The organism is Pseudomonas sp. S10E 269, from assembly GCF_002798465.1.
Taxonomy (GTDB): domain Bacteria; phylum Pseudomonadota; class Gammaproteobacteria; order Pseudomonadales; family Pseudomonadaceae; genus Aquipseudomonas; species Aquipseudomonas pergaminensis.
The window spans coordinates 4862731-4978073 of the sequence record NZ_PHIJ01000001.1 but is presented as its reverse complement, the minus strand read 5'-3'; the positions used below and the strand labels follow the sequence as shown (position 1 = coordinate 4978073).

Below are 115343 nucleotides of genomic sequence, written 5' to 3'. Positions count from 1 at the left end.
GACCAGTGCGGTGGGCTGCAAACGAAAGGCAAAGCCGTCCTCGCGGTCGCTGGCGGCGCCGTTATACAACAGCGCATCGACACTTTTCAGGCGCTCCACCGGTTCACGCAACGGCCCCGCAGGCAGGCAACGGCGGTTGCCCAGGCCACGAGCCGCGTCGATCAGCACCAGTTCGAGGTCACGGGCCAGACGGTAATGTTGCAGACCGTCGTCGGAGAGAATCAGGTCCAGGGTGTCACTGGCCAGCAACGCCTTGACTGCACGGCTGCGATCGGGGTCGATCATCAGCGGTACACCGCAGCGCTGCACGATCAATAAAGGCTCGTCACCTGCAACCTCCGCGCTGTGGCTGGCTTCGACCCGCCACGGCAACTGCGGGGGCTTGGCGCCATAGCCACGACTGACCACCCCCACGCGCAGGCCGCTGCGCCGGCAGTGTTCGATCAGCCAGAGAATCAACGGCGTCTTGCCAGTGCCGCCGACGGTGATATTCCCGACGACTACCACCGGCACCGGTGATTGGTAAATGCCGCCCTCACCTGCCAGGAAGCGTGCGCGCTTGCGCTGCACCACCCGGCGATACAGGGACTCCAACGGCCGCAACAGCGTGAGTGCCGGATGGCCCTCGTACCAGGCCTTGAGCAAACGATCGGACATGGCCATCAGGGTTGGCTCGCCGCCTCGACGGTGGTCATGCGCAGATGGCTGAAGCCGAGCTTACCGGCGGCATCCATCGCGGTAATCACAGCCTGGTGTTGGGTCTTGCCATCGGCACTGATGGAGAGCGGCAGCTTGGTGTCGCCGCCGGACTCTTTCTGCAAGGCATCCATCAGGCTGGCGAGGTCGTTTTTCTCGAGCAACTGATTATTCACCGAAAACACCCCTTCGGCGCTGATGGCGATGTCCAGTTGCTTGACTTCCTGGTCTTCGGCCGGCGAACCGCTCACGGCTTCCGGCAGGTCGACGCGCAGCTCGGTTTGCCGGGTGAAGGTGGTGGTGACGACAAAAAACAGCAGCAGGATAAACACCACGTCGATCAGCGACGCGAGGTTGATATCGACATTTTCCCGTTGCTTGCGGCGAAATTTCACGCTTTGCCCCCAACCAGGTCGACGTCACGGTCGCCTTGCACCACTTCCACCAGCTTGATGGCTTCCTGCTCCATACCGACCACCAGCTCATCAATGCGACGTTGCAGGAAACGGTGAAAGAACACCGAAGGAATACCCACCATCAAGCCCGCCGCCGTGGTGATCAGCGCCTTGGAAATACCCCCGGCCAGCACGGCCGCGTTGGTGGTCATGCCGGAGCCCATGAACGAGCTGAAAATATCGATCATGCCCAGCACGGTACCCAGCAAGCCAAGCAATGGCGCCATGGCGGCGATGGTGCCGAGGGCATTGATGTAGCGCTCCAGTTCATGGATGACGCGGGCGGCAGCCTCTTCGATGCACTCTTTCATGATCTCGCGACCATGCTTGGAGTTGGCCAGGCCCGCAGCAAGGATTTCACCCAACGGGGAGTTGGCGCGCAGTTCCTTGAGTTTGTCCTTGTCCAACTGCTTGTTCTTGATCCAGCTCCAGACCTGCCCCAGCAGATGCTCGGGGGTAACGCGACTGGCACGCAGGGTCCACAGGCGTTCGGCGACGATGCCGAGTGCGGCGATAGAACTCATGATGATCGGCAACATCATCCAGCCGCCGGATTTGACCAATTCCCACACAGTGAATGTCCCCTCGAAAAAGTGCGCCACTTTACCATATAGGTTCGCAGGCCACAGACCCCATCGACCGCAGCCATCCGCGCCTAAGGTAGCCGCTCGCGCCAGAACCTGCGTTGACTGCGCGCAACAACCGGTGGCGCGAAAGCGCCCAATTGCAGGCGCACCGCCCCCTGCTCGGCGCTGTCATACACCTGGCTACCCAGCCGCTGGTAACGCGCCATCACCTGAGGATGGGGATGGCCGAACGCATTGCTACGCCCCCGCGAAATAAGCACGGAACGCGGCGCGAGGCGCTCCAGAAACGCCCAGGACGAAGAGCTGCGACTGCCATGGTGCGGCGCTTGCAACCAATCGGTCGGCACCGCCAGGGGTGAGGCGAGCATGGCCTGTTCGGCGGCGCGGTCGATGTCGCCGGTCAGCAACAGACGCTCGCCATTGGCCTGCACCCGCAACACACAGGACTTCGGGTTGCCGGTAATAGCATCAGGCCACTGCCAGAGTTCGAAGGTCACACCGTCCCAGGTCCAGCGCTCGCCACTGATACACGGCTGAGTGCCGAGAAAGGCCGGCAGCCCGTCGGTTTCTCCACCCACCACGCGCTTGATCGGCAGGCCCTTGGCAATCGCCGCCGCACCGCCCGCATGATCTGCGTCGGCGTGGCTGAGCAGCATCAGGTCCAACGCCCCTACCCCCAGTTTTCGCAGCGATGGCAGCACCACCCGCGCGCCGAGGTCAAAGGTTCCGGAGCGCGGGCCAGCGTCATACAGCAAGGTATGGTGACGGGTGCGCAAGATCAGCGACTGCCCCTGCCCGACGTCCAACTGCACCACGTCGACCTGCCCATGGGGCACCCATTCACGTGGTGGAAACACGGCCAGCAACAGCATCGGCCAGCCCAGCACACGAAACGGCACGCCCTTGGGCAGCAGGAGCAGCACGGCGCCGAGCAGACTCACCAGCCAATAGCCCAACGGCACATCGGCCGGAATCCACGCCGGCACCCGCCCGGCCAACCAGCCCAAGCCCTTGAATAACCCATCCAGTGCACCGCCCGCCAGCCACAGCAAGCCTTCACCCACAAACGGCAGCGGCAGCAACGCCGTCCCGAGCAACGCCAGCGGCAGTACCACCAGGCTGATCCACGGCACCGCCGCCAGGTTGGCGAACGGTGCACTCAGGCTGATGGGCAGCCCCAACACCAGCAGCACCGGGAACAACCCAATAGCAATCAGCCATTGCGGCCGGGTCCACGCCTGCCACGCGCGCCAGGGGCCCAGCCGCCCACCGAACGCCAGGATCAACACCGCCACCGCCGCAAACGACAGCCAGAAACCGGGTTGCAGGCTCGCCAACGGCTCCAGGACCAGCACCCCATTGAGTGCCAGCAGCAAAGGCCACCACAGTCCGAGATGCCGGAATCGCAACCGCCACAACAACACCAACCCCACCATCACGCAGGCGCGCTGCACCGGCACGCCAAAGCCTGCCAGCAAGCCATACCCCAGCGCGGCGCCGAACGCCAGGCCACACGCCCAAGGCAACCAAGGCCAGCTGCGGGGCCAGCAGCCGTAGCGCGCCAACCCAGCGATCAAGGCGTAGATCAAGCCCGCCAGCAAACCGATGTGTTGGCCGGAGATGACCAGCAGGTGCACAGTGCCCGTGTCCTGCAAGACCTGCCAATCGGCGGCGGCCAATCCAGACCCATCACCCAGTACCAGCGCAATCAGGCCCGCCTCCCGGCCCTGGGCATCCACCGCCATCAGGCGCTGGCGCACACTGTCGCGCCAGGCATTGCGTGCGGGTGCCAAGCGCTCGCCGTCCTTTACCGTGCCGGTGGCACCGATACGCTGGGCCAGCAGCCAGGCCTCCTGATCAAAGCCGTGGAAATTCAATAGCCCGGCTGGTCGCTTGAGGGTGACCGCCAGGCGCCAGCGCTCGCCACTGCGCACCGACGGCCCGCCACGCCAGGAGACGCGAATGCGTGTGGGCAAGCGGGCATTACGCGACCGACTGTCGGTCAGCACGAAACGCACGCCCTCGCCCGTCTGTTGCGGCAACCCGGTCACCCACCCTTCCACCCAGCGTGTCTGGCCGTCCAATGCTGGCCGTAGGCGATCATCCAGCGCCCACTGTGCGCTGATGCAGGCCCAGCTCAGCCCCACCAAGAAAAACGCCAAGGGGTAAGTGCGAAACGGCAACAGCATCAATGCCAGCACCAGCAAGGCGATCAGCCAGCCGGTAGCGGGCAACGCGGGTAAAAAACGCAGCGCCAGCAGCCCCAGCGCAAACGCGAACATCCCTGTCCTCATGAATCATCCTTTTCAAGTGATCCACTCAGTCTTAGCCGAGCGCCGAGCACGGCCTATGATGTTTTGTCACAAAGTCTGAATTTTCTGTTTATAGAATGCGGGCATACTTGCCCCTCGAATTGATCTGGACCCCCTATGCCCCGGCGCCTATTCAAACGGTACATGCCCGACCCCAGCAGTATCCGGGAACACAAGTCATTACAGTTTCTCGGCACGTTGCTGCATGACCCGAACCTCTGGCACCTCAACCGGCACTCGGTCGCACGCGCGATGGCCGTGGGTTTGTTCGCGGCTTTTATTCCGATTCCCTTGCAGATGCTGCTGGCGGCGGTGCTGGCGATCACAGTGCGCGGCAATATGCCGATCGCGGTCAGCCTGGTGTGGCTGACCAACCCGATTACCATGCCGGTGGTGTTTATCTGCACCTACATGACCGGCGCCTGGCTGATGAATGTGCCACCCCGCAGCCTGCCCGACGATTTGACCTGGGAATGGATCAGCGGCCAATTGAGCACATTATGGCAGCCGTTCCTGCTGGGTTCAGTGGTGCTGGGGCTGGTGCTGGGCGCCCTCGCCTATTGCCTGACCATGGGTTATTGGCGCTGGTGGGTGGCCCACCAATGGAAAAAACGCAAACAGCGTCGCGCTTAGCAGGCCCGCAAGCGCACATGCACCCGCAGCCCTTGCCCGGTATTTTCCGCCCACAGGCTACCGTCCTGGCGCTGCACGGCATTGCGCGCGATGCTCAAGCCCAGGCCGAAGCCACCATCGCCGGGGCGTGAACCGTCCAGGCGGGTAAAAGGCGCAAAGATCCGTTCCAGGTCGCCTTCATCTATTCCGCCGCCCTGGTCCTCCAGCCACAGGTGCCAGAAATCCCCCTCACGACGCCCATCCAGGCTGACCATGCCGCCCACCGGCGAATGGCGGATGGCATTGCGCAAAATGTTTTCCAGCGCCTGGGCCAACGCATTCAGGTTGCCGCGCACCCAACACTCCGCGCCCAACAGGCATGGTAGGCGCGACGGCGGCCAGTCGCTCTCGAAACAGGCGTTTTCGCGCAGCATGTCCCACAGCGCCTGAACCTGGATATCTTCCCGGGGCAGCGGCGCCCGCTCAGTGTCCAGCCAGGCCAGTTGCAGGCTGTCTTCCACCAGGCGCTGCATGGCGTCGATCTCACGGCTGAGCCGCTCGCGCAGTTGCGCCAGGTCTTGCTCGCTGTCACAGGCCACCCGTAAGCGGCTCAAGGGCGTGCGCAGTTCATGGGACATGTCCCGCAGCAACTGCTGCTGCAATACCACGGTGCCCTGAAGACGCTCGGACATGTGATCGAATGCGCGGCCCAGCTCGCCCAGTTCATCCTGGCGGCTGGTGGCATCGTCGGACAGCCGTGTATTCAACTGATCGGCACGCCAGGCATTGGCCTGCTCGCGCAGTTGATTGAGGGGCATGATCAGCAATCGATACAACCCCACGCAGAGCAACAGGGTAAACAGGCCAGGGATCACGCCATTGGTCACCACCCGCCAGAACAGTTGGTAACGCCCCGGCATGAAGCGCTGCGGCAACTCAATCACCAGCGAACCCGCGTTGGGGTCGACGGGAAATGGGATTTTCAGCCACGGCAGGCCTTTGACATGCCGACTCACCGGCCAGTCCAGGCCCCGCAGAAAGGTCAGGCGCTGGCTTTCCTTATCGGTCAGCGGGTAGCTGCTCAGCGACTGCAGGTCATTGCCGATCACGCCTATCCAGGTGCTTTCACGCTTGCCCATCGCCTGCAACCAGGCGTCCACGCCAGCATGGCCGCCGCGATTCCACGCCTGCTCAGCACCGACCGCGTACCCACTCAAGGTGATCCGCGCCTCGTCGGACAAATAGGCGTTCTTCTGCTCCATGTACCGGCCCCATGACCAACTGAGCCAGATCATCAGCAAACAGAAGGCGATCAGCAGGCAGGCCAGTTTCCAGAACAACGAGTGCTTGCCCGGCAGCCGTTTCAAGGGGCGTTCAAAGGCTGTCATCGAGACCGCTCAGCACATAGCCCTTGCCCCACACCGTGCGCACTTCGCGCTCGGTGTAGCCGATGGCCTTGAGCTTGCGGCGGATCTGGCTGATATGCATGTCGAGGCTGCGGTCGTGGGGGGCATAACCGCGTTGCAGCACGTGCTGGTAAAGGAAGGCCTTGCTGAGGACTTCCTCGCTGTTGCGGTGCAGGGTTTCGAGCAGGCGGTATTCGCTGCGGGTCAAGCCGGCCCAGTGTTCCAGGTAGAAGACATCGCACAGTTCATCGTCAAAGCGCAGGGTGCGGGCGTCGTCGCGCACCGCTGCCAGGGTCGGCAGCGGGCGGCGGTCGAGGGCCACGCGACGCAGGATCGCCTCAATGCGCACACGCAACTCGACCATGCTGAACGGCTTGGGCAGGTAGTCATCGGCGCCCAGGCGAAAACCACTGACGCGATCGGCTTCGGCGCCCAGCGCGGACATCAGGATCACCGGGATCGAATGGCTCTGGCGCAAATGGGTGAGGATCGACAGGCCGTCCATCCCCGGCAGCAAAATATCCATCAACACCACATCGAACACCTGGTCGCGCGCCATCTGCAGGCCTTGCTGGCCGTTCTGGCACCAAGTGACATGGAAACCACAGCGGCCCAGGTGCTCATGGACATAGGCGCCCAGCACGGGGTCATCTTCGATGGTCAGGATACTGGGTAGGCCGATTGCTGCGGGATTCATTAGTATCTGCAAGTCATTCTCAATCGCTGATTATTCAAGATTACCCCGCCCCAGGCAATCGCCACCGGGCGCCAAATGGCTTGATGATTGCCGTATGTCATTAATTTGCAAGATTACTCCGCGCGCAAATGGCTACACTGCGCAGGTGGCCGGGCCGGATGCCCGCGCAATTCCGTAGATATCAATGTGGTAGCAGGAGAGTGGCGTGCTGACAAGAATGGGGATAAAAGGCCGCGTACTGTTGCTGACCTTATTACCGACCAGCCTGATGGCCTCGCTGTTGGGGGGCTATTTCACCTGGATGCAGCTCTCGGAACTGCAGTCGCAATTGCTGCAACGCGGCGAAATGATCGCCGAACAACTGGCGCCCCTGGTGGCGCCTGCCTTGAGTGCGCGCAATACCGACCTGCTGGAGCGCATTGCCACCCAGTCCCTGGAACAGCCGGACGTGCGCGCCGTGTCCTTCCTCAGCCCGGACCGCGCGCCCCTCGCCCATGCCGGCCCGACCATGCTCAACCAGCCGCCCATCGGCAACAGCTCGCACCTGCTGCAGCGTACCGGCAATGACGCCACCCGCTACTTGCTGCCGGTGTTTGGACGCCATCGCAACCTCGCCGGCGACCTGATCCCGGACGAAGCCGATCGCCTGCTGGGTTGGGTCGAGGTGGAGCTGTCCCATAACGGCATGTTGCTGCGGGGCTACCGCAGCCTGTTCGCCAGCCTGCTGCTGATTGCCATCGGCCTGATCTGCACCGCGGCCCTGGCCCTGCGCATCAGCCGTACGATCAATTCGCCGATCGGCCAGATCAAGCAAGCCGTGGCCCAGCTCAAGGACGGCAACCTGGAAACCCGCTTGCCACCACTGGGCAGCCAGGAACTGGATCAGCTCGCCTCGGGCATCAACCGCATGGCCGAAACCCTGCAGAACGCCCAGGAAGAATTGCAGCACAGCATCGACCAGGCCACGGAAGACGTGCGCCAGAACCTGGAAACCATCGAGATCCAGAACATCGAGCTGGACCTGGCGCGCAAGGAAGCCCTGGAGGCCAGCCGCATCAAGTCGGAGTTCCTGGCCAACATGAGCCACGAGATCCGCACGCCGCTCAACGGCATCCTGGGCTTCACCCACCTGCTCCAAAAGAGCGAGCTGACCCCGCGCCAGCTCGACTATTTGGGCACCATCGAGAAGTCCGCCGACAACCTGCTGGGCATCATCAACGAGATCCTCGACTTCTCGAAAATCGAGGCCGGCAAACTGGTCCTCGACAGTATCCCGTTCAACCTGCGCGACTTGCTGCAAGACACGTTGACCATCCTCGCCCCCGCCGCCCATGCCAAACAGCTCGAACTGGTGAGCCTGGTCTATCGCGACACGCCCCTGGCGCTGGTGGGCGACCCGCTGCGCCTCAAGCAGATCCTCACCAACCTGATCAGCAACGCGATCAAGTTCACCCGCGAAGGCACCATCGTGGCCCGCGCGATGATCGAGGACGAGCAGGAAGACAGCGTGCAATTGCGCATCAGCGTGCAGGACACCGGCATCGGCCTGTCCAGCCAGGACGTGCGCGCGCTGTTCCAGGCCTTCAGCCAGGCCGACAACTCACTGTCGCGCCAACCTGGCGGTACCGGGTTGGGGCTGGTGATTTCCAAGCGCCTGATCGAGCAGATGGGCGGTGAAATCGGCGTCGACAGTACACCGGGCGAAGGCTCGGAGTTCTGGATCAGCCTGAACCTGCCCAAGACCCGCGACGATGTCGAAGACCTGCCTTCCGCGCCGCTGCTGGGCCATCGCGTGGCGGTGCTGGAAAACCACGAACTGGCACGCCAGGCCCTGCAACATCAACTGGAAGACTGCGGCCTGGAAGTCACGCCGTTCAATAGCCTGGAAAGCCTGACCAACGGCATCACCAGCGCCCATCAGACTGAGCAGGCCATTGACCTTGCGGTGCTCGGCGTGACCGCCAATGACATCCCGCCCGAGCGCCTCAACCAACACCTGTGGGACCTCGAACACCTGGGCTGCAAGGTGCTGGTGCTGTGCCCCACCACCGAGCAGATGCTGTTCAACCAATCGGTGCCCAACCCCAACAGCCAGTTGCAGGCCAAGCCGGCGTGCACGCGCAAACTGCGCCGTGCGCTGTCCGACCTGATCAGCCCGCGCCCGGCGCGCAGCGAACCGGGCGAGCCGTTGTCCAGCCGTGCGCCACGCGTGCTGTGCGTGGACGACAACCCGGCGAACCTGTTGCTGGTCCAGACCCTGCTGGAAGACATGGGCGCACGGGTGCGCGCGGTGGAAAGCGGATATGCGGCCATCGACGCGGTGAAACAGGACACCTTCGACCTGGTATTGATGGACGTGCAGATGCCTGGCATGGACGGCCGTCAGAGCACCGAGGCAATCCGCCAATGGGAAAGCGAACGCAGCGGCACGCCCCTGCCGGTGGTCGCCCTGACCGCCCACGCCATGGCCAATGAAAAACGCGCGTTGCTGCAAAGCGGCATGGACGACTACCTGACCAAACCCATCAGCGAGCGGCAACTGGCCCAGGTGGTGCTGAAATGGACCGGCCTGGCCCTGCGCAATCAAGGTCCGGAACGTGCCACCGACGGCCTCGGCCCCGGCGTGCAATTTCCGGTGCTCGATCACGAAGAAGGGCTGCGCCTGGCCGCCGGCAAGGCTGACCTGGCGGCGGATATGCTGGCGATGCTACTGGCATCGCTTGAGGCCGATCGCCTGGCAATTACCCTCGCCCGTGACGCCAATGACAACAATGCGCTGATCGAACGTGTGCACCGCCTGCACGGTGCAACCCGTTACTGCGGCGTGCCACAACTGCGGGCGGCCTGCCACCGCGCTGAAACCCTGCTCAAGCAGGACGACGCCAAGGCCCAGCACGCGCTGGACGAACTGGACATGGCCATTGCCCGGCTTGCCAGTGAAGCGCGGGTAAACGCCTGACTGTGCACAGGAACAGGCTTTTCTGGTGAACGACCTGGCCTCGCGCGGGGCAGGCCCGCTCACCACAAAAGCCTGATTCTTCATTTGTAATTGCAGGGAGCATTTCCATGCGCGTCATTCTTTTCAGTAGCCAGACCTACGACCGCGACAGCTTTCTCGGCGAGCCGCTGCCGCCAGGCCTGGAGCTGCAGTTCCAGCCCGCGCGGCTCAACCTCGACACCGTGGCCCTGGCCGAACATCACGAGGTGGTCTGCGCCTTTATCAACGACGACCTCAGCGCCCCGGTGCTGGAACAGTTGGCCAAGGGCGGCACACGGCTGATTGCCTTGCGCTCGGCGGGCTACAACCATGTGGACCTGCTTGCCGCCAAGCGCCTGGGCCTGACGATCGTGCGCGTGCCGGCCTATTCGCCCCATGCGGTGGCCGAACACGCTGTCGCACTGATCCTCGCCCTTAACCGTCGCCTGCACCGCGCCTATAACCGTACCCGCGATGGCGATTTCAGCTTGCATGGCCTCACCGGTTTCGACTTGGTGGGCAAGACGGTCGGCGTGGTCGGCACCGGCCAGATCGGCGCTACCTTCGCCAAGATCATGGCCGGCTTCGGTTGCCAGTTGCTCGCCTACGACCCCTTCCCCAACCCGCAAGTGCAGGCCCTCGGCGCGCGCTATGTGAGCCTGCCTGAACTGCTCGCACAGGCGCAGATCATCAGCCTGCACTGCCCGCTCACCGCCGACAGCAAACACTTGATCAACGCCCGCTCCCTGGCGCAGATGCAGCCTGGCGCGATGCTGATCAACACCGGTCGCGGGGGGCTGGTGGACACCCCGGCGCTGATCGAAGCGCTCAAGGACGGCCAGCTCGGCTACCTCGGGCTGGATGTGTATGAGGAAGAAGCACAGCTGTTCTTCGAAGACCGCTCCGACCTGCCGCTGCAAGACGACGTGCTCGCGCGCCTGCTGACGTTCCCCAATGTGATCATCACCGCCCACCAGGCGTTTCTGACCCGCGAAGCCCTGGCAGCCATCGCCGGCACCACCTTGGCCAACATCGCGGCCTGGGCCGACGGCCAGGCGCAGAACCTTGTCGAAGGATGATCAGTGGTCACATACCAGGCTCATGATGAGCCAGCACCCGTGATAGGATGCCGCGCCTATTTGGAGGATCCATGGCCGAACACGATTTCCGCTTCAGTTTGCTGAGCCCGCAACACACCCTGATCGAATGCCGCGCCCTGGTGCCGGGCCGTTACCAGGTCACTGGCAACGGTGGTTCGATCAAGCACGGCGACGTTTTGATCGTCTCCCTGCGCGGCAGTAAAACCCTGTCGATGCGCCTCACCGTCGAAGGTGATGCGCGCTACTCCATCCGCCCGGCGGGCCAGTGGGTCGCCATGGCCCAGGGGCCGAAATTCGGCGAGTTGGAGATTCATACCTGGAAAGTCAACTGCGACAGCTGCGATGCGGTGTTGGAGTTCGAGTTTGCGGTGGAAACCAAGCTGAGCAAAGAGCCGCTGCAACCGGCCGCCAATGCGCGGATCGCCGAGTTGGGCTGGGCCAGCGAGGGCGACAAGCACCGCTGCCCTAAATGCCAGAAGGCCGCGCAATGAGAGGCCTGCTTCTGCTCGCCGCCGTCGGAGCGGCCTTGACGGGCTGCGCGGGGGACTCGGCCAAGCTCAAGCAGGATCACAGCTACGTGGTGGAATGGATCGGTGAACGGCCGCTGATGGATTACGCGCACCTGACCGTCACCCTCGGCGCCGATGGCCGCGCCTACGGCAATGGCGGTTGCAACCATTGGTTCGCACCGTACACCGTCGAGGGCGACAAGCTCAGCTTCGGCAAGATCGGCAGCACCCGCAAACTTTGCGCCGAGGCCTTGATGGAGCAGGAACACCGCTTCTTCCAGGCCCTGCAAGGGGTGCAGCGCTGGGACATCTCGCCGATCGAACAGACGCGCTTCTGGCCGGCCGATGGCCTGCCGATTCGCCTGTGGCTGGAAGAAGGCTAACCCTAGCCTTTCGCAATCAAAATGTGGGGGCGGGCTTGCTCGCGAAGGCGGTCGTTCAGCCGGCATATCCGGTGACTGACACACCGCCTTCGCGAGCAAGCCCGCTCCCACATTTGTTTTGAGTGGCTGCTTTAGCCGCGCAAGGCCTTGAGTTTTGCCAATACGCCTTCCGCCGTTTGCTCACCCATCAACTGCTCGCGCACCTTGCCCTTGTCGTCAATGATGTAGGTCACTGGCAACGCTTCGCTGCGCGGGATGTCGAAGATCTCTTCCGGGTTCTGCGCCAGCACCGTGAACTTGATGCCCAGCTTGTCGCTGGCAGCCTTCAGTTCTTCACCTTGCACATTGTCAAAGTTGACCCCGAACACACCGACATTCTGCGCCTTCAACTGTTCGGCCAAGGCATTGAGCTCGGGGATTTCCGTGCGGCACGGGCCACACCACTCAGCCCAGTAATTGACCACCAGCCACTGCTTGTCCAAGCGTTCGGAAGCCACTTTCTGGCCATATTGGTCAACGCCGTAATCGTTACCGCAGCCGCTGAGCAGCAGGGTTGTGATGATCGCCAATGCACCGATCAGTCGCCTTGTCATGGGGTAATCCTTCGCAAAAATGAACGTTGGCTGCGACCTATCGCCTCTTACGGTTTAAGGACAGGTCGCTGCGCGGGTAGAATACCCGCCACCTTACGCAAGATGCGACCCGCACATGACCGATCTGACGCTTTATCACAACCCGCGCTGCTCGAAATCCCGCGGTGCGCTGGAACTGCTCGAAGCCCGCGGCCTCACGCCCACCGTGGTGCGCTACCTGGAAACCCCACTGGACGCCGCGCACTTGAAGGCGTTGCTGGGCAAACTGGGCATCAGCGCCCGCCAACTGCTGCGCAGCGGCGAAGATGAATACAAGGCGCTCAACCTCGCCGACGCCAGCCTCAGCGAAGCGCAGTTGATTGCCGCTATCGCCGAGCACCCGAAGCTGATGGAACGCCCGATCCTGGAAACCGCCGACAAAGCCATCATTGGCCGTCCGCCGGAAAACGTATTGGAGATCCTGCCGTGACGTCGCCGTATGTGCTGGTGCTGTATTACAGCCGCAACGGCTCGGTCAGCGAAATGGCCCGGCAGATCGCCCGGGGCATCGAGCAAGGCGGTATGGAAGCGCGACTGCGCACCGTGCCGGCGATCTCCACCGAGTGCGAAGCCGTGGCGCCAAGCATCCCGGACGAAGGCGCGCTGTATGCCAGCCTGGATGACCTGAAGCACTGCTCCGGCCTGGCCCTCGGCAGCCCGACCCGTTTCGGCAACATGGCAGCGCCGCTCAAGTATTTCATCGACGGCACCAGCAACCTGTGGCTTACCGGTGCTCTCGTCGGCAAGCCAGCCGGGGTCTTCACCTCCACCGCCAGCCTGCACGGCGGCCAGGAAACCACGCTGATGTCGATGCTGTTGCCGTTGCTGCACCACGGCATGCTAATCACCGGCCTGCCCTACAGCGAACAGGCGTTGCTCGATACCCAGGGTGGCGGCACGCCCTATGGCGCCAGCCACCATGCCGGGCCTGACGGCAAGCGCTTGCTCGATCAACATGAAATCGCCCTGTGCCGCGCCCTCGGCCTGCGCCTGGCCACCACCGCCACGCTGCTGGAGAACGGCCGTGGCCAGAAAGCCTAAGGTCCTGCCGCCCCAGGCGTGGCTGGAGCCACGGGTCAGAATGGCCCGCGCGCTGAGCCTGCTGGCGTTTTTCGCCTTGGCGGGGTTGCTGTGCGTGTATTACCTGTTCGTTGCTGACCTGCACGGCGCACGGCCGTGGGTGATCCTGCTGATCGAACTGGTGCCCTTGCTGGTGCTGGCGCCAGGCATGCTGCTGGGCAGCGCGCGCGGGCATTCGTGGGTGTGCTTTGTGGTGAACCTGTATTTCATCAAGGGCGCGCTGGCGGCGTATGACCCGAACCGGCAGTGGTTCGGGGTGTTGGAGATGCTGGCGAGTTTGGCGGTGTTTTGTACCGCGTTGTTGTATGTGCGGTGGCGGCATCAATTAAATCGCCGCCTGGCTGAAGCCCGGGTCGCCTGAAAGTCAGTCTTCGCGAGCAAGCCCGCTCCCACAGGGAGATGCGCTCCAAATGTGGGAGCGGGCTTGCTCGCGAAGGCATCACCTCGGTGTCAATGATTCACCGTATACGCCAGCATCATCGACAACTGGCACATCGGCCGCCCACTCTCGGCATGCCACTGGTTGAACGCCCCCTGCACCGTCGCCAGGTCACGCAGGCTGGTCGGCACCTTGTCGACGATCTTCTGCGCGTTCAGCGCGGCCACCACGTCATAACTCGGCACAAAGGTGTCCTTGCCGACCATGCGCAAAAAGCGCGGCGCGGACAGCCCGCCAAGTTGATGGCCGTGCTTGCTCAGGTACTTCCATAGCCCGACGATATCAGTCACCGGCCAATCGGCGATAAACGCGCCGAAGCTGCCCTTCTCCTGCTCGATGTCGAGGATCATCTGCGCATTGCGCGGCACGCTCTTGAGCTTGCCCAGGTGACGGATGATGCTGGTGTCCTGCATCAAGCGCTCCAAGTGCTCAGCGCCCATCAACACGACTTTTTCCGGGTCGAAGCCGAAAAACACCTTTTCGAATGCCGGCCACTTGGCATCCACCACGCTGTGCTTCAAGCCCGCACGAAACACGCGCAGCGCCAGGGTCGACAGGTAGCGATCATCGCTGATCTTGCGCAACTGCGCCGGGGTCTTGGGTACAGGCAGATGGGCTTCCAGCTCGGCCGCCGAACCGAAGCGGTTCAGACAATATTCGTGCAGCCACTTGTAATCGCGCATGCCCTCTCCTGGGAATTGAATTGAAAACGGCGCCCGCGAGCGCCGTGTGTCAGAGCGTTGAATCGGCTCAGAGGTTCACAACATTGACGAAGCGCGAGGCGGCGGTTTCATCAATCTTCAAGCTGGTGAAGTCGAACAGGTTGCGGTCGGCCAGCTGCGACGGGATCACGTTCTGCAGGCTGCGGAAGATGCTTTCGGTACGGCCCGGGGTCTTGCGCTCCCAGTCCACCAGCATTTCCTTGACCACCTGGCGCTGCAGGTTTTCCTGGGAGCCGCACAGGTTGCAGGGGATGATCGGGAATTGCTTGAAGTCGGAGTAGGCCTGGATGTCCTTCTCGTTGCAGTACGCCAGCGGGCGGATCACCACGTTGCGCCCATCGTCGGCACGCAGCTTGGGCGGCATGGCCTTGAGGGAGCCGTTGAAGAACATATTGAGGAAGAAGGTTTCAACGATGTCATCGCGATGATGCCCGAGGGCCATCTTGGTCGCGCCAATCTCATCGGCGAAGGTGTACAGCGTGCCCCGGCGCAGGCGCGAGCACAGCGAGCAAGTGGTCTTGCCTTCCGGAATCAGTTCCTTGACCACCGAATAGGTGTCTTTTTCGACGATGTGGTACTCGACACCCAACTCTTTGAGGTAGGCCGGCAGCACGTGCTCGGGGAAACCCGGTTGTTTCTGGTCCATGTTGACGGCGACGATCTCGAACTTGATCGGTGCGACCTTTTGCAGGTGCAGCAACACGTCGAGCATGGTGTAGCTGTCTTTGCCGCCGGAGAGGCAGACCATGACCTTGTCGCCGTCCTCGATCATATTGAAATCGGCGACCGCTTCACCGGCCAGGCGACGCAGGCGTTTTTGCAGTTTGTTCTGGTTGACCGTAAGAGTGCCCATGGCGCTTGGATCCGCTAGAGGTGTGTGACGAAAAGCCGGGTATTTTACGCAAAAAAACCATCAAAAGGGCTAGCGGTAAAAGACTCCGCCGCGATTAGGGCCAATGTTTACAGCGCAATTCGCTCTAAAGCCTTACAGTTTTTCCGGTCATCACTTCCTATACTGCGACTAGAGGTCGCATATCTATCCAGACCTTTGAGGCCATTTGGCCCGTGGGCGCTCCGATGGGGGGCGATGGTAATAACGACAGGAGTGACTGGCATGATCCATCACGTCGTGGGGCTTTTTACCCATCCCGACCAGGAATGGCGGGAAATCCGTGGCGATAAAGAAGAAAGCATCGGCCACATGTACCTCACCCATACCTTGATTCTTGCGGCGATCCCCGCCGTTTCCGCCTTTATCGGTACCACCCAGGTCGGCTGGGTCATCGGCAACCGCGCGCCGGTGATGCTGACCCAGGAAAGCGCTTTGTGGATGACCATCATGTCCTACGCCGCCATGCTCGGCGGCGTGGCAGTGATGGGTGCGTTCATTCATTGGATGGCCCGCACCTACGATGCCAACCCCAGCATGGCGCGCTGCGTTGCGTTTGCCACCTACACCGCCACACCGCTGTTCATCGGCGGGCTGGCCGCACTGTACCCACATATGTGGCTGGGTATGGTCGTGGGCACGGCCGCCATCTGTTACACGGTGTACCTGCTGTATGTGGGGCTGCCGACCTTCATGGGCATCGATCCGGATGAGGGCTTCCTGTTTTCCAGCTCGGTCCTGGCCGTGGGCCTGGTGGTACTGGTGGCGATCATGGCGTTTACCGTGATCGTCTGGGGGCTGGGCGTGGGCCCGATCTACACCAACTGAGCGGATAAAACCGTGGGCAAGGCCACCGCGAGGTGGCTTTGTGCGTTATGCATGACCATTCGGCGCCTGACAGATTCGGAAACACCCAGCTTTGCGGCATACTGGGCGTCTCTGGAGATATGTACAGCATGCCCGAGCAACTCAATACCCGCGTCGAAGATTGTTTCCTACAAGCCGAATCCTTTTTCAAACGAAGCTTCAAACGCCCCCAGGTGAGTCTCAAGCTGCGGGGCCAAAAGGCCGGTGTCGCGCATTTGCACGAGAACCTGCTGCGTTTCAACCCACAGTTGTACCGTGAAAACAGCCAACACTTCCTCAAGCAGACCGTGGCCCATGAAGTGGCGCATTTGATCGCCCACCAATTGTTCGGCGAGCGCATCCAGCCCCATGGCGAGGAATGGCAACTGATCATGCGCGGGGTCTACGAACTGCCGCCGGACCGTTGCCATACCTATGAAGTGAAGCGCCGCCAGGTGACCCGCTATATCTACCGCTGCCCGTGCGCGGACAGTGACTTTCCGTTCTCGCCCCAGCGCCATGGCATGGTGGCTCAAGGCCGAAGGTATCTGTGCAGACGGTGCCGCCATACCTTGGTGTTTACCGGCGAAACCCGGGTGGAGTGAGGGCCTCTTCGCAGGCAAGCCAGCGCCCACCTTTGATAGGCGGCGCGGTCAACAGGTGGGAGCTGGCTTGCCTGCGATGGCGGCCGCCCAGTCACTATCCAACTGTCTTGGCCTGGCGCAAATCCGCTATGCGCTGAGCACCAAAGCCCAACTCCGCCAACACCTCATCCGTGTGCGCTCCCACCGCTACACCTATATGCCTGGGCGCCGGCAACCCGTCGGAGAACTTCAACGGGCAAGCCAGTTGCGCCTGGGTCGAACCATCGCCCCTCGGCACCTGGCTGACCAGTTCCCGTGCCTTCAACTGCGGATGCTCCACGGCTTCACTGAGGCTCAACACCGGCTCCACACAGGCATCGACCCCGGCAAACAACGCACACAGCTCATCAAAGCTGCGTTTCTCGAACTCGACCTGCAGCGCTTGCTTCAGGGCTTTTTGCTGCTCAGCCTTGGGCGACAAGCCTTGGGCCGCCAACTCCGGGCGGCCCAAGGCAGTGCAGAGTTGCTGCATGAACGCCGGCTCCAGGCTGCCCACCGACATCCAGCGTCCATCCCGCGAGCGGTAATAGTCGTAGAAACTGCCGCCATTGAGCACGTGCCCTTCCCACTCCGGCTCCACCCCGCACGCCAGGTAACCTGCGCCGGCCATGGCGTTCAGGCTGAACGAGCAGTCGGTCATGCTCACGTCCAAGTATTGGCCGACCCCGCTCTGCTGCCGCGCAATGACTGCCGCGAGCAGCCCTACCACCGCATGCAGCGAGCCCCCACCCACGTCCGCCAACTGCACGCCGAGGGGCAACGGCCCGCTGTCCTGGCGCCCGGTGTAACTGGCCACCCCGGCCAGCGCCAGGTAATTGATGTCGTGCCCGGCGCGGTCCTTATAGGGCCCGGTCTGGCCGTACCCAGTGATCGACACATAGATCAGCCGGGGGTTGATCGCCTTCAATGCCTCATACCCCAGCCCCAGCCGCTCCATCACCCCCGGCCGGAACTGTTCGAGCACAATGTCGTAGTCTTTCACCAGCGCCCGCACGATCTCCAGGGCCTCGGCCTGCTTGAGGTCCAACGCCAGGCTGCGCTTGTTGCGGTTAAGGTAGGCGTGGCTGGCCGACGTACCTTGGTCATGGGGCGGCAACACCCGCAACAAGTCCATGCGCGTGGGCGATTCGATGCGCAGCACCTCGGCGCCCATGTCCGCCAGCATCAACGAGGCGAACGGGCCAGGCAGCAGGGTGGAAAAATCCAGCACTTTGAGGGACGCCAAGGGACCTGACATGTGCACTCCATTTCCGTTGTGAATGCCCACAGACTAGGCAGCCTTGCGCCGACCGGCAATCGCCGGAACGGTCACATACAGTGACCGTTTTGATCACGGCGGGCTTTTTCGTGGCGGCGGCTTTATCATTGGCCCACGTTTGCTTGCAGAGTGTTCCATGAAGTTTGCGATTGCACTGTTTTCCGCCGCTCACGCGCCCTCCTCGCGCCGCGCCCTGCTGTTCGCCCAGGCGGCGCTGGCCGGTGGCCATGAGATTGTGCGGCTGTTTTTCTATCAGGACGGTGTCTACAGCGCCTCCAATTCCATCGTCGCACCTCAGGATGAGCAGGACATCGCCCGCCAATGGCGCGAGTTTGTCAGCGACCACCAGCTCGACAGCGTGGTGTGCATCGCCGCCGCCTTGCGCCGTGGCGTGCTCAACCAGGAGGAAGCCACGCGCTATCAACGCAGCGCGGTCAACCTCGATGCGCCGTGGGAATTGTCCGGCCTGGGGCAACTGCACGACGCCGCCCAGGCCGCCGACCGCCTGATCTGTTTTGGAGGGCCGTGACATGTCCAAATCCTTATTGGTGATCAGCCGCCAGGCGCCGTGGTCCGGGCCAAGCGCCCGCGAAGCGCTGGACATCGTGTTGGCCGGCGGTGCCTTCGATCTGCCGATCGGCCTGCTGTTCCTGGATGACGGCGTGTTCCAACTGGCGCCGCACCAGGACGCCAAGGCCGTGCAGCAAAAAGACCTCGGCGCCAACCTCCAGGCACTGGGCCTGTTTGGCATTGATGAGGTGTTCGCCTGCAGCCACAGCCTGGCCGCGCGCGGCCTCACCACGCCCGCTAATGCCGAGCCGCTCGACAGCGCAGCGATATCAACGCTGATTGACCGTTACGACCAGGTGATTACCCTCTGATGTCGACTCTCCATGTGGTTTCCCATTCCCCGTTTACCGATAGCCGCCTCGACAGCTGCCTGCGCATCTGTGGCGCCGAGGACGCCATCCTGCTCTGCGGCGATGGCGCCTACGGGCTGCATAACCCGGCCCTGCACACCCAAGGCGTGAAAGTCTTTGTGCTGGCCGAAGACATGCAGGCGCGCAACCTGCCTCTGCCGGACTGGGCCGATAGCGTCGATTACCCAGGCTTCGTGCAGTTGTCGCTCGATTACGACAAGGTCAACAGCTGGCTATGAACACCCTGACCGTAGGCGCACGCACCCTGGAACTGGACAAGGACGGTTACCTCGTTGACCTGGACGCGTGGTCCGAGGAAGTCGCCAACGCCCTGGCCGCCGCCGAACCCCTGGCGTTGACCGCGGACCATTGGGAAATCCTCACGCTGCTGCGCCAGTTCTATGCCGAATTCCAGCTGTCCCCCGCCACGCGCCCGTTGATCAAGTACACCGCCTTGAAACTGGGCCCGGAAAAGGGCAACAGCCTGCACCTCAACAAATTGTTCAACGGCACTCCCGCCAAACTCGCCGCCAAGCTGGCGGGCCTGCCCAGGCCGACGAATTGCTTATGACCGACTTTGCCCCACTGACCCTTGAAACCCCTGCCGAGCACCCCTTCGCGCAGTTCGTGCGCATCCTGGGCAAAGGCAAGCGCGGCGCGCGCAACCTCACCCGTGAAGAGGCCCGCGAAGCCATGGGCATGTTGCTCGACGAAAAAGTCGAAGACACCCAGCTCGGCGCCTTCCTGATGCTGTTGCGCCACAAGGAAGAAAGCCCGGAAGAACTCGCCGGTTTCACCGAAGCCGTACGTGAACGCCTGGACGCCCCGGCGCTGAACGTGGATGTCGACTGGCCCACCTACGCCGGCAAAAAGCGCCACCTGCCGTGGTACCTGCTGGCGGCAAAGTGCCTGGCGCAGAATGGCGTGCGTATCCTGATGCACGGCGGGGGTGCCCACACGGCTGGGCGTCTTTACACCGAACAATTGCTCGAAGGTTTGCAGATCCCGCTGTGCCGCAACTGGCAGCAGGTCGAGGCCGCCTATGCGCACGGCAACCTGGCGTTCATCCCGCTGGGTGATTGGGCGCCACAACTGCAGCGCATGATCGACCTGCGCAACACCCTGGGCCTGCGCTCGCCGATCCACTCCCTGGCGCGCCTGCTCAACCCGCTCAATGCACGCCTGGGTCTGCAAAGCATTTTCCACCCGGGTTACCAGGGCGTGCACCGTGATGCCAGCGGCCTGCTCGGCGATAACGTGATCGTGGTGAAGGGAGATGGCGGCGAAGTCGAGATCAACCCCGACACCCTCAGCCATCTGTACGGCACCACCGCTGGTGAAAGCTGGGACGAAGAATGGCCGGCCCTCTCCGCCCAGCGTCACGTCAAGCCGGCCACGCTCGAACCTGAACACCTGAAGGCCGTGTGGCGCGGTGACGTCGAGGACAGCTACCCGCAATTGGCGCTCGTCGCCACCATGGCCCTGGCCTTGCGCGGCCTGGGCCACCCACGGGAACAGGCCTTTGAGTTGGCCCAGCAGTACTGGACGGCACGAGACAAATCGATTTAATCGATCATTAACGCCCGGTCTTTGCGCTTTTAGTTCGAACTCATCCCTTTAGACTGGGCTCCAACGCTTATTAGCCAAGGAGCCAGTCATGGGTTTGCTGATCGAAGGACACTGGAAAGACCAGTGGTACGAAAGTAGCGCAGACGGCGCGTTCCAGCGCGAACAGGCGCAACGCCGCCACTGGGTAACCGCCGATGGCGCGCCGGGCCCGAGTGGCGAAGGCGGCTTCAAGGCCGAGGCCGGTCGCTACCACCTCTACGTCTCCCTGGCCTGCCCGTGGGCCCATCGCACGCTGATCCTGCGCAAGCTCAAGGGCCTGGAAAGCCTGATCGATGTGTCCGTGGTCAGTTGGCTGATGCTGGAAAACGGCTGGACCTTCGACAAGGCTCACGGCTCCACCGGCGACAAGCTGGATGATTTCGACTTCATGCACCAGCGCTACACGGCTGACACGGCCGACTACACCGGGCGCGTCACCGTGCCGGTACTGTGGGACAAGAAGCTCAAGCGCATCGTCAGCAATGAATCGGCGGAGATCATCCGCATGTTCAACAGTGCCTTCAACGAACTGACCGGCAACACCCTGGATTTCTACCCCGAGCCGCTGCGCGCGACCATCGACGCGTTGAACGAGCGCATTTACCCCGCCGTGAACAACGGCGTGTATCGCGCGGGCTTTGCCACCTCGCAGCAGGCGTATGAACGTGCGTTCGATGATGTGTTTGCGGAGCTGGATCATCTGGAACAGCACCTAAGCGACCACCGTTACCTGGCCGGCGAATACCTGACCGAGGCGGATGTGCGGCTGTTCACCACGCTGATTCGCTTTGATGCGGTGTATTACAGCCACTTCAAATGCAACCTGCGCAGGATTGCGGATTATCCGACCCTGTCGAATTGGTTGAGGGAGATGTACCAGTGGCCGGGCGTGGCCGAGACGGTGGATTTCGCGCACATCAAAGGGCATTACTATGCCAGCCACCGTACGATCAACCCGACGGGGATTGTGCCGAAGGGGCCGTTGCAGCGATTTGATGGACAGCATGATCGGGCACAACTGAACGGCAAAAGTGTCTGGAGCTGATCAGTCACTGTGGTGAGCGGGCTTGCCCCGCGCCGGGCTGTGCAGCAGCCCCAAAACCAGACGCCGAGTTCTTTCTGAAAGAACTCGGCGTTTTTTAGTAGGGCTGCTTCGCAGCCCAGCGCGGGGCAAGCCCGCTCACCACAGAAAGCCTGCTCTTCACAGCAGGCTTACCGGCCACCATAGCGTTCTCAGACCTGGGACTGTGCGCCTTCAAACCACTTCAGCTTCTCGCGCAACACCACCACCTCACCCACGATCACCAGCGTCGGCGCATGCACTTCATGCTCCGCCACCATGCGTGGCAGATCCGCCAGGGTGCCGGTAAACACGCGCTGGTTGGACGTGGTGCCCTGCTGGATCAACGCTGCAGGAGTATCCGATGCACGGCCATGCTTGATCAGTTGTTCGCAGATGATCGGCAAGCCAATCAAGCCCATGTAGAACACCAGGGTCTGCGAGGGGCCCACCAGGTCATCCCAAGGCAGGTCCGAGGTCCCGTCCTTTAAATGCCCGGTGATGAAACGCACCGACTGCGCATAGTCGCGATGGGTCAGCGGAATCCCGGCATACGCCGCGCAACCGCTGGCCGCCGTGATCCCTGGCACCACCTGGAACGGAATGCCGTGGGCCGCCAGTTCTTCGATCTCTTCGCCACCACGGCCAAAGATGAACGGATCGCCACCCTTGAGACGCAGCACGCGCTTGCCTTGTTTGGCCAGGTCCACCAATTGCTGGTTGATCTGATCTTGCGGCACGGCGTGATCGGCGCGGCGTTTGCCAACGTAGACACGCTCGGCATCACGGCGGCACAGCTCGAGAATCGCAGGAGCTACGAGGCGGTCATACAGCACCACATCGGCTTGCTGCATCAGGCGCAGGGCGCGGAAGGTCAGCAGGTCGGGATCGCCCGGGCCTGCACCCACCAAGTAGACTTCGCCCGGTGCATTCGGCGGTGCGCCGTTGACCTTTTCGATCAACAGGCGCTCAGCTTCATCGCCCTGTCCAGCCAATTGGCGGTCGGCAATCGGGCCTTGGAAGACCTCTTCCCAGAATGCGCGGCGCTGCTGCACATCCGGGTACAAACCTTTGACCTGAGCTCGAAACCGCGCCGCCAACCCGGCCAACTGGCCGTAAGTGGACGGAATCCAGGTTTCCAGCTTGGCGCGGATCAGGCGCGCCAGCACCGGCGCATCGCCGCCGCTGGACACCGCGATCACCAAGGGTGAACGGTCGACAATCGCCGGGAAGATCACGCTGCACAAGGCCGGCGCATCCACCACATTGACCGGCACGCAACGGCGCTTGGCGTCGCTGGACACTTGCGCGTTCAACGGCTCGTCGTCGGTGGCCGCGATGATCAGGGTGCAACCGTCGAGGTCCGCCTCCTGATAACCGCGCAAAATCAGTTCCCCGCCACTGCCCAGTACCAGCTCTTTGAGCTGGTCTTCGATCTGGGGAGCAACCACCCGCAGCAACGCACCGGCATCGGCCAGCAGCCGGGATTTGCGCAAGGCAATCTCCCCGCCACCGACGACCAACACACGACTGCCGCGCAGGTTATGAAACAGCGGCAGAAATTCCATTTAGCGGATGACCTCAACGCCCGCCATGTAAGGCTTGAGTACTTCCGGCACACGGATCGAGCCGTCAGCCTGCTGGTAGTTTTCCAGCACGGCCACCAGGGTACGGCCTACCGCCAGACCGGAACCGTTGAGGGTGTGGACCAGTTCCGGCTTGCCGGTTTCCGGGTTGCGGAAACGCGCCTGCATGCGACGGGCCTGGAAGTCACCGCAGTTGGAGCACGACGAAATCTCGCGGTACTTGTCCTGGCTCGGCACCCACACTTCGAGGTCGTAGGTCTTCACGGCGCTGAAGCCCATGTCGCCGGTGCACAGCGCCAGGACGCGGTACGGCAGCTCCAGCAGTTGCAGGACGCGCTCGGCGTTGGCGGTCAGGCCTTCCAGGGCTTCCATCGACGTCGACGGCTCAACCACTTGCACCATCTCGACCTTGTCGAACTGGTGCTGGCGGATCATGCCGCGGGTATCGCGACCCGACGCACCGGCTTCACTGCGGAAGCATGGGCTGTGGGCCACGAACTTGATCGGCAGTTGCTTGGCATCGAGGATCTCGCCGGCGACGATGTTGGTCAGCGACACTTCGGCGGTCGGGATCAGGTACAGGTCGGCTTCGCCGTCGCGGCTGATCTTGAACAGGTCTTCTTCGAATTTTGGCAACTGGCTGGTGCCCATCAGCGCCGGTGCCTGCACCAGGTAAGGGGTGTAGGCTTCTTCGTAACCGTGCTCGCCGGTGTGCAGGTTGATCATGAACTGCGCCAGGGCACGGTGCATGCGCGCGATCGGACCGCGCAGCAAGGCAAAGCGCGCGCCGGACATCTTGGCGGCAGTTTCGAAATCCAGGCCGCCGGTCAATTCGCCCAGGGCAACGTGGTCCTTGATCTCGAAATCAAAGGTGGTTGGCGTACCCCAACGGCGCACTTCGACGTTGCCGTCTTCGTCTGCGCCAATCGGCACGGACTCGTGCGGGATGTTGGGAATGCCGAGCAGGATCGAATCCAGCTCGGTCTGGATCTTGTCCAGCTCGACCTTGCCGTCGGACAGCTCGGTGCCCATGCGCTCGACATCCGCCATCAGCGGCGCGATGTCTTCGCCGCGCTGCTTGGCCTGACCGATGGATTTGGAACGCGCATTCCGCTCAGCCTGCAGTGCTTCGGTGCGGGTCTGGACGGTCTTGCGCTGTTCTTCCAGCGCTTCGATGCGCGCAACATCCAAGGCAAAGCCACGGGATGCCAGGCGGTCCGCTACGTCCTGAAGGTTGCTACGTAACAGTTTGGAATCGAGCATGTCGGTCTCTCGTTTATCAAAGTTTGGTCAAGGACAGGCCAGCCCAGGTGGCGAGCAGCCCGCCGAACACGCTGATGCCCAGGTACCCGAAGGCGACCAGGGCCTGCCCGCTTTCCAGCAGGCGCAGCGTATCCAGTGAAAAGGATGAAAAGGTCGTCAGACCGCCTACAAAGCCGACAATCAAGCCGGCACGAATTTCAATCGGTACTTCCGGGCGCAACAGGAACCAGCCGTATAACAGCCCGATGATCAGGCAGCCCACCAGGTTGACCGCCAGGGTCGCCGCATAAAAATGCTTCGGCCAGTTGGCGCTGACCCAGGTGCCAGCGGCGAAACGCAATAATGTACCAGCGATGCCGGCTGCGGACACGGCAAGAATCGTCTTGAGCACTACTTTCTCCGCTGTTTGGGGCTGAGTCGATCGAGTTGGGCGAGGTGATTGAGCTTTTCGCCGATCTTCAGCTCCAGGCCACGGGGCACCGGCTGATAGAGCGGGAGTGGCTCAAGGTCATCGGGAAAATAGTCTTCACCGGCCGCATAGGCATCTGGTTCATCGTGGGCGTAGCGGTATTCATCACCGTAGCCCAACTGTTTCATCAACTTGGTCGGCGCGTTGCGCAAGTGCATCGGCACTTCGAGAGAGCCGTATTCGGCGGCGGCGCGCAGGGCGGACTTGAAGCCCATGTACACCGCATTGCTCTTGGGCGCGCAGGCCAGGTAAGTGATGGCCTGGGCCACGGCCAATTCGCCTTCCGGGCTGCCGAGGCGCTCCTGCACGTCCCACGCGGCCAGGCACAGGCTCAGTGCACGCGGGTCGGCGTTGCCGATGTCTTCGCTGGCCATGCGCACCACGCGGCGGGCGAGGTAGAGCGGGTCGCAACCCCCGTCGATCATCCGCGCAAACCAGTACAGCGCGCCGTCCGGGTTGGAGCCGCGCACGGATTTATGCAGCGCCGATATCTGGTCGTAGAAGGCTTCGCCGCCCTTGTCAAAGCGTCGGCGCGTATCGCCGAGCAGGCTTTGCAAGAGGTCGACGCCAATCTCACCGCCGTCTTCGGCCAGGTCGGAAGCGTTCTCCAGCAGGTTGAGAAAGCGACGACCGTCACCGTCGGCGGCGGTCAGCAGGATTTTGAAGCCCTCTTCGCTCACGCTGAGTTGCCGCTTGCCCAGGCCCTTGTCTTCATTCAGGGCCCGCTGCAACAGCTTCTGCATGGCGGCCTCGTCCAGGCTTTTCAGCACATAGACCCGCGCCCGCGACAGCAAGGCGTTGTTCAGTTCGAACGATGGGTTTTCGGTGGTGGCGCCGATAAAGATCAGCGTGCCGTCTTCGACATAAGGCAGGAACGCATCCTGCTGGGACTTGTTGAAGCGGTGCACTTCATCGACAAACAGGATGGTGCGCTTGCCGTACTGCCCGGCCTGTTGCTTGGCGACTTCCACCGCCTGGCGGATCTCCTTGACCCCGGCGAGTACCGCCGAGACCGTTTCGAAGTGCGCATCCGAGACCTTCGCCAGCAGGCGCGCCAGGGTGGTCTTGCCCACCCCTGGCGGCCCCCAGAAAATCATCGAGTGCAGCGCACCCTGCTCCAGGGCTTCGCGCAACGGCTTGCCGCGAGCGAGCAGGTGTTCCTGACCGACGTACTCATCCAGGTTGGTCGAACGCAAGCGCGCGGCCAATGGCTGGGCAATCGGGTCACTTCGAAACAGATCCATGGGCAGCGTTTGAAACCTCTAGATTATTCCTGGATCACGTCGGCACCCTTGGGGATGTCGAACTTGAACTTGGATGCCGGTACCGGCTGGTTGGCCTTGACCCCGGAGAACAGGATATCGGTGCGCTGGCCGACACTGTCGACCAGGCGCATGTTGTTGATCACGCCGTTGCCAAACGACAGGGACAGCGTGTCGAACAGCGTGTCCTTGGATTTGGGCTTGAGGGTGAACTCGATCACGTTGCTGGTCTGCTTGGAGGTGATGTCGAAGCTGTCGTTGATTTTCGACACATCACCCGACAGCAGCAGGGCCGGGGTCTGGTTCAGGCGCGGGTCGAGCTTCTTGATGGTTGCCTGTTCCAAATCCGGGTCCCACAGGGTGACCTTCTGGCCATCAGACACGATGGTCTGCTCAGACTTGCCTTCGGTGTGCCAGTAGAACAGTCCAGGGCGCTGCACGGCCATTTCGCCGGCAGTTTCCTGCAACTGGGTGCCACCGGCATCCAGGGTCAGCTGGGAAAAGCGCGCGGTCAGGGTCTGGGATTTGTCCAGCAGGTTCTTCAAGCTGGCGACGGAGGCCGGGTCAGCATGGGCCGAAACAGCGGTCAGGGCCAGTGCCGGCAACAACAGCATGCGGATAAGACGCATGGGAGTCCTCATTGAGTGGTCGGGGCGCGCCGCGTGCTGCCACGCGGCGCGGAATCAGTCGCGCATCTGCCCGGGGGCAATGACTTCGCGCGAGCCGTTGGTGTTCATTGCGGTGACGACGCCGGCCATTTCCATGGCTTCGATCATGCGGGCGGCGCGGTTGTAGCCGATCTTCAGCTTGCGCTGCACCGCCGAGATGGAGGCGCGACGGCTTTCCAGTACAAAAGCCACGGCCTCGTCGTACAGCGCGTCGGTTTCGGCATCATCGTCGCCACCGCTGCCGCCGCCGTCGAAGCCACTGCCGGCTTCTTCCACACCGGCCAGAATGTCGTCGTTGTATTCCGGCGCGCCGCGCAGCTTCCAGGCTTCCACCACACGGTGGACTTCATCGTCGGAAACAAAGGCGCCGTGAACCCGGATCGGCAGGCTGGTGCCCGGCGGCATATAGAGCATGTCGCCGTGGCCGAGCAGCTGTTCGGCGCCGCCCTGGTCGATGATGGTCCGCGAGTCGATCTTGCTCGACACCTGGAACGCCATGCGGGTCGGGATGTTGGCCTTGATCAGGCCGGTGATCACGTCCACCGACGGACGCTGGGTGGCGAGGATCAAGTGAATACCGGCGGCACGGGCCTTCTGGGCGATACGGGCGATCAGTTCTTCGACCTTCTTGCCGACGATCATCATCATGTCGGCGAATTCGTCGACCACCACCACGATGGTCGGCAGCTTGCTCAGCAGCGGCGCTTCGTCGTGAATGCTTTCGCGCTTGTACAACGGGTCGGTCAGCGGTGTGCCGGCGTCCTGGGCTTCCTTGACCTTGGCGTTGAAGCCCGACAGGTTACGCACGCCCATCTTCGCCATCAGTTTGTAGCGGCGCTCCATCTCGGCGACGCTCCAGCGCAGGGCGTTGGCGGCGTCCTTCATGTCGGTGACCACCGGGCACAGCAAGTGCGGAATGCCCTCGTAGATCGACAGTTCGAGCATCTTCGGGTCGATCATGATCAGCTTGGCGTCTTCCGGGCCGGACTTGAACAGGATCGACAGGATCATCGCGTTCACACCCACCGACTTACCGGAACCGGTGGTACCGGCCACCAGCAAGTGGGGCATCTTCGCCAGGTCGGTGATCACCGGCTTGCCGCCGATGTCGTGACCCAGGGCCAGGGTGACCGGCGACTTGAAGTTGTCGTACTCAGGGGTCGACAGCACTTCGGAGAAGCGCACGATCTGGCGGTCTTCGTTGGGAATCTCGATGCCCACGGTGGTCTTGCCGGGAATCACTTCCACGACACGCACACTGGTCACGGCCAGGGAACGGGCCAAATCCTTCGCCAGGTTGGCGATACGGCTGACCTTAACGCCGGCAGCCGGCTGGATTTCGTAACGGGTGATCACCGGGCCGGGGTGGATGGAATCCACCGAGACTTCGACGCCGAATTCCTTGAGCTTGATTTCCAGCAGGTGGCCGACGGCCGCCAGGGATTCAGGCGAATAGTTGAGTTGTTTCTTTTCGGCCGGGTCGAGGATCGAGATCGGCGGCAAGGTGCCTTCGACGGCGCTGTCGACGAACAGCGGCGCCTGTTTCTCTTTCTGAACGCGATGGCTCGGTTCGGCTGGCTTGGGCGGCGCGGGGGCAATGACAGGCGGCACCTGCTTCTCGCGGTCCGACATGTGCTTGCTCAGCGCCTGCTCGCGCTCGATCAGGCGCTCCTTGACCTTGGCCTGCTCGCGCCGGTCCGGTGTGCTCGGGGCCACTACTTCGTTGACACGGGTATCGACTTCACGCAACTGGGCGACCATGCGCTTGCGGTCGACACGGGCAGCCCACCAGCGGTTGGCGGCGCCCTGGAACAGTTCCAACAGGTCGAGGGTGATCTTGCCGGTCACGTCCATCACCTTGAACCAGGACAGGTCGGTGAACACGGTGAGGCCGAACAGGAACAGCGCGATGAACATCAAGGTGCTGCCCTGGATATTCAGGGTCTTGCGCGCCAGGTCGCCGAGGCTTTCGCCCAGCGCCCCGCCCGCGCCCGCTGGCAAGCCAGTCGGCGCATGGAAATGGATATGGGCCAGGGCCGCGCCGGACAGCACCAGGAACACCAGGCCGATCAGGCGCCATGAAAACAGCCAGCCGCTCCACTGCCACGGCTCGTGGCGCTGGCGGAAGATCTGCCAGGTTTTGATCGCCAGCAGCAACGGGAAGATATAGGCGAAGTAACCCAGCACCATGAACAGGATATCGGCGCTGTAGGAACCGGCAGGCCCGCCGAAGTTCTGCACGTCTTCGATCTTGCTGTTGTGGCTCCAGCCCGGATCGTCCTTGCCATACGTCAGCAAGGCCATCATCAGGAACAGGCACAGGGCGCCGATCGCGATCAGCGCGCCTTCCTTGAGACGATAATGCAGGTGCTGGCGCCAGGCCGGCACGACTGCTGCTTTAGGTGTTGCGGCGGATTTCTTCAAAACGGGTCTTTTCCTGCGCCTTTAGCGCGTCCATCTGTTGAATGACTGCAAATACTGCCCAATCCGAGCAGCTGAAAAATGAACGAGCGTCGTTGAATCTACTTTTAACACTGGGCGATTGCTGGATGAAATGGCGATAACGCCACAATGGCCGCATTGTACGGGTTTGTGCCCCTGATGCCACGCCACTTGGCGTTCTTCAAGCAGCATCGCCAGTGGTGTGTCACAAGATGTTCAATTTGAGCATGCATTGTCTTTGCTGACAAAGGCTTATGAGCTGTTTTTACTCATCCAGGCAAGCTTGGCAAAAGGCCTGCATGGCCTAGCCCCGATTACGACCACGCCTGATGCACAGAGTTGCAGAAACACCTGCTCACGCTAATCCACTCCAACGGCCGATTCGGGCTGGCCCCATGGCGCCATGTCGACAATAATCAGCACTGCGCACGCAGGTGTCATACCTGCCACTCCCCTCCCCTTCCGTAAGCCTGGATGCCATGCTGACCTGGTTACAACGCGATTCACTCACATTCCCTCCATTGGCCAAGGCCATGCGCGAACCCAATGGCTTGCTGGCCGCCGGTGGCGATCTTTCGGCCGAGCGGCTGATCCAGGCCTACCGCCATGGCTGCTTTCCCTGGTTCTCGGAGGGTCAGCCGATCCTCTGGTGGTCGCCCGACCCGCGCACCGTGATATTCCCCGACGAACTGCATGTATCGCGCAGCCTGGCCAAACTGTTGCGCCAGCAGCGCTACAGCGTGACCTTCGACAGGGACTTTGCCGCCGTCATCCAGGCCTGCGCAGCACCGCGTGCCTATGCCGATGGCACCTGGATTACCGATAGCATCCAGGGCGCCTATCTGGAGCTGCACCAGCGCGGTTATGCGCACTCGGTAGAGGTCTGGGACGACGGCGAACTGGTAGGTGGCCTGTATGGCCTGGCGATGGGCCAGCTGTTTTTTGGCGAATCCATGTTCAGCCATGCCGACAACGCCTCGAAATTCGGCTTTGCCACATTGACCCGTCAATTGCAGGCCTGGGGTTTTGTACTGATCGACTGCCAGATGCCCAACGATCACCTGCACAGCCTGGGTGCCCGCGCCATATCCCGCAGCGACTTCGCAGGTTTCCTGCGCGACCATCTGGACCAGCCCAACGCTAGACCGTGGGTTTCCTAGGCGACTTCCGCGCTCCTGGCTTACACTTATTTCAAAGCTTACCCGAGGGTTGATCATGACCGAGTTGGCGCGTTTGAAGTTTTATGCCACTCAACCCCACTCTTGCAGCTATCTGCCCGACGAGCAGGCCACCACGCTGTTCCTCGACCCCAGCCAGCCGATGGACGTGCATGTGTATGCCGACCTGTCGGAGATGGGCTTTCGGCGCAGCGGCGATCACTTGTACCGGCCTCACTGCCAGAACTGCAATGCCTGCGTACCGGCACGCATCCCCGTGGCGCAGTTTCTGCCGGACCGCAACCAGAAGCGCATCCTCAAACGCAACGCCGACCTGACGGTGACGCCGGCCAAGCCACGCTTCACCGAAGAATACTTCGACCTCTACCAGCGCTATATCGAGGAACGGCACGCCGACGGCGATATGTTCCCGCCCAGTCGCGACCAGTTTTCCACGTTCCTGGTGCGCGACCTGCCCTTCTCGCGCTTCTACGAGTTTCGTGCAGACGGTCGATTGGTGGCCGTCGCCGTGACCGACCTGCTGCCTAACGGGCTGTCGGCGGTGTACACCTTCTATGAGCCCACCGAAGAACGTCGCAGCCTGGGACGCTTCGCGATCCTCTGGCAGATTGGCGAAGCACTGCGCCTGGAACTGGAGGCGGTGTACCTCGGATACTGGATCAAGAACTGCAAAAAGATGAATTACAAGACCCAATATCGGCCCATCGAACTGCTGATTAATCAAAGATGGGTCACGCTTAACTAGAACCCCTTGGCTTGAACACCCTTTTTCGGGCACAATGCACGCCGCTTTTGCCTGGCGCAGTTGCACCGGGCCATTCACTGGATACCGAGGGCTTTACTGCATGTCGAAAGAAGACAGCTTCGAAATGGAAGGCACTGTCGTCGACACCCTGCCCAACACCATGTTTCGTGTGGAGTTGGAAAATGGGCACGTCGTAACCGCGCATATCTCCGGCAAGATGCGCAAGAACTACATTCGTATTCTTACCGGTGACAAAGTGCGCGTCGAGCTCACGCCCTATGACTTGAGCAAAGGGCGCATCACTTACCGCGCTCGCTAAGCAAGTCAATACAAAACGCCCGGTTATGCCGGGCGTTTTTGTGTGTGCGCCATTTAACAGTCGCCACTTGACCCTGTGGGAGCTGGCTTGCCTGCTCCCACAGTTGATCTTCACCGGTCGACAGATAGCGACCCACCCATTTATCCACGCAGCAAAAAGGCGCCTTTCGGCGCCTTTTGCTTTGTTGCGGTCAGCTATCAGGCCATTTCAGCCGTGGTTTCGAACTCGAAGGTCAGCTCGCCGTCCTTCAGGTCGATGTGCACCACGCCACCATGGTCGGAGAGTTCGCCGAACAGGATCTCTTCGGCCAATGGCCGCTTGATCTTGTCCTGGATCAGACGTGCCATTGGGCGAGCGCCCATCGCTGCGTCGTAGCCACCCTCTGCCAGCCAGTTGCGCGCCGCGTCCGTTACGTCCAGCTGCACGCGCTTGTCTTCCAACTGCGCCTGAAGCTCGGTAAGGAACTTGTCCACCACGCTTTTGATGACCTCATGGCTGAGGCGACCAAACTGGATAATGGTATCCAGGCGGTTACGGAACTCCGGCGTGAAGCTCTTCTTGATCACTTCCATGGCATCAGACGAGTGATCCTGATGCGCGAAGCCGATAGAAGCCCGCGCGGCCGTTTCGGCACCGGCGTTGGTGGTCATGATCACGATCACGTTGCGGAAGTCCGCCTTGCGCCCGTTGTTGTCGGTCAGGGTGCCGTGGTCCATCACCTGCAGCAGCAGGTTAAAGACTTCAGGGTGGGCCTTCTCGATTTCATCGAGCAGCAATACGCAATGCGGCTGCTTGGTGATCGCCTCGGTCAACAGGCCGCCCTGGTCGAAACCGACATAGCCCGGAGGCGCACCGATCAGGCGCGACACGGTGTGGCGCTCCATGTACTCGGACATGTCGAACCGCACCAGCTCAATACCCATGGCCTTGGCCAACTGCCGCGCCGCCTCGGTCTTGCCGACACCGGTCGGGCCGGCGAACAGGAACGAACCAACAGGCTTATCCGGCGACTTGAGGCCCGCACGCGACAGCTTGATCGCAGTGGACAGTGAGTCGATGGCAGCATCCTGGCCGAACACGGTGAGCTTGAGGTCGCGCTCCAGGTTACGCAGCAGCTCCTTGTCGGAACTGGTGACGTGTTTTGGCGGAATCCGCGCAATCTTCGCCACGATGTCCTCGACCTGAGGCACGTCGATGCGTTTGACCCGCTTCTCGACCGGCTGCAGGCGCTGATAGGCGCCTGCCTCGTCGATCACGTCGATGGCTTTGTCAGGCATGTGGCGATCGTTGATGTAGCGTGACGCCAGCTCGGCGGCTGAACGCAAGGCCTCATCGGTGTACTCGATGCCGTGGTGCGCTTCAAAACGCCCCTTGAGCCCGCGCAGGATGCCGATGGTGTCTTCAACCGAAGGCTCGGACACGTCGACCTTCTGGAAGCGCCGCGCCAAGGCACGATCTTTCTCGAAGATGCCACGGAATTCCTGGAACGTTGTGGAACCGATGCAGCGGATATCACCCGACGACAGCAGCGGCTTGAGCAGGTTGGAGGCGTCCATCACCCCACCGGATGCCGCACCGGCACCAATGATGGTGTGGATTTCGTCGATGAAGAGGATCGCCTGCGGGCGTTTTTTCAGTTCGCCAAGCAACGCCTTGAAGCGCTTCTCGAAATCGCCACGGTACTTGGTCCCGGCGAGCAAGGCGCCCAGGTCCAGGGAGTAGACGACGCTGTTGGCCAGCAGGTCCGGGACCTGGTTATCGACGATACGCTTGGCCAGGCCCTCGGCGATCGCGGTCTTGCCCACGCCCGCCTCACCCACCAGCAACGGGTTGTTCTTGCGACGGCGTGCAAGGATCTGCGCTACACGCTCAACTTCAAGCTCACGCCCCACCAGCGGATCGATCCGCCCTTGGCGCGCCAGTTCATTGAGGTTGCTGGCATAGGCATCCAGTGGATTGCCCGAAGAAGAAGACTCACCGCCCTCGTCGTCCTGCATATCCTGCTCACCCTCGGAATGATCGCCGTGCCCAGGCACCTTGGAGATACCATGGGCGATGTAGTTGACGACATCGATACGGGCAACGCTCTGCTGTTTAAGCAGGAACACTGCCTGGCTTTCCTGTTCGCTGAAAATCGCCACAAGCACATTAGCGCCCGTGACCTCACGCTTACCGGAGCTCTGAACGTGGAAAACAGCACGCTGCAATACCCGCTGGAAGCCCAGGGTTGGCTGGGTCTCACGGTCCTCGTCGTGCACGGGGATCAGTGGCGTGGTGGAGTCGATAAACTCCTGCAGGTCGTGCTTGAGTTTGTCGAGGTTGGCGCCGCACGCACGTAGAACGGTGGCGGCAGCTTCGTTATCCAAAAGTGCCAGCAGCAGGTGTTCGACGGTCATGAATTCATGACGCTTCGAACGGGCCTCCTTGAAGGCAAGATTGAGGGTGACTTCGAGCTCGCGGTTTAACATAGCTTCACCTCATACCCAAGTGGTCGGCGTTAACCGTCCTTCTCGATTTCACAGAGTAGCGGATGCTGGCTTTCCCTGGCGTACTGGTTGACCTGCATGGCCTTTGTCTCGGCGATGTCGCGGGTAAACACTCCACATACTGCCCGTCCTTCTGTGTGAACGGCCAGCATTACCTTGGTCGCCAACTCGCGGTTCAGGTTAAAAAACACCTCGAGCACTTCGACCACGAAATCCATCGGTGTGTAGTCATCATTGAACAAAACCACCTTGTACATCGGCGGCGCCTGGAGAGCAGGCTTGGCCTCCTGAACAGCAATGCCTGCAGAACCGTCGTCATCATGTTCCTGATCCGGTCGATCCTGATTGAATGTTAGTCGAATCTGGCTGTTTGCATGCATGGAAAGAAAGGTTCGTCAGTGGTTCAAATACAGTGGTGGGGGCGACCTGTCAGAATTTCAACTCCTGACTGATCGGTCGCCTTGACTATCGGCGAAACGGTGTTACAACCAATAGAACCCACAGTGGGTAAAAAAGGTCCGCGCAGTCAACCTTATTTATTCGGGTTAGGACGGATAAACTGGATGATACTCCAGTGATGGAGTCTGGTGCAGAGGGATATGGGCATGGCAAGCGGTAAGGTCAAGTGGTTCAACAATGCCAAAGGGTACGGCTTCATTAATGAAGACGGCAAGGATGAAGACCTTTTTGCGCATTACTCAGCGATCAAAATGGAAGGTTATAAAACGCTGAAGGCGGGGCAGCCGGTCTCCTTTGACATTATTCAGGGGCCCAAAGGCAAGCACGCAGTCGAAATCAGTGCGCCAGTCACCATCGGCACAGCCAAAGAGGGCGTCGCTCAAAAATCAAAAGAGCAATTAGCCTAATCGGCCACCGAGCAGGCGCCCAATAAAAAACCGACCATTCCATTGACGGTATGGCCGGTTTTTTTACCCCCGTCGCTTACATGTGCGAGATCAGCGCATCACCGAAGCCAGACGAAGACACCAGGGTGGCACCGTCCATCAGACGCTCGAAGTCATAGGTCACAGTCTTGGCAGAAATCGCGCCATTGGTGCCCTTGATGATCAAATCCGCCGCCTCGGTCCAACCCATGTGACGCAACATCATCTCGGCTGACAGAATCAACGAACCCGGGTTGACCTGATCCTTGCCCGCATATTTAGGCGCAGTACCGTGGGTCGCTTCGAACATCGCCACGGTGTCCGACAGGTTGGCACCCGGCGCAATACCGATGCCGCCCACTTCCGCCGCCAGGGCGTCAGACAGGTAGTCGCCGTTCAGGTTGAGGGTGGCGATCACGTCATACTCGGCCGGACGCAACAGAATCTGCTGGAGCATGGCGTCGGCAATGGCGTCCTTGACCACCACATTCTTGCCGGTCTTAGGGTTCTTGAACTGCATCCACGGGCCGCCGTCGAGCAGTGTGGCACCAAATTCTTCGGCCGCCACTTCGTAGGCCCATTCCTTGAAGGCACCTTCGGTGAACTTCATGATGTTGCCTTTGTGCACGATGGTCAGTGAGTCGCGGTCGTTATCCACTACATATTGCAGGGCTTTACGCGCCAGGCGCTTGGTCCCTTCCTTGGAGACCGGCTTCACGCCAATCCCGCAATCCTGGTCGAAACGAATCTTGGTGACGCCCATTTCCTCTTTAAGGAACTTGATTACCTTGATCGCTTCGGGCGAACCGGCCTTCCATTCGATCCCAGCATAAATGTCTTCTGAGTTTTCACGGAAAATGGTCATGTCCACGTCGCCAGGCTTCTTGACCGGGCTGGGCACGCCTTCGAACCAGCGCACCGGGCGCAGGCATACATAGAGGTCGAGTTGTTGACGCAGGGCCACGTTCAACGAACGGATGCCGCCACCGACCGGCGTGGTCAGCGGGCCCTTGATGGACACCACGTAATCCTTGACCGCGTCCAGGGTTTCCTGGGGCAGCCAGGTGTCCTGGTCGTAGACTTGAGTCGCTTTCTCGCCGGCATAAACCTCCATCCACGAGATTTTGCGCTTGCCGCCGTAGGCCTTTTCAACAGCTGCGTCGACCACCTTGATCATCACAGGGCTGATGTCGACGCCGATACCGTCACCTTCGATGTAAGGGATGATCGGTTGGTCAGGAACATTGAGAGAATGGTCTGCATTGACGGTGATTTTGTCGCCGACTGCCGGAACCTGAATCTTCTTGTATCCCATGCTGAACTCCATCTATGGATTGAACATCTGGCTGCGTTCGAGCCTACTCCAGATAAATGGCGACTGAAACCTCACGCCATGCTCATTTGCCTCGAAAACAGCATAATTTGTCGCCTACAAGCCTGAAAGCAAAGGCAAAATCGCCAATCTTGAGCACATCGTGCGACTTTGGTCGCAACCTGGGCCCTGCGACCTTTAGACCAATGGACGACACACCTTTTGTATGAAGGCTCGGCGTAAGCATAGCGACCTATGTATAATGCCGCCGCTGACCAAAGAGTCACGACGGCCGACCGCTCTATAACAGTGCCCTCCGCCAGAAAAGCCGGACTAAACAATAGTCCACCCGCTTGACGCTCGACTGATGCAACCCAACATCACCGCGAAGAAACCTCGACATTTCGCTCATGGATGACTTTGAACGAACGCGCTCCACCCGGCGCATCTCGAGTTTCTGCGCACGCTTTCAGCAAAGAAGAGAGTTAATCCGAATATGCCCACCCGCTCGAAGATCATCTACACCTTCACCGACGAAGCCCCAGCCCTCGCCACCTATTCATTGCTGCCTATCGTAGAGGCCTTCACCGCTTCCGCTGATATTGCCGTGGAAACCCGCGACATCTCCCTCGCCGCGCGCATCCTCGCAAGCTTCCCCGAGCAACTGGGCACCAAGGCTATCCCGGACCACCTCGCCGAACTGGGCGACCTGGCCGTTACGCCTGAAGCCAACATCATCAAACTGCCTAACATCAGTGCCTCGACCCCGCAACTGCAAGCCGCGATCAAGGAACTGCAGGCCCAGGGCTATGCCCTGCCGGACTACCCGGAAACCGTAACCACCGACGCGGAAAAAGAAACCCGTGCACGTTACGACAAGGTCAAGGGCAGCGCCGTAAACCCGGTACTGCGCGAAGGCAACTCCGACCGCCGCGCACCGCTGTCGGTCAAGAACTACGCACGCAAGCACCCGCACAAGATGGGCGCCTGGGCTGCCGACTCCAAGTCGCACATCGCCCACATGAGCAACGGCGACTTCTACGGCAGCGAAAAAGCCGTGCAGATCGAAGCCGCTGATGCTGTCAAAATCGAGCTGATTGCGCAGGATGGCACCGCCACCGTCCTGAAGGAAAAGACCTCGGTACAGGCCGGCGAAATCATCGACACCGCCGTACTGAGCAAGAAAGCCCTGCGCGCATTCATCGCCGCTGAAATCGAAGACGCCAAGCAACAAGGCGTGCTGCTGTCGGTTCACCTGAAAGCCACCATGATGAAGGTCTCCGACCCGATCATGTTCGGCCAGATCGTTGCCGAGTTCTACAAAGACGCCCTGACCAAGCACGCCACCGTGCTGGAACAGATCGGCTTCAACCTGAACAACGGCATCGGCGACCTGTACGCTCGCATCAAGGCCCTGCCGGCCGAGCAGCAAGCGCAGATCGAAGCGGACATCCAGGCGGTCTACGCCGCTCGCCCTTCCCTGGCGATGGTCAACTCCGACAAAGGCATCACCAACCTGCACGTGCCGAGCGACGTAATCGTCGACGCCTCGATGCCAGCCATGATCCGTGACTCCGGCAAGATGTGGGGCACCGACGGCCAGCTGCACGACACCAAGGCCGTGATCCCGGATCGCTGCTACGCCACCATCTACCAGGCAGTCATCGAAGACTGCAAGGCCAATGGCGCCTTCGACCCAACCACCATGGGCAGCGTGCCAAACGTCGGCCTGATGGCGAAGAAAGCCGAAGAGTACGGCTCCCACGACAAGACCTTCCAGATCAAGGCTGACGGCGTAGTCCGCGTCACCGACAGCAAGGGCAACCTGCTGATGGAACAGAAAGTCGAAGCCGGCGATATCTTCCGCATGTGCCAGACCAAAGACGCGCCGATCCAGGACTGGGTCAAACTGGCCGTCAACCGTGCCCGCGCCAGCAACACCCCGGCCATTTTCTGGCTGGACCCTAAACGTGCGCACGACGGCGTCGTGGTCGAGAAGGTCCAGGCTTACCTGAAAGACCACAACACCGAAGGCCTGGACATCCGCATCATGTCGCCGGTCGACGCGATGAAGTTCACCCTGGAGCGCACCCGCAAGGGCCTGGACACCATCTCGGTGACCGGTAACGTGCTGCGTGACTACCTGACCGACCTGTTCCCGATCATGGAACTGGGCACCAGCGCCAAGATGCTGTCGATCGTGCCGCTGATGAACGGCGGTGGCCTGTTCGAAACCGGCGCCGGCGGCTCGGCTCCAAAGCACGTGCAGCAATTGGTTGAAGAAAACTTCCTGCGCTGGGATTCCTTGGGCGAGTTCCTGGCCCTGGCCGCGTCCCTTGAGCATTTGGGTGTGACGTACAACAACCCGAAAGCCCTGGTACTGTCCAAGACCCTGGACCAGGCCACCGGCCAGTTCCTCGACAACAACAAGTCGCCATCGCGCAAAGTCGGCAACATCGACAACCGCGGCAGCCACTTCTACCTGGCGCTGTACTGGGCCCAAGCCCTGGCCGCCCAGACCGAAGACACTGCACTGCAAGCGCAATTTGGCGAACTGGCCAAGACCCTGACCGAGAACGAAGCAACCATCGTTGCCGAACTCAACGCCGTACAGGGCAAGCCAGTGGACATCGGCGGCTACTACGCGCCGAACCCAGAGCTGACCAGCAAGGCCATGCGCCCAAGCAACACCCTTAACGCGGCAATTGCCAAGTTGAAGTAAGGTTGTAAGGCTGCAAAAAAGCCCCGGCCCTGTGCCGGGGTTTCTGTTTTTACTCTTTAACTGAAAAAACTGAATCAAAATGTGGGAGCGGACTTGCTCGCGAATGCGGTGGGTCAGCCTACACCTGCAGCGACTGACACCCTGCATTCGCGAGCAAGCCCGCTCCCACATTGACTGCAATCCTGCCCAAAGACCGCGTCGCATTCTTCATTGAGGCTTTCCATGACCTGGCAACCCCACATCACTGTCGCCACCATCGTCGAAGACAACGGCCGCTTCCTGATGGTCGAAGAGCTCAAAGGCGGTCGCGCCGTGCTCAATCAGCCTGCCGGCCACCTCGACCCGGATGAAACCCTCATCCAAGCCGCGGTTCGCGAAACCCTCGAAGAAACCGGCTGGGACGTCGAAGCCAGCGGCATCGTCGGCATCTACCTGTACACCGCCCCCAGCAATGGCGTGACCTACCAGCGTGTGTGCTTCATCGCCAAAGCCCTGAAACACCACCCTGACTATCAACTCGACGAAGGGATCCTGCGTGCCCGCTGGCTGACCCGCGACGAACTGATGGACCTGCGCGACGACTGGCGCAGCGAGCTGATCATCCGCTGTATCGATGATTATCTGGCCGGCCACTGCCACAGTCTCGAATTGATCCGCCCTTCTCTTTAGCCTTGAAGGCCTGAGCCTGATAGAATCGCGTCCTTTTTCAAGACACCCGTTGAAACCCTATGCGTGATCCAGCCCCTTCTGACACACAAAAGAAGCGCGTCATCGTCGGCATGTCCGGCGGCGTGGATTCTTCCGTTTCCGCCGTTCTGCTCATGGAGCAGGGTTATGAGGTGGAAGGCCTGTTCATGAAGAACTGGGAAGAAGACGATGGAACGGAATATTGCACCGCGATGGACGACCTGGCAGACGCCCAGGCCGTGTGCGACAAGATTGGCATCAAGCTGCACACCGCCAACTTCGCCGCCGAGTACTGGGACAACGTGTTCGAGCACTTCCTGGCCGAATACAAGGCCGGCCGCACGCCGAACCCGGATATCCTGTGCAACCGCGAGATCAAGTTCAAGGCGTTCCTCGACTACGCCATGATGCTCGGCGCCGACCTGATCGCCACTGGCCACTACGTGCGCCGCCGCGATATCGATGGCCGCACCGAGCTGCTCAAGGGCCTGGACCCGAACAAGGACCAGAGCTACTTCCTGCACGCCGTCGGCGGTGAACAGATCGCCAAGACCCTGTTCCCGGTGGGTGAGCTGGAAAAACCCGAAGTGCGCAGGATCGCCGAGAAACACGGCCTGGCCACCGCCAAGAAGAAGGATTCCACCGGGATCTGCTTTATCGGCGAGCGCCGCTTCAGCGACTTCCTCAAACAATACCTGCCGGCACAACCGGGCGAGATAAAGACCACTGAAGGTGAAGTCATCGGCCGCCACCATGGCCTGATGTACCACACCATCGGCCAGCGCCAGGGCCTGGGCATCGGCGGCTTGAAAGACGCCGGCGAAGAGCCCTGGTACGTGCTGGTCAAGGACCTGGAGCACAACGTGCTGATCGTCGGCCAGGGCAACGAACATCCGCTGCTGTTCTCCGGCGCCCTGCTCGCCTCCGAGATCTATTGGGTCAACCCGATCGACCTGAGCACGCCGCGTCGCCTGACCGCCAAAGTGCGCTATCGCCAGGGCGACCAGCCCTGCACCCTGGAAAAAACCGCCACCGGCTACCGCGCCACCTTCGATGACCCGCAACGCGCGGTCACCCCTGGCCAGTCCGTGGTGTTCTATGACGGTGAAATCTGCCTGGGCGGCGGCGTCATTGAAGTGGCCGAAGCCTGGAGCAACCCGGCATGAGCCCGACCCAGGAGCAATTGACGGCACTCGGCGGGGTATTCCTCGCCGCGGTGCTGGTGGACAAGATCGCCAAGACCGGCCAGGTCACCGAGGCGGGCCTGACCTGCATGCTCGGCAGCCTGCTGATCCGCGACCCCAAGGACACCCTGGAGGTCTACGGGGGCGACGACCTCGCGCTGCGTGAAGGCTACCGCGCGCTGATCGGCGCACTGGAACGCGACCCCAGCACCCTGCAGCGCGAGCCGCTGCGCTACGCCCTGTCGATGCTCGGCCTGGAGCGTCAACTGGCCAAGCGTGACGACATGCTGGAGGTCATCGGCAAGCGTCTGCCGCAGATCCAGTCCCAAGTGGAACACTTCGGCCCGGCCCACGAAAACGTGATCGCAGCCTGTGGCGCGCTGTACCAGGACACCTTGAGCACCTTGCGCCAGCGGATCCAGGTCCACGGCGACATGCGCAACCTGCAGCAACCGAACAACGCCTCGAAAATCCGCGCCCTGCTCCTGGCCGGTATTCGTTCGGCGCGGTTGTGGCGCCAGTTGGGCGGTCATCGTTGGCAATTGGTGATCAGCCGTCGCAAATTGCTCAAAGAGCTTTACCCGTTGATGCGCAACGAATAAGTCGCACCAGCAGGCCTTTTTCAAGCCGTTACGCGTAATACGCCGGTCAGTTGGCAACGGACCGGCGGATTTTTTCATGTATGATACGCGCCCCATTTCGTTGCCCGACTGTCCGAGAACACCCCATGCAGCTCTCTTCGCTCACTGCGGTTTCCCCTGTAGACGGCCGCTACGCCGGCAAAACCCAGGCCCTGCGCCCTATTTTCAGCGAATACGGCCTGATCCGTGCTCGTGTACTGGTTGAAGTGCGTTGGCTCCAGCGCCTGGCCGCTCACCCCGCCATCAGCGAAGTGCCGGCTTTTTCCGCCGAAGCCAACGCTGTGCTCAACACCCTGGCGGAAAACTTCTCCCTGGAGCACGCCGAGCGTGTGAAAGAGATCGAGCGCACCACCAACCACGACGTCAAAGCCATCGAATACCTGCTCAAAGAGCAAGCGGCCAAGCTGCCGGAACTGGCCCAGGTCAGCGAATTCATCCACTTTGCCTGCACCAGCGAGGACATCAACAACCTGTCCCACGCCCTGATGCTGCGCGAAGGCCGTGATGATGTGATGCTGCCGCTGATGCGCCAGACCGCCAACGCCATCCGCGAACTGGCTATCCGTTTCGCCGACGTGCCGATGCTGTCGCGCACCCACGGCCAACCGGCTTCGCCGACGACCCTGGGCAAAGAACTGGCCAACGTGGTGTACCGCCTGGAGCGCCAGATCGCTCAAGTCGCCGCCGTACCGCTGCTGGGCAAGATCAACGGCGCCGTGGGCAACTACAACGCCCACCTGTCGGCCTACCCTGAGATCGACTGGGAAGCCAACGCCCGCGCCTTCATCGAAGACGAACTGGGCTTGGGCTTCAACCCGTACACCACGCAGATCGAACCGCACGACTACATCGCCGAGCTGTTCGACGCCATTGCGCGCTTCAACACGATCCTGATCGACTTTGATCGCGATATCTGGGGCTACATCTCCCTGGGCTACTTCAAGCAGCGCACCATTGCCGGTGAAATCGGTTCGTCGACCATGCCGCACAAGGTCAACCCGATCGACTTCGAAAACTCCGAAGGCAACCTCGGCATCGCCAACGCCCTGTTCCAGCACCTGGCCAGCAAGTTGCCGATCTCCCGCTGGCAGCGCGACCTGACCGACTCCACCGTACTGCGCAACCTCGGCGTGGGTTTTGCCCATAGCGTGATCGCGTACGAAGCCAGCCTCAAAGGCATCAGCAAGCTTGAGCTCAACGAGCAGAAGATCGCCGCTGACCTGGATGCGTGCTGGGAAGTCTTGGCCGAGCCGATCCAGACCGTGATGCGTCGCTACAACATCGAAAACCCGTACGAGAAGCTGAAAGAATTGACGCGCGGCAAGGGCATCAGCCCTGAAGCACTGCAGACTTTCATCGACGGCCTGGACATGCCAGCCGCGGCCAAGGCCGAGCTGAAACTGCTCACCCCGGCCAACTACATCGGCAACGCTGTAGAGCAAGCCAAGCGCATCTGATCATCGCTCGACCCTTTGAGACGCCCGGCCGCGCCGGGCGTTTTTATTCCAGTCTGAAAAGTGCTTTTTTTCAATAGGTTACACATGAATCCTGATATCCCTCTTCAACTTCTGGGCGGCATCACGGCACGGGAATTCCTGCGCGACTACTGGCAGAAAAAGCCGCTGCTGATCCGCCAGGCCATCCCTGATTTCGAAAGCCCGATCGACGCCGACGAACTGGCCGGCCTGGCGCTGGAAGAAGAAGTCGAGTCGCGCCTGGTGATCGAACACGGCGAGCGTCCGTGGGAACTGCGTCGCGGCCCGTTCGCCGAAGATGCGTTCAGCACCCTGCCCGAGCGCGAGTGGACCCTGCTGGTGCAAGCGGTCGACCAGTTCGTGCCAGAAGTCGCCGAGCTGCTGGAGCAGTTCCGCTTCCTGCCAAGCTGGCGCATCGACGACGTAATGATCAGCTTTGCCGCGCCGGGTGGTAGCGTCGGCCCGCACTTCGATAACTACGACGTGTTCCTGCTGCAGGCCCAGGGCAAGCGCAACTGGAAGATCGGCCAGATGTGCAGCTCGGAAAGCCCGCTACTGCAACACGCCGACCTGCGCATCCTCGCCGAATTCGAAGAAAGCGCCGAATGGGTGCTGGAACCGGGCGACATGCTCTACCTGCCACCGCGGCTGGCGCACTTCGGTATTGCCGAAGATGACTGCATGACCTACTCCGTGGGTTTCCGTGCACCGAGCGCCGCCGAAGTGCTGACCCACTTCACCGACTTCCTCAGCCAGTACCTGACGGACGAAGAGCGCTACACCGACGCCGACGCCCAGCCGGTCAGCGACCCGCACCAGATCCAGGGCGATGCGCTGGACCGCCTAAAGAGCCTGTTGGCCGAACACATGAGCGACGAGCGCATGCTGCTGACCTGGTTCGGCCAGTTCATGACCGAGCCGCGCTACCCGGAACTGGTGGCCGGCGAAGAGCTGGGCGAAGAAGACTTCCTCAGCAGCCTGCAAGACGGCGCGATCCTGGTGCGCAACCCAAGCGCGCGCCTGGCCTGGTCCGAAGTTGACGATGACGTACTGCTGTTCGCCAGCGGCCAGAGCCGTTACCTGCCCGGCAAGCTGCGTGAACTGCTGAAGCTGGTGTGCTCGGCCGATGCGCTGCACAGCGAAAACCTCGGCGACTGGCTGGCTGACGAAGACGGCCGCGACCTGCTGTGCGAACTGGTCAAGCAAGGAAGCCTGGGATTTGCCGATGAATAGGATTCACGTAAGTGTCGCGGACTGGCAAAAGGATATCGCCGAGATTCGGCGCATTCGTGAAGCGGTCTTTATCGCTGAACAATCGATTCCACCGGAGTTGGAATGGGACGCGGATGACGCCGGCGCGGTGCATTTCCTTGCATTCGAAGGCGATTTTCCGATTGGCACTGCGCGCCTGCTGCCCAGCGGCGAGATCGGACGCGTGTCGGTCCTCAAGGACTGGCGCGGGCTGAAGGTCGGCGACAAGCTGATGGAAGCGGTGATCGGCGTGGCCGAGAAACGCGGCCAGACCCGACAGTTCCTGAGTGCGCAGGTTTATGCTGCGCCGTTCTATGAGCGGCTGGGCTTCAAGATCGTCAGTGACGAATTCCTTGAAGTCGGGATTCCGCATGTAGACATGGTGCGCGGGGACTGATCCGACACCGCGTCGCCTGCATCGCAGGCAAGCCAGCTCCCACACTTGACCGAGTACACTCCTTGGAATGCGGTCAAATGTGGGAGCTGGCTTGCCTGCGAAAGCGATATCAGCAGCACCATAAATGCCCTGCACTGCCAGGGCATTTTGCCGTCTACGATTCAATTTGCGACCTGCCAGGCCGACAAACTGGCACTATCCAGCCTTTGACTCGCAGAGATAACGGACATGTCCCTACGCACCCTGCTCACCGTCCTCCTCCTGACCGCCAGTGTCTCGGCCATGGCCGACACCGAAGTCGTCAACCTGAGCAACCGCACCAGCGCCGACCTGCTCCCCGTGGCGCAGAATTTCATCGGCAAGGACGGTACCGTCAGCGCCTACGGCAACCAGCTGATCGTGAATGCCGCCCCTGGCAAGATCCAGAACCTGCGCGCCCTGCTCTCCCAGTTGGACACTCCCGCCAAACGCCTGCTGATCACCGTCGACACCAACGAAAACAACCAGCAGAACAGCGGCGACAGCCAGACCCGCATCATCAGCTATGGCACCACTAGCCGAGACGGCGGTATCCAGCAGATCCAGGCCAGCGAAGGTGTGCCCGCGCTGATCCAGGTCGGCCAGAGCGTACCGCTGACCACTACCCAACAGGACAGCTACGGCCGCCTGCAAAACCAGACCCAGTATCGCAACGTAACCCAAGGCTTCTACGTGACGGCGAGCGTCACCGGTGAGACCGTACACCTGGCGATCAGTACCAACCGTGACCGCATGAGCCAGGAACGTCCCGATGTAGTGAATGTACAAAGCACCGACACAACTGTCAGCGGACGCTTGGGCGAATGGATCACCCTGGCCGGCATCAATCGCGAGACCCAGGCCGACAAATCCGCTACAACCCGCAGCTACTCTACTCAGGGCCGCGATGACCTGACTGTGCGGGTCAAGGTCGACACCCTGAACTGAAGCACCAAAAAATGACTGATGAGTCGTATTAGACTAAAGATGTAGTGCTCGAAAAAAAGCACTACAAAACATTTGACGATCCAAAAAAGCATGGGCATGATGGCCTCGCTCCCGCTAATCAGGGGCCCTGGCAAGGGCCTTCGGATCGCCGCTCTAAGCTACCCACCTGAGCCGATTCGTGTCTGTACCGCCCACAAGGCGTGTTTGACGAGGTTGCGACTGGAACGAAGTTGTCCCGAGGGACGGAAGCTAACCAGGTAACCCGGCTACACGCTGTTGAGCACCCGAGGGCCCACGACGCCCGGAGACTGTTCTCGGTCCGCCTGTACCTACTCCACCCTCCCGCCACTTGTTCATCCCGTCGCATTCCCCGCCAGACCCGACATGACCGCCTAAGCTTCTGGTCAGCGAGCAGCCCTGCCCACGCATTTGAATGCAGGGCTGGCAAATGGATTTTTTCCACCACAAGAACACGCGACGAGGTTTACTTCCATGGCACTGACACGCGAACAGCAAATTGCAGCCCTTGAGAAAGACTGGGCTGAAAACCCACGCTGGAAAGGCGTGACCCGCGCTTATTCCGCTGCTGACGTCGTCCGCCTGCGTGGCTCGGTCCAACCTGAGCACACCTTTGCAAAACTCGGCGCCGAGAAGCTGTGGAACCTGGTGACCCAAGGTGCCAAGCCTTCCTTCCGTCCCGACAAAGATTTCGTCAACTGCATGGGCGCCCTCACTGGCGGCCAGGCAGTCCAGCAGGTGAAAGCCGGTATCCAGGCGATCTACCTGTCCGGCTGGCAAGTGGCGGCGGACAACAACTCCGCTGAATCCATGTACCCCGACCAATCGCTGTACCCGGTGGATTCGGTTCCGACCGTGGTCAAGCGCATCAACAACTCGTTCCGCCGTGCCGACCAGATCCAGTGGAAAGCCGGTAAAGGCCCGGGTGATGAAGGCTACATCGACTACTTCGCGCCTATCGTGGCCGACGCAGAAGCCGGTTTCGGCGGTGTCCTCAACGCCTACGAACTGATGAAGAGCATGATCGAAGCGGGCGCTGCCGGCGTGCACTTCGAAGACCAACTGGCGTCCGTGAAGAAATGCGGCCACATGGGCGGCAAGGTACTGGTTCCGACCCAGGAAGCCGTACAGAAGCTGACCGCCGCCCGCCTGGCTGCTGACGTTGCCGGCACGCCGACCATCATCCTGGCCCGTACCGACGCCAACGCCGCCGACCTGCTGACCTCGGACTGCGATCCGTACGACCAGCCGTTCGTAACCGGCGAACGTACCCAGGAAGGCTTCTATAAAGTGCGCGCCGGTCTCGACCAGGCCATCGCTCGCGGCCTGGCCTACGCGCCATACGCCGACCTGATCTGGTGCGAAACCGCCAAGCCAGACCTGGACGAAGCCCGTCGCTTCGCCGAAGCGATCAAGAAGGAATACCCGGACCAACTGCTGTCCTACAACTGCTCGCCTTCCTTTAACTGGAAGAAGAACCTGGATGACGCGACCATCGCCAAGTTCCAGCGCGAACTGTCCGCCATGGGCTACAAGCACCAGTTCATCACCCTGGCCGGCATTCACAACATGTGGCACAGCATGTTCAACCTGGCGCACGACTACGCCCGCAACGACATGACCGCCTACGTGAAGCTGCAAGAGCAAGAGTTCGCTGACGCCGCCAAGGGCTACACCTTCGTGGCTCACCAGCAGGAAGTGGGCACCGGCTACTTCGACGACATGACCACCGTGATCCAGGGCGGCACCTCGTCCGTGACCGCGCTGACCGGTTCGACCGAAGAAGAGCAGTTCCACTAAACACCGCGTACACGGCCACTGCGGCCCCAAGGAAGAGCTAACCGCAGTGCCGCACAACAATCACGCCCCGACCTGTTCGGGGCGTTTTTTTTGCGCTGGTAAACATTCGACTGACACAACACCGATCAAAATGTGGGAGCTGGCTTGCCTGCGATAGCGTTGGGTCAGACACCACATTCATATCTGATGCACCGCCATCGCGGGCAAGCCCGGCTCCCACAGGGAACGCGCCGAGTTGAAGGTTTTGCGCAAAACATTGATCCAGAGCGGTATTTGCCTGATTCAAATCGGTTAAAAGATCTGTTGCAGCAACTAGCGGCATTCAAGCAAGTAACGGCAACTTCCCCCGCCACACGAGAACCATTCGCTTAAACCCCGCGCAAACAATAGTCATTATCATTTGGCGCATAAAAACTTCGTTACCTGTGAAACAAAACTTAATTGTTCAAAAGCGCGCTAATGCCCACACTGCAAGGGCTGCAGCCCCAAGAAGGTGCACTATGTCCTTATTCCATCGAATAATTTCGCTATCGGAATTTTACTTGCCCGGTGTTTAGCCATAAAATCACCGCGATTGATTGCAGTGCGACATATCGTCACTGCATCGTTACTTTTTCGAGCTCAGAGACCTTTGCTCTCTGTTAAGGATTTCCAGCATGACCGAAGCGACAGGACTCATGGCCCACAACTGGGGCTTTGCCATTTTCCTCCTCGGTGTTGTCGGCCTTTGCGCCTTCATGCTCGGTGTTTCCAGCCTCCTCGGGTCAAAAGCCTGGGGCCGCAGCAAAAATGAACCGTTCGAGTCCGGCATGCTGCCTACAGGTGGCGCCCGCTTGCGGCTCTCAGCCAAATTCTATCTGGTCGCGATGCTGTTCGTGATCTTCGATATCGAAGCCCTCTTTCTCTTTGCCTGGTCTGTGTCCGTCCGCGAAAGCGGCTGGACCGGATTCGTCGAAGCCCTCGTTTTCATAGCAATTCTGTTGGCAGGCCTTGTCTACCTATTCCGAGTGGGCGCCCTTGACTGGGCTCCGGAAGCTCGTCGTAAGCGGCAAGCGAAGCTGAAACAATGAGGCTTTGGCGATGCAATACAATCTCACCAGGATCGACCCGGATGCTCCTAACGATCAGTACCCTATCGGCGAACGGGAAACCGTTTCCGATCCGTTAGAAGATCAAGTCCACAAAAACATCTACATGGGCAAGCTGGAAGACGTGCTGAGTGGCGCGGTCAACTGGGGACGTAAGAACTCCCTGTGGCCGTACAACTTCGGTCTTTCGTGCTGCTACGTGGAAATGACCACCGCCTTCACGGCGCCCCACGACATCGCGCGCTTTGGCGCCGAGGTTATCCGGGCATCGCCGCGCCAGGCGGATTTCATGGTTATCGCCGGAACCTGCTTTATCAAGATGGCGCCGATCATTCAGCGTCTCTACGAGCAAATGCTCGAGCCAAAGTGGGTTATCTCCATGGGTTCGTGCGCCAACTCCGGTGGCATGTACGACATCTACTCCGTCGTTCAAGGGGTGGACAAGTTCCTGCCCGTGGACGTCTACGTGCCTGGCTGCCCGCCCCGCCCTGAAGCATTCCTGCAAGGCTTGATGCTGTTGCAAGAATCGATTGGCAAGGAGCGTCGCCCGCTTTCCTGGGTCGTCGGTGATCAAGGCGTGTACCGCGCCGAGATGCCTTCGCAAAAGGAACAGCGCCGCGAACAGCGAATCGCAGTCACCAACCTGCGCAGCCCCGACGAAGTCTGATCCAGCACCGCTTCTTTTATAGAACGAAAACCTGGCTTCATTCTTTACGTTGACCGAAAGCGATAAAAAACCATGACTACAGGCAGTGCTCTGTACATCCCGCCTTATAAGGCAGACGACCAGGATGTGGTCGTCGAACTCAATAACCGTTTTGGCCCTGACGCCTTCACCGCCCAGGCCACACGCACCGGTATGCCGGTGCTGTGGGTGGCGCGTGCCAAGCTTGTCGAAGTCCTGACCTTCCTGCGCAACCTGCCCAAGCCGTACGTCATGCTCTATGACCTGCATGGCGTGGACGAGCGTCTGCGCACCAAGCGCCAGGGGCTGCCGAGCGGCGCCGATTTCACCGTGTTCTACCACCTGCTGTCGATCGAACGTAACAGCGACGTGATGATCAAGGTCGCCCTGTCCGAGAGCGACCTGAGCGTGCCGACCGTGACCGGTATCTGGCCGAACGCCAGCTGGTACGAACGCGAAGTCTGGGACATGTTCGGGATCGACTTCCCGGGCCACCCGCACCTGACGCGCATCATGATGCCGCCGACCTGGGAAGGTCACCCGCTGCGCAAGGACTTCCCTGCGCGCGCCACCGAATTCGATCCGTTCAGCCTCAACCTCGCCAAGCAGCAGCTTGAAGAAGAGGCTGCACGCTTCCGTCCGGAAGACTGGGGCATGAAGCGCTCCGGCACCAACGAGGACTACATGTTCCTCAACCTGGGCCCGAACCACCCTTCGGCTCACGGTGCCTTCCGTATCATCCTGCAACTGGACGGCGAAGAAATCGTCGACTGTGTCCCCGACATCGGCTACCACCACCGTGGTGCCGAGAAAATGGCCGAGCGCCAGTCGTGGCACAGCTTCATCCCGTACACCGACCGTATCGACTACCTCGGCGGCGTGATGAACAACCTGCCGTACGTGCTCTCGGTCGAGAAGCTGGCCGGCATCAAGGTGCCCGACCGCGTCGACACCATCCGCATCATGATGGCCGAGTTCTTCCGGATTACCAGCCACCTGCTGTTCCTGGGTACCTATATCCAGGACGTCGGCGCCATGACCCCGGTGTTCTTCACCTTCACCGACCGTCAGCGCGCCTACAAAGTCATCGAAGCCATCACCGGCTTCCGCCTGCACCCGGCCTGGTACCGCATCGGCGGTGTTGCCCACGACCTGCCCAATGGCTGGGAACGTCTGGTCAAGGAATTCATCGACTGGATGCCCAAGCGTCTGGACGAGTACCAAAAGGCTGCGCTGGATAACAGCATCCTCAAGGGTCGTACCATTGGCGTCGCCCAGTACAACACCAAAGAAGCCCTGGAATGGGGCGTCACCGGTGCTGGCCTGCGTTCCACCGGTTGCGACTTCGACTTGCGTAAAGCGCGTCCGTACTCGGGCTACGAAAACTTCGAATTCGAAGTCCCGCTGGCCGCCAATGGCGATGCCTACGACCGTTGCATCGTGCGCGTCGAAGAAATGCGCCAGAGCCTGAAGATCATCGAGCAGTGCATGCGCAACATGCCGGCCGGCCCGTACAAGGCGGATCACCCGCTGACCACGCCGCCGCCCAAAGAGCGCACGCTGCAGCACATCGAAACCCTGATCACGCACTTCCTGCAGGTTTCGTGGGGCCCGGTCATGCCGGCCAACGAGTCCTTCCAGATGATCGAAGCGACCAAGGGTATCAACAGTTATTACCTGACGAGCGATGGCGGCACCATGAGCTACCGCACCCGGATTCGTACCCCAAGCTTTGCCCACTTGCAGCAGATCCCTTCGGTGATCAAAGGCGAGATGGTCGCGGACTTGATTGCGTACCTGGGTAGTATCGATTTCGTTATGGCCGACGTGGACCGCTAAGCATGAACAGCACGCTTATCCAAACAGACCGTTTCACCCTCAGTGAAACCGAGCGCTCGGCCATCGAGCACGAGCTGCATCACTACGAAGACCCGCGCGCGGCGTCGATCGAAGCCCTGAAGATCGTCCAGAAGGAACGTGGCTGGGTGCCGGACGGCGCGCTCTACGCCATCGGCGAGATCCTCGGCATCCCTGCCAGCGACGTTGAAGGCGTGGCCACGTTCTACAGCCAGATCTTCCGTCAGCCAGTGGGTCGCCACATCATTCGCGTGTGCGACAGCATGGTCTGCTACATCGGCGGCCACGAATCCGTGGTCAGCGAAATCCAGAACAAGCTGGGCATCGGCCTCGGCCAGACCACCCCGGACGGCCGCTTCACGCTGCTGCCGGTGTGCTGCCTGGGCAACTGCGACAAGGCGCCGGCGTTGATGATCGACGACGACACATTCGGTGACGTGCAGCCTGCTGGCGTGACCCAATTGCTCGAGGGCTACCCATGACCCTGACTTCTTTCGGCCCGGCCAACCTGATCAAGCGTTCGCCCGAGACCCATCCCCTGACCTGGCGCCTGCGTGACGATGCCGAGCCTGTATGGTTCGACGAGTACCAGGCCAAGAACGGTTACGCCGCTGCGCGCAAAGCCTTTGCCGACATGGCCCAGGACGACATCGTCCAGACCGTGAAAGACGCCGGCCTCAAAGGCCGCGGCGGTGCAGGCTTCCCCACGGGCGTGAAGTGGGGCCTGATGCCCAAGGACGAATCCATCAACATCCGCTACCTGCTGTGCAACGCGGATGAAATGGAGCCGAACACCTGGAAAGACCGCATGCTGATGGAGCAACTGCCCCATCTGCTGATCGAAGGCATGCTGATCAGCGCCCGCGCGCTGAAAACCTACCGTGGCTACATCTTCCTGCGTGGCGAATACACCACCGCCGCCAAGCACCTCAACCGTGCCGTGGAAGAAGCCAAGGCAGCGGGCCTGCTGGGCAAGAACATCCTCGGTTCGGGTTTTGACTTCGAACTGTTCGTGCACACCGGCGCCGGGCGTTATATCTGCGGTGAAGAAACCGCACTGATCAACTCCCTCGAAGGCCGCCGCGCCAACCCGCGCTCCAAGCCGCCCTTCCCTGCCGCCGTGGGCGTGTGGGGCAAGCCGACGTGCGTGAACAACGTCGAGACCCTGTGCAACGTGCCGGCAATCATTGCCGACGGCGTGGACTGGTACAAATCGTTGGCCCGCGAAGGCAGCGAAGACATGGGCACCAAGCTCATGGGCTTCTCCGGCAAGGTCAAGAACCCTGGCCTGTGGGAACTGCCGTTCGGCGTGACCGCACGCGAGCTGTTCGAGGACTACGCCGGCGGTATGCGCGACGGCTACACCTTGAAAGCCTGGCAGCCAGGCGGCGCCGGCACCGGTTTCCTGTTGCCCGAGCACCTCGACGCACAAATGTACGCCGGCGGCATCGGCAAGGTGGGCACCCGGATGGGTACCGGCCTGGCAATGGCGGTCGACAACACCGTGAACATGGTCTCGTTGCTGCGCAACATGGAGCAGTTCTTTGCCCGTGAATCGTGCGGTTTCTGCACTCCATGCCGCGACGGTTTGCCGTGGAGCGTCAAGCTGCTGATGGCCCTGGAAAACGGCGAAGGCCGCGAGGGTGACATCGAGACCCTGCTGGGTCTGGTCGGTTTCCTCGGCCCAGGCAAGACCTTCTGTGCTCACGCACCGGGCGCCGTGGAGCCATTGGGCAGCGCAATCAAATACTTCCGCTCGGAGTTCGAAGCCGGCATCGCGCCTACCAGCGCCGCCGTCCCGCCTCTGGCGAGGCCGATCGTAGTCGGCGCGTAACGCTTCAACAGGTGAAGGGTCCGTGCCCTTCACCTGCTCATGGGCTGACGCCGTACAGGCTGTGTTGACGCCCATGAATAACAAGATTCCATTAGCCACGCCCGCTGACAACGGGCCAACGAAGAACTTTGAACCATGGCCACTATCCACGTAGACGGCAAAGCGCTCGAAGTCGATGGGGCAGACAACCTGTTACAGGCATGTCTCTCACTAGGCCTCGACATCCCGTATTTCTGCTGGCACCCCGCGCTTGGTAGCGTCGGTGCCTGTCGCCAGTGTGCGGTCAAGCAATACACCGACGAGAACGACACCCGTGGTCGTATCGTCATGTCCTGCATGACCCCAGCCACCGACAACACCTGGATCTCCATCGACGATGATGAATCCAAGGCGTTCCGCGCCAGCGTCGTCGAATGGCTGATGACCAACCACCCTCACGACTGCCCGGTCTGTGAGGAAGGCGGTCACTGCCACCTGCAAGACATGACGGTGATGACCGGCCACAACGAGCGCCGTTATCGCTTCACCAAGCGTACCCACCAGAACCAGGACCTCGGCCCGTTCATTTCTCACGAAATGAACCGCTGCATCGCCTGCTACCGTTGCGTGCGCTTCTATAAAGACTACGCCGGCGGCACCGACCTCGGCGTATTCGGCGCCCACGACAACGTGTACTTCGGTCGCGTTGAAGACGGCGTGCTCGAAAGCGAGTTCTCCGGCAACCTCACCGAGGTCTGCCCGACCGGTGTATTCACCGACAAGACTCATTCCGAGCGCTACAACCGTAAGTGGGACATGCAATTCGCCCCGAGCATCTGCCATGGCTGCTCCAGCGGTTGCAACATCTCCCCGGGTGAGCGCTACGGTGAACTGCGTCGGATCGAAAACCGCTTCAACGGTTCGGTCAACCAGTACTTCCTGTGCGACCGTGGCCGTTTCGGCTATGGCTACGTCAACCGCGAAGACCGCCCTCGCCAGCCACTGTTGGCCGATGGCGCCAAGCTGAGCCTGGACGCCGCGCTGGATAAAGCCGCCGACCTGCTGCGCGGGCGCAACATCGTCGGTATCGGTTCGCCGCGTGCCAGCCTCGAAAGCAACTACGCGTTGCGCGAGCTGGTCGGCGCCGAGCACTTCTACTCCGGCATCGAAGCCGGTGAGCTGGAGCGCATCCGCCTGGTCCTGCAAGTGCTGAACGACAGCCCGCTGCCGGTTCCGAACATGCGCGACATCGAAGACCACGACGCCATCTTCGTGCTCGGTGAAGACCTGACCCAGACCGCCGCGCGCATCGCCCTGTCCTTGCGCCAGTCGGTCAAAGGCAAGGCTGAAGACATGGCCGACGCCATGCGCGTCCAGCCTTGGCTTGACGCCGCCGTGAAAAACATCGGCCAGCACGCGCTGAACCCGCTGTTTATCGCCAGCCTGGCTGAAACCAAGCTCGACGATATCGCCGAAGAATGTGTGCACGCGGCACCGGATGACCTGGCGCGCATCGGTTTCGCCGTGGCCCACGCCCTCGATGCCAGCGCACCGGCCGTCGAAGGCCTGGACACTGAAGCCGCCGAACTGGCCCAGCGCATCGCTGACGCCCTGCTGGCCGCCAAGCGTCCCTTGATCATTGCCGGCACCTCCTTGGGTTCCAAGGCGCTGATCGAAGCCGCCGCCAACATCGCCAAGGCCCTGAAGCTGCGCGACAAGAACGGTTCCATCAGCCTGGTCGTGCCAGAGGCCAACAGCCTCGGCCTGGCCATGCTCGGTGGCGAGTCCCTGGACGCGGCCTTGCAGGCCGTGACCGACGGCAACGCCGACGCCATCGTGGTGCTGGAAAACGACCTGTACACCCGCACCGATGCCGCCAAGGTTGACGCTGCACTGAACGCCGCCAAGGTCCTGATCGTCGCCGATCACCAGAAGACCGCTACCAGCGATCGCGCCCACTTGGTGCTGCCAGCCGCCACCTTCGCCGAAGGCGACGGCACCTTGGTCAGCCAGGAAGGCCGCGCCCAGCGCTTCTTCCAGGTGTTCGATCCGAAGTACATGGATGCCAGCATCCTGGTTCACGAAGGCTGGCGCTGGCTGCATGCCCTGCGCGCTACCTTGCTGAACCAGCCGATCGACTGGACCCAGCTCGACCACGTGACCGCCGCTACCGCCGCGAGCGCGCCGCAGCTGGCCCGTATCGTCGACGCTGCACCGTCCGCCGCGTTCCGCATCAAGGGTATGAAACTGGCCCGTGAGCCGCTGCGCTACTCCGGTCGTACCGCCATGCGCGCTGATATCAGCGTGCACGAACCGCGTACCCCGCAAGACAACGACACCGCGTTCGCCTTCTCCATGGAAGGTTACTCGGGCTCCGCCGAACCGCGCCAACAGGTGCCGTTCGCCTGGTCGCCGGGCTGGAACTCGCCGCAGGCCTGGAACAAGTTCCAGGACGAAGTCGGTGGTCATATCCGTGCTGGCGACCCGGGCACCCGCCTGATCGAAAGCACCGGTGACTCGCTGAACTGGTTCTCTGCCGTACCGCGTCCGTTCAACCCGGCCCAGGGCACCTGGCAGGTCGTGCCGTTCTTCCACCTGTTCGGCAGCGAAGAGAACTCTTCGAAAGCCGCACCGGTTCAAGAGCGCATCCCAGCCGCCTACGTGTCCGTGGCCAAGTCCGAAGCCGACCGCCTGGGCGTCAACGACGGTGCCCTGCTCAGCCTGAACGTGGCTGGTCAGACCCTGCGTCTGCCGCTGCGCATCAACGACGAGTTGGGCGCTGGCCTGGTTGCACTGCCTAAAGGCATCGCCGGCATTCCAGCGGCGATCTTTGGCAAAACCGTTGACGGTCTGCAGGAGGCAGCGCAATGACTTGGTTCACTCCTGAAGTGATCGACGTGATCATCTCGGTCGTCAAGGCCATCGTGATCCTGTTGGCCGTGGTCGTCGCGGGCGCCCTGCTCAGCTTCGTCGAACGTCGCCTGCTGGGCTGGTGGCAGGACCGTTACGGTCCGAACCGCGTTGGCCCGTTTGGTATGTTCCAGATCGCCGCCGACATGCTGAAAATGTTCTTCAAGGAAGACTGGACCCCGCCGTTTGCCGACAAGGTGATCTTCACCCTGGCACCGGTCGTGGCCATGAGCGCCTTGCTGATCGCCTTCGCGATCATCCCGATCACCCCGACCTGGGGCGTGGCGGACCTGAACATCGGCTTGCTGTTCTTCTTCGCCATGGCCGGCTTGTCGGTCTACGCGGTGCTGTTCGCCGGTTGGTCGAGCAACAACAAGTTCGCCCTGCTGGGCAGCTTGCGGGCCTCGGCCCAGACGGTGTCCTACGAAGTGTTCATGGGCCTCGCGCTGATGGGCATCGTGGTGCAGGTGGGCTCGTTCAACATGCGCGACATCGTCGAGTACCAGGCGCAGAACCTGTGGTTCATCATTCCGCAGTTCTTCGGCTTCTGTACTTTCTTCATCGCTGGCGTCGCCGTGACTCACCGTCACCCGTTCGACCAGCCGGAAGCGGAACAAGAACTGGCCGACGGTTACCACATCGAATACGCCGGCATGAAATGGGGCATGTTCTTCGTCGGTGAATACATCGGCATCATCTTGATCTCGGCCCTGCTGGTCACGCTGTTCTTCGGCGGCTGGCACGGTCCATTCGGCATCCTGCCGCAGTTGGCGTTCTTCTGGTTCTTCCTGAAGACCGCGTTCTTCATCATGTTGTTTATCCTGCTGCGCGCTTCCATTCCGCGTCCACGATACGACCAGGTGATGGATTTCAGCTGGCGCTTCTGCCTGCCGCTGACCCTGATCAATTTGCTGGTGACTGCTGCCGTTGTGTTGTTGAACACGCCAGCGGGCGCGGTTCAGTGAGGATTTGACCCATGTTCAAATATATTGGCGACATCGTTAAGGGTACCGGTACCCAGTTGCGAAGCCTGGTGATGGTGTTCGGTCACGGCTTCCGCAAACGCGACACCCTGCAATACCCGGAAGAAGCGGTGTACCTGCCGCCGCGCTATCGCGGCCGCATCGTGCTGACCCGCGACCCCGATGGCGAAGAGCGTTGCGTAGCCTGCAACCTGTGCGCCGTGGCGTGCCCGGTGGGTTGCATCTCCCTGCAGAAAGCTGAAACCGAAGACGGTCGCTGGTACCCGGACTTCTTCCGCATCAACTTCTCGCGCTGCATTTTCTGCGGCCTCTGCGAGGAAGCTTGCCCGACCACCGCGATCCAGCTCACACCGGATTTCGAGATGGCCGAGTTCAAACGTCAGGACCTGGTGTACGAGAAAGAAGATCTGCTGATCTCTGGTCCCGGTAAAAACCCTGATTACAACTTCTATCGTGTTGCAGGTATGGCCGTTGCCGGTAAGCCGAAAGGCGCCGCACAAAACGAAGCCGAGCCGATCAACGTGAAGAGCTTGCTGCCTTAAGGAAGAAAGATGGAATTCGCTTTCTATTTCGCATCGGGTATCGCGGTTGTGTCCACGCTTCGCGTGATCACCAACACCAACCCCGTGCACGCCCTGCTCTACCTGATCATTTCGCTGATCGCCGTGGCCATGACCTTCTTCAGCCTCGGCGCACCGTTCGCCGGTGTGCTGGAAGTGATCGCCTACGCCGGCGCCATCATGGTGCTGTTCGTGTTTGTGGTGATGATGCTCAACCTGGGGCCGGCTTCGGTCGCCCAGGAACGCGTCTGGCTCAAGCCCGGCATCTGGCTCGGCCCGGTGATCCTGGCAGCGCTGCTGCTGGCTGAACTGCTGTATGTGCTGTTCGCTCACCAGAGCGGCCAGGCCATCGGCCACACCACCGTAGACGCAAAAGCCGTGGGCATCAGCCTGTTCGGCCCGTACCTGCTGGTGGTCGAACTGGCTTCGATGCTGCTGCTCGCAGCAGCCATCACTGCCTTCCACTTGGGCCGCAACGAAGCCAAGGAGCAATGACGATGCCTGCTATCCCTTTGGAGCATGGTCTGGCGGTCGCCGGCATCCTGTTCTGCCTTGGCCTGGTCGGCCTGATGGTCCGCCGTAATATTCTGTTCGTGTTGATGAGCCTGGAAATCATGATGAACGCCGCGGCACTGGCGTTCATCGTAGCGGGTGCACGTTGGGGCCAGCCGGATGGACAAGTCATGTTCATCCTGGTGATCAGCCTGGCAGCCGCCGAGGCCAGTATTGGCCTGGCGATCCTGCTGCAACTGTATCGTCGCTTCCACACGCTTGATATCGACGCTGCCAGTGAGATGCGCGGATGAACATGATCTTTCTGACTTTCGTATTCCCCCTGATCGGTTTCCTGCTGCTGTCGTTCTCCCGTGGACGCTGGTCGGAAAACCTCTCGGCCCTGGTGGGTGTGGGTTCCATTGGCCTGTCGGCGATCGTTGCCGCCTACGTCATCTGGCAATTCAACGTGGCGCCGCCAGAAGGCGGTCACTACACCCTGGTGCTGTGGCAGTGGATGTCGGTGGAGGGCTTCAAGCCCAACTTCGCCCTCTACGTCGACGGCCTCTCGATCACCATGCTCGGCGTGGTGGTGGGCGTGGGCTTCCTGATCCACCTGTTCGCGTCCTGGTACATGCGCGGTGAAGCCGGTTACTCGCGCTTCTTCTCGTACACCAACCTGTTTATCGCCAGCATGCTGTTCCTGGTGCTCGGCGATAACCTGTTGTTCCTGTACTTCGGCTGGGAAGGCGTGGGCCTGTGCTCGTACCTGTTGATCGGCTTCTACTACAGCAACCGCAACAACGGTAACGCAGCACTCAAGGCCTTTATCGTCACCCGCATCGGCGACGTGTTCATGGCCATCGGCCTGTTCATCCTGTTCCAACAAGTGGGCACGCTGAACATTCAGGAACTGCTGGTGCTGGCACCGCAGAAATTCCAGGTCGGTGACTTCTGGATCACCCTGGCCACCCTGATGCTGCTGGGCGGCGCCGTGGGTAAATCCGCGCAACTGCCGCTGCAAACCTGGCTGGCGGATGCAATGGCTGGCCCTACCCCGGTTTCTGCACTGATCCACGCGGCAACCATGGTCACCGCCGGTGTCTACCTGATCGCCCGTACCCACGGCCTGTTCACCCTGGCGCCGGATATCCTGCACCTGGTGGGCATCGTTGGCGGCGTGACCCTGGTACTGGCCGGCTTCGCCGCGCTGGTGCAGACCGACATCAAGCGCATCCTCGCCTACTCGACCATGAGCCAGATCGGCTACATGTTCCTGGCCCTGGGCGTGGGTGCCTGGGACGCGGCGATCTTCCACCTGATGACCCACGCGTTCTTCAAGGCCCTGCTGTTCCTTGCTTCCGGTGCGGTGATCGTTGCCTGCCACCACGAGCAGAACATCTTCAAGATGGGCGGCCTGTGGAAGAAACTGCCACTGGCCTACGCCAGCTTCATCGTCGGTGGTGCCGCCTTGGCCGCCCTGCCACTGGTGACAGCCGGTTTCTACTCGAAAGACGAAATCCTCTGGGAAGCCTTTGCCAGCGGTAACCAGAACCTGCTGTACGCAGGCCTGGTGGGTGCGTTCATGACCTCGCTGTACACCTTCCGCCTGATCTTCATCACCTTCCACGGTGAAGCCAAGACCGAAGCACACGCAGGCCACGGCATTTCGCACTGGTTGCCATTGTCGGTGCTGATCGTGCTGTCGACCTTCGTCGGCGCCATGATCACCCCGCCTCTGCACGGTGTACTGCCGCAAAGCGTCGGCCATGCCGGCGGCGAAGCCCAGCACAGCCTGGAAATCGCCTCGGGCGCCATCGCCATTGCCGGTATCCTCCTGGCGGCCCTGCTGTTCCTCGGCAAGCGCCGTTTCGTGACGGCCGTTGCCAACAGTGGCATAGGCCGCTTCCTCTCGGCCTGGTGGTTCGCTGCCTGGGGCTTCGATTGGCTCTACGACAAACTGTTCGTCAAGCCTTACCTGGCCATCAGCCACATTCTGCGTAAAGACCCGCTCGACCAGACCATCGGTTTGATCCCGCGTGCTGCCAAGGCCGGTCACACCGCCCTGAGCCGCAGCGAGACGGGCCAATTGCGTTGGTATGCAGCTTCCATGGCTGCTGGTGCCGTGCTGGTGATCGGCGCCATCGTAGTGGTAGCGGTCTGATATGAACTTTGCGAACTTGCGAAAGGAAACGAGCCCGTCATGATTCTGCCCTGGCTAATCCTGATCCCCTTTATCGGCGGCCTGCTCTGCTGGATGGGTGAACGCTTCGGCGCCACCCTCCCCCGCTGGATTGCGTTGCTGACCATGTCCCTGGAACTCGCACTCGGCCTCTGGCTGTGGGCCCATGGCGACTATTCATTTGCTCCGGCACCGGGTGTCGATCCGACCTTCGCGCTTGAATTCAAGCACGTGTGGATCCAACGCTTCGGCATCAACGTGCACCTGGCCCTCGACGGCCTGTCGCTGTTGATGATCCTGCTGACCGGCCTGCTGGGTATCCTTTCGGTACTCTGCTCCTGGAAAGAGATCCAGCGTCACGTGGGCTTCTTCCACCTGAACCTGATGTGGATCCTGGGCGGTGTCGTCGGCGTGTTCCTCGCCCTCGACCTGTTCATGTTCTTCTTCTTCTGGGAAATGATGCTGGTGCCGATGTACTTCCTCATCGCGCTCTGGGGTCACAGTTCTTCGGACGGCAAGAAAACCCGGATCTACGCGGCGACCAAGTTCTTCATCTTCACCCAGGCTTCCGGCCTGATCATGTTGGTGGCGATCCTGGGCCTGGTACTGGTCAACTTCAACAACACCGGCGTGATTACCTTCAACTACGCCGACCTGTTGAAGACCAAGATGTCGCTGACCACCGAGTACGTGCTGATGCTGGGCTTCTTCATCGCCTTCGCGGTGAAGCTGCCGGTGGTGCCGTTCCACTCCTGGCTGCCTGACGCTCACGCCCAGGCGCCGACCGCAGGTTCTGTGGACTTGGCCGGTATCCTGTTGAAGACAGCTGCCTACGGCCTGCTGCGTTTCGCCCTGCCGCTGTTCCCGAATGCCTCGGCGGAGTTCGCGCCGATCGCCATGACCCTGGGTCTGATCGGGATCTTCTACGGTGCGTTCCTGGCGTTCGCGCAAACCGATATCAAGCGTCTGATTGCCTTCTCGTCCGTTTCCCACATGGGTTTCGTACTGATCGGCATCTACTCCGGCAGCCAACTGGCGTTGCAGGGTGCAGTCATCCAGATGCTGGCCCACGGTGTCTCGGCCGCTGCCCTCTTTATCCTGAGTGGCCAGTTGTACGAGCGCCTGCACACCCGTGACATGCGTGAAATGGGTGGCGTGTGGTCGCGCATCGCGTACCTGCCGGCGATCAGCCTGTTCTTCGCCGCCGCGTCCCTGGGCTTGCCGGGCACCGGCAACTTCATCGGCGAGTTCCTGATCCTGATGGGTGCATTCGTGCAAACACCGTGGATCAGTGCGATTGCTACCTCCGGCCTGGTGTTTGGTTCGGTCTACTCGCTGATCATGATCCACCGCGCCTACTTCGGCCCGGCCAAGTCCGACACTGTCCTGCAAGGGATGGATGCTCGCGAACTGATCATGGTGCTCGGCCTTGCGGTACTGCTGATCTACATCGGCGTGTACCCGCAACCGTTCCTGGACACTTCTGCCGCGACGATGCATGGCGTGCAGCAGTGGTTCGGCACCGCCTTCTCTCAACTCGCTTCGGCCCGGTAAGAGCGCTATGGAATTCACGATCCAACACTTTATCGCGCTTGCGCCGCTGCTGATTACCAGCCTCACCATCGTGGTGGTGATGCTGGCAATCGCCTGGCGCCGCAATCACTCGCAAACGTTCCTGCTGTCCTGTGCCGGTCTGAACCTGGCCCTGCTGTCGATCATCCCGGCCCTCAAGGTCGCGCCACTGGCGGTCACGCCATTGATGATGGTGGATGACTTCGCGTTGCTGTACATCGCGCTGATCCTGGTCGCGACCCTGGCCTGCGTCACCCTCGCCCACGCCTACATGGGCGAAGGCGGCACCGGCTACCCAGGCAACAAGGAAGAGCTGTACCTGCTGATCCTGCTGGCCGCGGCCGGCGGTATCGTGCTGGTCAGCGCACAGCACCTGGCGGGCCTGTTCATCGGCCTGGAACTGCTGTCGATCCCGACCTACGGCTTGGTGGCCTACGCCTTCTTCAACAAGCGCTCCCTGGAAGCCGGCATCAAGTACATGGTGCTGTCGGCCGCCGGTTCCGCGTTCCTGTTGTTCGGTATGGCCCTGCTCTACGCCGAAGCCGGCAGCCTGAGCTTCACCGGTATCGGTCACGCCCTGGCCACCACCAACATGCCTGCGCCAATCGCCCAACTGGGCCTGGCCATGATGCTGATCGGCCTGGCGTTCAAGCTGTCGCTGGTGCCCTTCCACCTGTGGACCCCGGACGTGTACGAAGGCGCCCCGGCGCCAGTGGCTGCGTTCCTGGCCACTGCGTCGAAAGTGGCAGTGTTCGCGGTGATGGTGCGTCTGTTCCAGATCTCCCCTGCCGCCAACACCGGTGTGCTGAGCACCGTACTGACCGTGATCGCCATCGCGTCGATCCTGTTCGGTAACCTGCTGGCCCTGACCCAGAACAACCTCAAGCGTCTGCTGGGTTACTCGTCCATCGCTCACTTCGGCTACCTGCTGATCGCCCTGGTGGCGAGCAAAGGCCTGGCCGTGGAAGCCATGGGCGTGTACCTGGTCACCTACGTGATCACCAGCCTCGGCGCGTTCGGCGTGATCACGCTGATGTCCTCGCCGTTCAAAGGCCGTGACGCCGACGCCCTGTACGAATACCGTGGCCTGTTCTGGCGCCGTCCGTACCTGACCGCCGTACTGACCGTGATGATGCTGTCCTTGGCCGGTATTCCGCTGACTGCCGGCTTTATCGGCAAGTTCTACATCGTCGCCACCGGCGTCGAAGCGCACGAGTGGTGGTTGGTGGCGTCCTTGGTCTTGGGCAGCGCTATCGGCGTGTTCTACTACCTGCGCGTGATGGTCACCCTGTACCTGATCGAGCCAAACCTGCGCCGCGTGGATGCCGAGCTGCACTGGGAACAGAAGGCAGGCGGCGTGATGCTGCTGGCCATCGCCCTGCTCGCGTTCTTCCTGGGCGTGTACCCACAACCGTTGCTCACCCTGGTGCAGCACGCGGTGCTGGGCGTTTGATCGCTTAGCGGGATGCGGTAAACAGAACGGCGCCTTCGGGCGCCGTTTTGCGTTTCTGAGACTGAATACATGTCCAGAGGACATGCCTCGTGGTGAGCGGGGTTCTGTGGTGAGCGGGCTTGCCCCGCGCTGGGGCGCGGAGCGGCCCCAAAAACCGGCTATAGCGTTATACCTCAACGTACCCTGTGATCTTACTGGGGCTGCTTCGTAGCCCAGCGCGGGGCAAGCCCGCTCACCACAGTGTCGGCCTATAACGCCCCCCCGCGAAATGCGCTGGGGCTCACCCCCGTCCACCGTTTGAACGCCCGCCGAAAACTGCGCACATCGCTGTAACCCACCTCTTCCGTGATCCGTTCGATAGACAACCCCGGGTTGCCCAGCAGGCCCATGGTCCGCGCGCGTCGTACTTGCTCCAGCAAGGCTTCGAAGGTCAGGCCATGCTCGGTCAAGCGCCGGCGCAGGGTGCGGCCACTCATGTTCAAGTCGCTGGCGACCTTCTCCAGTTGACTGCCCTGCAGGTCGCGGGAAATCGCGCGTTCGACCGCATGGATAAGGTCCATCTTCTGGTGCAACTGGGCGCTTTCCAGCTCCAGCAATTCCAAGGCCTGGCGCAATGCGAGGGCGTGATGGTTGGGCAAGCGCGCATCCATCCAGTGCGGCGCCAGCACCATGCGGTTATGCAGGCAGCCAAAGCGCACATCGTCACCAAACAGGCGCCGGTACTCGGCGGCATAAGGCGGTGGCGCATGCACGAACTCCATGCGCAGCGGCATGAATGCCGGCCCCACCAGCGTTCGGCCATACACCATGAGGCTGGCGAAGAATTCTTCTGCCGCAAACACCTGCACCTCGGCATAGGGCAACAGGCACTCGACGTCGACAAACACCTCATCGGCGCCCTCAAGGGTGCGGGTGGTGGCGATGCCGCCGGAGGTGTGCTGGTGGCGTTCGCCGATCGCGAAGGCATCGCGCAAGGTCTTGCACAGGGAAATCACATGACCGAGCAACCCCAGGGTGCCGAGCACATTCTGGTTGCCCACCCACAGGCCCAGTCCCTGATCAGGCAGAACCTTGAGCGCACGCTGAATCATCGCCACAGCCTGGCGATAAGAGATGCGTTGGGCCGGGTCTTCCAGGTCGCCCAGGGTAAACCCCAGGCCACGGCACAGGGCGTCGGCACTGGCGCCCTTTTGCGCCACCACCTGCCCAAGGGTCTGCAACAGGAACGGCGACACAAGCGCCAGCTCGAATTGCGGGTCTACGGCTTTCCTTTGCATGGATCACGGGTTCCCGACTGAGTACTTCAGTTCTTGTTTTAGAAACATTCTGACAATCATAGGCGCTTGCAAGATTCGCTGCACCCTGAGTGAAACCTGTCCGGCAAAGTCCCCCTATCTGGCCGCCAAAACCCTGCCCTGCGGGGCGTACAGGGCTTATTTCTATGGCCTGCGGTGACCTAACAATAATAATGAGGCCAGACATGAACCCCACCCGTGCGCTTCACCCGCTGCAATTCGCCCTGTTGAGCCTGATCAGCCTGCCCACCCTGGCCACCGAAGGCGGCGTCGACAACATCGGTCCCGGCACCGATGGGTTCTACATCTTGCCGCTGGATGTGAACAACCTGCCGGACCATATGTTCGCCTTCAACCTCTACTACAACCACTACGAGGCCAGGAAGTTGGACATCAGCTCCCTGGGCGGCAAGGTCTCCGAGGTGCGCATCAAGTCGGACGCGATCATCCCGCGCCTGGACTACCTGAGCCCCGTGCGTATTTTCGGCGGGCGCCTAGGTGGCTATGTCGCGCAGCCGTACCTCAAGCAGCAGGTGGCGCTGTTCGGAATGTCCGACACGCGAGAAAGCATGGGCGACACCACGGTGGCGCCGATCATCCTGTGGGACCTGGGACCCAGCCTGACCTTGGGCGCCGCAGTGGAAATCACCCTGCCCACCGGCGAGTACGACGCTTCGCGGCTGGCCAATACCAGCAACAATTTCTACACCTACAAGCCGTTGGTGTCGGCGACTTGGATGCCTACTGCGCGTACTGAGTTGTCGATCAAGACCACTTACAGTTTCAACAAGGAAAACCACGATACCGACTACCGGTCCGGGCAGATTTTTCACTTCGATTATTCGGCCAGCTACAAGGTCACCGATAACCTGAGCCTGGGGGTGAATGGCTATTACCTCAAGCAGACGACCGACGATAAGCAGTACGGGCATACGGTGGTGAATATCTTGGGTGAAGAGGTGGATGATGGTGTGCGGGGGCAGGTGTTTGCGATTGGGCCGGCGGTGTATTTCACCTTTTTGAAGTACGCGAGTGCGGAGGTGCGGTGGGCCAAGGAGTTTGATGTGGAGAATCGGCCGGAGGGGGATATGTTGTGGGCTAAGTTGACGATTCCTTTTGCTTTGTGAGGTTTGGGGTTCTGTTGGTGTACATATCCGTTTCTTCGGTAACGGCTGGTATGGGTTCCGCATTTACAGCGGGTCACGATGGAAAAAAGCGAGAATGCCGGCAAGCCAGCTCCCACATCGGATCGAGCAATGCCCCAAAAAAAGGGGCGATCATTGATCGCCCCGAACGGTACATCGAGAGGTCCTTTCCCAAGCCTTACAAGCTGATCTGCTTACGCTCCTCCTCCGTCAACCGCGCCCGCGCCTGCTCGCTCAGCGGCCCCGCGCCCAGCACTTGCACCGGGCTGTCAGGGTTGTAGCCAGAGGTTTTCTGCGCCGGTTCCGGCTCCCGTGGCAATGGCTCGCTGCCCAGGCTCAATACCTCGACCGTCATGATCGAAGGCCGACCTTGCTTGGCCGCCGCCTGCTGACTGCGCGCTGCGTCTTCCGCCGCCTGGGACGCCGCCGCCCCGGCCGCGCTGGCCGAACTCATGGCGCCGGTGTTGACGGTGGCGGAGACCGGCACCCCGGACGACTTGCCCTGGGTCTGGATGTTCGCTGCGTTCACCACGCGCAAGGCTGCGATGTTGACGTTGCCCGACACGCGAATGCCCGCCTCGCCCGCGTCGATGGTGCCCAGCGGCGCGATGAGATCGATGTCCCCGGCCGGCACTTCCGGGATCGGGTTGAGCGTGGCGATCCCCGCGCCAGTGCTTGGCACCGACGGCGACAGGCCGACGTTGCCCCAGTTGTCATAGACACGCTTGGGCGGCGTGTACACCACGGTGGTCTTGGAGCCACGGCCGGCGTTGATGTCGCCTTCGCTGGTCCAGCCCATGATCGAGCCGCCAAAGGTGGTCATGATGCGGCTCTGGCCGAGCAAAATGCTGCCCAGGGAATACAGTTGGATATCCCCCGCGCCCTGGGTGATCACGCCCGCCGTCGACGGTGGCGCCGCGCCTTCGATACCGAAGGTCTGGCTGCCGCCTGGGGTGAGCATCTGGATCGAGCCACCGAAGTTGGTGTGCACCCCGGCGCCGCCGAACAGGGTGATATCGCCTTTGTAGCTGATCGGGTTGCCGGCCACGTCCTTGTCCGGGAACAGCGCCGCGATGGCCGCACGCCCCCGCACATAACTGCCCTCACGCACGCCGCCGTCCCTGTTGTACTCGCGGCCAGCGGCCTTGAGCTCGGCGAAGTACACGTCACGGGCGAACACCCGTTGTTGCTCGGCGGGCAACGCCGCGTAGTAGGTGCGGGCCTGCTCGGGGCTGCCGATGAAACCGAAGCGCTCGGCGAGCCAGCCGACCAGCTCGTTTTCGTAGGTCTTGGCGACCTTGCCGCCCTGGATCGACTCGCCGGGTTGCGCCAGGTTGACCGGGTTGAGGTAGGCCTCGACAAAGCGCAGGTAATCCGGGCCATTGGGGCCGACGCCGGCTTGCATCACGATACTGGCGCCGGGGCGCGTGTCGCCCGCCGCCACGGCACCCAGGCTGGTAATGCCGACCCTGTCGTCCATCAGGATATTGTGGCCGGCGGTGATTTCCAGGTTGCCGGGACCGGCGACGTTGAAGCTGCTGTAGAGGATGTCGCGACCGGCACTGACGATGGAGACATCGGTGGCGCCGTTGTGCACGAACAGGTTGCCGGCGAGGGTGTATTGCCCCGTCGCGAAGTCACCGCCGCTGGCACCGCTCAAGCCTGTACCACTGCTGACGATGTCTCGGCCCGCACGCATCCACACCGCGCCCGCGCCTTCGTAGTAGGTCTGGCCCAGACGTGGGTCATCGGCGCCGGTCAAGGTGATAGTGCGCCCACTGCTGACCCCCAGCAGATCGCCCGTCAGGGCATAGAAGCGTGCGGGTTCCAGGCTATTGCCCCACGCCGTGCTGGCGGTGTTGGGACCAAAAGCAAACAACGGGAGGGCATTGCCCAGGCGGGCCAGGTTGCCATCGGCAGAAACAGTGCCGCTGCCCTCCACCCGAACCCCACCGATAAACCCTTGGACGGCTGGCTTGAAGACAGTCGCCAGGCTGTCCGGCGCTGCGCTGGAACGGCTGATGATCAGGTCGCCGCCGTAGATCGAGTCCGCCGCCAGCAATTGCAGTTGCCCCTTGGCCGATGGCGCCAAGACCATCGACTTGAGTGGCTGCGGCGTCTCCGGGTTGTTGGTGGAGGCACTGCCGTAATACAAGCTGCCGCTGGCGGCCACGGCACGCAACGTCGCGGGATAGACCGCCGCCATGTCGGTTTCCACCGCCTGGGTCAACGGCGTGAGGTTGCCACCGGCTGAAAAGAGGTCGATGGCCGTGCGATCGGTCCACAGGCTGAACCAGGTCTGCCCGACACCCGTGACCCCGTCTTTCTGGTAGGCCCACAGGTTCATCTGCGGTGCGCGACCAGGGTCGGCCACTTCCTGCAGCACCAGGTCTCCACGGGTGGAGACGCTGAAGGTCGCGTCGCCCGGCAACAGGCTCCAACCACCCGCCGCGCTCGCAGACGTCGAGCGCATCGCATCATAGGCGCGGACCTCGCTGGGGCTGTGATCCACCGCTCGCGAGCCGTAACGCAACGCCAGGCTACCGAGGCTGCCGCCGGTCAGTTGAACGTGCCCGCGCAGGTCCACCACCGCACCGTTAAGCTGCCCCAGAACGATCTGGCTGCCAGGGTTTACCGCCCCACCGACCCGAACGTTCATATCGCCGCCGCCGGTAAGTTGCAGGCTGCCATCCGCCGCGACCCGGCCGGTGCTGCCGACCGCCAGCACCAAGCCTGTGCTGCGGGGGCTGACATTGCGTGCCACGTAGCCGGCAGCCAGCGGCGCGATAATGCCCGCGTCCCCCCCGACGTCGACATTCAGGTTGCCACCGCCCAATGTTCCGAACCCGGTAAAGCCCACCATCTGGTCGGCGGCGCCCGGTACAGGCGCGAATGAGCCGAAGTTGATCCACCAGGCAGTGCCTTGTGCCTGGCTGCCGCTCAAGCCGTTGCCCTGGCGCCACAGCCAATTGCCGACGTTGGTCGAATCCTGGCCAATGTCCAAGGTTACCGGGCGCCCGGCACCGCTCCCCGCCTTGCTGGTGACGTTGCCGGTGAGATTGCCACCCGCCTTCACCAGCAAATTGCTGCCGTTCTCTGGGTACCAGGCGCCGGCAGGGCTACCCGGTGTAGCGGCGGCAGAAGTGCCGGCGGTGTAGACACCGAACAGCGACTCCATGCTCAAGTTGCCTGCGGCCAACAGTTCCAAGTCCGCCGCGCCGGTACGGATCACGCTGAAGCGCGTGCTGCCGCCAACGATCTTGCTCGGGCCGTAGACGCCGTAATGGCTGTCGGCCAGGCGCAGATTACCGGCCTGCGGTTGCGACTGCAGCGCACGGCTGTCGGCCGCCCGGGTGTCGGCACCCGCCAGCAGGCGCATCGACCAGGCTTGGGAACCGTCGGGCAGCATCGGCGCCGCCGCCCACGACTTGCCTTGCCCATTCGCCCCCGGCACGCGCAATCGCACCGAAGTGGCGTTGCCCGGCAACTTGACGTTGGTGCCCACCGGCAACAACGCGCCACGGGGCAGCAGTTTGGTGCCACTGAGAATGACCGTGCCAGTAGTGCCCAGCTTGCCGGGCAATGGCACGCCCGCAGGCCAGGTCATGATCCGCACACTGGTGAGACTCACCAGCACGTTGCCCGCGTCCAGGATGCTGCCGTTCGCCAAGTCCAGAGGTTCGGTCAGGCGTGTGCCGGCCGGGTGTATTACGTTGCCTGCGGCATCACGTACCGCACCCGCCAAGACCGTGCCGGCAGGCAGTGTCAACGCCGCATTGAGGGTCACCGCCGTCGGTAACCGAGTACCGGCAGGCAAGCTGCGAGCCTTGATCGTCACGTCGAAATTCAGCGTCACGCCAGCGGGGAATGTCGTGCCGTCCGCCAGCGTCACGCCGTTGCCTGGCACCACCACGGTACCGCCGGTGAAATCGATGCCGGCGCGCAGTACCCAGCCATTGTCATCATTGGAGGCCGCGGGCGCGGCGAAGCCGTCGTTGATACTGCCGTAGATGTTCAGGTCGCCACCGGCGCGCAGGGTCAGGCTGCCGGCTTCGGTCACTGCGTGAGTCGGCGACTTGAGACTGGCGTAGCGATAGCCGGACAGGTCCAGATCACCCTGGACGACCAGGTCGCCGTCAGGGGTTTTGCTGATGATCTCGACGCCCGGACGCAGGTGGAACGTGTCGCCGTAGGTGGCGTTGTTCAGGCCAGCCAATTTGTTTTGCACCAGGTCATTGTTGAGCAGTGCCGCATTGATGAACGCCGTGCTCAGCGCGTGTTTCTGATCCAGGTAGGCCTGGGTGATTTCCTGGTACGGCCTGCCACTGGCTGTCGCATCGGTCTTGGCCGGGGCATCGTCATACGTGACCATGCCGTTAAGGGCGATGGAGCGCGCGCCCTCGATTGTCAGGCGCCCACTGGCGTCGATGGCAATGTCATTGCTGCCCAGTCGCGGCGCATTCAGCTCCAGCGTGCCACGGTTGCGCCCATCGTTGCCGGTGGCGTCGGTGCCATGGCGCAGGTCGATGTGCACGCCATCGGCCAGGGTCAGTTGGCCGGTGCCGGACCCGAGCATCACGATAGCGCGGTTGGGCGAGTCGATGATCTTGCCGTAGCTGTCCACGCGCAACTGCGTGCCGTGGGCGTCGAGTACGGCGCTGCCGTCCAGGGTCAGGCCGTTCTTGCCTGCCAGGTTGATGCTGCCGACGCGCTCGCCGCTGGCATCCACCCGGCCCGTCACGCGCAGACTGCCGTTGTCGACCGAGACGTTGACGGTGTTGGCCTTGACGTCGCTGCCGATGATCAGGTCGCCCTGCTTGAGCTGGAAGCTGCGCGCACCAAAGACCTGCCCCTGGTTGAGGCGCTGGTTGAGCGCCGCGAACTGGTCGCTGAGGCTACCGCTGCCGCCCAGGTGCTGGGCCTGTATTTCCACCGCACCGGCCAGGTACGGCACCCGCGTGCCACCGGCGTCGTAGTCTCCGCTGCTGCCGGCAAGGACCTTGCCCGCCAGGTCGACGCTACCCGCCGCACCGCCCACCGCGACGGCGCGCAGTTTGCCGGCCTGGTTGTACTGTGCCGACAGGTCGATGGTGGAGCCCGCACTCTGCCGCACATCCCCTTCGCGACTTTCCAGCAGCACCTCACCGCCTGCGCTATATTGGGTCAGGTCGTTGAACGCGATCGCGTGGCCGGACACATCAACCAACGCGGCGTCGGTCAACACCACATCACCACGGGCACCGAGGGTGACCTTGCCGCTGGGCAGGACCACCGCACTCGCCAAGCGCAGGCTGTCGCCCTGCAGCGACAACTCGCCGCCAAGGCCGTCGACCTTGCCCACCGGGCCGCCCGACGCGCTGATATCGATGGCGCTCCCGGCGGTGATTTTATTCACCGAACCCGCTGCGCCGGTCATCAGCGGCGTCAGGATACTCAGGTTCCCGCCACTGTAGGCAAAGCCCTTGATGGCGTCGTAGGCGCCCTGGCTCTGGTACACCGAAAGGCTGCCCTTATGGTTCGCGGTGATGCGGTCGCTGGCCTTCAGGTTGACGTTGGCAAACCCCAGGGCCAGGCGGTTGAGGCTGGCGGTGGTGCTCGCCTGGGCGAACTCGCCATACCCGAATTCAATGCGCTCGGCGTTGATATCCAGGCGCCCGCTACCGGTGCCCGCCCCCCCCGCCACCACGGTGCCAGGCGCTGCTTCGGCGCCCTGCCAGATCAGGTTGGCGGTATGAATGGTCGCCACGTCATTGGCACCGCCAGCGCCGTAGACGGCTGGCGTGGAGAGCATCAGGTTATTGAGCAGGGACTTGCCGGTCACCGCGTCATAAGTGTCCAGGGTGGTGGTGCCGTAGAAGTTGAAGCTGTCCCGCGCCGACAATTGCAGGGTTTCCAGGCCAGGAGCGCCGAATTGAGTGTCGCCGCGCAGCAGGCGGTCGAGTACGGCCTGAGTCAGGGTCAGGCCGGCGGGCAGACGGTTGGCCGCGGCGGCGGCAGCGAGCGCCTCGGGGCTGCCGACGTTGATGCTGCTCAGACCCAGGTTGAGATGGCGGGTGCCGTAGCGCACCTGGTCGCCCATTTGCAGGGTGCTGTCGGTCAAGACGGCGATGGTGCCTTCCGAATACAAGGCTGTTGGCCCACTGCACGGCGCGCTGTTGCACACACCTATCTGGATGCCTTGGCCCACTTCCGATTGCTTGGCGGCGACGACGTTGAGCAGGCCGTTGGACACCGCCAACACGTTGGCCATGTTGTAGACAAAACCGTCACGTGCGTCATAACCGACCTTGCCGCGCCCGATGGTGTTGATCGAAGCGCCTTGCTCCACCACGATACTGCCGGTGGAAGCAACCAGGAACACTTCCGGCGCCGCCAGGGTTGCGCCATCGCGAAGAATCAGCGCACCCGTGGTGCCAGCCGCCAGGTTGATGTAGTTACCGCCCTGGCCATAGTTGACCACCGTCATCCCACCGACCAGCAAGCGCGAAGCGCCCAGCGCATTGAGGCTGTCCGCATTCAGGGTGACACCATTGAAACCACTGGTGACACCGCGCCCTGCCCCGACGATTTCAATGTCGGTGTCGACGCTGCTTGAGTTCCTCACGGAAACGCTGCCGCCGTAACCGCCGGCAGCCGCCTCAAAGCGCCCGATGCCCTGGAACGAGAAGGCGTCCTCACCCGCGCCCGAACGCAGCACCAATTGCAAGGTCTTGGCGTCCACCGGCAGCAATGCCCGAGGTACGCCGAGCCGGGCGGCATCCGCTACAGCAAATTGCGCGTAGCCGGTCTCGTTGTACTGCGAGTAACGGCGCAACGTATCGGCGGAGGTCAGGATCACTTGGCTGTTGAGGCTGTTGGCGATACCTGTGTTGGCAATCGACAACCGCCCCGCCGTGGACCAGGAGCCATTGCGCATCGCCTGCGCCGAACCGTCGCTTGCCCCTGCGGCGAGCCCGTTGATTTCCACCCGGAACGCCCCCGGCGTCAGGGCATACGTGGAGGGCATCAGGGTATAGGTGCCTGCCGCCAGCCCCGGCACACCGGCGCCGATGGTGATTTGCTGGCCGATCAGCGGGTCGACCGCGCCCCCCTCCGGCGCCACCGGGGCATAGCCCGGTTGCACGCCCGGCACAATTGCGTAGACCGGGTTGGTACCCAGCCCCGGCAGGACAAAACCGCCGTTCGCACCGAATTGCACCAATGGGTTGTAACGCGCATCCGTGGAACCGCCGCGCCCGGAAATAAAGCCGGCCCCCAGCAATTCCCCACCGCCCGACAGATCCAGGGTCGCGTCCGGCAGCACCGCCACGGACTGCCCGCCCAACGTCACGCCAACCAACAGGTTGCCGGCGTTGTTCGCACCGCCCTGGCCAATGAACGTCACGGTCTTGCCGTTGTATTTGTAGATCTGGCCGTCCACGGTCCCGCCGTACGGCAGCACCAGGCCCTTGCCGCTCACCGAGGTGAGGCTGCCGGGCAGCAATTCCACGCGGGTGGAACCCAGCCTGCCGATTTCAATCAGCCCCAGCGGTGCGCGGACCACACCGCCCTGCTTGATGGTGGGGCCGCCTAATTGAAGGCGGCCAAACACCGAGTACGGCATGGCCGCATTGCTGTTACCGGTGCGAGCAATGGTCAGGGTGCGCGTCGGGTCGTAGGTGAAGCCGGTGTCGACGTCTTGATTATCCAGGAAGCCTGCCAGCACCCGTGCCCCGACTTCGGTAGCCGGGTACAGCTGCGCCGCGCGCAGGGTCATGTCACCGCGCGTCATCAGTTGGGTGCTGATGCCTTCGGCGATCACGTCCGCCCCGGCGCCGGCCAGGAAGCGCAGGTCGCCCTGGCTGGTCAGTTGCACATCATCGAAACCACGACGGTCGACATTCACCAGGCTGGTGTCGCTCAGCGGCAGGTTGCTGTTGTTGCCGAACAGCACGTTGCCGCGCACATCGATCAGGTTACCGCTGGCGGCAAACAGCGCCTGGCTGGCGCGTTGCGACATGCCGGTGGTCAATACCGGGTGCAGGTACTGGTCCTTGGCCTCCAGCGGTTCAAGGATGCCCGCCAACAGCAGGTACGGCGCCGACAGGTTGATACGGGAATTGTCCGCCGCCTGTTCCGTGAGGCCCATGGCGCCGCTGTACAGGCGCAGGCTTTGGCCCATGTGCAGTGACACGTCACCGTCAAAACCCAACAGGCCGTTGCTCAACACGGCGAGGTTGTCGAACCCGCCCGCGTTGACCTGGTCGACGCCAAGGCGACCATGACCATATTCCAGGCTGGCGGCCGCCGCGTCGGCGGTGTCCGGCAATGCACTGCCCTGGTGGGTCTGGCTCAGCACCAGTTCGCGCAGCTTGAGCACGCGGTCGGTGACAGCGTTCTTGGCGTAGTACGGGCTTTCCAGGGCCAGGGACAAACTACCGCCCGCCGCACCGGCGCCACCGGCGCGGGCGACAAAGCTGCCATCCAGGTACAGGCCGTTATTGGAGGCAAAACTGATGCTGCCGCCATTGCTTGCCACCTGTACCCGGCCCTGGCCTGGCACATCCAACGCCGCCTGGGTACCGGACGCGTCCAGGCGCGCGCCGTCGCGCACCACTACAAACAGGTCGCTGGCCTTGGCAATGCCGGTCGCCAGGTCGATGTCGCCACCGATGCTGATCTTGCCGCCGTTACGCACCTGGCCGTAGACACCGCCACGATTGTTCACCGCCGTGACCGCCCGCGATGCGACGTCGATCAGCGCGTTCTCGCCCACCCAGATCGAGCGGCCATGGCCAATGGCGTTGACCGCCTCGGACGCCTGGACCGTCAAGCCGCCAAGGCTGACGCTGCCCCCCCAGGCATTGAGGGTGCCGTTCAGGGTCAATTGGCCGACGCTGCGCAGGTTGATGCCCTGGCCGGGGTCGACGTTGATCACGGCGCCCTTGCCCACTGTCAGGGCCGTGGTGGCCAGTTCGGCGGCCGTCGAATCGCGATGGCCGGCAGTCAGCGCCAGGCTGGCGCCACGGCGCTGGGTCAGCACACCCTTGGCAGCGTCTTCCTGGTAAAGCGCCGGGGTCCAGCGCTCCAGGGCCGTCGCCGGGTCGCTGCCCGTCGGCGTGGCCGACGTCTGCTCGCCCAATCGGTAGACGGGCGTGGTGACATCCACCTGGGTACCATCCGTGACCAGCAGCCCTTCGTTGCCGCTGATGTCGTACGCCGAGAAGCCCTTGTTGAAAAAATCCCCTGCCAGTTTCAGGGTATCGGCGGTGGGCGCCGTGCCGCTGTCGCCGATCTGCACCTTGCGCGCCTGCAATGCCAGGGTGCCGCCGCCCGTGACGCCATAGCCACGAATCTCACCGTCCAGCGCCAACGCACCGAGCGCCCCCAGGGTCACGTCGCCGCCCTTGCCGCCGACGAGCTTGCCGTCCACGCCGAGGGTGGCCCCAGAAGATGCATCCACCACACTGCCCTGCGCCAGGCTCACATTGCCGGTACCGCGCAGCGATACCTTGCCGCCGTTGACATAGGCCAGGCCGCTGGTGTCGGAAGGGTTCAGTGGCAGGTTGTTCCAACGCCCGCTGGCATCCAGCTTGACGCCGCTGGCGACGTTGACCGTGCCCGCCCCCGCTGCAATTGCATCCTCAACGGCCCCGGCTTTAAGCGGGTTGACCTGGCTGAGCAGGTTGCCGGCGTTGATACTGCCGCCGTGGGCCGTCAGGTTCGCATTGAGAGTGACCCCAGGCCCGAACAGGGTGATATCGCCGCCGTCCGCCACCTTGAGCGCGCCATTGACGGTGATCTGCTGTGTGGCGCCCACCTTGATCGCGCCCAGTTGGTAGCCATTGAGGGGGTCACTGTCGAGCACCATCTTGCCTTGGCGATCCGCCGGCAGTGCTGTGGTGAGGTCCAGGCCATCGGCAATGTTCTGCGTGTTGCTGTCGATCAGCACTTGGTCGGTGGCGCCACTCAGGGCGTAGCGCAGGGTGCCGGTGGTCTTGTTGTAGATCGGAATGTACTGACCAATGATCAATTGCGCCCGCTGGGCCATGGCCTTCTTGGATTGCTGGTAACCGTCGAGGTTGATACTTGGCGCCTGGGTCTGGCGATCACCCTGGAATACATCGCTGATCAACTGGCCTTCCAGCACTGCGCTGGTGGTGCCGATCACCAGTTTGCCGGCATCGCGGCCCACGGTGTAGCCGGCCTCATACCGGCGTTGCGGTGCAATCAGCGGGTTGTAGTAGTACTGGGTCTGGCCCCAGCGCGCGCTGTTGTCTTCATAGCCTTTGTAGAACCCCGAATAGAGGATGTCGCCCGGCGCCTTGGAGAGTTCATACAAGCGGCCATTGGGACCCTTGAGCCAGGTTTGCTGGATGTAGCCGGCTTGCACGTCCACGGTACCGCCGGACAGGTTGATCTGCGCGCCCTTCTGGGTCACCACATCGTTGCCGGTAAAGGTCACGGTGCCGCCCTGGGCCATCCATTCACCGACCGTGTGCCCCTGGGTGCCGAGGTAACCGCCAACTTCCAGCAAGCCGCCGGCGGTGTACCAGCGATCCGTCGCATAGCCGTTGGTGCCCGCCGGTACAAACACCAGCTCGCGCAGGTCTACCCACACATCGTTGTTGATCAGTTGCCCGCCGTCCCGGTTGACCGGCGCATCGCGCTGCTCGTTGCCCTGCACGTTGATCTTGATGTTGTTGGATTCCATCGACACCTTGACGCCGACCGCGCCTGACACGTCGATCATCGCGCCATCGCGCACCAGGCTGCGCCCCGTCGCGCTGACCGCCACCTGGCCGCCGGTGGCCAGGGTGATCGAGCCTTTCTGGAAGTCCACGGTGCCGCCGCTGACGATCTCGATCCGCGACTGATCGGTACGGTCGGCCACGGTGCTGAGGTTGTTGAACGGGCCGGTGATCAGGTTGGCCGGCGTGCCATCGAGCTTGATCAGGCCGTTGTCTTTCTGGCCGTTGAGGGCGGTGCTGCCACTGGCGTCCAGCAGGATCGCGGTGGTGCTGCCCTCGCCCAGGGTCACGCTGCCGGTGGTGTCGGTGGCAGCGCTGAGCAAATGAAGGGTGCCGCGCGTGTCCACCGACGTGCTGGCCAGGGCTACGCCGTTTTGCTGCACCTGGTGACCGGTCAGGGTGATGTCGCCGGTGGAGGCCATGATCAGGCCACTGTTGGTGACCTTGCCGGCACTGCTGCCGGCGTTGAGGCTAGTCGCCACTTCATTGCCGCGCGTGGTGGAGCGGTCGTTGCCGGTGGTGCCGACGCCCTTGCGGATGTAGAAGCTGTCACCCGCCGCCAAAGTCGTCTGGCCCTTGGCGGTAATGAGGGTGCCGGCGTTGTCCACTTCGGCGCCCAACAGCAAGGCGTAACCGCCGGCATCGGTGGACGTGGCCGGGTTGTGGGTCTGGATCACGGCGCCACGCTGTACCTGCACCTTGCCGGCGGCATCGGTAAAGGTCGGCTGGGTGCCGTTGGCGTCGACGTAGATACCGCGCTGGGTGAACTGCTCGTCGGTGATGTTCGCCGCTGCGGCCACCAGGTTACGCACATTCACCTGGCTGGTGCCGCTGAACACCACGCCGTTGCGGTTCATGATCATCACCGTACCGGCGCCGTTGATCTGGCCCTGGATCTCGCTGGGCCGCGCATTCGGATCGTTGACGCGGTTAAGCACCGCCCAGCTGGACTGCTGCTGGAAATCCACGGTGGTGTTGCGCCCGACGTTGAAGGTCTCCCAGTTGAGGATCGCCTTGTCGGCGGTCTGCTCGATGGTCACCGTGGTCTTGCCGCCGGACTGGCTCTGGGTCGGGCCCTTGGCGTTGGTCCAGCCCTGGGTGAGGCTGTTATCGACCTGCAGGCCGCCCTTGCCCAAGCCATCGGGAACGTTCGAGACCTGGCCGAACGCCGCCTGGCGCCCCGCTGCTTGCGCCGCCTGCTGGGCCGCAATCGCCGCGACGCTGGTGTTCAAGGTGCTGATGGAGCGCGACAACTGCTGCTTGACGCGCGCCTGTTGGTTCAACGAAGGAATCCCCGGCACCTGGCCTGCACCGGTACGCGCCGCCGTGGCCGCCTGGGACGCGCCCTTGTCGGCAAACCAGCCGGAACTGAACGCCGTGGCCGCCTGGGCATTCCCCGCCACCATCAACAACGCAATGGCCTGGGCCAGTGGTTTGAGGCGCAGGATTGTCTCTGGGGCTTTGAGGTTAACCGGTGATTTGCAGCGGACCATCTGGAATCTTCCTTCTTGGTGTTAGCCCAGGGGCAAGACAAGCTCACGTATGAGGGTTAGGCGGTTGGCAAGGGGCGCGACTGAACTTCTGTCATGGAAAGTTCACATGCGGCTGTTAACGCAAAAAAATCAGCAACGGCACAGGCCGTTGCTGATCAGGTGGTGCGGGTCTTGGGTAGCTTGGGTTACAGCGGACGACCGATGCCGTTGCAGACGTTGGTCTTGCCAATGCTCAGGGCGCTGGTGGACGTTACGAACGTGTCGGTGATGGCGGCTTTCCAGTTAGCGGGCAGCGGTACGAAACGGTTGGCCGAAATGGCGTCGTCGTTGTTGGCGGTTTCGCCGAAGTGCTTGGTGAAGAAGTCACGCACCTGGGTAGTCTGGCCAGCGTTGGCGTAGCACTGGCTGAAGATCAGGTTGGTGAAACCAAGGATCGGGTAGCCCGAAGTCGGGTAAGGCTGAACGCCGGCCACACCGTCTTTACCGAACACTGGCACCCAGTTGTCCGGTTGGGTGATGTCCAGTGGAGCGCTAGGATCGTTAGGGGCTGGAACCAGTGCGATGGCATCCGACACGTTGCCTGGCGCTGGCGATACACCTTCGATGCCGTTGGCGACGTCTTTACCGACGCGAGCGACTTTGGTGGCGTCGTCCAGACCTTCCAGGGTGGTCGCGGCGTAGTCAGGGCTCATGTAGGTGATGCGGCCTTGATCGGCGTTCAGGGCGGTCATCACGCCTTGGCTGCCAGTGGCGGCAACGGCGCCAACCAACGGCGTCAGGCCCAGGCTGTAGCTGTTGGCGAAGGTTGTGGTGACAGCGAAGGTGCCAGGCTCAGTGGTGCACTTGGCATTCAGGAAGCGGGTGAACAGCTCGGTAGTGCCGCTGCTTTCGCTGCGATAAACCACGGTGATCGGGCCGGTACGGCCAGAGCCGGAGATACCCGACCAGTTAGTGATACGGCCGGAGAACACACCGCACAGCTCTTTGACGCTCAGGTCAACCGCTGCAGTACCGCTTTTGTTGAACGGGATGGCAACCGAGGTGGCAACCGATGGCACCTGGATCAGCTTGCCCCAGGCAGCTTGTTTGGTGGAAGCGTAGGTCGACAGCTCAGCCGAGGTCAGCTTGGAATCGCTGCCTGCCCAGTGCACGTTCTTGTTGGTCACGCCGGCCACGAACTTGGTGTAGTCGTTGGTCAGGAAAGCCGCTTTGCCGTTGCCGCTGCCCACGCCGATGTAAGGGGCGAAGCCGGCAGTGAGTACGCCGGCAGTCTGGTACAGCGGTTGTGGCAGGGTTGCACCGCCGCCGTTGATGTCAGCCATTGCAGCCTGTGCCGAGCACAGGGCAGCGAGGGTCATGGATACCGCGAGAACGTTGCGCTTAAACATGAAGAATCTCCTTTCGTCGTGTTTGTACGTTGGGGTAGATGGCTCTTGCATGACGCCATGGCTTCGGTCCCAAGCCGTCTTCCGGGGGTGGCCGGGGGTGAAAACCATGGGAGAGAAATTCGCAGTTTCCGATGACGGTTGTAGGAAAAAACCTCGGGAGGAACACCTTGATTTTTAAAAAGATTCTCGGGTGTTTTGGTCATCGTTTTGAGCGGTTTGGGCACAGGTGACAGCGAGGTTTCAGCGCAATGGGCTGCAAGCGCCGTGGGACGTCGGGATGTGACGGAATGAGGAACCCGAGGTTCGGGGCCACGCACAAAACACAGCCAAAAAATATCGATTTGCAGGAGCCGGCTTGCCGGCGATAGCGGTGGGTCAGTTCTATCTGTGTCGGCTGACCTATCGCTATCGCTGGCCAGCCAGCTCCTTCAGGGTGAAAGGGTGTAATCAGGTGACCAGTTGGTTGATCTCGATGATCGGCAACAGCACCGCCATAACGATTACCAGCACCACGGCGCCCATCACCACGATCATCAACGGCTCCAGCAACGCGGTCATGCCCATGGCGCGGCGTTCGATATCCCGCGACAGCGTTTGCGCCGCGCGCTCCAGCATCGGCGGGAGCGAGCCGGTTTTTTCGCCGCTGGCGATCAGGTGGATCAGTACCGGCGGGAAGACTTTTTCCACCGCCAACGCTGGGGCCAGGTTGACGCCTTCGCGCACTTTGGCGGTGGCGTCGTTGACGCATTGGCTCAGGCGGTCGTTGGACAGGGTTTGCCGCGCCGCTTCCAGGGCGCGCAACAGCGGCACGCCGGCACCGCCGAGAATCGCCAGGGTCGAGGCAAAGCGCGCGGTGTTCAGGCCCAATACAAAACGCCCGATCAGGGGCAAGCCCAATACACGGCTGTGCCAATTCAAGCGCGCCACCGGGTTGCGCAAATACAGGCGCCAACTCCAGAAACCGCCAACGATCCCGGCAAAACACAGCCAACCCCAGGCGCGGATAAAGTCACTGGCGTTCAGCATTGCCAGGGTCAGCCCCGGCAAATCCTGGCGCGCCTGGGAGAACGCGCTCACCACCTGGGGCACCACGTAGCTCAGCAAGAAAATCACAATGCCGATGGACACCAGCCCCACCACGCCGGGGTAGATGAACGCGGTGAGGATCTTGCCCCGCAGGTTGTTACGCTCCTCGATGTAGTCGGCCAGCCGCTCCATGACCTGGGCCAGATCACCCGACTCCTCCCCGGCCGCAATCAACGCGCGGTAGATCGACGGAAAGTCCCGTGGCCGCGCTGCCAACGCATCCGCCAAGCGCATGCCTCCGCGCACATCGGCGCGCACGGCGGCCAGGGTCTGGGCGATATGCTTTTTCTCGGCCTGCTCCACTGTGGCGCTCAAGGCGGCTTCCAATGGCAGGCTCGCACCCAGCAGGCTTGCCAGTTGCCGCGTGGCCCAGGCCAGGTCGTTGTCCGACAGTTTGGCGGTGAACAAGCTGCTGCCGGAGGCCGCTTGCTGATTGCCTTCAATTTGCACCAGCAACGCCGTCAGGCCTCGGCTGCGCAGGCTGGCAAATGCTGCGCTCTGGCTGTCGGCCTCCACGTGCCCGGCCTCAACCTTGCCGCTGGCATCGGCGGCCTCATAGCGATAGCGATTCATCAGGCGTCCCGTGTCACGCGCAGGATTTCTTCGGGCGCGGTGGCGCCGCTGCGCACCCAGCGCTCGCCGTCTTCACGCATGCTGAACATCCCGGCACGCCGGGCGGCCAGGCGCAGGTCCTGCTCGTTGGCGCCCTGGTGAATGAGGCTGCGCACGTCATCATCGACGCAAAACAACTCATGGATCCCGGTACGGCCGCTGTAGCCCATCTGGTTGCACTGCGCGCACCCCACCGGACGCCACGTGCCGGGCGCCGCCGGGTCCTCCTGCTTGCAGTGCGGGCACAGGCGGCGCACCAGGCGCTGGGCCAACACACCCAGCAAGGACGACGCCAACAGAAACGGTTCGACGCCCATGTCGATCAGCCGGTTGACCGCCGACACTGCGTCATTGGTGTGCAAGGTCGCAAGCACCAAGTGCCCGGTGAGCGAAGCCTGCACGGCGATTTGTGCGGTCTCCAGGTCGCGGATCTCACCGATCATGATGATGTCCGGGTCCTGGCGCAGAATCGCACGCAGCGCCAGGCCGAACGTCATGTCGATCTTGGCGTTGACCTGGATCTGGCTGATGCCCGGCAGGTCATATTCCACCGGGTCCTCGACGGTGAGGATATTGCTGGTGCTCGCATCCAACCGCGCCAGGGCGGCGTACAGGCTGGTGGTCTTGCCACTGCCGGTGGGCCCGGTGACCAGCACGATGCCGTGGGGTTGGCGGATCAACGTGTCCAGGCGCGCCAGCAACTGCGGCTCCATGCCCAGGGTCTCCAATTGCAGGCGCCCGGCTTGTTTGTCCAGCAGGCGCATGACGACTCTTTCACCATGGCCGGTGGGCACGGTGGACACCCGAATATCGATGGGACGACCGGCCACGCGCAGTGCGATGCGACCGTCCTGGGGCAGGCGTTTTTCGGCGATATCGAGTTGGGCCATGATCTTGATCCGCGAGACCAGTGCGCCATGCAACGCCTTGCGTGGCGACACCACGTCCCGCAGGGTGCCGTCGACGCGGTAGCGCACGACGGAGTGGGTTTCGTAGGGTTCGATGTGGATGTCACTGGCTTCGTCGCGGGCGGCCTGGGTGAGCAAGGCGTTGATCATGCGGATCACCGGGGCGCCGTCCTGGGTGTCGAGCAGGTCGGTGACTTCGGGCATGTCTTGCATCAGGCGGTCGAGGTCGACTTCGTTTTCGGCGGCGCCCACTACGGCGGCGGCGCTGCCGGTGTCGGCGTAGGCGCTGGTGAGCAGGCCGTCGAGTTCGTCGTCGCGGACCTGTTCGAGGTGGGTTTGGCCGAATTGGCGGTGGACTTCGCTGATGGACCAGCCGGGGGTTGAGGGGCACACGGTTAGCAGGTGGCCTGCTTCGGTGGGGCGCAGGAGGATGCGTTGGGATTTGGCCCAGGCGTACGGCAATAGGCTCATTGGGTTGGACCCGCTTTTAGGTGTACATATCCGTTTTTTGGGTAACGGCGGCTATTGGTTCCGCTCTTACAGCGGCTCACTTTTGAAAAGCGCAAAAGTAAGCAAAACGCTCTTGCCCCAACACTCGGCACCTCGCCTGGGCTCGGTGTGCCCGTAATCCGACAGTGATTTGGGGGGCCGCCGCCACGCGCCATCCATGGCGCGGGGCGGCTAAACCGGCATCCCTGCCGGTTTACCCCCCAAATCCCTGTCGAATTCCGGCCAGCGTGTTTGACGGGGCGCCTAAGATCAAAATCAAGATCAAGATCAAAAGCAAAAGCACAGCGGCCTGACAGCCGGCTTGAGTGGTGTGGAGCAAAGGCATACGCGGTCTTGTAGGATCTGGCTTGTCGGATTGCCGCATCGCTGCGATGCAGGCACCTCGGTGAGTCAGCTACACCCAGGTGATACTTTCGCAGGCAAGCCAGCTCCCACATTTGACCGAGTTCGACAGTCAGATACCGGTCAGCTCTAAGGCCGACGCGCTCTGCTTTTGCTTTGGCTCTGGCTTTTGCTTTGGCTCTGGCTTTTGCTTTTGCTTTTGATCTTAGGCGCCCCGTAAAACCACGCTGGCCGAACGCAGGCTTTGGAGCGTGGGTAACCCGGCAGGACGCCGGGTTAGCCGCGCTGGGCCAAGGATGGCCCATCGCGGCGGCCCACGCTCCAAAGCCGGAGTGAGGGCACACCGAGCCTAGGCGAGGTGCCGAGTGGTGGGGCGAAGACCTTTTGGTTACTTTTGGGGCGTTTGCCAAAAGTGACCCGCTGTAAGAGCGGAACCCTAAGTGGCCGTTACCGCAGCAACGGATATGTACTCGGTGAAAGATACTCATCGCGCGGGCACCGCCCTGATCACCGCCCGCGGCCCCTGCTGCCCAGGAATCGCCTTCTCCACCGAAGGCAACTGCGGCGCCTGCACATCCGGCATCGCCCAACTATGCTCGGGCTGCAACCCCCCTTGTGCCCTGCGCATAAACTCATACCGATTCAACGTAATACTACGGCCCGCCCCACTGTCCCGAATAATGTACGGCCGCAAAAACACCATCAGGTTGGTCTTGTTCACACTGCGCTTCTCATTGCGAAACAACGCCCCCAACCCCGGAATATCCGACAACCACGGCACCGCATCATTACTCTGGCTATAGCCATCCTGCAGCAACCCACCAAGCACCATGATTTGCCCGTCATCGAGCAAAATACTGGTATCGATCGCCCGCTTGTTGGTCACGGTCCCCGCCTCCACCGAGGCCCGCGCATCTACGGTGCTGACCTCCTGGTAAATATCCAGCTTCACCGTGCCACCCTCGGAAATCTGCGGCCGTACATTCAGCTTGAGCCCCACCTCTTCACGCTGCACCGTCTGGAACGGGTTATTGCTGGTCCCCCCGCCACCGGTCACGTAGCTGCCGGTGACAAACGGGATGGTCTGGCCGACAAAAATACTCGCCGCCTCGTTATCCAGCGTCAGCAGGTTGGGCGTGGACAATACGTTGGTGCCACCCTTGCTCTTCAACGCACGGGCCAACACCTTGAGGTCGAGTACCTTGCCAATACCGGGAATGTCCACCGTGCCGTTGACCAGCCCCACGTTCAGGCCCTTGGGCAAAACGTCGATGCTGGTCTTGCTGGTCGGCGTGCTGTTCACCCCGCTACCGCCCAGGTTGACCCCGCCGAAACCGCCCTTGCCGCCCAGATTGCCGGCCTGCCACTGCACGCCAAACTCAGTGGCATCGTCTTCGCCGACTTCCACGATCAGGCTCTCGATCACCACCTGTGCGCGGCGCTGGTCGAGCATGTCGATGACTTCGCGCAGGTTGCGGTACAGCGGGTCCGGTGCGGAGATCAGCAAGGTGTTGGTGGTGGCGTCCGCCTGGATAGTCACGCCGCCGGCACTGAACGCGGTGTCCTGATTCTCGTTGTTGGCGCCATTGGGGCTGGTCGTCGAACCAGGGGCCTGGCCATAGCCCGACTGCACACCGCTGCCGGTGGGTGTGCCGCTGCTGTTTTGCGCAGTGCTGGTGCCTTGGCTGTTCTTGCCATTGCCGCCCATGGCGCTGAGCTTGCCGCGTGCGTCATCGCTCACGCCAGAATCACTTTCGCCGGTGAGCAAGCCGCGCAGCGACTGGGCCAGCTTGCCCGCCTGGGCGTTGCGCAGGTACACCACGTGCATATTGCTGGGGTTGCTCTGGGCATTGTCGAGCTTGTAGATCAGGTTGCGGGCCAGCTCGGTGCGCTCGGGGCTGCCGGAGCGGATGATGATCGAGTTGGAACGCGGGTCGCCGATCACATTGATCTTCTGGGTCTGGTCGGCGCCCTGGGTTTCCAGCAGCTCGGAGACCATGGCGGCGATGTCCACGGCAATGCCGTTTTGCACCATCACTACGTCGGTGTCGATGGCGCTGGGGGTGTCGATACCGTTGATGATCTGCGCCACCCGCGCGAGGTTTTCCGCGTAGTCGGTGATCACGATGCTGTTATTGCCGGGGTAGGCATTGATCGGGTTGTTCGGCGACACGATGGGGCGCAGCACCGGGATCAGGTTGACCGCGTTTTCATATTGCAGACGAAAGGTGCGGGTCTGCATGCCGCTGCTGCCAGCGCTGTAGATCGGCCCGCCGAGCAACTTGGCATCGGCTTCGGGCACCACCTGGGCCACGCCACCCACATCGACCACGCTGAAGCCCTGCATGCGCAGCGCCGCCAGCAGCATGTCATAGGCCTGATGCGCCGGCACCTGGCCTTCGCTGACCAAAGTGAGGTTGCCCTTCACACGCGGGTCCACCAAAAATTGCTGGCCCGTGGCGCGGGACAGCGCGCGCACCACCGCCTGGATATCGGCATCGACAAAGTTGAGCTGCACCGGCTGGTCGCCCAGCGGGTTGCGCGCCTTGACCGCCGCCGGGGCGTGGCCGCGTGCGCTGTTGGTGACCCGATGCTGGACGGGCGGCTTGGGTGCCGGTTCGCGCTGGCGATCCAGCAAGGTCTCGCCGCTGCGGCGGGTGTCCGCCAGGGGTTGGCCGAGTTCACTGTCCACCAGCAACGGCTTGGCCGGCTCCTGGCTGCTGCACGCACTCAGGGCCAGCACCAGCAGCGGCGCGACCAGACGAAACGGGGGGACTGACCACTTCATGAAGCTTCCTTAGCGCCAAGCGCCTGATCCATGCGAACGGTCCCGGACACAGTGCCGGCCGCGTTGTCGACGGTGTCGGGGGCGCGCTGCAAACGCGCCTCGGACACCTCCAGGGAAAACGAGCGGGCATTGCCCAGCAGCCAGCCCACCACCGCGTCGGCCGGGGCGTTGTCGAACGTCAGGCTCCAGCCACCAGGTGCCAGCGCCTGCAAGTGGTAGTGGCCTCGCAGGCCGGCACTATCGAGGGCCTGGCGCAGTGCGGTTTCGTTACCCGGCCGGGGCGCGGCGACATCCTGCAACAGCACCTGCAAGGCTTCGGCCTGGGCACGCAACTTGGGGGTTTCGGCCTGCCAGTAATCGATCTTCTTTAACGCGGGCGCTACCAGCACCAGCCAGGTCAACAGGCTCGCTAAAACCAGGCCGGCAGCGCCGAGCATGCGTTTCTCGCGCAGGGCCAGGCCACGCCAGAACACCTGGGCCTGGCTGCGCAGTCGTTGGATTTTATTCATCAGCGGCCCCTGGCTTTTCCGCCGCCGGCGCCGGGGCGATGGTCCAACCGTGCTCATCGCGGCTGGCGGCAAAGCCGGCCTGGGCCAGCGCCGCCTGCCATTCACCTTCGGCCGTCGGGTTGCGACTGTCAGCCAATAGCTCGACGTGCAGGCGCCCCTGCTCATAACTCACGTTGTCGACGCTGCCGACCATGAACGGCAGGTGGCTGCCCGCCAGTTGCAACAAGCGGGTGAAGCGTTGTCCGGGGTCGTCCGCCGCGCCGCTCTGGCGTGCGGCCAATTGCTGACGCGCCTGCTGCAAGGGGTTGAGCACCACCGGCAATTCGGGGAACGCCTGGCGCACTTGCTGGCTCATCAACGCCTTGAGTCGCTGGCCTTCTTCCACTTGGCGTGCGGCGTACAGGTTGAGTCCCAGGGTCCAGATGGCCACGGCCAGCGCCACACAGGCCAGCGCCCTGCCCCAGCCGCCAGTCGATGGCGGGTTGAGGCGACCGTGCAACCCCCAGGCAGGCACCGGCCCACTCCACCGCTGGGCCGCCTCCACCAGCGGCACCTCCAACGCCTGCACGCCCAACGGGTGCACCGCGCCTTGCTGCAGGCTCTCACGTGTCAACAGGTAGCCTTCATCCAACGCCGCAGCGCCCACCGGCAAGGCATAGGGCGCCGGGTACAGGCCGCGCAACTTGAGTGGCAATTGCGCCAACCGCTCCAGCCCGGCCTTGGGCACCCAGGCCACTTGCACGCGGCCATCGCTCTCACGCGGGCCGTGGGCCACCTGCATCTGCTCCACCGGGCCGAGGATCAGCGCCTGCGCCGCACAGGCCACGGCGGCCGCTGTCTTCGCCGCCGGCAATGGCGGCAGTTCCAGGCTGGTGAGCAGGCTGTCACGGGGATGCAGGAAACAGTCTGCCGCCTGGCGCGATTTACCCAGTTGCGCCAGGCTCTGAGAGCCCTCTTCAACGACCACGCCACGCTCCAGCCAGGCAAACCTGACCAGGCTTTCGGCGCTCAATTGATCCAGTGGCGGCAGGCCAATGCGCAAGCGTTTCATACACCCACCCGCGACCAGATCACCCGTGGCTGACGGTCTTCTGGACGGTGCAACAAGGCGTCGAGGGCGACCCGGCGTTGTTCGCGACGCGCCTGGCCCTGCACGCGAAACCACTCGCTGGTAATGCCCACCTGCACCGACTCCACCGCCACCTGGGGCAAGTGCAGACGGTTGACGAAATCCCCACGGTTGATAAACCACTGCCCACTGTCACGCTCGGCCACCAGCCCATGGGCCTGGGACAGACTCAGCTGAGGCACCACCGCGCTGAGCACTTCGGCGCTCGCCGTGTTGCCGTTGACCCAGGTCGGGCCGGGCAGCACGCTGATATAGGCTTGCATACGCTGTAACACGACAGCGTCGAGGCCTTCGATGCCGCCCAGGTCATCCAGGTTGCGCAGCATCGGGTATTTGGCAGGCGCTACATAAGACGCGATCACCCGCTGGCTGATGCGCCGACTCACCGCCGGATCAACACCGATCAGCCGGCACAGCCGCTCGAAACGCTGCAACTGTTCGGTGTCCACCTGCTGGCGATTGACCAAGTTGCGCAGGTTGAACTTGCCCTGCTCATCCTCGATGCGCCCCTCGAAGGCGCCACGCTGGACCTGCGCCCAGGGCTGGTCAAGACGGGTCAGCACGTCTTTCTGGCGCGCATCCCAGAGCAGCTGGCGGCTGCGCTCCAGGCCACCCTCCAATAGCCACTGGCCCTGGATACGCAACTGCTCGGCTTCCAGGCTGCGGGTGAATACGGTCTGGCGCGTGAGCATGGCGCCGGCCAGTACTGCCACCACCGCCGCGATCAGCAAGGCGCTGATAATCGCCATGCCGCGCTGCTTCGCCGCTGGGGGCGAACACCCTTTCATGGCGCGCCTTACAGCTGCCAGGAGCCAATATCGGCATTCACGCCATCGCCATCCGGCTGGCCGTCAGCGCCGAGGGAGAACACATCCACCTCGCCATTGGCGCCTGGGTTGAGGTATTGATAAGGGTGGCCCCACGGGTCATTGGGCAAGCGTTCCAGGTAGGCGCGCCAGGTGCTGTTCTTCGCATCCGCCGGGCGTTCCACCAACACCTTCAAGCCCTGGTTCATGCTCGGGTAAGTGCCGTGGTCGAGGCGGTAGAGTTTCAGCGCCTGCATCAACCCGCCGATGTCCTGTTTGGCCGCCGTGGCCCGCGCCTGGTCCGGACGGTCGAGAACCTTGGGCACCACCATGGCCGCCAGGATCCCGAGGATGACCACCACCACCATGATCTCGATCAACGTGAAGCCACGCTGCCCGCGAGGGCCTGGCAATGGGGACGTTAGGCGCGCGATATCCATCTCGACATTCCTTGGCTTGAGTGCAATTCGTGGCGCAGTGTTGCAAGAACACATGTCAGTCGTATTGAAAATCCTCGGGAGTTTCGGTCGCCAATCGGTCAACTGCCGGCGCTAGTCTGCGGGCCTGTTTCCAGGCTTTGAGAGCGCCATGTACGGCTGTCGCAAGGAGCAAGGTTTTACCCTGATTGAAGTGCTGGTGGCGCTGGCGATCATCGCCGTGGCCATGGCCGCCGCCGTGCGCGTGGCCGGGCTGATGACCCAGAGCAACGGGCTGCTGCGGGACAAGTCGATCGCCTTGCTGGCGGCCCAGAGTCGACTGGCGGAGTTGCGCCTGGAGGGACACCTGCGCAGCGGCCAGAAGACGTTCGAATGCGACCAGGGCCGCCTGAAACTGCGTTGCGAGCAGACCATCAACACCGATGGCCGCGTGTTTCAGATCAACCTGCAGGTGCTCGACGCCAGTCGCGCAGCCCCGCCCCTGGCGCGCCTGGAAACCCAGGTCATGGCCGAGTGAGCAGCGGCAACGCCGGCCCTTGCGGCAACTTGTCGAGGTTGACGCGCAGCGTCTCGCCACCGCGTTCGATCTCCACGCCGTCGCCTTCGATGGCCGTCAGCCGCACGCCGGGGCTGAGGCGTTCACCCAGTAGAAAACTGCGTGGCGGGCCGTCATTCAGACTGAGGATCGCCACCGCCCCTCGCGCGCCTGCCAGCACCCCCGTGACCTTCACCTGCAGCGCCGTCGGCGCATTGGAAAACCACTGCAGCGCCGGGTTGTCGCTGCGCGCCGCCAGTGCCTGGGGCGTGGCTGGCGGTGTGTGGGATTCGGCGGTGGTCAGCAGCAGCGGCGTCCATATCGCCACGCCCGTCAGCGCGGCCAACATACCCAGCGCCTGCACGCCATGGGCCAGGGTGAAGCGAGGGATGAATGTCATGGGCAGGACCTCCTGTTTGTCCGTCGCACCAGCCTACAGGTCAATTCGCACGCTTTTATTTCACACACTCCCCAGTTCTCCAGGTGGTCACCGATGAAACAGCAAGGCTTCACCCTGATCGAGCTGATGGTGGTGCTGGTGATCATCGGCATCGCCAGCGCCGCCATCAGCCTCACGATCAAACCCGACCCGTTGCACCTGCTGCGCAAGGACGCCGAGCGCTTGAGCCAACTGCTGCAAGTCGCCCAGGCCGAAGCCCACGCCGACGGCCGCCCCATCACCTGGCGCGCGGATGCCAAAGGGTTTCGCTTTAACCGCCAACGGGACGACGGCCAGGGCATCGAAACGTTTACAAACGACGATCAACTGCGCCCGCGCCTCTGGGAAAGCACGCCGATGAACATCAGCATCGAACCCCGACAAACCCTGGTGCTCAACGCCGAATGGATCAACCCGCCGCTGCGCGTGGTGCTGTCCGACGGCCAACACAGCCTCAGCCTGCAACGCGACGCCGCCGGCCTGATGCGCGTGGTCAGCCAACCATGAACAGGTCCCAGCAAGGCTTCACCCTGATCGAAGTGATGGTGGCGATCATGCTCATGGCGGTGGTCAGCCTGATCGCCTGGCGTGGGCTCGACAGCGTGACCCGGGCGGATCAGCATTTGCAGGCGAGCACCGAGCAGACCGAGGTATTGCTGCGTGCGCTGAACCAGATGCAACGGGACATCAGCCTGCGCGCCCGTGTCGAACTGACGCCCACGGACACGGCACAAACGGAAGGCCTGGCCGCCGTGACCGTGCGCAGCTCCGACAGCAAAGGCTTTCGCCTCGACGTGATCCGCAGCGCCCCCATGGCAGGCGATGGCCTGCAACGGGTACGTTGGTGGCTCAAGGGCGACGCACTGTATCGCGCCGCCGCCCCGGCGCGGGATCGCTACCCCCTGCCGGCAGCGAAGGACGGCGTAGTGGTGCTGACCGGCGTCAGTGACTTGCAGGTACGGGTGTGGGAAGCGGAAAAAGGCTGGCGGCAGCTGAGCGGGAATCGACGCGAAGACCCGGTGGGACTGGAGATCAGCCTGGTGCGACAGACGCCGCAGGGGGTAGAAAAATACCGGCAGGTCGTGGGGCCGTTGAAGTAGGGGCGGCCCCTTGGCCGTCCCGCCGCCGTCAACGTTCGCGCTGGCCTGTCTCAAGCCACGCTGTGTTGACACTCAAGGTTGTCGCCAGTTTTTCCATGCGCGCAAGCGGCAGCCCGCGTGAAAACCAATTGTTGAGGCACGGGATGAACAATCAAGGCCTTCAACTCAACAACACCACCCCACCCGGCAACTCCGTACACTTGGCCCCGTACGCATCCCGAATCAACAACGCCACACCCGCCAGTTGCTGCAAACTGAACCGCGCTTGCACCCGGCTTTGGCCCAGTTGCTTATTCAATAGCACCAGCATGCCGGGGCGGTATCGGTTGATTTCATCCACCACCGTCGCCAGGGTGGCGTTGTTGAAGACCAGCACTTGCTCACGCCAGGCCACGACCGCCTGGGTGTCCACCGTCGTCACGTCGCTGACGCCGGCAGCGCCGTAGGTGAGCTGCCGGCCGCTGTCCAGGCGCACGCTGCGCCCGGCGATGTCCACCAGAAGTGAACCTTCGATGCAGGTGACGCACACGTTGTAGTCGGTATTGCGCAGGTTGAAGCGCGCCTGTGCCGCGCTTACCCAGCCTTCGCCGGCCTGGACCTTGAGCGGTTGTACCACGTGGGCGACCACTTCGACTTCGCCCTCGAGCAGCTCGATGCCCTGCCCCACCCGGCTGATGCGGGTCTGGGTGTTGAGTTCCAGGCTGATGCCGTCGCTCAGCAGGACTTGGCGTTGCTCGCCGACCTCGGTGCGGTAGTCGGCGGTGAGCCCGGCAAAGCCACCCGGTACGCCGACGCGAACCATTACCACAGCGGCAGAGGCGGCGATCGCACCGCCCAGGAAGGCACGCCGGCCAAGGCTGCGCGGTTGCGAGACGTGCTCCAGCGCAGGCGCCACGTGCTGCCACAGCGTCTTGGCCTGCTCGAATGCGTGGGCATGTTCCGGGCTTTGTGCGCACCAGGCCTTGAGGGCCTTGGCATCGGCCACGGTGGCGCGGCCCGAGGTCAGCAGGACCAGCCAATCGCGGGCTTCATCGTGCAGGGGGCTGGCGGCGGATTGCCGGGCGGTGGAGAGGCTAAAAATATTCAAGCGCGCACGTACTCACGGATTTATCAGGGACTCGACACTAAGACGGTTTTCCGGCCCCGGGACCGAACCGCTGAATCACTTTTCTTTCCAGGCGCTTGGCACAGTGGCCCAGGGCAGCCTTGATTTCTTTCTCGACCATGCGCGTGGAAATGCCGAAACGCTGGGAGATTTCCAGGTGCGGCGCCTCCTCCAGGCGGGCGGCGATGAGGATTTTGCGCCGGCGTGCCGGCAGCTCGTAGAGGGCCTTGACCAGGGATTGGATGTCTTTCTGGCCGCCCACCACCCGCGACGGGTCCTGGGCTTCGTCGGCGCTTTGCAGCAACTCTTCCACCTCGCTGCCGGTGAGCAGGCGCGCATCGGCCTGGCGGCGGTCGGCGGCGATGTTCAGGGCCATGCGGTACAGGTAGGCATTGGGCTGCTGCAGGTTCGGCGGCACGTCCATGCGGTCGACCCGCAGGTACGTCTCATGCAGCACATCGTTGGCCAGGTCCTCCGAGCCCAGGCGCTTGCGCAAACGCACCTTGAAGTCTTCGTAGGAGGCCAGGAACAAGCTGACCATTGTGCTGTGCCCGGAATTTTTCATCCGCCCGAGGCTCCTTTCGCTGCTGTGCATTCCATGCGTGTTCCTGTTGTGTCAGGCATCAAAAGTAAAGTCACCGGTTGGCGCAGCGAGCTTGGCGCCGGGCGTTCGACCCGCGCCGTTGCCAGGCTGCGCACCAGTGCTTCATCGCGTTGTTCATCGCCGGTGGAACTGACCAGCCGGCTGTGTTCGATCACCCCGTCCGGGTTGACCCACACCTGCACCAGCGCACGAAAACTGCCGGGCCGGGTCAGCGGCGAACGGCACAGGCTGCCTTCGATGGCTTGCTGCAGCGCCGTCGCGTAGCTGTTGTTGATCCGCGCAGCACTGCGTGCCGCCGCACCACGGCTGGGGGGCGGCTGACTGACCTGCGGGGCCTGCAAGGTAAACGCATCGCTGCGCGCATAACGGGCCATCAGGCCACTCCCTATCAGCAACATCGCCAGTGCCTCTTGCGCCGTAAAGCGCCCGCGCACCCCGATGGCACGCCGGCCCCGCGTCAACTCGCGGTCGACCAGCACCGCCATCCCGGTGGCGCGGCTGTAGGCTTGCAGTGCGTGTTCCAGGTCTTGCGCCGGCAGGTCCAACGACAACAGGGGTGAATCTGCCTGCGCTGCGCGACCACCGACCAGCAGCAACAGCAAGACCAGGGCGCATGCGACGCGCCTCCAGACTCCCTGTTCACCCCCTGCTCTGCATCGCTGCACGGCCGACGCGCCCTAGAAAACCGTCATCCTGAGGCCAGTTTATGAACCTGATGTTACGGTGATAGCAAAAAAAACATCACGGTGATGAGAGGCGCGCTGCACTAGACTTTCAAGCCTAACCGGCCCCCTCCCCAGGGCCCGCCAGGAGGCCCCGATGAAATCGTTACCGACCCTCGCCAGCCTGTTGCTGTGCGCCGCCCTGCCCTTGCTGGCCCATGCTGACAACAGCGCCGGCACTTGCGCCGAAGTCACGGTGGATGGCTACAAGGCACCGGACTATAGCTGCCTGAGCCAACAAATGGGCAACGACACAAATGCGGCCAAGGCCACGCAAAAGAACCGCGAAGCGCAGGCCCTTTCCGTGGAAAAGCGCCTACCGAATAAAATTGGCCTGGCTACCCCGGCGGCGACCAGCGTGCGCATGGGCAATACCTTCGGGACGTCGGTGAAGCCGCAGCGGCCTTGAGAAATCAAAGCGCCCAGGCAATGCCATCGCAGGCAAGCCAGCTCCCACATGGGAACGGGATCGACAGCAAAAACCCGGTCGGCTTTAAGGCCGCCGCGCTTTGCTTTTGATCTTAGGCGCCCCGTCAAACACGCTGGCCGGAATTCGACAGGGATTTGGGGGGTAAACCGGCAGGGATGCCGGTTTAGCCGCCCCGCGCCATGGATGGCGCGTGGCGGCGGCCCCCCAAATCACTGTCGGATTACGGGCATACCGAGCCTAGGCGAGGTACCGAGTGTTGGGGCGAAGGCCTTTTGCTTACTTTTGGGCCTTTCCAAAAGTGAGCCGCTGTAAGAGCGGAACCATAAGCGGCCGTTACCGCAGCAACGGATATGTACCCCGCCAGATCCAACATCCAGGTCGGCTGTCAGGCCGCCTTCGCAGGCAAGCCAGCTCCCACATTTAGATCGCGGGGCTACAGTCAGATAGCGGTCGGCTGTCAGGCCGCCTTCGCGAGCAAGCCCGCTTGTGTCTTGAGACAGGATTAAGCTGAAGGTGAGAGGGTGAGTGGCAAGCTGAATGCCCGAAGTGCTTAAAGCACGTGTGGGAGCCCATGCTGCCACTCACTTCTCCGCTCTGGACATGAGCCCGAACAGTTGAACGAGCCCACCTCGAACAGTTACAAGCGTGGGCCAAGCCAGAGCGCTCTCACTTTGAGTGTAAGAGGGTTTGGCTATGTTTTCCTATCCAGCAGGCATTGATGTTTCCAAGGACAGCCTTGAGGCTCGAGTTAATCTGATTGACGTTGGGGTAAGTTGCGCTAACGCCGAAGATGATTTCCCTGGGTTGATTGGGTGGCTATTGCTTCACCAGGTCGGTCGCGTGCTGTTGGAGGCCACTGGCGGTTACGAGCGCAAAGTCATGAAGGCGCTCCAGGCTGCGGGCCTCAACGTCATCTGCATCAATCCCCGTCGAGCCAAGAGTTTTTCCACGGCGATGGGCCAACAAGCCAAAACCGACCCGATAGATGCAAAGTCCCTTGCACAGTTCGCAGCGGTACTCGACTCGCCAAACAGCCGAATCACCAGCCCGAAACATGACGAGTTGCGCGCGTTAGTCCAACAGCGAGAAAACTTTATTCAGCAGAGAGACGATGACAAAAGGCGCCTGAAAACGGCCTCATGCGACGTAGTAAAACCAGCGTTGCAGAGTCATATCGACTACCTGATCAAGGCTGTGAACGCGATAGACCAGTTGATTCGTCAAAGCGCCAACGTGTTAGATCGCGAAAAAGTCGAACGCCTGTGTTCAGTTAAGGGGATCGGGCTCGTTACGGCGGCTAGCCTTATGGCATACCTGCCGGAGTTGGGTGAGGTTGGCAAGCGTCCGATCGCTGCCCTAGCGGGCCTCGCGCCGTATAACAACGACAGTGGGAAGCACATAGGCGCGCGTCACATTCGTGGCGGAAGGTTTTCCGCACGTCGCTCGCTATACATGGCCTGCTGGGTCGTCATTCGGGACCAGCCTGAATTCCAGGCACGCTATAAAGCACTGCGTGGCAAAGGAAAATGCGCAAAAGTTGCGCTAATCGCATGCATGCGTGTTTTGTTAATCCGGCTGAACGCAATGCTGCGTGATAGGACTGAATGGAAAGAACACGCTGCCTAAATCGGCAGCGATGTGTCGTTGAAGGTCACACGGCTTGAAGCTGTGGGAGTTTGGCTGTCTTTGAAAGCGATGGCCAAGATATGGTCATCAAGACAGTTGCTCCCACATTTGGATCCCGGGGGGACAGTTGGAGAGTGGTCGGCTGTCAGGCCTCTTTCGCAGGCAAGCCAGCTCCCACATTTAGACCGCGGGGCTACAGTCAGATAGCGGTCGGCTGTCAGGCCGCTTTCGCAGGCAAGCCAGCTCCCACATTTAGATCGCAGGGCTACAGTCAGATAGCGGTCAACTGTCAGGCCGCCTTCGCGAGCAAGCCCGCTCCCACAGAGAGCTGATACCACCGAATCGTCGGTGGTATCAGGCGGCGTGGCTTTCTTTTTTCAAGCGGTCCATGTCGATCACGAACCGATACTTCACATCGCCCTTGAGCATCCGCTCATACGCCTCGTTGATGCCCTGGATATCGATCATCTCAATGTCCGAGACAATCCCGTATCTGGCGCAGACGTCGAGCATGTCCTGGGGCTCCTGGATGCCACCGTTCAACGATGACCCGCATAGACGCTGAATCGTTCAACCGAGCACGTCCGTACAATCCGCCGGTCGGCCCCGTTCCTAAGATCGAGACTTTCTCAAGACGCAGGAGAGTGGGCATGAGCAGAAAAGTAAGGACGGTTGCGCTGGCAGTCACGTTACTGGCCGAGGCCATGATGGGCAATGCCTTTGCAGCGACAGCGGCGGTCGCCGTGGCTCCGCAATACGACACCAGCCACGTTTACGTCGCCCCGGCCGATGTGGACCGTTTTACCCAGAGTTTCCTGGCCACATTCGGCGGCAAAAGCACGCCCCAAGTGGTGGTGAACGTGTTGCCGGTGCCCAGCAGCACCACCTCGCAACTGTTGCAGACACCCGTTGGCACAGTGTCGCTGTTCGGTTTCACCACGCCGATCCCGCACCCGTTCGGCCAGGAGCGCAACGGTTACCTGGTCAAGGACATGGATCTCGCCCTCAAGGCCGCCCGGGAAAACGGCGCGGCGGTGATCGTCAGCGACTTCCCCGACCCGATCGGACGTGACGCGGTGGTGCAGTGGCCAGGCGGTGTGAACATGCAACTCTACTGGCACACCAAGACCCCGGATTACGCCGCGTTCCAGACCGTGCCGGAAAACCGCGTGTACCTCAGCGCCGAGCGTGCCGACAGCTTCATCAAATCGTTTGTCGGCTTCTCCCATGGCAAGGTGCTGACGGATGACAAACACGCCCCTGGCGTGGATATCGGCCAAGCCAACGGTAACTACCGTCGCGTCGACATCGAATCGCCGTTCGGGCGCATGGCCGTGCTGGTCACCAACGGCCAACTGCCGTACCCGTTCGGCCATGAGACCACCGGCTATCAAGTGGCTGACCTGACGGCCACCCTGGGCAAGGCCACCGGCTCCGGCGCCAAAGTGTTGGTGCCTGCGTTCGACAGCAAAGGCCGTCGCAGCGCTTTGGTGGAGTTTCCGGGCGGCTACGTCGCGGAGATCCATCAACTCAACGCCGCAAAATGATGCGCCGCACAGGCTGGGGCCTGGCCGTGCTGTGGCCGCTGCTCGTCAGCAGTGTCCACGCCGACGAGCAAGCGACACGCCCGGCCATCAAGGCCAACCGCTGGCAGGAAGACTGGTCGGTGCTGCAGGACCCGGCGCTGCGCACGCGGCCGCTGGACAGCTTGAAGTACATCCCGCTATCCAGCGCGAACCCCTACACCTACTTGTCCCTGGGCGCGACGTTGCGCGAGCGTTTCGAGATGAACGATGCCAGTGGCTTCGGCGTGCGGGATGTGAAGCGTGATCGCTACCTGATCCAGCGTTTCCAGGTCCACGCCGACCTGCATCTGAACGAGCACTGGCGCGTGTTCACCCAATTGGAAGATGCGCGGGCGTACGACAAGACGACAATCGGCGGCGCCGACCAGAATCGCGTCGACCTGCGCCTGGCCTTCGCCGAGTATGTGAATACCTTCAGCAGTGGGACCCTTAAGGCCCGTGTCGGGCGCCAGGATTTCGCCTTCGACCTGCAGCGCTTCATCTCATCGCGGGACGGCCCGAATGTGCGGCAGTCCTTCGATGCGCTGTGGGCCGACTGGGAGACCTCCAACTGGCGTTTTATCGGGATCGCCAGCCAGCCGGTGCAGTATCAGGACGGGCGTCACTTCGACGACAAATCCAACAGCGATGCGCGCTTCCACATGGTCCGTGTGGAGCGACTGGTGGGCGGCAATAACGAGTTGTCCGCCTACTACGGCGTGTATGAGCGCACCGCCGCTCACTACCTGGACGCCGACGGCGACGAGACCCGCCACCTGTTCGACGCACGCCTGGGCGGCGCGGCCATGGGCTTTGACTGGGACATCGAAGCGATGCTGCAAAGCGGCTCGGTCGGCAACAAGGACATTCGCGCCTGGGCCGGTGGCAGCCGTACCGGCTACACCTTCGACAGCCTGGCCTGGAAACCGCGCGTCGGTCTGCAACTGGACATCGCCTCGGGCGACCGCAAAACCGGGGATGGCACCGTCGGCACCTTCAACCCGCTGTTCCCCAACGGCTACTACTTTTCCCTGGCGGGCTACACCGGCTACAGCAACCTGATTCACGTCAAGCCGTCGATCACGGTCAAGCCGATCGACAAGCTCAGCGTGCAAACCGCCATCGGCCTGCTGTGGCGCCAAACCACCAGCGACGCGATCTATACCCAGCCCAACCTGCCGGTGGCCGGCACCGCAGGCCAGGGCAATCGCTGGACCGGCGCCTATGCGCAAGTGCGCACCGATTATGTGTTCAGCCCCAACCTCACCGGCGCCGTCGAGGCCGTGCACTACGACGTGGGCCAGACCCTGCGCGATGCTGGGGGTGACGACAGCAATTACCTGGGGGTCGAGCTCAAGTTCAGTTGGTAACCCCAAGCAAGCACACCCGTACAAGCCCTTGAACCGGTTAACGGCAATAGTGATCCTGCGTTTTACACCACCTTGAAAGGAGATGTTCATGAGCACATTCGTCGCCAAAGACGGTACCCAGATCTATTTCAAAGACTGGGGCAGCGGTAAACCCGTGCTGTTCAGCCACGGCTGGCCGCTGGACGCCGACATGTGGGAATACCAGATGGAATACCTGAGCAGCCGCGGCTTTCGCACCATCGCGTTTGACCGCCGTGGGTTCGGCCGCTCGGATCAACCCTGGACCGGCAACGACTACAACACCTTCGCCGACGATATCGCCCAGTTGATCGAACACCTAGACCTCAAGGACGTGACCCTGGTGGGCTTCTCCATGGGCGGTGGCGACGTCGCCCGCTACATCGCACGCCATGGCAGCGCACGCGTGGCCGGGTTGGTACTGCTGGGCGCGGTGACACCGCTGTTCGGCCAGAAACCGGACTACCCGGAGGGTGTGCCGACTGAAGTATTCGATGGCATCAAGGCCGGCCTGTTGAAAGACCGTGCGCAATTTATCAGCGACTTCAACACGCCGTTCTTCGGCCTGAACAAGGGCCAGAAGGTCTCTGATGGTGTGCTGACCCAGACCCTGCAAGTGGCGATGCTGGCATCCCTAAAGTCGACGGTGGATTGCGTGACCGCGTTCTCCGAAACCGACTTCCGCCCGGACATGACCAGGATCGACGTACCGACCCTGGTGATCCACGGTGACGGCGACCAGATCGTACCGTTCGAAACCACCGGTAAAGTGGCGGCCGCCTCGATCAAGGGCGCCGAACTGAAAGTCTACAAGGACGCGCCGCACGGGTTCGCCGTGACCCACGCGCAGCAGTTGAATGAAGACCTGCTGGCGTTCCTGCAACGCTGAAACGCCTGCACCACCCTCTCCTTATTTGGCCGGGCTTGCCCGGTCTTTTTTTGCTCAGGAGAAACGCTGGCCCAGGACCAGGCGACCGGGCCCGCTGATCAGCAAGGTGGTGAAGATGATCAACAGCAGCCAGCCGAACTGCCCTTCGAACAACGTCCACTCCGGGTGCACCACCCACAAAGCGATCAACAGCACCGCCAGGATCGGCAGGCACGCCAGGCGCACCAGCACCCCGGCAATGATCAGCAGCGGGCACAGCACTTCAGCGAAAATCGCCAGCAGCAACGTGATAGTCGCTCCCAGGTGAAACGGATCTTCGATCAGCTTCAATTGCTCGTTGTAGTTGAGCAACTTGGGCAAGCCATGCACCCATAGCAGGAACAGCGCCCCGCTGATCCGCAGAAACAATAGTCCCAGGTCCTGACGCGTCGATTCGTTCATAGGTGCTCTCGGTTGATTGCCACAAACGTTGATTGTGTCGACCGGGCCACCTAAGCGCTTGCAAGCCTGTGCTGACCTCACTCCCCGGTGCCGGCAAACGCCGCCACGATTTCATCGATCACCGCCCGCACCCGGGCGGTGTGGCGCAGGTCGGCATGGGTCACCAGCCACACGTCATACGGCAGTGGCCGGGTACGCTGCGGCCACAGGCGCACCAGCCCGTCGCGCTCACCGGTGTACACCGGGATTTCACCGATGCCGATACCCGCGGCGATGGAGCGGCGTACCAGCAGGCTGGAACTCAAAGCGGCGACAATGCGCCCGCGCGCTACGGGCTCAGAGACCAGGCTCATGTCCTTCTGGCTTTGCAGGTAGGGTTGGTAGACCACCAGGTCATGGCCTTCGAACAGGCTGCCCGGCGTGGGCACGCCATGGCGGTCGATATAGCCCTGGGACGCAAACAGCCCGACCGGCCAGCGCGCAATGCGCCGGGCGATCAGGTCGGGGTTGTCCGGGCGGGTGTTGCGCACGGCGATATCGGCTTCACGCTTGGCCAGGCTGAGGATCTGGGTGGAGGCGTCCAGTTGCACGCGCACGTCGGGGTGCTTGTCGTGCAGGCGCGCGATGGACGGAATCAGGAAGTCGATGGCCAGGGAGTCGGTGGTGCTGACCCGCACCGTGCCGGTCAGGCGGTCATCCAGGCCCTGGATCTGCCGCTCCAGGTCGAGGGCCGAACGCTCCATTTTCTCCACCGAGAGCAACGCCGCTTCGCCTACCGCCGTGAGCGCGTAGCCTTCGGAGGTGCGCAGGAACAAGGTCGCACTCAAGGACTTTTCCAAGGCATTGATCCGCCGCCCTACCGTGGCCTGGTCCACCCCCAGCACCCGCGCGGCACCGCGCAGTGTGGACTCACGGCACACCGCCAGGAACACCCGTGCATCATCCCAATTCATACCGCCCTCCAGTGATGCATATATGCATCGCCATGACGCTAATTCGCTGCATTATTGCATCTTAAAACCTCGTTATGCTGGCCGCCAGAGAAAAACCTTGAGGACCGCCATCATGCTCGACACCCCTGTTTCATCCCGCAGCGCGGTCTGGCTGCCGATCTTCGCCGGCCTGTGTGCCAGCCTGGTCAGCATTGGCCTGGCGCGCTTCGCCTATACGCCACTGATTCCAACGCTGATCCAGGCCCAATGGTTTTCCGCCAATGACGTGGTCTATCTCGGCGCCGCTAACCTGGTGGGCTACCTGATCGGTGCACTGATCGGCCGGCCCATCGCCCAGCGCACCTCGAACAAGACTGCCCTGCGCATCATGATGGTCGCGGTGACCCTGGCGTTCTTCGCCTGTGGCTTTGCGCTGTCGGTGGTGTGGTTCTTCGCCTGGCGCCTGCTGTCGGGGATTGCCGGCGGCGCGATCATGGTGCTGGTGGCCGCCACCGTGCTGCCCCACGTGCCGGCTGCCCGTCGGGGCCTGGCCAGTGGCGCGATTTTCCTGGGCATCGGCCTGGGCATTGCCGGCTCCGGTACGCTCGTGCCGCCGCTGTTGAGCCTGGGCTTGCAGCAGACCTGGTTTGGCCTGGGCCTGTTGGCATTGGTGTTGACGGCGGCCAGCTGGTTCGCCTGGCCCAACGGTACGCTGCAGGAAGCACCGGCCCCTACGGGCACTTCAGCGCGGATGCCATCCGGCGTGTACCTGCTGTTCGCCCAGTACGCCTTTATGGCGGCGGGCCTGGTGCCGGCAATGGTGTTCCTGGTCGACTACGTGGCCCGTGGCCTGGGTGCCGGTGCACACACTGGCGCGATGATCTGGGTGATGTACGGCCTGGGCGCGATTGTGGGCCCGGTGAGCTACGGGTTCCTCGCCGACAAACTCGGCGCGCGCTTGAGTATCCGCGTAGTGCTGGTGGTGCAGGCAATTGCGGTGGGCCTGTTGCCGGTGGCCGGTTCCTTTACCGCCCTGGCAGTGCTGGCGGTGCTCCTGGGTTCCTTCCCACCGGGCATCGTGCCGCTGGCCCTGGCACGGGTGCATGAACTGCTGCCCAACCATCACCAGCAACAAGTGGCCTGGAGCCGCGCCACCGTGTCCTTTGCAACGTTCCAGGCGCTGTCCGGGTTTGCCTATTCAGCCCTGTTCAACAGCAGCGGCGGCCAGCATGGGCTGCTGTTCCTGATCGCCGCCGGCGCGATCGTGGTCGCACTCGCCCTTGAACTGGGCATGATTGTGCTGAACCGTCGACCGCTCGACACGGTCCCAACCCATACGCTCATCGCTGCAGGTACTTTGAAATGACGCTTCCTAAAGAAATGACCCTGATTGAAATCACCACCCCCGGCGCACCTGAAGTGCTGCAACCGCGCCGCGCCGATGTGCCGGTCGCAGGCCCTGGCGAAATCCTGATCCGCGTGCATGCCGCCGGGGTCAACCGCCCAGACGCCCTGCAGCGCGCCGGCAAGTACCCGATGAAACCCGGCATGAGCCCGATCCCAGGCCTGGAAGTGGCCGGCGAAGTGGTCGCCCTGGGCGATGGCGTGAGCGAGTACGTCGTCGGCGACAAGGTCTGCGCCCTGACCAATGGCGGCGGCTACGCGCAGTTCTGCAGCGTACCGGCCAGCCAGGCCCTGCCGATCCCGGAGGGCATGGACTGGATTCAAGCCGCCGCCGTGCCGGAGACCTTCTTTACCGTGTGGGCCAACCTGTTCGGCCTCGGCGGTGCGCACAAAGGCCAGCGCGTGCTGATCCACGGCGGTACCAGCGGCATCGGCACCACCGCCCTGATGCTGTGCCGCGAATTTGGCATCCAGGCCTTCGCGACCGCCGGCAGTGCCGACAAGTGTGCCGCGATTGCCAAGCTGGGCGCCGAGCCGATCAATTATCGCGAGCAGGACTTTGCCGAGGTCATCGCCAAGCGGACCGACGACAAGGGCGTGAACGTGATCCTCGACATCATGGGCGCCTCCTACTTGAACAACAACATCAAGTCCCTGGCCATGGACGGTCACCTGGTGATGCTGGGCTTCCTCGGTGGCGGCAAGGCCAACGACGTCGACCTGCTGGGCATCCTTGGCAAACGGGCGGTGATTACCGGCTCGCTGTTGCGTGCACGCACCCGGGAAGAAAAGGCCGCGATTGCCGAACAACTACGCGAATACGTGTGGCCGGTGCTGGCCGCCGGGCGTTGCCTGCCGATCATTGACAAGGTGTACGAATACACCGACGCCGCCCAGGCCCATGCGCGGATGGAGGGCGGTGATCACATTGGCAAGATCGTGCTGCGCGTGGAGTAACACAGGGGCTGGCTTGCGTGGGAGCTGGCTTGCCTGCGATAGCATCGCCGCGGTCTGACTCCTACACCGAGGTGCCAGCATCGCAGGCAAGCCAGCTCCCACCTTGATCAGCGTTGCCTGGCTATTGGGCGTACACCGGGTAGTCGATATAGCCTTCTGCACCACCGCCGTACATCCCTTCCACCCGCAGCGGATTCAACGGCCACCCGTTGAACAACCGCTGTGGCAAGTCCGGGTTGGCTATGAACGGCCGCCCGAACGCGATCAAGTCCGCCAGCCCGGCTTCGACCAGACCGGCACCGCGCTCAGCGGTGTAGCGACCGGCGTAGATGATGCGCCCGCTGAACGTGTCGCGCACCGCGCGGCGGAACGATTCGGGCAACACTGGGGCGTTATCCCAGTCTGCTTCAGCGATGGACACATAGGCGATGCCCGACTCTTCCAGCACCTTGATCGCTTCGACGTAGGTGTGATGCGGATCGTCTTCCACCAGGCCGATATACACCCGGTCCTGATCAGTGCCGCTGAACAGCGGTGAGAAACGCACCCCCAGCCGCTCAGGCCCGACCACCGCGCTCACGGCTTCGACGATCTCGCGCAGAAAGCGCAGGCGGTTGTGCAGCGAGCCACCGTATTCGTCATCACGCTGGTTGGCGTGGGCCGAGATGAACTGGTTGACCAGGTAACCATTCGCCGAATGGATCTCCACCCCGTCGAACCCGGCATCCAGTGCATTGCGTGCGGCCTGGGCGTAGTGCCCGACCAGTTCCTCGATCTCCAGGATGGTCAAGGCACGCGGCACTGGCGGTTGCTTCAGCTCCCCAACGCCCGGCGCGGTTTCGATGAAGGCCTTGGCCTGCAGCGCCTGGAGTGCCGAGGGTGCGACAGGTGCCGCGCCGTCTGGCTGCAAGGCGTTGTGGGACACCCGGCCAACGTGCCACAGCTGGGCGAAGATCACCCCGCCTTCGGCATGCACCGCCTCGGTGACCTTGCGCCAGCCGTCGATCTGCGCCGGGGAGTAGATACCTGGCGTCCAGGCATAGCCCTGGCCACGCGGTTCAATCTGTGTGCCCTCGCTGACCATGAAACCGGCACTCGCGCGCTGGCGGTAGTACTCGGCCATCAAGTCGGTGGCGATATCGCCCGGTTGCGCACTGCGCTGGCGTGTCAAGGGCGGCAGCACAATACGGTTGTTCAGCGTGTGGTGCCCCAGTTTTACCGGAGTACTTAAAATAGGCTCATTCATTGAATCATTTCCAAATAGCGGGCGCGCTAAAGCATTGGCGACTTATAAAAGTCACCAATGCATCAAGCGGTCAGTTAATTAAGCGGTGAGTGTCAGCAGGGCTTTGGCGACATCACTGGAACTGCCAGGATTTTGCCCGGTGACCAGCAAGCCATCGGTGATGACAAAGGATTGCCAGTCAGCGCCTTTCTCATAAAGGCCACCCAACTTCTTGAACTCATCTTCCACCAGGAACGGCACCACATTGGTCAGTTCCACTGCCGCTTCTTCCGAGTTGGAGAACCCGGTGACGCGACGGCCCTTGACCAACGGGTCGCCGTTGACCGCCTTGACATGACGCAAGGCGCCCGGTGCGTGGCAGACGAAACCGATCGGCTTGCCAGCGCGCTCGAAGGACTCGATCAGGGCGATCGACACCGGCGACTCCGCCAGGTCCCACAGCGGACCGTGGCCGCCTGGGTAGAACACGGTGTCGAAGTCATCGGCGTTGACCGAATCGAGCTTCAGCGTGTTCGCCAGGGCCTGCTGCGCAGCCGGGTCGGCGGCGAAGCGGTGGGTCTGTTCGGTCTGGAAGTCCGGCTGGTCGCTCACCGGGTCCAGGGGCGGCTGGCCGCCGGCGGGAGAAGCCAGCACCACCTCGGCACCGGCGTCCTTGAACGCGTAATAGGGGGCGGCAAACTCTTCGAGCCAAAAGCCGGTCTTGCGCCCGGTATCGCCGAGCTGGTCGTGAGAGGTCAGTACCATTAATACTTTCATTTTCCAGTGCCTCGATAAGTGGAGTTGTCAGTCTGTTCAGGCCAACCCAACAACTGCCGGGTCAACCCCAGCGCCTCGTCAAAAGGCGCCGTAGTACGGGTGATCTTGCTCATGACGCTGGTCCCCAGCCACAACGCATACAGGCGCCGGGCCAGGCTTTCGGGGTGTTGCGCAATGACGACCGAACCGTCTTCGACGCCCTGTTGCAAAGCTTCGGCGAGCAAGCCGATGGTGCGTGCGGTGCCGCGTTGCAGGGCCAGGCGCATCGGCTCTGAAAGGTCTGACACCTCAGCGCCGAGTTTGACGGCAAGGCATTTGCCCGCGTCGGTGCAGCCGGTCTGGTTGTCGATCCAGCAGTCCCAATAACGCATCAACTTGGCGTGCTGGGTTAAGCCCGGCTGGTCGAACAGTTGTTGCATGCCGTGCACGTAGTTGTCGAAGTAGTGGTCGAGCAATACAACGCCGAACGCATCTTTGGAGGTGAAGTAGTGATAAAACGAACCTTTGGGTACTTCGGCGGCTTGCAGTATTTCGTTCAGGCCCACCGCAGAAAATCCTTTGCGACCGACAATACGTTGCGCGGTATCGAGAATGGTCTGCCTTGCACTTTTGGTTTCGTTGCTCATGCTTCATCCCGTCCGATTAGACCAGTCGTCTAGTTCGTTGAGGGAATGTTAGGAGTCGGGGCAATCGCGCACAATGTCAGATCCGCAAGGATTCCGGACATGCCGCGAAGGCAGTTGCCGTTTACCCGGCACACGCCGACAATCCCCTCTCCCGCGCCCCTTGGAGAATGACGATGCACAGCGTTGCGCTGATGGTTTACCCGAACTTCCAGTCCCTGAGCCTCAGCCTGGGGTCGGTGTTCGAGTGCGCGAACCTGCTGCGCGGCGAGCCGGCCTATGAGTTTCACTTGGTGTCGGAGAGTGGCGGCGCGGTGATGACGTCACAGGGCTTCTCGGTGAACACCACGCCGATCCGGCCGGAGGGCTACGACACCCTCATCGTCAGTGGCTACCTGGAATTCCGCCTGCCGGAAGCCAACCTGCTCGAACTGGTCAAGGCCGCCTCCGCCCAGTCGCGGCGCGTGGCCTCCTTGTGCATGGGCATCTTCGTGTTGGCCGAAGCCGGCCTGCTGGCAGGCAAGCGCACCACCACCCACTGGATTCACGCCCCGGCCTTTCGCAAGCGCTACCCAGACATTCGCCTGGAGGAAGACAAGCTGTTTATCGTCGACGGCCAGGTATGGACAGGCGCCGGCATGAGTGCCGGCGTGGACCTGGCCCTGGCCATGGTGGAGAACGACCTGGGCAGCGACCTGGCCCGGCGCATAGCGCGCAAACTGGTGATCGCCCAACGGCGCGGCAGTGAGCAATCGCAGTTGTCGGCGTTGTTGGAACTGGACCCAAAATCGGACCGCGTACAACTGGCCCTGGCCTACGCCCGCGAGAACCTGACCCACGACCTTTCGGTGGAAGCCCTGGCCGATGTCGCCCGGCTCAGCCCGCGCCAGTTCAGCCGGGTGTTCCGTGAAGAGACCGGGCAAACGCCGGCCAAGGCCATCGAATCCCTGCGGGTGGAAGCCGCCCGGGCGATGATGGAAACCAGTCGTCACCCGGTTGAAGTGGTGGCCCGCGAAACCGGGTTTGGTGATCGCGAGCGCATGCGCCAGGCGTTTTTAAGGGCGTTCGGGCAGCCGCCGCAGGTGATGCAGCAAGCCTTTAATGCAACGCTGCCCGCGTAATCAGGTAACTCACCAACTGCGGTTCATCGTCCAGCTCAATTGTCTGCACCGGGCGTGGCAGGTTATCCAGCACTGTGCGCCAGAACGCTTGGGACACTTCGTCCTGGTCATAGAAGCGCACCAGCCAATTGGCGTCGCCACTGCACAGCACCTGGCTGGCGATGGCGCGGCCGATGCCTTTGCGGCGGTAGCGCTTGAGGATGAACAGGTCGGCCAACTCCAGGGCGTCGATGCCCGGCAGTTCGCTGCCTTCGATCAGCAGGAAGCCGGCGATATAACCATCGACCAGCAGCAGGTTGGCGCTCCATTGCGGGTCCTGCCAGTAACGGGCCAGGTGTTCGTCATGGATGTAGAAGCGGCCGTCCGCCTCGACATCTTCCTGCTCCCAGTCCGACGACTCATAAGCGTAATACTGGTAGAGATTGCGGATCAGCTCGGCGTGCTCCGGGCCGGTCTGGATCAGTTCGACGGTGGTTTCAGGCATGGGGCTCTCGGTCAGGAATGCAGGGCGACATTGTTCACAAAACGCGGGGACAGTCCAATAGCGTCGCCAACCTTTCTACTTGCTGAACCGATTGCAAATAGGTGTTGCCTCCCCCGAAACCCTGAAACATTTCGAATAAACTCCGCGAAATTGCCTCCCCTTTTTCAAGGACACGTATTGTGAGCAACGTCTGTTCCGCCGGCCTGGATGTCGGTTTTGCCTCCCTGGATTATCTGCAGATCTTCATCCTGGGCGTGATCCAGGGCATTACCGAACTGTTGCCGGTGTCGTCCACCGCCCATATGCGCGTAGTACCCGCCCTGCTCGGCTGGCAAGATCCGGGCTCGGCGTTTTCGGCGGCCATGCAGTTGGCGGCGCTGGCGGCGGTGGTCAGTTATTTCTGGCGCGACGTGCGCCAAGTGACCACCGGCAGCATCGGCGCAGTGCGTCGAAGTGACTACAACGACCCGTGGTTCAAGCTGGCCGTGGCGATTGTGCTGGCGACCGTGCCGATCGGGATCGCCGGCCTGGCGCTGTCGTCGACCTTGAATGCCTGCAACTCGCCGTTGCGGGGGCTGATGGTGATCGGCATTTCCTGCGTGGTCATGGCCGTGCTGCTGGCCGTGGCCGAAGTGCGCGCACGCCACACCCGGGAGATGGGTGAAATGCGCCTGCGGGATGCGTTGATTGTGGGGGTTGCGCAGATTGGCGCGCTGATTCCTGGCGTCTCGCGTTCCGGTTCCACCCTCACCGCCGCGCTGTTCCTGAACTTCAAGCGTGAGGAAGCCGCGCGGTTCTCCTTCCTGCTGGGCCTGCCGGCCATCGCCCTCGCCGGCCTGAAGGAGCTGTGGGTGCTGCTGCATGCCGACCTGCCGGTGCACGCCTGGCCGCATTTGCTGTTCGGTTTGGTGGTGGCGAGCGTCTCGGCATTTTTTGCGATCTGGGGGCTGATGAAGTTCCTGGAGCGGTTCTCCACCTGGCCGTTCGTGATCTACCGCGCCCTGCTGGGGATTTTCCTGATCGTGGCGGTGAGTACCGGCCTGCTGAACTGACCCCGTCCTGTAGGCATTGGCAAGCCGGCTCCTACAGGGTCAACGGGTGGCCTGGCAGTCTTGCCACACTTGGCGAATCAGCGTCTGGAGCTTGAGCGCTTCGCTCCAGCGATCGCTGATCTCGCGGCCGTCGGCACCGGTGATCGCATAAGGCGGCGGCCCGAGCTCACAGGTGAAGGACAGGCTTTGCGGTGTATCGGGCCGGGCCAGCCAGTCCTCGATCCCGTAGCGCCACCACTGGGTAAAACGCTGTACCCAGGCTTGGTGTTGGGGGAAGTCCAGGGATACCTGCACCTGCTCGCTGCTGGCGACACGACCGTGGAAACCCCAGCTGTGGCGCAAAATCGTTTGGATCTGTTGATCGTCTTCAGCGGCGCCCGGCTCCGGCAGCTCACGCCCGACCACGTAGTGGGACAGGTCGGCCAGCAGTTTCAAGTCGGGCATCTGTGACAGCAGGTCGAGGGTGAACAGCAGGTCATTGGTGAGTCGATAACGGTGGGTTTCCAGCAGCACCGGAAAGTCCACCTGCTCGGCCAGGCGCTGCCAGCCTTCGACCAATCGGGCCGCTTCGGATTGGGTACGCGGGCGCACATCGGCTTGCAGGGTGAGGTGGTGGCAGCCGTAGCCGCTGATCACGTCCAGCGCGGCCGCCAGGTCGTCCACCGTTTGCGGGAACAACTGGCCTTCGACCTGCAGGCCCCTGGCCGTGGCGGCGGCGTGCAAACGCGCGACGTCGGCGGGCTTGAAGTAATGGTCGGTAATGCCGTCGAAACCGGCGGCCTTGATGCGGTCGAGTTGGGCATCGAGCGAACCGGGCTCGGTTTGCATGGCCCACAGGGATTGGAACACCAGAAATTGACGCATATCAGCCTCGCAGCAAGTATTTGAGGGACAGCTCGGGGTCTGCCAGGCTGGCGGGGGCCAGCGACAAGTGTGCGCTGATCAGGCGCTCGCACAGCTTGATGTCCTTGGCCACGCTGTTGCCCGGCGCCCAGCCGCAGGCACCGTGCAAGCGCTGATCGGCATCCAGGTAGAACAGCAGCACGCCACCGCTCGCCAATGGGCGACTGACCGTCAGGGGCGTCATCACACCCACGGTCTGCAAGCCCCAGTCGTACTGGTCGGACCAGAACCCGGGGAGTGCCTCGAACGGCACGTCGCGACCGAGCAGGTTCAGCGCCGCATGCCGCCCCTGGGCCTCGGCGTTGCGCCAGGTTTCCTGGCGCTGGTAGTCGCCACCCAGGCGAAACTCGCACACGTCACCGGCGGCATAAATGCCCGGCGCGCTGGTGCGCAGGTGGCTATCGACGCGAATGCCCTGCCCCACTTCCAACCCCGCCGCTGCGGCCAATTCGGTATTGGGTTGCATGCCGATGCCAACCACCACAAGGTCGCAGGGCAAGCGTTGCCCGTCGACCAGCCACACGGCGTCGGCCTGGATGGATTCCAAGGCCACATTCAAGCGCACGTCGACCCCGTGCTGACGATGCAGCGCCAGCAGCGCCTCGCTGATGACCGGCGGCAACACCCGCCCCGCCAGGCGCGGACCGGCTTCGAGCAGTGTCACCTCGCAGCCCAGGCCACGTGCCGTCGCTGCCACTTCCAGGCCGATAAAGCCACCACCGACCACCACCAGCCGCGTACCTGCCTTCAGCGCACTGCGCAGGGCCAGCGCCTCATCATGGGTGCGCAGGTAAAGCACATGGGCCTGCTCCTGGGGCAAGCGGCGCGCCCGGCCACCAGTGGCCAGCAACAGGCCTGCGTACCGCAGCCACTGGCCGTCGGCGAGTTGCAGGCGATGCTGCTGCGGCTGCAACTGCGTCACCGGGTTACCGGCGATATGCTCGATGCCCAGCTCGGCCAGCCGCGCGCTGTCGCACAGGCTGCAGCCAGCCAGGTCCGCCGTGCCCTGCAACACGCCCTTGGACAGCGGCGGCCGCTCGTAGGGCAAGTGCGGTTCGTCGCCGATCAGGATCAGGCGCCCGGCATAACCTTCTTCGCGCAAGGTCAGCGCCGCACGGCCACCGGCATGGCCGGCGCCGACGATGATCAGGGGGGCGTTCATCATCACGCCGTGACGGCGAGCAATACTCGCCCCGCTTCGACCCGCACCGGGTAGGTCTTGAGGTTGACGCACACCGGCGCGCCGAGGGCCTTGCCCGAGCGGTAGTCAAAGCGCCCGTTGTGCTTGGGACACTCGATCACATGGTCCATCACCAGGCCGTCGGCCAGGTGGATTTTCTCGTGGGTGCACAGGCCGGCGGTGGCGAAGAATTCATTCTCGGCCGAGCGGTACAGCGCGTAGGTGTGCGGGCCGTGGTCGAAGCGCAGCACGTCTTCTTCGTCTATTTCGCCCACGGCGCAGACGTCGATCCATTGATCGTTCATGGTGTTTTCTCTTGTTCTAGGGGGGAATTCAGCCAGCAGCTGTTTCTGCATGCAGCGGGGCATGGGCAGCCGGTTCGGCTTTAGTGTGGGTCGGGCGCTGGATGAAGTAGGTCGGGTCGCTGCGCTGCTTCCAGATCGTCGGCAAGATCTCCTTGTACGCCTCGAACAGGTTGGCGTACGGCGGCGGGCAGTCGCTGCGGATTTCTTCGTGCAATTGCGCGAGCGCGTGGTACGGCACCATCGGGTACATGTGGTGTTCGAGGTGGTAGTTCATGTCCATGTAGATAAAGCGCAGCACGCGGTTCATGTAGATAGTGCGGCAGTTGCTGCGGTGGTCCAGCACGTCTTCCGCCAGGCCGACGTGCTGGGTAAGGCCGAAGATATAGCCGAGCCAGGCACCGTAGAGGCTCGGCAGACCCATCAGCATCAGCGGCAGCCAGCTGTGCAGGTACAACGCGGTGCCAATCACCACCGCATAAATACCAACCCAGATCCGTGCCGCGCGAAACACCTTGGGCCATTCGGATTCGGGAATGAAGTCCGCCTCCTGGGCACTCATCTTGCCAATGGCATGCCGCGCCACGCCGCTGAAGGTTTTCCAGGCCAGGGGCAGGTTGAACAGGCTCAAGAACATCATCAAGAAGCTTGGCGGACGCGGCTCGACGATCTCCGGGTCGCGGCCGACCACGATGGTGTCGGTGTGGTGACGGGCATGGCTCCAGCGCCATACGTGGGGTTCGAAGATGCACATGAAGCTGGCGACCTGATAGAGCACGTCGTTCATCCAGCGGGTCTTGAACGCGGTGCCGTGGCCGGTTTCATGCCAGCGCGGGTTGGACGCGGTGCCGTAGAGCACGCCATAAGCGAGGAAGAACGGCACACAGGCCCAGGTGCCCCAGAACCAGCAGCCACCAACACCGGCGGCAAACAGCGCGCTCACCCAAATAGCGGTGTCGAGCAGGGCCGGGCCGTCGCGGCGTTGCATCAGTTCTTTCATGCGCTTACGCGAGATCGGGGATTGGTACCAACTGGCCGAGACCAGGCCTCTCTCAAAGGCGCGGGCGGCTTCGGGGCCGGTGAGGCTGTAGTCGCGACGCGTGATAGGAGCGGTGTGTTCAGGCATTGTTATTGTTCTCCACAAGCGGGTGGTTGCTGGTGCTATGTGAAACCCACCATAGAGAACGGGTAATTCCCCCTCAAGGCCTTGAATCCATTCCCTATCAAGCTATCATCCAGGCCCAGCGGGGCTTGATAGTTTTCTATCAAGACGCTCAAGGGGCCTGTCATGAACAACCATAAACGCCCAACTATCGCCACCGTTGCCGCCCATGCGGGGCTCAGCGTGGCCACCGTCGACCGCGTGTTGAATGCACGCGCGCCGGTCAATCCAGAGACCGCCGAGCAGGTGTTCCAGGCGGCCGAAGCCGTGGGGTATTTCGCGGCGCGGTTGATCGGCCAGCGTATCCGCGAACGCCGGCCAACCTATCGCTTCGGCATCCTGTTGCTGGCGACCGCCCAGGCGTTCTATGCCAGCCTGGCGCAGGCGATCAACGCCGCCGCCGAACAGCATGCCGGTGCCAACCTGACGTGCCAGTTCGAGTACATCGTCGATCGCACGCCCAGCGCCATTGTCGCGCAGATCGAACAACTGGCCGTGCAATGTGATGGCCTCGCGGTGGTCAGCTTTGCCCATCCGCTGATCAACGCCTGCCTCAAGCAGATCCGCGAAGCCGGTGTACCCGTGGTTGCCCTGCTCTCGGATATCCACGAACAGGCCGAAGAACCCTACGTCGGCCAGGACAACCATGTGGTCGGCCGCACCATGGGCTGGCTGCTCGCCCGCACCTGCGGCGCGCGCAAAGGCAGCGTGGGCATCCTGCTCGGCGGCCATCGGTTTCTCGGCCACCAGGCGCGGGTCGAAGGCCTGCACAGTTACCTGGCCGAGTACGCGCCAGGGCTCAAGCCGTTGGAGCCGCTGATCAACCTCGACAACTGCGACATCACCGAAGAAGCCACCCTCGACCTGATCAGCCGCCACAGCGAGCTGCGCGGCCTGTGCGTGGTGGGCGGCGGCGGGGACGGCATCATCAGCGCCCTGGCGCAATTGCCCAAGCGCCCGGCACTGTGTTGCATCTTGCAGGAGTCCACCGAGCTGTCACGCCAGGCGTTGCGCGAGGGGGTGATTGATGTGGTGATGGATTCACAGCCACGGCACACGGCGACCGCACTGGTGCAGTTGATGGTGCAATTGCAGGGCGCTGAGGGGTTCGATCCGGTGCGGCAGCGGGTGTATATACCGCCGCACATTGTCACGTCGGAGAACCTCTAGCGGGCGCGGCACTCGATTTTCAAACCGCCCTCCTCCAGCACGTGGCTCTCGATCACCACAGGCAGGAAGCGTTGGATCACCTGCATGTTGCTGTGCAGATGGTCGCTCATATGTGGCGTGGTGAAACGACCACCGCCAGCCAATGCCATCGGCAACAGCAACTGGTCGGCCAGGTGCTCACCCACCGCCGCGTCGGTCCCCCGCCACTCCATAGCCTGGTCGATGGCCTGGTCGGCCACGGTCTCGGCACGCACGTTGGCCAGGCCGAACGCGCTGAACACTTCGGTGACGTGCTCGTGGACATACTCCAGCATCAGCACGTTGCCCGGTCCTTGCGCGGGGTCGACCTCAATCGGGAGCCACTGGCTGTCGTCGAACGACAAGCGCTGGCGCACGCGCTTGAACTCGCGCTCGCTCACCTGGGCAGGCAACCCGGCGTTCAGCGTTATCGCGCGGGCTTCGAGCAACTTGCCGCGCTGCATCAACTGCAACGGCGCCAGTTCGCCGGGCTGGATATAGACCTCCAGCTCGCCGCCGCCTGCGGGCACAAACCCATGCCGGTTCAAGCTCAATTCGATACGCGCGCCCATGCGCCGCAACAGCGGGAGCCAGGCACGCTGCAGAAAGTCCACCGGCGGTGCCAGTGGGTTATGGGTGCCGCCACAGATCGTCACGCGACTGGCCGTGGGGGCGCGCAGCAATGCCGGCAGCAAAGTCTGTAACACCAAGGTGCAACTGCCGGCCGTGCCGATGGAACAGCGGTATTCGCCCCCTTGGATCGGACCGGGCTCGAACACCAGGGACTGCGAGCCCAATTGCGCACCGTGCACCTGGGCACCACAGACTTGCGCCGCCGCCAGCACAGCGGTCAGGTGTTGACGCATCAAGCCTGGCCGACTGCGCTTGGCGCGAATGTTTTTGATCCGCAGGGTCAGCCCGGTCACCATCGACAGGCTCAGGCCACTGCGCAGCACCTGGCCGCCGCCAATGGCCCCATCGAGTTCAATCACGTCCTGTTTCATCGTTTTCCTTAAGCAAAGCGTTTGACCGTATCCCGCAGGTAGTGGTCCAGTTGTCGGGAGTCTGCATGGGTGCGTGGCAACACCGGTGCGCCGCGTTCCAATTCACGTTGTATGTACGCGTGCAGCGCCGGGCGCCGAGGCCCGTACGCCGCTTCCCCGGCATTGCGTTTCAGCGCCAGCAGGGTCGAGACTTCATCGAGTAATTGCGCGTCATCCACCGTGCTCAACAAATCAGCGAACGTCATCGGCGGCCGGCCCAGCCCCAGGTCGATCCAGCGCACTGCCAGCAAAGGTCGCAGCACGTAGAAGTACTTTTTGAACCGCACCGTGTCGCCTTGCAGGTAGCCACGGAAATTTTTCCGGGCCATCGACAGGTAATGATTGCGCGCCGCCGGCGGGCTGTAGAACGTCTCGGCCAGGGCGCGCAGTTGCACGGTGGCGTCGACCTGCTGGCGATACACCAGCGGCGAGTCCAGCCATTCCAGCAACGTGGGGTTGGATTTGCGCAACAGGCCCAGCGTCTTGCGCAACTCCCAGCCACTCACGTCCAATTCATCATCCAGCGGACGCTCGATGACATCGCGCGGCGCATCCACCTGCATGAACCAGTCGGGTTTTTCCACGTAGACAAAGCGCACGTCGTAGTCGCTGTCGGTGGAAGCAAACCCCCAGGCCCGGCTGCCGGACTCGCAGGCATACAGCACGCTGACATTGCGTTCGCGCTCTATGCGCTCCAGCTCCAGCAGCACCCGCGCGCGCATGGCGTCGCTCAATGGGTGGCGTTCATCCTTTTGCATCTTGATTCCCCTCTTATCCTTTGACGCACACCACCTGGCGCAAGGTGTGCAGCACTTCCACCAGCTCGCGCTGGGCATGCATAACCTGGTCAATGTCCTTGTAGGCCATCGGAATTTCGTCGATCACATCGGCATCCTTGCGGCACTCCACATGGGCGGTGGCGCGGATCTGGTCAGTCAGCGTGAACGTATTCTTCGCCTTGGTGCGGCTCATGGTGCGGCCAGCGCCGTGGCTGCAGGAACAGAACGACTCTTCGTTACCCAACCCACGCACGATGAAGCTTTTAGCGCCCATGGAGCCTGGGATAATCCCCAGCTCGCCTTTCTTGGCCGACACTGCGCCTTTACGCGTGACCAGGATTTCTTCGCCGAAGTGCCGCTCTTTCTGCACGTAGTTGTGATGGCAATTCACGGCCTCCAGCGCCACTTCAAACGGTTTGCTGATCACCTGGCGCGTGGCCTGGACCACCGCACGCATCATCAACTCACGGTTCTGCCGGGCAAAATCCTGGGCCCAGCCCACCGCTTCCACATAATCATCGAAGTGCTGGCTGCCCTCTTCGAAATACGCCAGGTCACGGTCCGGCAGGTTGGCCAGGTGTTGGCGCATGTCGGCCTGGGCCAGTTGGATAAACAGGTTGCCAATGGCGTTCCCCACGCCACGCGACCCGCTGTGCAACATGAACCAGACGCGGTTGGCTTCATCCAGGCACACCTCGACGAAGTGGTTGCCGCTACCCAGGGTGCCAAGGTGTTGGCGGTTGTTGCTGCGCTCCAGTTGCGGGTACTTGTCGGTGATCGCCTTGAAGCGTGGGTGCAGCGCCGACCACACCTGATCGGCCTGGGCCGGCACCTGTTCCCACGCGCCTTTGTCGCGACCCTTGCGGCTGTGGGTACGGCCATGGGGCACCGCTGCCTCAATGGCGCAACGCAGGCCGTGGAGGTTGTCGGGCAAGTCGCTGGCCATCAACGTCGTACGCGCAGCGATCATGCCGCAGCCGATATCCACGCCCACTGCCGCCGGGATG

102 protein-coding genes and 1 pseudogene (2 of these 103 only partly in view) are annotated in these 115343 nt (G+C 62.3%); 56 read left to right on the top strand and 47 right to left on the bottom strand.

Translation table 11 applies throughout. The features are described from left to right. From lpxK to CWC48_RS23140, 4 genes are all read right to left on the bottom strand, one after another. Window positions 1-663: the 5' portion of a tetraacyldisaccharide 4'-kinase gene (lpxK, locus tag CWC48_RS23155; protein ID WP_100490411.1), read on the bottom strand. 348 nt of this gene lie to the left of the window's left edge; 663 of the gene's 1011 nt are visible here — the first part of the coding sequence; it begins with the start codon at window positions 661-663; its stop codon lies off the left edge, out of view. After that, window positions 663-1091 (bottom strand): biopolymer transporter ExbD, encoded by a 429-nt coding sequence (locus CWC48_RS23150; protein WP_078049001.1) that lies wholly within the window; start codon window positions 1089-1091, stop codon window positions 663-665. Before CWC48_RS23150 ends, lpxK begins: the two co-directional genes overlap by 1 nt. Continuing rightward, window positions 1088-1723 (bottom strand): MotA/TolQ/ExbB proton channel family protein, encoded by a 636-nt coding sequence (locus tag CWC48_RS23145; protein ID WP_012724911.1) that lies wholly within the window; start codon window positions 1721-1723, stop codon window positions 1088-1090. The genes CWC48_RS23150 and CWC48_RS23145 overlap by 4 nt, the downstream gene beginning before the upstream one ends. Before the next feature lie 83 nt (window positions 1724-1806). Further along, window positions 1807-4032 (bottom strand): DNA internalization-related competence protein ComEC/Rec2, encoded by a 2226-nt coding sequence (locus CWC48_RS23140; RefSeq protein WP_100490410.1) that lies wholly within the window; start codon window positions 4030-4032, stop codon window positions 1807-1809. A gap of 135 nt (window positions 4033-4167) precedes the next feature. Between CWC48_RS23140 and CWC48_RS23135 the strand changes: the two genes are divergently transcribed. Then, window positions 4168-4683, top strand: a complete 516-nt coding sequence (locus CWC48_RS23135; RefSeq protein ID WP_012724913.1) for a DUF2062 domain-containing protein — start codon at window positions 4168-4170, stop codon at window positions 4681-4683. Here the strand turns inward: CWC48_RS23135 and CWC48_RS23130 are convergent. Both CWC48_RS23130 and CWC48_RS23125 read right to left on the bottom strand, forming a co-directional pair. Further along, on the bottom strand, window positions 4680-6050 hold the full coding sequence (locus CWC48_RS23130; RefSeq protein WP_100490409.1) for a sensor histidine kinase: 1371 nt from the start codon (window positions 6048-6050) through the stop codon (window positions 4680-4682). The genes CWC48_RS23135 and CWC48_RS23130 overlap by 4 nt on opposite strands. Further along, entirely contained in the window at window positions 6037-6765 is a 729-nt protein-coding gene (locus tag CWC48_RS23125) for a response regulator transcription factor (protein ID WP_099491810.1), read from the bottom strand. The genes CWC48_RS23130 and CWC48_RS23125 overlap by 14 nt, the downstream gene beginning before the upstream one ends. A gap of 205 nt (window positions 6766-6970) precedes the next feature. Between CWC48_RS23125 and CWC48_RS23120 the strand changes: the two genes are divergently transcribed. From CWC48_RS23120 to CWC48_RS23105, 4 genes are all read left to right on the top strand, one after another. After that, window positions 6971-9724 (top strand): response regulator, encoded by a 2754-nt coding sequence (locus tag CWC48_RS23120; RefSeq protein ID WP_100490408.1) that lies wholly within the window; start codon window positions 6971-6973, stop codon window positions 9722-9724. 107 nt (window positions 9725-9831) lie between these two features. Continuing rightward, complete coding sequence (locus tag CWC48_RS23115; protein ID WP_100490407.1) at window positions 9832-10821, top strand: 2-hydroxyacid dehydrogenase; 990 nt, start codon at window positions 9832-9834, stop codon at window positions 10819-10821. A 71-nt stretch (window positions 10822-10892) separates the two neighbouring features. Next, window positions 10893-11333 (top strand): hypothetical protein, encoded by a 441-nt coding sequence (locus CWC48_RS23110; RefSeq protein ID WP_100490406.1) that lies wholly within the window; start codon window positions 10893-10895, stop codon window positions 11331-11333. Further along, window positions 11330-11734 (top strand): META domain-containing protein, encoded by a 405-nt coding sequence (locus tag CWC48_RS23105; protein ID WP_078049008.1) that lies wholly within the window; start codon window positions 11330-11332, stop codon window positions 11732-11734. The genes CWC48_RS23110 and CWC48_RS23105 overlap by 4 nt, the downstream gene beginning before the upstream one ends. A gap of 131 nt (window positions 11735-11865) precedes the next feature. Here CWC48_RS23105 and CWC48_RS23100 read toward each other — a convergent pair whose 3' ends face one another. Next, a complete protein-coding gene (locus CWC48_RS23100) occupies window positions 11866-12327 on the bottom strand; it encodes a TlpA disulfide reductase family protein (protein WP_078049009.1) in 462 nt (153 codons plus the stop codon). A gap of 115 nt (window positions 12328-12442) precedes the next feature. Here CWC48_RS23100 and arsC point away from each other — a divergent pair, with 115 nt between their 5' ends. Genes arsC through CWC48_RS23085 form a run of 3 tightly spaced genes read left to right on the top strand, consistent with a single transcriptional unit; the run spans window position 12443 to window position 13807 of the window. Further along, a complete protein-coding gene (gene arsC / locus CWC48_RS23095) occupies window positions 12443-12796 on the top strand; it encodes an arsenate reductase (glutaredoxin) (RefSeq protein WP_078049010.1) in 354 nt (117 codons plus the stop codon). Beyond that, complete coding sequence (gene wrbA, locus CWC48_RS23090) at window positions 12793-13407, top strand: NAD(P)H:quinone oxidoreductase (RefSeq protein WP_100490405.1); 615 nt, start codon at window positions 12793-12795, stop codon at window positions 13405-13407. Before arsC ends, wrbA begins: the two co-directional genes overlap by 4 nt. Further along, entirely contained in the window at window positions 13391-13807 is a 417-nt protein-coding gene (locus CWC48_RS23085; protein WP_100490404.1) for a DUF2069 domain-containing protein, read from the top strand. Before wrbA ends, CWC48_RS23085 begins: the two co-directional genes overlap by 17 nt. An 89-nt stretch (window positions 13808-13896) precedes the next feature. Here CWC48_RS23085 and CWC48_RS23080 read toward each other — a convergent pair whose 3' ends face one another. Beyond that, entirely contained in the window at window positions 13897-14568 is a 672-nt protein-coding gene (locus CWC48_RS23080) for a DNA-3-methyladenine glycosylase I (RefSeq protein ID WP_078049013.1), read from the bottom strand. A gap of 67 nt (window positions 14569-14635) precedes the next feature. Further along, window positions 14636-15460 (bottom strand): tRNA 2-thiocytidine(32) synthetase TtcA, encoded by an 825-nt coding sequence (gene ttcA / locus CWC48_RS23075; protein WP_014718888.1) that lies wholly within the window; start codon window positions 15458-15460, stop codon window positions 14636-14638. 261 nt (window positions 15461-15721) lie between these two features. On the opposite strand from ttcA, the gene CWC48_RS23070 reads away from it, so the two are divergent. Both CWC48_RS23070 and CWC48_RS23065 read left to right on the top strand, forming a co-directional pair. Beyond that, on the top strand, window positions 15722-16324 hold the full coding sequence (locus CWC48_RS23070) for a Yip1 family protein (RefSeq protein ID WP_078049014.1): 603 nt from the start codon (window positions 15722-15724) through the stop codon (window positions 16322-16324). Between the two features lie 128 nt (window positions 16325-16452). Beyond that, on the top strand, window positions 16453-16947 hold the full coding sequence (locus tag CWC48_RS23065; protein ID WP_100492446.1) for a SprT family zinc-dependent metalloprotease: 495 nt from the start codon (window positions 16453-16455) through the stop codon (window positions 16945-16947). 94 nt (window positions 16948-17041) lie between these two features. On the opposite strand, the gene CWC48_RS23060 is transcribed toward CWC48_RS23065, so the two are convergent. Next, window positions 17042-18223 carry a CaiB/BaiF CoA-transferase family protein gene (locus tag CWC48_RS23060; RefSeq protein ID WP_100490403.1) on the bottom strand — a complete coding sequence of 394 codons (1182 nt, stop codon included), beginning with the start codon at window positions 18221-18223 and terminating at the stop codon, window positions 17042-17044. A 157-nt stretch (window positions 18224-18380) separates the two neighbouring features. Here CWC48_RS23060 and tusD point away from each other — a divergent pair, with 157 nt between their 5' ends. From tusD to CWC48_RS23030, 6 genes are all read left to right on the top strand, one after another. Next, window positions 18381-18773, top strand: a complete 393-nt coding sequence (tusD, locus tag CWC48_RS23055) for a sulfurtransferase complex subunit TusD (protein ID WP_078049016.1) — start codon at window positions 18381-18383, stop codon at window positions 18771-18773. Between the two features lies 1 nt (window position 18774). Next, the gene (tusC, locus tag CWC48_RS23050) at window positions 18775-19125 is read left to right on the top strand and encodes a sulfurtransferase complex subunit TusC (protein ID WP_078049017.1); all 351 of its coding nucleotides are present in this window, start codon (window positions 18775-18777) and stop codon (window positions 19123-19125) included. Further along, entirely contained in the window at window positions 19125-19403 is a 279-nt protein-coding gene (gene tusB, locus CWC48_RS23045) for a sulfurtransferase complex subunit TusB (protein WP_078049018.1), read from the top strand. The genes tusC and tusB overlap by 1 nt, the downstream gene beginning before the upstream one ends. Further along, on the top strand, window positions 19400-19735 hold the full coding sequence (locus tag CWC48_RS23040; RefSeq protein WP_078049019.1) for a TusE/DsrC/DsvC family sulfur relay protein: 336 nt from the start codon (window positions 19400-19402) through the stop codon (window positions 19733-19735). The genes tusB and CWC48_RS23040 overlap by 4 nt, the downstream gene beginning before the upstream one ends. After that, window positions 19732-20733, top strand: coding sequence for a glycosyl transferase family protein (locus CWC48_RS23035; RefSeq protein WP_100490402.1), 1002 nt, complete (start codon window positions 19732-19734; stop codon window positions 20731-20733). The genes CWC48_RS23040 and CWC48_RS23035 overlap by 4 nt, the downstream gene beginning before the upstream one ends. Before the next feature lie 88 nt (window positions 20734-20821). Continuing rightward, complete coding sequence (locus CWC48_RS23030; protein WP_099491820.1) at window positions 20822-21817, top strand: glutathione S-transferase family protein; 996 nt, start codon at window positions 20822-20824, stop codon at window positions 21815-21817. A gap of 188 nt (window positions 21818-22005) precedes the next feature. On the opposite strand, the gene cysG is transcribed toward CWC48_RS23030, so the two are convergent. Genes cysG through CWC48_RS23000 form a run of 6 tightly spaced genes read right to left on the bottom strand, consistent with a single transcriptional unit; the run spans window position 22006 to window position 29504 of the window. After that, complete coding sequence (cysG, locus tag CWC48_RS23025) at window positions 22006-23400, bottom strand: siroheme synthase CysG (RefSeq protein ID WP_028616787.1); 1395 nt, start codon at window positions 23398-23400, stop codon at window positions 22006-22008. Beyond that, window positions 23401-24681 carry a serine--tRNA ligase gene (serS, locus tag CWC48_RS23020; protein WP_099491822.1) on the bottom strand — a complete coding sequence of 427 codons (1281 nt, stop codon included), beginning with the start codon at window positions 24679-24681 and terminating at the stop codon, window positions 23401-23403. Window positions 24682-24697: 16 nt separating this feature from the next. Beyond that, window positions 24698-25072 carry a fluoride efflux transporter CrcB gene (gene crcB / locus CWC48_RS23015; protein ID WP_078049024.1) on the bottom strand — a complete coding sequence of 125 codons (375 nt, stop codon included), beginning with the start codon at window positions 25070-25072 and terminating at the stop codon, window positions 24698-24700. After that, entirely contained in the window at window positions 25072-26394 is a 1323-nt protein-coding gene (locus CWC48_RS23010) for a replication-associated recombination protein A (RefSeq protein ID WP_078049025.1), read from the bottom strand. Before CWC48_RS23010 ends, crcB begins: the two co-directional genes overlap by 1 nt. A 23-nt stretch (window positions 26395-26417) precedes the next feature. Beyond that, window positions 26418-27041, bottom strand: a complete 624-nt coding sequence (lolA, locus tag CWC48_RS23005) for an outer membrane lipoprotein chaperone LolA (RefSeq protein ID WP_060755651.1) — start codon at window positions 27039-27041, stop codon at window positions 26418-26420. A gap of 54 nt (window positions 27042-27095) precedes the next feature. After that, window positions 27096-29504, bottom strand: coding sequence for a DNA translocase FtsK (locus CWC48_RS23000; protein WP_100490401.1), 2409 nt, complete (start codon window positions 29502-29504; stop codon window positions 27096-27098). A 497-nt stretch (window positions 29505-30001) separates the two neighbouring features. On the opposite strand from CWC48_RS23000, the gene aat reads away from it, so the two are divergent. The 3 genes from aat to infA all read left to right on the top strand — a co-directional run bounded on the left by aat (window position 30002) and on the right by infA (window position 31764). Beyond that, a complete protein-coding gene (aat, locus tag CWC48_RS22995; RefSeq protein ID WP_100490400.1) occupies window positions 30002-30682 on the top strand; it encodes a leucyl/phenylalanyl-tRNA--protein transferase in 681 nt (226 codons plus the stop codon). 55 nt (window positions 30683-30737) lie between these two features. Continuing rightward, on the top strand, window positions 30738-31445 hold the full coding sequence (locus tag CWC48_RS22990) for an arginyltransferase (protein ID WP_078049028.1): 708 nt from the start codon (window positions 30738-30740) through the stop codon (window positions 31443-31445). 100 nt (window positions 31446-31545) lie between these two features. Further along, window positions 31546-31764: a translation initiation factor IF-1 gene (gene infA / locus CWC48_RS22985; RefSeq protein ID WP_002553999.1), complete on the top strand. Its 219-nt coding sequence runs from the start codon at window positions 31546-31548 to the stop codon at window positions 31762-31764. A gap of 197 nt (window positions 31765-31961) precedes the next feature. Here infA and clpA read toward each other — a convergent pair whose 3' ends face one another. Next, the gene (clpA, locus tag CWC48_RS22980) at window positions 31962-34232 is read right to left on the bottom strand and encodes an ATP-dependent Clp protease ATP-binding subunit ClpA (protein ID WP_078049029.1); all 2271 of its coding nucleotides are present in this window, start codon (window positions 34230-34232) and stop codon (window positions 31962-31964) included. Between the two features lie 29 nt (window positions 34233-34261). Continuing rightward, window positions 34262-34630, bottom strand: coding sequence for an ATP-dependent Clp protease adapter ClpS (gene clpS, locus CWC48_RS22975; RefSeq protein WP_005789091.1), 369 nt, complete (start codon window positions 34628-34630; stop codon window positions 34262-34264). A gap of 219 nt (window positions 34631-34849) precedes the next feature. Here clpS and cspD point away from each other — a divergent pair, with 219 nt between their 5' ends. Next, window positions 34850-35116: a cold shock domain-containing protein CspD gene (gene cspD / locus CWC48_RS22970; protein ID WP_100490399.1), complete on the top strand. Its 267-nt coding sequence runs from the start codon at window positions 34850-34852 to the stop codon at window positions 35114-35116. Between the two features lie 76 nt (window positions 35117-35192). On the opposite strand, the gene icd is transcribed toward cspD, so the two are convergent. Further along, complete coding sequence (icd, locus tag CWC48_RS22965; RefSeq protein WP_028616796.1) at window positions 35193-36449, bottom strand: NADP-dependent isocitrate dehydrogenase; 1257 nt, start codon at window positions 36447-36449, stop codon at window positions 35193-35195. A 493-nt stretch (window positions 36450-36942) separates the two neighbouring features. Between icd and CWC48_RS22960 the strand changes: the two genes are divergently transcribed. The 22 genes from CWC48_RS22960 to nuoN all read left to right on the top strand — a co-directional run bounded on the left by CWC48_RS22960 (window position 36943) and on the right by nuoN (window position 63182). Continuing rightward, window positions 36943-39168, top strand: a complete 2226-nt coding sequence (locus tag CWC48_RS22960; protein ID WP_078049031.1) for an NADP-dependent isocitrate dehydrogenase — start codon at window positions 36943-36945, stop codon at window positions 39166-39168. Window positions 39169-39390: 222 nt separating this feature from the next. Next, complete coding sequence (locus CWC48_RS22955; protein WP_078049032.1) at window positions 39391-39837, top strand: NUDIX hydrolase; 447 nt, start codon at window positions 39391-39393, stop codon at window positions 39835-39837. A gap of 59 nt (window positions 39838-39896) precedes the next feature. Continuing rightward, window positions 39897-41021 (top strand): tRNA 2-thiouridine(34) synthase MnmA, encoded by a 1125-nt coding sequence (mnmA, locus tag CWC48_RS22950; RefSeq protein WP_100490398.1) that lies wholly within the window; start codon window positions 39897-39899, stop codon window positions 41019-41021. After that, complete coding sequence (gene hflD / locus CWC48_RS22945) at window positions 41018-41641, top strand: high frequency lysogenization protein HflD (RefSeq protein WP_028616800.1); 624 nt, start codon at window positions 41018-41020, stop codon at window positions 41639-41641. The genes mnmA and hflD overlap by 4 nt, the downstream gene beginning before the upstream one ends. Before the next feature lie 125 nt (window positions 41642-41766). Further along, the gene (purB, locus tag CWC48_RS22940) at window positions 41767-43137 is read left to right on the top strand and encodes an adenylosuccinate lyase (protein ID WP_010209589.1); all 1371 of its coding nucleotides are present in this window, start codon (window positions 41767-41769) and stop codon (window positions 43135-43137) included. A gap of 84 nt (window positions 43138-43221) precedes the next feature. Further along, complete coding sequence (locus tag CWC48_RS22935) at window positions 43222-44388, top strand: cupin domain-containing protein (RefSeq protein ID WP_099491829.1); 1167 nt, start codon at window positions 43222-43224, stop codon at window positions 44386-44388. Continuing rightward, entirely contained in the window at window positions 44381-44803 is a 423-nt protein-coding gene (locus tag CWC48_RS22930; protein WP_100490397.1) for a GNAT family N-acetyltransferase, read from the top strand. Before CWC48_RS22935 ends, CWC48_RS22930 begins: the two co-directional genes overlap by 8 nt. A 228-nt stretch (window positions 44804-45031) precedes the next feature. Continuing rightward, window positions 45032-45769 (top strand): secretin N-terminal domain-containing protein, encoded by a 738-nt coding sequence (locus CWC48_RS22925; protein ID WP_100490396.1) that lies wholly within the window; start codon window positions 45032-45034, stop codon window positions 45767-45769. Between the two features lie 492 nt (window positions 45770-46261). Beyond that, window positions 46262-47587, top strand: a complete 1326-nt coding sequence (gene aceA, locus CWC48_RS22920) for an isocitrate lyase (protein WP_025858968.1) — start codon at window positions 46262-46264, stop codon at window positions 47585-47587. A gap of 656 nt (window positions 47588-48243) precedes the next feature. Further along, on the top strand, window positions 48244-48657 hold the full coding sequence (locus CWC48_RS22915; RefSeq protein WP_003219575.1) for an NADH-quinone oxidoreductase subunit A: 414 nt from the start codon (window positions 48244-48246) through the stop codon (window positions 48655-48657). A 10-nt stretch (window positions 48658-48667) separates the two neighbouring features. Further along, a complete protein-coding gene (locus tag CWC48_RS22910; RefSeq protein WP_012724951.1) occupies window positions 48668-49342 on the top strand; it encodes an NADH-quinone oxidoreductase subunit B family protein in 675 nt (224 codons plus the stop codon). Between the two features lie 72 nt (window positions 49343-49414). Next, window positions 49415-51199, top strand: a complete 1785-nt coding sequence (nuoC, locus tag CWC48_RS22905) for an NADH-quinone oxidoreductase subunit C/D (protein ID WP_025858969.1) — start codon at window positions 49415-49417, stop codon at window positions 51197-51199. Window positions 51200-51201: 2 nt separating this feature from the next. Continuing rightward, on the top strand, window positions 51202-51699 hold the full coding sequence (gene nuoE / locus CWC48_RS22900; protein WP_003174721.1) for an NADH-quinone oxidoreductase subunit NuoE: 498 nt from the start codon (window positions 51202-51204) through the stop codon (window positions 51697-51699). Then, window positions 51696-53051, top strand: coding sequence for an NADH-quinone oxidoreductase subunit NuoF (gene nuoF / locus CWC48_RS22895; RefSeq protein WP_025858970.1), 1356 nt, complete (start codon window positions 51696-51698; stop codon window positions 53049-53051). The genes nuoE and nuoF overlap by 4 nt, the downstream gene beginning before the upstream one ends. Window positions 53052-53186: 135 nt before the next feature. Further along, a complete protein-coding gene (nuoG, locus tag CWC48_RS22890; protein WP_078049037.1) occupies window positions 53187-55901 on the top strand; it encodes an NADH-quinone oxidoreductase subunit NuoG in 2715 nt (904 codons plus the stop codon). Then, window positions 55898-56905, top strand: coding sequence for an NADH-quinone oxidoreductase subunit NuoH (nuoH, locus tag CWC48_RS22885; RefSeq protein ID WP_017137518.1), 1008 nt, complete (start codon window positions 55898-55900; stop codon window positions 56903-56905). Before nuoG ends, nuoH begins: the two co-directional genes overlap by 4 nt. Before the next feature lie 11 nt (window positions 56906-56916). After that, the gene (nuoI, locus tag CWC48_RS22880) at window positions 56917-57465 is read left to right on the top strand and encodes an NADH-quinone oxidoreductase subunit NuoI (RefSeq protein WP_003174725.1); all 549 of its coding nucleotides are present in this window, start codon (window positions 56917-56919) and stop codon (window positions 57463-57465) included. A 9-nt stretch (window positions 57466-57474) separates the two neighbouring features. After that, complete coding sequence (gene nuoJ, locus CWC48_RS22875; protein WP_017476146.1) at window positions 57475-57978, top strand: NADH-quinone oxidoreductase subunit J; 504 nt, start codon at window positions 57475-57477, stop codon at window positions 57976-57978. A gap of 2 nt (window positions 57979-57980) precedes the next feature. Further along, window positions 57981-58289 (top strand): NADH-quinone oxidoreductase subunit NuoK, encoded by a 309-nt coding sequence (gene nuoK, locus CWC48_RS22870; RefSeq protein ID WP_003174727.1) that lies wholly within the window; start codon window positions 57981-57983, stop codon window positions 58287-58289. Further along, a complete protein-coding gene (gene nuoL / locus CWC48_RS22865) occupies window positions 58286-60139 on the top strand; it encodes an NADH-quinone oxidoreductase subunit L (protein WP_078049038.1) in 1854 nt (617 codons plus the stop codon). Before nuoK ends, nuoL begins: the two co-directional genes overlap by 4 nt. Before the next feature lie 39 nt (window positions 60140-60178). Then, entirely contained in the window at window positions 60179-61711 is a 1533-nt protein-coding gene (gene nuoM / locus CWC48_RS22860; protein WP_025858974.1) for an NADH-quinone oxidoreductase subunit M, read from the top strand. A gap of 7 nt (window positions 61712-61718) precedes the next feature. Then, on the top strand, window positions 61719-63182 hold the full coding sequence (gene nuoN, locus CWC48_RS22855; RefSeq protein WP_028616809.1) for an NADH-quinone oxidoreductase subunit NuoN: 1464 nt from the start codon (window positions 61719-61721) through the stop codon (window positions 63180-63182). Window positions 63183-63430: 248 nt separating this feature from the next. On the opposite strand, the gene CWC48_RS22850 is transcribed toward nuoN, so the two are convergent. Next, window positions 63431-64459 carry an AraC family transcriptional regulator gene (locus CWC48_RS22850; RefSeq protein WP_100490395.1) on the bottom strand — a complete coding sequence of 343 codons (1029 nt, stop codon included), beginning with the start codon at window positions 64457-64459 and terminating at the stop codon, window positions 63431-63433. Between the two features lie 203 nt (window positions 64460-64662). Between CWC48_RS22850 and CWC48_RS22845 the strand changes: the two genes are divergently transcribed. After that, a complete protein-coding gene (locus tag CWC48_RS22845) occupies window positions 64663-65604 on the top strand; it encodes a transporter (RefSeq protein ID WP_078049040.1) in 942 nt (313 codons plus the stop codon). A gap of 196 nt (window positions 65605-65800) precedes the next feature. Here CWC48_RS22845 and CWC48_RS22840 read toward each other — a convergent pair whose 3' ends face one another. The 9 genes from CWC48_RS22840 to gspG all read right to left on the bottom strand — a co-directional run bounded on the left by CWC48_RS22840 (window position 65801) and on the right by gspG (window position 88363). Then, window positions 65801-77845 (bottom strand): filamentous hemagglutinin family protein, encoded by a 12045-nt coding sequence (locus CWC48_RS22840; protein ID WP_100490394.1) that lies wholly within the window; start codon window positions 77843-77845, stop codon window positions 65801-65803. Window positions 77846-78030: 185 nt separating this feature from the next. Continuing rightward, on the bottom strand, window positions 78031-79233 hold the full coding sequence (locus CWC48_RS22835) for a substrate-binding domain-containing protein (protein ID WP_100490393.1): 1203 nt from the start codon (window positions 79231-79233) through the stop codon (window positions 78031-78033). A 447-nt stretch (window positions 79234-79680) separates the two neighbouring features. Beyond that, window positions 79681-80892, bottom strand: a complete 1212-nt coding sequence (gene gspF, locus CWC48_RS22830; protein WP_078049043.1) for a type II secretion system inner membrane protein GspF — start codon at window positions 80890-80892, stop codon at window positions 79681-79683. Beyond that, window positions 80892-82310 (bottom strand): type II secretion system ATPase GspE, encoded by a 1419-nt coding sequence (gspE, locus tag CWC48_RS22825; protein ID WP_078049044.1) that lies wholly within the window; start codon window positions 82308-82310, stop codon window positions 80892-80894. The genes gspF and gspE overlap by 1 nt, the downstream gene beginning before the upstream one ends. Before the next feature lie 865 nt (window positions 82311-83175). After that, complete coding sequence (gspD, locus tag CWC48_RS22820) at window positions 83176-85479, bottom strand: type II secretion system secretin GspD (protein ID WP_100490392.1); 2304 nt, start codon at window positions 85477-85479, stop codon at window positions 83176-83178. Then, on the bottom strand, window positions 85476-85988 hold the full coding sequence (gene gspM / locus CWC48_RS22815; protein WP_100490391.1) for a type II secretion system protein GspM: 513 nt from the start codon (window positions 85986-85988) through the stop codon (window positions 85476-85478). Before gspM ends, gspD begins: the two co-directional genes overlap by 4 nt. Then, on the bottom strand, window positions 85981-87039 hold the full coding sequence (gene gspL / locus CWC48_RS22810) for a type II secretion system protein GspL (protein WP_100490390.1): 1059 nt from the start codon (window positions 87037-87039) through the stop codon (window positions 85981-85983). Before gspL ends, gspM begins: the two co-directional genes overlap by 8 nt. Further along, on the bottom strand, window positions 87036-87905 hold the full coding sequence (gspK, locus tag CWC48_RS22805; protein WP_157806764.1) for a type II secretion system minor pseudopilin GspK: 870 nt from the start codon (window positions 87903-87905) through the stop codon (window positions 87036-87038). Before gspK ends, gspL begins: the two co-directional genes overlap by 4 nt. Before the next feature lie 8 nt (window positions 87906-87913). Continuing rightward, window positions 87914-88363 carry a type II secretion system major pseudopilin GspG gene (gene gspG, locus CWC48_RS22800; protein WP_100490388.1) on the bottom strand — a complete coding sequence of 150 codons (450 nt, stop codon included), beginning with the start codon at window positions 88361-88363 and terminating at the stop codon, window positions 87914-87916. Window positions 88364-88511: 148 nt separating this feature from the next. Here gspG and gspI point away from each other — a divergent pair, with 148 nt between their 5' ends. Further along, on the top strand, window positions 88512-88877 hold the full coding sequence (gene gspI, locus CWC48_RS22795; RefSeq protein ID WP_100490387.1) for a type II secretion system minor pseudopilin GspI: 366 nt from the start codon (window positions 88512-88514) through the stop codon (window positions 88875-88877). Here gspI and CWC48_RS22790 read toward each other — a convergent pair. Then, window positions 88864-89295, bottom strand: a complete 432-nt coding sequence (locus CWC48_RS22790; protein WP_100490386.1) for a type II secretion system protein N — start codon at window positions 89293-89295, stop codon at window positions 88864-88866. The two genes, gspI and CWC48_RS22790, sit on opposite strands and share 14 nt — an antisense overlap. 93 nt (window positions 89296-89388) lie before the next feature. Between CWC48_RS22790 and gspH the strand changes: the two genes are divergently transcribed. Together gspH and CWC48_RS22780 are read left to right on the top strand one after the other, a co-directional pair. Next, window positions 89389-89841 (top strand): type II secretion system minor pseudopilin GspH, encoded by a 453-nt coding sequence (gspH, locus tag CWC48_RS22785; protein WP_100490385.1) that lies wholly within the window; start codon window positions 89389-89391, stop codon window positions 89839-89841. Beyond that, on the top strand, window positions 89838-90434 hold the full coding sequence (locus CWC48_RS22780) for a prepilin-type N-terminal cleavage/methylation domain-containing protein (RefSeq protein ID WP_100490384.1): 597 nt from the start codon (window positions 89838-89840) through the stop codon (window positions 90432-90434). The genes gspH and CWC48_RS22780 overlap by 4 nt, the downstream gene beginning before the upstream one ends. A gap of 160 nt (window positions 90435-90594) precedes the next feature. Here the strand turns inward: CWC48_RS22780 and CWC48_RS22775 are convergent, their stop codons facing one another. Genes CWC48_RS22775 through CWC48_RS22765 form a run of 3 tightly spaced genes read right to left on the bottom strand, consistent with a single transcriptional unit; the run spans window position 90595 to window position 92745 of the window. Then, window positions 90595-91521 carry a DUF4880 domain-containing protein gene (locus CWC48_RS22775; protein ID WP_100490383.1) on the bottom strand — a complete coding sequence of 309 codons (927 nt, stop codon included), beginning with the start codon at window positions 91519-91521 and terminating at the stop codon, window positions 90595-90597. Window positions 91522-91558: 37 nt separating this feature from the next. Continuing rightward, complete coding sequence (locus tag CWC48_RS22770; RefSeq protein ID WP_078049055.1) at window positions 91559-92104, bottom strand: RNA polymerase sigma factor; 546 nt, start codon at window positions 92102-92104, stop codon at window positions 91559-91561. Continuing rightward, window positions 92101-92745, bottom strand: coding sequence for a TonB family protein (locus tag CWC48_RS22765; RefSeq protein WP_100490382.1), 645 nt, complete (start codon window positions 92743-92745; stop codon window positions 92101-92103). The genes CWC48_RS22770 and CWC48_RS22765 overlap by 4 nt, the downstream gene beginning before the upstream one ends. Before the next feature lie 217 nt (window positions 92746-92962). Here CWC48_RS22765 and CWC48_RS22760 point away from each other — a divergent pair, with 217 nt between their 5' ends. Then, window positions 92963-93274 carry a hypothetical protein gene (locus tag CWC48_RS22760; protein ID WP_100490381.1) on the top strand — a complete coding sequence of 104 codons (312 nt, stop codon included), beginning with the start codon at window positions 92963-92965 and terminating at the stop codon, window positions 93272-93274. Between the two features lie 714 nt (window positions 93275-93988). Continuing rightward, window positions 93989-94921 carry a transposase gene (locus CWC48_RS22755; protein ID WP_100490184.1) on the top strand — a complete coding sequence of 311 codons (933 nt, stop codon included), beginning with the start codon at window positions 93989-93991 and terminating at the stop codon, window positions 94919-94921. 354 nt (window positions 94922-95275) lie between these two features. Here the strand turns inward: CWC48_RS22755 and CWC48_RS22750 are convergent. Further along, window positions 95276-95467: pseudogene (locus CWC48_RS22750) on the bottom strand (NAD(P)-dependent alcohol dehydrogenase); the annotation flags it as partial. A gap of 104 nt (window positions 95468-95571) precedes the next feature. Here CWC48_RS22750 and CWC48_RS22745 point away from each other — a divergent pair. From CWC48_RS22745 to CWC48_RS22735, 3 genes are all read left to right on the top strand, one after another. After that, complete coding sequence (locus CWC48_RS22745; protein ID WP_100490380.1) at window positions 95572-96468, top strand: VOC family protein; 897 nt, start codon at window positions 95572-95574, stop codon at window positions 96466-96468. Continuing rightward, window positions 96465-97856: an alginate export family protein gene (locus tag CWC48_RS22740; RefSeq protein ID WP_100490379.1), complete on the top strand. Its 1392-nt coding sequence runs from the start codon at window positions 96465-96467 to the stop codon at window positions 97854-97856. The genes CWC48_RS22745 and CWC48_RS22740 overlap by 4 nt, the downstream gene beginning before the upstream one ends. An 88-nt stretch (window positions 97857-97944) precedes the next feature. After that, on the top strand, window positions 97945-98763 hold the full coding sequence (locus tag CWC48_RS22735; protein ID WP_100490378.1) for an alpha/beta fold hydrolase: 819 nt from the start codon (window positions 97945-97947) through the stop codon (window positions 98761-98763). A 54-nt stretch (window positions 98764-98817) separates the two neighbouring features. Here the strand turns inward: CWC48_RS22735 and CWC48_RS22730 are convergent, their stop codons facing one another. Next, entirely contained in the window at window positions 98818-99204 is a 387-nt protein-coding gene (locus tag CWC48_RS22730; RefSeq protein ID WP_078049061.1) for a DoxX family protein, read from the bottom strand. A 77-nt stretch (window positions 99205-99281) separates the two neighbouring features. Beyond that, entirely contained in the window at window positions 99282-100157 is an 876-nt protein-coding gene (locus CWC48_RS22725) for a LysR family transcriptional regulator (protein WP_078049062.1), read from the bottom strand. A gap of 112 nt (window positions 100158-100269) precedes the next feature. On the opposite strand from CWC48_RS22725, the gene CWC48_RS22720 reads away from it, so the two are divergent. Continuing rightward, window positions 100270-101502: a YbfB/YjiJ family MFS transporter gene (locus tag CWC48_RS22720; RefSeq protein ID WP_100490377.1), complete on the top strand. Its 1233-nt coding sequence runs from the start codon at window positions 100270-100272 to the stop codon at window positions 101500-101502. Beyond that, on the top strand, window positions 101499-102497 hold the full coding sequence (locus CWC48_RS22715; protein ID WP_099491851.1) for an NAD(P)H-quinone oxidoreductase: 999 nt from the start codon (window positions 101499-101501) through the stop codon (window positions 102495-102497). Before CWC48_RS22720 ends, CWC48_RS22715 begins: the two co-directional genes overlap by 4 nt. Before the next feature lie 121 nt (window positions 102498-102618). On the opposite strand, the gene CWC48_RS22710 is transcribed toward CWC48_RS22715, so the two are convergent. The 3 genes from CWC48_RS22710 to CWC48_RS22700 form a co-directional block, all read right to left on the bottom strand. Next, entirely contained in the window at window positions 102619-103743 is a 1125-nt protein-coding gene (locus CWC48_RS22710; RefSeq protein WP_078049065.1) for an alkene reductase, read from the bottom strand. Between the two features lie 78 nt (window positions 103744-103821). Next, window positions 103822-104499, bottom strand: coding sequence for a type 1 glutamine amidotransferase domain-containing protein (locus CWC48_RS22705; protein WP_100490376.1), 678 nt, complete (start codon window positions 104497-104499; stop codon window positions 103822-103824). After that, the gene (locus tag CWC48_RS22700) at window positions 104496-105125 is read right to left on the bottom strand and encodes a TetR/AcrR family transcriptional regulator (RefSeq protein ID WP_078049067.1); all 630 of its coding nucleotides are present in this window, start codon (window positions 105123-105125) and stop codon (window positions 104496-104498) included. The genes CWC48_RS22705 and CWC48_RS22700 overlap by 4 nt, the downstream gene beginning before the upstream one ends. Before the next feature lie 173 nt (window positions 105126-105298). Here CWC48_RS22700 and CWC48_RS22695 point away from each other — a divergent pair, with 173 nt between their 5' ends. Continuing rightward, window positions 105299-106243, top strand: coding sequence for a GlxA family transcriptional regulator (locus CWC48_RS22695; RefSeq protein ID WP_078049068.1), 945 nt, complete (start codon window positions 105299-105301; stop codon window positions 106241-106243). Here the strand turns inward: CWC48_RS22695 and CWC48_RS22690 are convergent. Then, a complete protein-coding gene (locus tag CWC48_RS22690) occupies window positions 106221-106727 on the bottom strand; it encodes a GNAT family N-acetyltransferase (RefSeq protein ID WP_078049069.1) in 507 nt (168 codons plus the stop codon). The genes CWC48_RS22695 and CWC48_RS22690 overlap by 23 nt on opposite strands. A 179-nt stretch (window positions 106728-106906) precedes the next feature. On the opposite strand from CWC48_RS22690, the gene CWC48_RS22685 reads away from it, so the two are divergent. Then, complete coding sequence (locus CWC48_RS22685; RefSeq protein ID WP_078049070.1) at window positions 106907-107779, top strand: undecaprenyl-diphosphate phosphatase; 873 nt, start codon at window positions 106907-106909, stop codon at window positions 107777-107779. Between the two features lie 39 nt (window positions 107780-107818). Here the strand turns inward: CWC48_RS22685 and CWC48_RS22680 are convergent, their stop codons facing one another. The 4 genes from CWC48_RS22680 to CWC48_RS22665 are packed head-to-tail and all read right to left on the bottom strand — an operon-like array spanning window position 107819 to window position 111290. Beyond that, window positions 107819-108643 carry a sugar phosphate isomerase/epimerase gene (locus CWC48_RS22680; protein WP_100490375.1) on the bottom strand — a complete coding sequence of 275 codons (825 nt, stop codon included), beginning with the start codon at window positions 108641-108643 and terminating at the stop codon, window positions 107819-107821. 1 nt (window position 108644) lies between these two features. After that, the gene (locus tag CWC48_RS22675) at window positions 108645-109844 is read right to left on the bottom strand and encodes an NAD(P)/FAD-dependent oxidoreductase (protein WP_078049072.1); all 1200 of its coding nucleotides are present in this window, start codon (window positions 109842-109844) and stop codon (window positions 108645-108647) included. 2 nt (window positions 109845-109846) lie between these two features. After that, window positions 109847-110167, bottom strand: coding sequence for a MocE family 2Fe-2S type ferredoxin (locus CWC48_RS22670; RefSeq protein WP_100490374.1), 321 nt, complete (start codon window positions 110165-110167; stop codon window positions 109847-109849). A 28-nt stretch (window positions 110168-110195) separates the two neighbouring features. Further along, on the bottom strand, window positions 110196-111290 hold the full coding sequence (locus CWC48_RS22665; RefSeq protein ID WP_100490373.1) for a fatty acid desaturase family protein: 1095 nt from the start codon (window positions 111288-111290) through the stop codon (window positions 110196-110198). Window positions 111291-111452: 162 nt separating this feature from the next. Here CWC48_RS22665 and CWC48_RS22660 point away from each other — a divergent pair, with 162 nt between their 5' ends. Then, window positions 111453-112496, top strand: a complete 1044-nt coding sequence (locus CWC48_RS22660) for a LacI family DNA-binding transcriptional regulator (protein ID WP_078049075.1) — start codon at window positions 111453-111455, stop codon at window positions 112494-112496. Here the strand turns inward: CWC48_RS22660 and rtcA are convergent. The 3 genes in view from rtcA to CWC48_RS22645 are tightly spaced (at most 13 nt apart) and all read right to left on the bottom strand, a layout consistent with a single transcriptional unit that may run on beyond the window. Continuing rightward, window positions 112493-113518: an RNA 3'-terminal phosphate cyclase gene (rtcA, locus tag CWC48_RS22655; RefSeq protein ID WP_100490372.1), complete on the bottom strand. Its 1026-nt coding sequence runs from the start codon at window positions 113516-113518 to the stop codon at window positions 112493-112495. The genes CWC48_RS22660 and rtcA overlap by 4 nt on opposite strands. Before the next feature lie 8 nt (window positions 113519-113526). Next, window positions 113527-114315, bottom strand: coding sequence for a nucleotidyltransferase domain-containing protein (locus CWC48_RS22650; protein ID WP_099491863.1), 789 nt, complete (start codon window positions 114313-114315; stop codon window positions 113527-113529). Window positions 114316-114328: 13 nt separating this feature from the next. Then, window positions 114329-115343, bottom strand: the 3' portion of a protein-coding gene (locus CWC48_RS22645) for an RtcB family protein (protein ID WP_100490371.1). The gene runs 212 nt beyond the window's last position; 1015 of the gene's 1227 nt are visible here — the last part of the coding sequence; the start codon falls outside the window, past its right edge; it ends in the stop codon at window positions 114329-114331.

Excerpts from the sequence above, each read along its gene's own strand:
- CWC48_RS23140 (WP_100490410.1), bottom strand. The coding sequence starts at position 4,032 with ATGAGGACAGGGATGTTCGCGTTTGCGCTGGGGCTGCTGGCGCTGCGT.
- CWC48_RS23135 (WP_012724913.1), top strand. The coding sequence starts at position 4,168 with ATGCCCCGGCGCCTATTCAAACGGTACATGCCCGACCCCAGCAGTATC.
- CWC48_RS23130 (WP_100490409.1), bottom strand. The coding sequence starts at position 6,050 with ATGACAGCCTTTGAACGCCCCTTGAAACGGCTGCCGGGCAAGCACTCG.
- CWC48_RS23125 (WP_099491810.1), bottom strand. The coding sequence starts at position 6,765 with ATGAATCCCGCAGCAATCGGCCTACCCAGTATCCTGACCATCGAAGAT.
- CWC48_RS23115 (WP_100490407.1), top strand. The coding sequence starts at position 9,832 with ATGCGCGTCATTCTTTTCAGTAGCCAGACCTACGACCGCGACAGCTTT.
- CWC48_RS23110 (WP_100490406.1), top strand. The coding sequence starts at position 10,893 with ATGGCCGAACACGATTTCCGCTTCAGTTTGCTGAGCCCGCAACACACC.
- CWC48_RS23105 (WP_078049008.1), top strand. The coding sequence starts at position 11,330 with ATGAGAGGCCTGCTTCTGCTCGCCGCCGTCGGAGCGGCCTTGACGGGC.
- CWC48_RS23100 (WP_078049009.1), bottom strand. The coding sequence starts at position 12,327 with ATGACAAGGCGACTGATCGGTGCATTGGCGATCATCACAACCCTGCTG.
- arsC (WP_078049010.1), top strand. The coding sequence starts at position 12,443 with ATGACCGATCTGACGCTTTATCACAACCCGCGCTGCTCGAAATCCCGC.
- CWC48_RS23080 (WP_078049013.1), bottom strand. The coding sequence starts at position 14,568 with ATGCGCGATTACAAGTGGCTGCACGAATATTGTCTGAACCGCTTCGGT.
- ttcA (WP_014718888.1), bottom strand. The coding sequence starts at position 15,460 with ATGGGCACTCTTACGGTCAACCAGAACAAACTGCAAAAACGCCTGCGT.
- CWC48_RS23070 (WP_078049014.1), top strand. The coding sequence starts at position 15,722 with ATGATCCATCACGTCGTGGGGCTTTTTACCCATCCCGACCAGGAATGG.
- CWC48_RS23065 (WP_100492446.1), top strand. The coding sequence starts at position 16,453 with ATGCCCGAGCAACTCAATACCCGCGTCGAAGATTGTTTCCTACAAGCC.
- CWC48_RS23060 (WP_100490403.1), bottom strand. The coding sequence starts at position 18,223 with ATGTCAGGTCCCTTGGCGTCCCTCAAAGTGCTGGATTTTTCCACCCTG.
- tusD (WP_078049016.1), top strand. The coding sequence starts at position 18,381 with ATGAAGTTTGCGATTGCACTGTTTTCCGCCGCTCACGCGCCCTCCTCG.
- tusC (WP_078049017.1), top strand. The coding sequence starts at position 18,775 with ATGTCCAAATCCTTATTGGTGATCAGCCGCCAGGCGCCGTGGTCCGGG.
- tusB (WP_078049018.1), top strand. The coding sequence starts at position 19,125 with ATGTCGACTCTCCATGTGGTTTCCCATTCCCCGTTTACCGATAGCCGC.
- CWC48_RS23040 (WP_078049019.1), top strand. The coding sequence starts at position 19,400 with ATGAACACCCTGACCGTAGGCGCACGCACCCTGGAACTGGACAAGGAC.
- CWC48_RS23035 (WP_100490402.1), top strand. The coding sequence starts at position 19,732 with ATGACCGACTTTGCCCCACTGACCCTTGAAACCCCTGCCGAGCACCCC.
- CWC48_RS23030 (WP_099491820.1), top strand. The coding sequence starts at position 20,822 with ATGGGTTTGCTGATCGAAGGACACTGGAAAGACCAGTGGTACGAAAGT.
- cysG (WP_028616787.1), bottom strand. The coding sequence starts at position 23,400 with ATGGAATTTCTGCCGCTGTTTCATAACCTGCGCGGCAGTCGTGTGTTG.
- serS (WP_099491822.1), bottom strand. The coding sequence starts at position 24,681 with ATGCTCGATTCCAAACTGTTACGTAGCAACCTTCAGGACGTAGCGGAC.
- CWC48_RS23010 (WP_078049025.1), bottom strand. The coding sequence starts at position 26,394 with ATGGATCTGTTTCGAAGTGACCCGATTGCCCAGCCATTGGCCGCGCGC.
- lolA (WP_060755651.1), bottom strand. The coding sequence starts at position 27,041 with ATGCGTCTTATCCGCATGCTGTTGTTGCCGGCACTGGCCCTGACCGCT.
- aat (WP_100490400.1), top strand. The coding sequence starts at position 30,002 with ATGCTGACCTGGTTACAACGCGATTCACTCACATTCCCTCCATTGGCC.
- CWC48_RS22990 (WP_078049028.1), top strand. The coding sequence starts at position 30,738 with ATGACCGAGTTGGCGCGTTTGAAGTTTTATGCCACTCAACCCCACTCT.
- infA (WP_002553999.1), top strand. The coding sequence starts at position 31,546 with ATGTCGAAAGAAGACAGCTTCGAAATGGAAGGCACTGTCGTCGACACC.
- clpA (WP_078049029.1), bottom strand. The coding sequence starts at position 34,232 with ATGTTAAACCGCGAGCTCGAAGTCACCCTCAATCTTGCCTTCAAGGAG.
- clpS (WP_005789091.1), bottom strand. The coding sequence starts at position 34,630 with ATGCATGCAAACAGCCAGATTCGACTAACATTCAATCAGGATCGACCG.
- cspD (WP_100490399.1), top strand. The coding sequence starts at position 34,850 with ATGGGCATGGCAAGCGGTAAGGTCAAGTGGTTCAACAATGCCAAAGGG.
- icd (WP_028616796.1), bottom strand. The coding sequence starts at position 36,449 with ATGGGATACAAGAAGATTCAGGTTCCGGCAGTCGGCGACAAAATCACC.
- CWC48_RS22960 (WP_078049031.1), top strand. The coding sequence starts at position 36,943 with ATGCCCACCCGCTCGAAGATCATCTACACCTTCACCGACGAAGCCCCA.
- CWC48_RS22955 (WP_078049032.1), top strand. The coding sequence starts at position 39,391 with ATGACCTGGCAACCCCACATCACTGTCGCCACCATCGTCGAAGACAAC.
- mnmA (WP_100490398.1), top strand. The coding sequence starts at position 39,897 with ATGCGTGATCCAGCCCCTTCTGACACACAAAAGAAGCGCGTCATCGTC.
- hflD (WP_028616800.1), top strand. The coding sequence starts at position 41,018 with ATGAGCCCGACCCAGGAGCAATTGACGGCACTCGGCGGGGTATTCCTC.
- purB (WP_010209589.1), top strand. The coding sequence starts at position 41,767 with ATGCAGCTCTCTTCGCTCACTGCGGTTTCCCCTGTAGACGGCCGCTAC.
- CWC48_RS22935 (WP_099491829.1), top strand. The coding sequence starts at position 43,222 with ATGAATCCTGATATCCCTCTTCAACTTCTGGGCGGCATCACGGCACGG.
- CWC48_RS22930 (WP_100490397.1), top strand. The coding sequence starts at position 44,381 with ATGAATAGGATTCACGTAAGTGTCGCGGACTGGCAAAAGGATATCGCC.
- CWC48_RS22925 (WP_100490396.1), top strand. The coding sequence starts at position 45,032 with ATGTCCCTACGCACCCTGCTCACCGTCCTCCTCCTGACCGCCAGTGTC.
- aceA (WP_025858968.1), top strand. The coding sequence starts at position 46,262 with ATGGCACTGACACGCGAACAGCAAATTGCAGCCCTTGAGAAAGACTGG.
- CWC48_RS22915 (WP_003219575.1), top strand. The coding sequence starts at position 48,244 with ATGACCGAAGCGACAGGACTCATGGCCCACAACTGGGGCTTTGCCATT.
- CWC48_RS22910 (WP_012724951.1), top strand. The coding sequence starts at position 48,668 with ATGCAATACAATCTCACCAGGATCGACCCGGATGCTCCTAACGATCAG.
- nuoC (WP_025858969.1), top strand. The coding sequence starts at position 49,415 with ATGACTACAGGCAGTGCTCTGTACATCCCGCCTTATAAGGCAGACGAC.
- nuoE (WP_003174721.1), top strand. The coding sequence starts at position 51,202 with ATGAACAGCACGCTTATCCAAACAGACCGTTTCACCCTCAGTGAAACC.
- nuoF (WP_025858970.1), top strand. The coding sequence starts at position 51,696 with ATGACCCTGACTTCTTTCGGCCCGGCCAACCTGATCAAGCGTTCGCCC.
- nuoG (WP_078049037.1), top strand. The coding sequence starts at position 53,187 with ATGGCCACTATCCACGTAGACGGCAAAGCGCTCGAAGTCGATGGGGCA.
- nuoH (WP_017137518.1), top strand. The coding sequence starts at position 55,898 with ATGACTTGGTTCACTCCTGAAGTGATCGACGTGATCATCTCGGTCGTC.
- nuoI (WP_003174725.1), top strand. The coding sequence starts at position 56,917 with ATGTTCAAATATATTGGCGACATCGTTAAGGGTACCGGTACCCAGTTG.
- nuoJ (WP_017476146.1), top strand. The coding sequence starts at position 57,475 with ATGGAATTCGCTTTCTATTTCGCATCGGGTATCGCGGTTGTGTCCACG.
- nuoK (WP_003174727.1), top strand. The coding sequence starts at position 57,981 with ATGCCTGCTATCCCTTTGGAGCATGGTCTGGCGGTCGCCGGCATCCTG.
- nuoL (WP_078049038.1), top strand. The coding sequence starts at position 58,286 with ATGAACATGATCTTTCTGACTTTCGTATTCCCCCTGATCGGTTTCCTG.
- nuoM (WP_025858974.1), top strand. The coding sequence starts at position 60,179 with ATGATTCTGCCCTGGCTAATCCTGATCCCCTTTATCGGCGGCCTGCTC.
- nuoN (WP_028616809.1), top strand. The coding sequence starts at position 61,719 with ATGGAATTCACGATCCAACACTTTATCGCGCTTGCGCCGCTGCTGATT.
- CWC48_RS22850 (WP_100490395.1), bottom strand. The coding sequence starts at position 64,459 with ATGCAAAGGAAAGCCGTAGACCCGCAATTCGAGCTGGCGCTTGTGTCG.
- CWC48_RS22845 (WP_078049040.1), top strand. The coding sequence starts at position 64,663 with ATGAACCCCACCCGTGCGCTTCACCCGCTGCAATTCGCCCTGTTGAGC.
- CWC48_RS22840 (WP_100490394.1), bottom strand. The coding sequence starts at position 77,845 with ATGGTCCGCTGCAAATCACCGGTTAACCTCAAAGCCCCAGAGACAATC.
- CWC48_RS22835 (WP_100490393.1), bottom strand. The coding sequence starts at position 79,233 with ATGTTTAAGCGCAACGTTCTCGCGGTATCCATGACCCTCGCTGCCCTG.
- gspF (WP_078049043.1), bottom strand. The coding sequence starts at position 80,892 with ATGAATCGCTATCGCTATGAGGCCGCCGATGCCAGCGGCAAGGTTGAG.
- gspE (WP_078049044.1), bottom strand. The coding sequence starts at position 82,310 with ATGAGCCTATTGCCGTACGCCTGGGCCAAATCCCAACGCATCCTCCTG.
- gspD (WP_100490392.1), bottom strand. The coding sequence starts at position 85,479 with ATGAAGTGGTCAGTCCCCCCGTTTCGTCTGGTCGCGCCGCTGCTGGTG.
- gspM (WP_100490391.1), bottom strand. The coding sequence starts at position 85,988 with ATGAATAAAATCCAACGACTGCGCAGCCAGGCCCAGGTGTTCTGGCGT.
- gspL (WP_100490390.1), bottom strand. The coding sequence starts at position 87,039 with ATGAAACGCTTGCGCATTGGCCTGCCGCCACTGGATCAATTGAGCGCC.
- gspK (WP_157806764.1), bottom strand. The coding sequence starts at position 87,905 with ATGAAAGGGTGTTCGCCCCCAGCGGCGAAGCAGCGCGGCATGGCGATT.
- gspG (WP_100490388.1), bottom strand. The coding sequence starts at position 88,363 with ATGGATATCGCGCGCCTAACGTCCCCATTGCCAGGCCCTCGCGGGCAG.
- gspI (WP_100490387.1), top strand. The coding sequence starts at position 88,512 with ATGTACGGCTGTCGCAAGGAGCAAGGTTTTACCCTGATTGAAGTGCTG.
- CWC48_RS22790 (WP_100490386.1), bottom strand. The coding sequence starts at position 89,295 with ATGACATTCATCCCTCGCTTCACCCTGGCCCATGGCGTGCAGGCGCTG.
- gspH (WP_100490385.1), top strand. The coding sequence starts at position 89,389 with ATGAAACAGCAAGGCTTCACCCTGATCGAGCTGATGGTGGTGCTGGTG.
- CWC48_RS22780 (WP_100490384.1), top strand. The coding sequence starts at position 89,838 with ATGAACAGGTCCCAGCAAGGCTTCACCCTGATCGAAGTGATGGTGGCG.
- CWC48_RS22770 (WP_078049055.1), bottom strand. The coding sequence starts at position 92,104 with ATGAAAAATTCCGGGCACAGCACAATGGTCAGCTTGTTCCTGGCCTCC.
- CWC48_RS22760 (WP_100490381.1), top strand. The coding sequence starts at position 92,963 with ATGAAATCGTTACCGACCCTCGCCAGCCTGTTGCTGTGCGCCGCCCTG.
- CWC48_RS22755 (WP_100490184.1), top strand. The coding sequence starts at position 93,989 with ATGTTTTCCTATCCAGCAGGCATTGATGTTTCCAAGGACAGCCTTGAG.
- CWC48_RS22745 (WP_100490380.1), top strand. The coding sequence starts at position 95,572 with ATGAGCAGAAAAGTAAGGACGGTTGCGCTGGCAGTCACGTTACTGGCC.
- CWC48_RS22740 (WP_100490379.1), top strand. The coding sequence starts at position 96,465 with ATGATGCGCCGCACAGGCTGGGGCCTGGCCGTGCTGTGGCCGCTGCTC.
- CWC48_RS22735 (WP_100490378.1), top strand. The coding sequence starts at position 97,945 with ATGAGCACATTCGTCGCCAAAGACGGTACCCAGATCTATTTCAAAGAC.
- CWC48_RS22730 (WP_078049061.1), bottom strand. The coding sequence starts at position 99,204 with ATGAACGAATCGACGCGTCAGGACCTGGGACTATTGTTTCTGCGGATC.
- CWC48_RS22725 (WP_078049062.1), bottom strand. The coding sequence starts at position 100,157 with ATGAATTGGGATGATGCACGGGTGTTCCTGGCGGTGTGCCGTGAGTCC.
- CWC48_RS22720 (WP_100490377.1), top strand. The coding sequence starts at position 100,270 with ATGCTCGACACCCCTGTTTCATCCCGCAGCGCGGTCTGGCTGCCGATC.
- CWC48_RS22715 (WP_099491851.1), top strand. The coding sequence starts at position 101,499 with ATGACGCTTCCTAAAGAAATGACCCTGATTGAAATCACCACCCCCGGC.
- CWC48_RS22710 (WP_078049065.1), bottom strand. The coding sequence starts at position 103,743 with ATGAATGAGCCTATTTTAAGTACTCCGGTAAAACTGGGGCACCACACG.
- CWC48_RS22705 (WP_100490376.1), bottom strand. The coding sequence starts at position 104,499 with ATGAAAGTATTAATGGTACTGACCTCTCACGACCAGCTCGGCGATACC.
- CWC48_RS22700 (WP_078049067.1), bottom strand. The coding sequence starts at position 105,125 with ATGAGCAACGAAACCAAAAGTGCAAGGCAGACCATTCTCGATACCGCG.
- CWC48_RS22695 (WP_078049068.1), top strand. The coding sequence starts at position 105,299 with ATGCACAGCGTTGCGCTGATGGTTTACCCGAACTTCCAGTCCCTGAGC.
- CWC48_RS22690 (WP_078049069.1), bottom strand. The coding sequence starts at position 106,727 with ATGCCTGAAACCACCGTCGAACTGATCCAGACCGGCCCGGAGCACGCC.
- CWC48_RS22680 (WP_100490375.1), bottom strand. The coding sequence starts at position 108,643 with ATGCGTCAATTTCTGGTGTTCCAATCCCTGTGGGCCATGCAAACCGAG.
- CWC48_RS22675 (WP_078049072.1), bottom strand. The coding sequence starts at position 109,844 with ATGAACGCCCCCCTGATCATCGTCGGCGCCGGCCATGCCGGTGGCCGT.
- CWC48_RS22670 (WP_100490374.1), bottom strand. The coding sequence starts at position 110,167 with ATGAACGATCAATGGATCGACGTCTGCGCCGTGGGCGAAATAGACGAA.
- CWC48_RS22665 (WP_100490373.1), bottom strand. The coding sequence starts at position 111,290 with ATGCCTGAACACACCGCTCCTATCACGCGTCGCGACTACAGCCTCACC.
- CWC48_RS22660 (WP_078049075.1), top strand. The coding sequence starts at position 111,453 with ATGAACAACCATAAACGCCCAACTATCGCCACCGTTGCCGCCCATGCG.
- rtcA (WP_100490372.1), bottom strand. The coding sequence starts at position 113,518 with ATGAAACAGGACGTGATTGAACTCGATGGGGCCATTGGCGGCGGCCAG.
- CWC48_RS22650 (WP_099491863.1), bottom strand. The coding sequence starts at position 114,315 with ATGCAAAAGGATGAACGCCACCCATTGAGCGACGCCATGCGCGCGCGG.